A 111372-nucleotide genomic window follows, 5' to 3' on the forward strand; every position below is an offset into this window, starting at 1 on the left:
GCGCCACCCGCCCGCGCGAGCCCGCTCCAGGGCAGGAGGCGCTGTGGAAGGACGTGCCCACTCAGCCCACGCGCCCGGGTGAAGTGGACGACGACAACGCCTGGGTGATGGACGGCGTCGCCGGTCACGCGGGCCTCTTCGGCACCGCCGTGGACGTGGCCCGCTTCGGCCAGGCCGTGCTGGACGGCTGCGCGGGCGGGGCCGTCATCGCGCCGGGGCCGCTGTGGCACCGCGCGCTGGCCACGGACCCGAAGGTGGAGGCCAGCACCCGCTCCATGGGCTTCGACTCGCCCTCCGAGGGCGTGTCCAGCGCCGGGCACTACATTGGCGACACCCCGCCGGGCGCGGTGGGACACCTGGGCTTCACCGGCACCAGCCTCTGGGTGGACCTGCGCCGCTCGCTGGTGGTGGCGCTGGTGACGAACCGCGTGGCCAACGGCCGCCAGGAAACGCGCATCCGGGATTTCCGACCGCTCTTCCATGACTTCGTCGTGGAGGCGCTCGAGCTCACTGAAACGAAGCAGGGACACCATGGCTGACGACAACGGAAACGTCCTCGACACCCTCGAACCCGGCAGCGTGCGCCGCATCCACCTGGTGGGCGTGGCGGGCACGGGCATGGGCTCCTTCGCCGGCATGCTCAAGGCCGCCGGCTACGACGTCACCGGCAGCGACGAGAATGTCTACCCGCCCATGAGCGACATGCTCCGGACGTGGGGCATCCCCGCTGCCACGCCGTATCGTCCGGAGAACCTGGACGCGGCGAAGCCGGACCTCGTCATCATCGGCAATGTCATCCGCCGCGTGAATCCCGAGGCCACCGCCGTGCGCGAGCGCGGCCTCAAGCAGATGAGCTTCCCCGCCGCGCTGGGCTCGCTCTTCCTGGACCGCTCGCACTCCGTCGTCGTGGCCGGCACGCACGGGAAGACGACCACGTCCTCGCTGATGGCCCACGTGCTGGTGGCGGCGGGCAAGGACCCGTCCTTCCTCGTGGGCGGCGTCACGCAGAACTACGCGGGCAACTACCGCGTGGGGAAGGGGCCGCACTTCGTCGTGGAGGGCGACGAGTACGACACCGCGTACTGGGACAAGGGCTCCAAGTTCCTCCACTACCGGCCACGCACCGCCATCCTCACCAGCGTGGAGTTCGACCACGCGGACATCTTCCGCGACCTGCCGCACTACGAGGCGACCTTCGAGAAGTTCGTCCGCCTCATCCCCCAGGACGGACAGCTCATCGTCTGCGCCGCCTACCCCAACGCGGTGAAGCTGGCGCGCGAGGGTTGCCCGGGGCGCGTGGTGACGTACGTGGCGCAGGAGGGCGCGGACGCGGACTACACGCCTCGCAACCTGTCCTTCGGCCCGGACGGCGCCCGCTTCGACGTGGTGGCGCGCGGCGAGGTGCAGGGCACGGTGCAGCTCCCCATGGGCGGCGCGCACAACGTGGAGAACGCGCTGGCCGTCATCGCCGCGGCGCAGGGCCTGGGGCTCACCTTCGACGAAATCGCGCAGGGGCTGGCCACCTTCAGCGGCGTGAAGCGCCGGCAGGAGCTTCGCGGCGAGCCAGACGGCGTCATGGTGATTGACGACTTCGCGCACCACCCGACGGCGGTGCGGGAGACCATCGCCGCCATTCACCACCGCTACCCGGAGCGGCGGCTGTGGGCGATTTTCGAGCCGCGCTCCAACACCAGCCGCCGCAACATCCACCAGGAGGACTACGCCCACGCCTTCACCGGCGCGGCCCGCGCCAGCCTCAAGGTGCCCGAGCGCCACGACAAGGTGCCCGTGGGCGAGGAACTGGACGTGCGCAAGCTCGTCACCGACCTCCAGGCCCAGGGCATCCCCGCCGAGGGCGCCACGGACGTGCAGGCCCTGGTGGACCTGGCCGCCCGCGAGGCCCGTCCCGGCGACGTGCTGCTGGTGATGAGCAACGGGGCCTTTGGTGGTTTCATCGACAAGGTGCTCGCGGCCCTTTCGGCCCGGGCGCAGAAGGGAGCCTGACATGCCGCGCCTGCCATTCGCCGTCGTCGTTGGGGCGCTCGCGCTGTCCGGCTGTGCGAGCGCTCCCGCCCTTCCGCCTCTGGGGCCTGAGGGGCAGGGGGCTTCGCAGCGCAGCGGGCTCAAGGGCTCGCAGCCGCTGGACTTCCAGGTGAAGCGCTATCCCGGCGGCGAGCCGTATGACCTCGCCTCGGACCGGGGCAGCGTGGTGGTGCTCGACGTGTGGGCCACCTGGTGCGAGCCCTGCAAGGACGCGCTCCCCTACTACCAGGACCTCGCGAACGAGTACGCGGCCCAGGGCCTGAAGGTGTACGCGCTCAACATCGACGAGGACCCGCGCGCCATCCCCACCTTCCTGGCGGAGACGAAGGTGACGCTGCCCGTCCTCCTGGACCAGAACGCCCAGGTGGCCGAGCGCACCCTCAAGGTGCGGGGCATGCCCACCACGTATTTCATCGACCGCAAGGGCATGGTGCGCCACGTCCATGAAGGCTTCGCCGAGGAGTTCCTCGCGAAGTACCAGACGGAGCTCGAGGCGCTGCTCGCCGAGCCCACCCCGTAGAGGAGAGCGTCATGTCCCAGGACTCGCCCGACAGCCTGCGCCGCACCGCCGAGGAGGGGGCCCGGCTCGCTGGCCGCATCCTCGCGGACCGCTTCCTGGGCGAGCGCACCATCGAGTTCAAGGGTGGCATCGACCTGGTGACGGACGCGGACAAGGCCTCCGAGGAAGCGCTGCTCGCCTTCATCCGCGAGCGCCACCCCGACCACGCCATCCTCGCGGAGGAGAGCGGCGCCACGCAGGGCACCGACAGCCTGCGCTGGCTGGTGGACCCGCTGGACGGCACCACCAACTACTCGCACCGCGTGCCGCACTTCTGCGTCAGCGTGGCGGTGGAGGGCCCCGGTGGCGTGCTGGCTGGCGTCGTCTATGACCCGATGCTGGACGAGCTGTTCTCCGCCGCGCGCGGGCAGGGCGCCACCCTCAATGGCCGTCCGCTGCGCGCCAGCACCGTGACCTCGTTGGACCGGGCGCTGCTCTGCACGGGCTTCCCCTACGACGTGCGCGAGCGCCCAGAGGGGCCGGTGGGCCTCTTCACCCGCCTCATCCTCCACGCGCAGGGCATGCGCCGCACGGGCAGCGCCGCCATGGACCTGGCCTACGTGGCCGCGGGCCGCTTCGACGGCTTCTTCGAGTTCGGCTTGAAGCCGTGGGACATCGCCGCGGGCTCGCTGCTGGTGGAGGAGGCGGGCGGCGTCATCCGCCACATCTCCGGTGAGCCCTTCGACGTGCTGCGCGGCGACGTGCTTGCCTCCGCGCCCGCGCTGGCCCCGGCGCTGCTGTTCGAGGCGAAGCGCTTCATGGACGGCTTGCGTGAACAGCCTCCGCGTGGCTGAGGCTCAGGCGAAGGCTAGAAGAAGCTCTCCGGCACGAAGACGATGTCGCCGGGCTGGAGCATGAAGTTCTTCTCCCGCCCCACGCCGATGTCCTCCACGGGCACGCGAATCTTGCGCTCCTGCCCGTCCACCACGCGCGTCACCAGCGTGTTGTTCTTCGCCGCCAGCTTGGTGAAGCCGCCGGCCAGCGTAATCGCCTGGACGATGGACATCTCGTTGTCCACGGGGAAGGTGCCCGGCTTCTGCACCTCACCGAAGACGAACACCTTCTGTGAGTTGTACTCGCGGATGAGCACCGATACCTGAGGGCGGCGCACGTAGCGCGCCAGGCAGTCCCGCAGCTGGTCCGCCGCCGAGCTGGGCGTCGTCCCCGACAGCGGCACCTTGCCGCACAGCGGGTAGTCGATGGTGCCCTCGCTGGACAGGCGCCAGGTGCCGGAGTGCTCGGGCTCCTGGAAGACGCGCACCTCCACGACGTCTCCGGGCCCCAGCTTGCCGCCACTGGAGCGCGCGGCCTCGGCCTCCGCGGCGGGCGTGGGAGCGGGCGGCGGCGGGCGCTGCGACGTGCCGAAGCAGGCGGGCAGCGTCATCAGGGACAGCGCGGTGAGGGCGGCGCGGAAGCTGTTCATCTCCAGGAGGGACAGACGCTCACTCAGTACGTCACGGAGAGGCGGGCGTACCCCTCGTGCCGCGAGTAGTTGAGGCCGCCGCCATCCACCGAGGAGGAGCGGCGACCCAGCATGTAGCCTGCAGCGCCCGTCAGCCACGGGTAGAACTGGTACTCCGGGCCGATATTCACGCCGACGACGGTGTCCTTCCGGCCGCCGTCGAAGCGCAGGAAGTCCACGGCGAGCCCGCCGGACACCGTCAGCTTGCCGCCGAAGAGGGCGCGCACCTCGCCGTAGCCCCGGTTGTCCGTGAAGAAGCCGTAGGCGGCCACGGGCTCCAGGGTGCGCAGGTAGCCCGCCTTGAAGCTCAGGGTGGGGCTGTAGAGGTAGGTGCCCTCCAACTGCCCCAGGAAGGTGCCGCCGCCGGTGCTGCCGAGGTTCTGGCCCCAGCCCGCCTTGGCCGTGACGGCCACCTTGGGGGACACGAGGCCCGCCACGCCGCCCATGGCGCGCAGCAGCGTGGCGTCCGGCGTGCTGTCGTTGAAGTAGCTGCGCACGTCCAGGCTGGTGTCCAGCACCACCGCCGTCTTCGGCAGGAAGCGCCAGCGGCCTTCCGCGCCCACGCGCAGGTTGCCGTAGTCGAAGCGCTCCACGGCGGCCGGGTCGCACACGCTTTCGGTGCAGCCGACGGGGCTCACCGAGCTCAGCGGCTGGAAGAACTCCACCGCGTAGGCCACGCTGGGCGTCAGCTCCAGCGCGCCGCCGCCGGGGCGCCACGGGGTCTTCACGCGCGCTTCATTGAAGAGGCTGAGCACGCCCACGCCCACGGCCGCGGTGCGCGTGCGGTCCGAGCGCGCGAACTGGTTCGACACCTCCAGCGTCAGCGGGGCGTCCGGGTTGAAGCGCGCGTTGAGGTCCGCCGCGCCCTCCATGCGCGAGGCCGCGCTGGAGTTCTTCGTCATCAGGCCCGTGTACATCACGTAGTCCAGGTTGGCGCCCAGGTTGAACGCCATCGTGGACGACGGAATCTCCAGCCGGAAGCCGGGGCGGAAGCGCAGCGCTACGTCGCCCGACAGGTTGCCCGATACCGGGTCGCTGGTGGGCTCCGCGTTGGAGGTGGGCGAGAAGTAGCCCACGCCGCTGTCCAGCCGCGTCTCCAGGTCGAAGTAGGGGTGCAGCCGCCCGGAACCCACCTTGAAGCCGTTTCCCCCGGTGGGAGGCGCCGCGATGCCCTGGGCGGAGGCCGTGCCGCCCAGCGCGAGCAGCGCCAGTGCACCCAGTCCTCCCCAGAATGTCGCGGGCTGCTTCATGGCTGAGAAGGGCTTCCCAGGTGTGAGGCGCATTTCCTCCCACCTTTCGTGCTTGCGGCCGACGGCGTCATAACATGCGAGTCAGGCCGGACCGAAGGTTTGTTGGCGGGGTTACCGGACGGGGCTGGCGGGAGGTGGGCGCACCAGGACGATGTCGGGTGTGGGGGGACGGCTGGGGTCTCCTCCGGGGAGATTGTTGGGCTCCTCCACTTCCACGAAGAGATTTTCATCGGTGCGGAAGGCGAGCTGGCCGATGCACTCCTCGGCCTCCGAGCGGAGCTGTCCCACCTTCTGCCGGGCGATCATCACCTTGGTGAACTCGTGCTCGCTGGACGAGGACTCCTGGCGGGACACCGCCTCCTGGAGGGACACGTCCGCCTGCTCGGAGATGCGCAGCAGGCCCTTGATTTGAGTGAGCTTCTCGTTGGCGCAGTTGAGCTTCACCACGTCCTTGGTCCGCCGGGCCTCCTCCACCTTCCCCAACACCGAGCGCAGCACCTCGCGCATGCCGCTCAGGGCCTGCGTGCTGCGCACCAGCTTCGCCGAGTCCGGCACGTCGCTGGCCTTCTCCAGCGCCGCGGTGGCGGCGGGAGGGGCTGGCGGCGCGGCGGGGGACGGGCTTTGTGCCGTCGCCATGCCGGCGGCCAGGACGGCAAGCATTCCGACGTTGCGCATGCGGCTCACGATGCCGCAGAGCGTAGAGGCAGGGGTGGGGGGTGTCAAACCAACACGAGGGCGATGAAAGTGGTCAGGACTGACTAGTCAGTCCTTCGTTGCGAGACGAACATTGGCCTCGCGCAAACGGGCAGACAGGCTCCTGGCGATATTCACCACGATGAAGGTGAACCCATCTCCATGGGTCCTCCGGAACTCGCGCAGGTCCTGCGCGCTGAGCTGAAGCAGGTCCACGTCCGTCTTCGCGCACACGGTGGCGGAGCGGAAGTCCTTGTCGATGAGGCCCATCTCCCCGAAGAACTCGGGAGGGGACAGCACCGCCAGTGGATGCAAGCCCCCCTGGGGCTGACGGCGCGAGACTTCCACCTGCCCGCGGACGACGACGAAGAGGCTGTCGCCCAAATCCCCTTCTTCGAAGATGACGTCCCCGGCCGCGAAGTGCCGCGCCCGCGCCAGCTCGGCGAGATGGCCGAGCTCCGCGGAGGAGAGCATCTCGAAGAGCGGCGATGCGGCGATGACGGACAGCTTCTCCATGGTCCCCCCGGGGCCCGGGCTGGGTGCTCCCGGCCGGGAGCCTAGCCCGCCGGCGCGAAGACGAAGGGGTAGGAAACGGCTGTCTCGTCGTCGGGTTTGAAGGGGAACACCCAGCTGCGGATGGTGGTGCGGATGCAGCTGCCCACCGCCTCGCTGCCCAGGGTGTTCTCCTCGATTTCGATGTCCCCGGCGCGGCCGGACGTCTTGATGGTGAAGCGCACCACCACCTTACCCTTGAGGTTGGGGTTCCGCTTGAGCTCCTTCTCGTAGCAGCTCTGGATGGCGGCCTTGCGCGCGCGCACGTAGCGGGCCAGCGCGTCGCGGTCCACGTCGGCGCTTTCGATTTCGGGCGTGGCGTCCTGCACGCGGCCCTTCACCACCGTCTCCTTCTTGTCGCCCAGGTCCACCTTGCCGCCGCCCTGGGTGCCAATGGCGCCGATGTCCGTCACCGTGCCCGTGCCGCCGCCGCGAGGACCGCCGGTGGCGCCCACGGAGGCCTCACGGGCCACACCCACGCCGCCCGCGCCCGCCAGGGCCTCGGCGATGTCACCGCCGCCGCTGGCGCCGCCGAGCACGTCCGCGAAGGCACCCTGGCCACCGCCGCTATTGGAGCCCAGAATCTTCAGCAGGCCCTTGCCGGAGACCTTCTTCACCACCTCCGCGCGGCGCTGCTGGGCGGCGTCACCCGAGGGCTTGTTCTCCGCGGGCGTGTCCTCCTTGGGCGCGGCATCGGGCTTGTCGCTCTTGGGCGCTTCGGTGGCACCCGTGTCCGCCGGCTTGGGGGCCTCCACCGGGCGCTGGGGGATGATGGCGCGCACGAAGCGGTCATCCAGTTCGTCCAGCTCCAGCTCGGCCACCTGCGGCGTCTCCGAGGTGATGATGAGGGCGGCGCCGGAGAAGTGGACCAGGAGCGAGGCGGCGAGGATGCCGAAGAAGACGCGGTCCATCGTCTTCCACCGGCTGACCATGACGTCCGTGGGCAGCACCGGCTTCGCCTCGTCGGGCGGCGGCGTGACGAATTGGAAGAAGAGGGTGGCGTCACCCAGCTCCACCTTGCCGCGAGCGCTCTCCGGCAGGGGCAGGACGTGCAGGTCGCCGCGGCGGGTGGCCAGGCCCTGCGCGCGCAGGGATTCGAAGTCCACGTCGGACGAGCCCAGGTTGACGCGGCCCTTCATGTCCGGCGCGATGACGAGCAGGAACTGCTGGTTCGTGTTCTCCAGCAGGGCGAAGCGGGCGGGCCGGCCCTCGGTGGCGGGCAGGACGATGGTGTTCTTCGCGTCGTGGCCGATGGTGACCGCTTCGCGGCGGACGTGGTGCTCTTCGACGATGCGGCCGTTCTGGATGACGCCGACGCGGAGCAGCTTGTTCTGCGAGGTGGCGGCCATGGGACTAGAAGGGTTCCTGTTCCACGCTCTTCTCGACCTTGGGCACGAAGCTCTCGGTGCGGCTGAGGTCGTCGAAGCTCAGGTTGGAGCGCTGGAGGATGTACATGGCCTGGGGCTTCTGGATGCGTCCTTCGACGGTGATGGCTTCCAGGCGGATGACTTTGCGCGGGGCCTTCTTCGGCGACGCGGCGCCGCTGCTGGACGAGGAGGCCTGACTGGCGTCCTGGGCCAGTACGGGCGCGGCGGCGAGCATCACGATGAGGGCGAGGGCGGAGCGCATGGCGGATTTACTGGGAGTCGGTGGTGAGTCTACCCGAGCCGGTGGGCACCGGGGCAGCGGACGCGCCGTCCGGTGACGGTGCCGGGCTGCTTGGGGCGGAGGTGGTGGAAGGTGAGGCGCCAGGCGCCGCGACGCGCGTGCCCGGCTCGGGGTTGGACACCGAGGGGGCGGGCGGTGTTCCCTCGGGGGGGCTGGCCTCGGCGGCTTTCTGTGCCTCGGCGGCCTTTCGGAACTGGTCCTTCTGTTCGCGCTCCAGGCGCCGCTCCTCGCGGTCGATGAGCTTGCGCGCGTCCTTCACGTACTGGGGGATGCGGTCGTCGCGTCCGCCGCGCGCCTGATAGTTGTCGAAGTGGGTGAGGGCCGTCTTGTAGCGCTTCAGCGGCTCCATCCCCGGCGGCTCCACGTCGAGGTAGAGGATGGCCAGGTTGAAGTACGCGTCCGCGGCGCGCGGCATCAGCATCAGCACCTGCTCGTACTCGGCGCGGGCCCGCGCGAAGTTCCCCTGACCCCGGTGGGCGTTGCCCAGGTTGAGGCGGGCCGACGCGAAGTCCGGCGCGGCGCGCACCGCGGCCTCCAGTTCGGTGACGGCGGCCTCGTAGTCCTGGGCCTCGTTGAGCATGGCGCCGAAGTTGTTGCGCGCCTCGGCGAAGTCTGGCCGCAGCTGCGCGGCCGTCTTGAAGGACTCCAGGGCCTGGGGACGCGAGTCGAGCGCCAGGTACACCAGCCCCAGCGCGTTGTGCGTGGCCGCGTCCTTCGGGTCGATGGCGCGGGCGTTCTCCAGCACCATGCGCGCCAGCTCGTGCTTGCCCTCGCGGTAGTAGACCTGCGCCAGCACCTGCATGGCGCGCACGTGCCGCTCGTCGCCCTTCAGCGCCTGCTTGGCCTCGGCCGAGGCGGCGGCGTGGTTCTTCGCCTGGAGCAGGGTGATGGCCAGCGCCGTGCGCAGCGCGACCGAGTCCGGCTGGGAGGACAGCCGCTCACGCAGCTCGGCCTCCAGCTTCGCCGTGCGGCCGGTGCGGCCATACAGGCGCGCCAGGCAGTCCCACGCGGACTGCTGCTCGGGGGCCACGTCCAGCGCCTTGCGGTAGGAGCGCTCCGCGTCCGCGGTCTTCCCCATCCGCTCCTGGACGATGCCCAGGTTCGTCCACGCGTAGTCCAGCTTCGGGTCCAGCTCGACCAGGGTGCGCAGCGCCGCTTCGGCCGCGGTCAGCTCGCCCCGGCGCGCAATCTCCACGGCCTCGACGAAGTCGCGCTCGGGGCCGCGCGGCGCTTCCGGACGGGAGGGGGGCGGGGACGGCGCCTCCGTGGTGGCGCCGGCGTCCGGCGGTGGCGCGGCGGTGGTGCCCGCGTCCTCGGCGGCGGAGGTCTCCTCGGGCGTTGGCCGGGGTGTGGTGGCGCACGCGGACAGCCAGAGGCTGGAGGCCAGCACCACGGAGGTCAGCGCGCGGGCGCATGAGAGACGCGGGCCAGGACTCACTTGGTTCCCTCTCCGGACAGGCGCGGGCCCTCTTGCGGCGTCGAGCGCACGGGGCCGCTGATGCTGCCCACCAGCCCATCCGGGTAGGTGGCGTCCGCGGCGAGCGCTTGCTTGGGCTCCTTGAGCACCGGGTATTCCTTGGGCCGGAAGCGGTTCAGGGACTCCAGCGTGCGGCGCGTCCACTCGTTGGTGAGGCGGTTCTTCCGTGCCTCGGCCAGCGTGGCGGCGTAGCTCTCCACGGCGGCCTCTTCCAGCGCGGTGGTCTGCTGGACCAGCGCGTCCTGGTAGACGACCACCGCCTCCTCGCCCATCCGCTTCACCTCCGCCGGGACGGGCGTCTCGATGATGGTGTTGGCGAAGCGCTCCAGGGCGTAGCCCCGGCGGTAGAGCGCGGCCAGCGTCCACTCCAGCTGCTTGTACGGGTAGACGCGCGCGTACGCGGTGTTGACGGACTTCACGCCGTTGCGCTTGGCCGTGAAGCTGCGCTCCAGCGCCTTGCCTTTGCCGCCAATCTTCAGCTTGTCGAACTTCTGGAACTCCAGCTCGGCCAGCTGGAAGCGGCTGTAGGCGGCGGCATCCGCGGCCAGCGGGTGCGTGTCCGGCTGGAGCTTGCGCCGGTCGAACTCCGCCGCGGACCGCGCCCAGGCGTTCTGGGCTTCGCGCGTGCTGCCCAGCTTCTGGTGGGCGTCTCCCATGCGCCGGTGCGCGTCCACCACCAGCTCCACCTGTCCGGACTGCGAGGCGAACTTGCGCACGAACTCCTGCAGCGCGCGGACCTCGCCACGGGGGTTGCCCTGCTTCTCGTAGATGATGGCGGCGCGGTACTGGTTCTTGGGCGCGTCCTCCGCCTTGGGGAACAGGTCCGCGTAGCGCATGAAGGCGGCGGCGGCCTCCGGGTAGCGCTGCTGGCCCTCCAGCAGGCGCGCGGCGTTGAACAGCGCCGCCTCCCGGTCCTTCGACTCCGGGTAGTCCTTCACCAGCTTCTGGTAGCTGACGACGGCCTTGTCGAAGTCGTAGGAGTTCTCCGCGTTCACCGCCACTCGGAACAGCGCCCCGCCGGCCAGCGGGGACGACGGGTATTCGCGGTAGATGCGCTCGTACAGCTTCAGGGCGGAGTCGAAGCGGCGCGTGTTCTCATGCGCCACCGCGGCGTTGTTGAGGGCCTTGTCCGCGAACTCGTGGCGGGGCGACTCGTCCACCAGCTCGATGTACTTCGCCGCGGCCTCTTCGTACTTCGACTCGGCCATGAGCTGGTCGGCGAGCTTGAAGCGGCCGGCGAGCTTGAACTTCACCAGTTGCTTGTGCAGGTCGCTGGACGGGTCGATGACCTTGTCGTTGCTGGCCAGCCGCGCGCTGACGGACTCCACGCTCCGCCAGTCCTCGTCGATGAGGAAGGTCTCGATGGTGAGGTTGGTGGCGTAGCGGGCCACCTCGTGGCTCGGGTACGCCTGGATGAGGGCCTCGAAGCGGCGGCGCGCCTCGGGGAAGTCGTCGTGCGCGTAGTACAGCTCCGCGGCCTGGTAGGCGATGCCGGGCGCCTTCTCTCCAGCGGGCAGCAGGGCGACGTAGGCGTCCGCGGCGGCCACCAGCTTCTGCTCGGTGGGCGCGAAGGGGCGGGGCTTCACGGCCTGGCCCGGGGGACGCTCCGTCGAGCGCAGCGCCTTGGCCTCCGGCACCGTGCCCGCCTGGATGTCCAGCGTGAGCTGCTTCTGCCACGCGAGCACCGCGTTGAGGGCCGCGTCCGGGCGGTGCTTGTTGGCCGCGTCCGTGTCGCGCACCTCTTCGTAGGCGCGCGCGGCGGCGGCGAACTGGAAGGCGTTGTAGAGGCACTCCGCGTAATAGAACCGCATGTCGCCCGCGCTCTTCGTCCGCGGGAAGCGCTCCAGGTACGTGCCATACGCGCGGGCGGCGATGTCGAAGGCGCTCCGGGCTTGCTCGAACTTGCCCTCCTGTTTGAAGACCAGGGCTTGCTGATGGTGGTAGGTGGCGCTGCCGTACAGGCTGCGCTCGGCCAGCGCGTTGGCGCGGGCGATGGCCGCCGTGTCGCCCTTGTTCTTCTCGTACCAGGCGCCGCCGGGCTGGTAGAGGTTGGCCAGGGCCTCGGACTCTGCGAAGGACAGGCCCAGCATGCGGTCCCGCTCGTAGGCCTGGACGATGCGCTGCTGCACCAGGGGCGCGTCCGGCGCGTCCGGCGCCTTCTGCAGCACCCGGCGATAGGCCTCGATGGCCGGCGCGTGCTTCGTCTGGTCGAAGTAGACGTTGCCCAGCCGCTGGTACACCTCGGCCTCGTAGGGGCGCGGACCACGCTCGGCGAAGAGCGCATCCGCCCGGGCGATGCCACCCCAGGTGTCGTCCGCCAGGGAGATGGCCACGTACTGGAGGGCTTCCTCGCGCAGGTCGCCGCCGGCCGTCGCGTCGCCCTTCGCCACGCGCTGGGCTTCGTAGAATTCCACCAGCGTCAGGAAGGACGTCACCGCTGGCTCGAAGCGGTCCAGGCGGTAGTACGTCCAACCGAGCTTGTAGAGCGCCTTGTCGTAGAGCGGGTGCGAGGCGTCGCGCGTGGCGGCCTCGTAGGCCTGCGCGGCCTTGGGCAGGGCCTGCGGGTCCTCGTAGTTGTCGAACCAGTACTCGCCGATGCGCACCCAGGACTCGGTGGCGAAGCGGCTCTGCGGGTAGCGCGCGAGGAGTTGCTGGTACGCGTGGAGGCTGTCGTCGTACTGGTCCTGCTTCTCCAGGCAGTAGGCCAGCAGGTACCAGGCGCCGTCGTTGAGGCGGTAGTCCGGGAAGGTGGCCAGCAGCTTGCGGTAGAGCGCGATGGAGGGCGCGTAGTCCACGCGCGGCTCGGTGGGGAACTCCGCGTCCGGGTTCTTGTCGTGCGCCTCCAGCCGCTCCGCGTAGTCCTTCATCGCCAGCAGGTGGTCGTCCGACGAGCGCTCGTAATACAGCTCCGCCAGGCGGAACATCACGTCCGGCGTGAAGCGCGGCTCGGTGGGGTAGCGGCGCAGGAACTCCTCGAACCGGGCAATGGCGTCCAGCCGCTCGCGGCGCTCCTGGGCCTCCAGGTCCTTGATGCGCTGCTCGTAGGAGGCCGCCAGCGCGCCACGCTTCTGCTCGTAGCGCTGCTCCACCAGCTCCTGCACCTCGCGGTGGAACTCGCGCGCCTCGGACTCGTAGAGCTCCAGCGCGCTGCTCACCTCCTGGAACAGCGCCTCCTGTTCGGGCGTGCGTCCCATGCCCTGGAGGTAGGGGGGCGCGGGCGCGGCGGGGGCCTCCGCGGCGGACGCGGGGCCACCCAGGGCGAGCAGCGCGGCGAGGAGACGGGAGCGCATCACTCCTTCACCTCGGACAGGACGTCCTGGAACTCGGCGTCCAGCTCGCGCAGCGCCTCGTCCTTCTGCGTGGAGAGCGTCTGGATGGCCGTCGTCTTGTCCTGCTTCTCGTTGAAGGCCACGTCCACCACGCCCACGTCCGCCTTGAGCACCAGGTCGTAGAACTGCTGCCGCACGCGGCGGATGCTGTCGTAGGCGATGCGGCCCACCAACTGCCTGGCGTCACCGGAGACGGTGGCGACTTCGGCCTCGTAGCGCTCCAGAAGCTGTTGCTCGGCCACGACCTTCTCGCGGATGACGCGGCCCCGGCGCTCCAGCCGCTCGCGCACCACGTTCCGGGCCGTCGTCACGCGTTCGCGCAGGCCGTCCAGCCGGCCGCGCACGCCCTGGGTGCGCCGCAGCGTGGCCAGGACCTCCGCGTCCGCCCGGGGCTCCGCCTCGCGCAGGATGGCGTGCTCGCGCCGCAGGGAATCGGCATAGGCGGTGCGGATGGCGCGCTCGCCGGCCAGGGTGGTGTCCACGGCGTTGCGCTCGTCCGCCAGCCGCGCGCGCGTGGCGGTCAGCTCCGCCTTGAGGTCCTTCAGCGTCTGGACCTCGGCCTGCAACTGCACCAGGAACTCGCGCTCCTCGTCCGAGGGCGTCTGCCGGTATGGCCGCGAGTCCTCCACCCACTTGCGTATCGAGGCGGCGATGGCGTTGAGGGACTGAAGCTCGAAGTCGAGCCGGTGGGCCTCGCGGTCCAGCGCGTCCACGCGCCGCTGCATGCGCTCGCGGCGGTCCTCCAGCGTCTTCAATGAGGTGGGCAGCGCGGAGAAGCGGCGCTCCAGGGCTGCACGCGCGTGCTGGGCCTCCGTCAGCCGCGCCAGCTCGGCGGGCGTGAGCACGGCCTGCATCGCGAGCGTCTCCACCCGCACCAGCTCCGCCTCCGCTTGGGTGAGGGCGGTGTCGACCGCGTCCGCGCGCGTGTTGGCTTCCTGCAGCTCCGGGAAGGTCTCCAGACCGCGCGTGTCCAGGGCGTGGAGGATGCGCTGGGCAATGTCCGCGGCCTCGCTCTGGCCCCGGCGACCGCTGTCGATGTCCTCCACCGTCCGCACCGCGTCCGCCACCTCACGCTGCGTGGTGGCGTACTTCAGCACCAGATGCGGCAGCACCGTGCGCATGTCCAGCGGGCCGTCCGCGCGCACCAGCAGCCGGTCGAAGTACGCCACCGGGTCGCTGTGCGAGCTCAGCAGCGCGTCCACCTGCTCCCTGGGGGGCCGGAAGGTGTCGATGACCTGGGTATAGGTGTCGGTCGCCTCGTCGTACCGGCGCAGCTTCTGGAGCAGGTTGCCCTGGAGGATGCGGCCTTCGGCGGCGAGCTGCGAGTCGGGCGCCACCAGCAGGAGGATGTCGATGGCGTTCTTCGCCTGCTGGTAGTGGCCCCGGCGCACGTGGACCCAGGCGGATTCGTAGAGGGAGTCGGGGAAGGACTCGCTGTCACGCGGCACCTGGCCGTAGCGGTCCAGCGCGTCGTCGAAGCGGCCCGTCTCGTACAGCAGCCGCCCCAATGACATCAGCGCCAGCTCGCGCACGCGGCGGGCCTCCTCCTCCGGCGTGGGCGCGGAGCGGCGAGGACCCGTCCTGCCCGGAGCGGCCTGTGCCGCCTGGGCGGAGGGCGGGGTGGCCAGCTGCTGGAAGCGGGTGATGGCCGCGGGCAGGTCACCTTCCTGCACGGACAACACGCCCAGGTGGTAGGCGGCCTGGAGCCGGAAGGCGCCGTTGGGCGCCTGCGCCAGTGGCGTGAAGGCGGCGCGGGCCTGGGCGATGCGGTCCGCCGGAGACAGGTCCGTGCGCCGGAACAGCCACTTCGCGTGGACGTAGGCAATCTCCGGGGACAGCTGCCCACCGGACAGCGCGCGGGCCTGCGCCACGTAGGCCTCGACACCCTCGAAATAATTGAGGCGGCCGGCCACCGTCAGGTAGCGCGACAGGGCCTCGCGGTAGTGCCCGGAAGTCGGGGGCAGGGCCAGCAGCTCGCGCAGGTACAGGCGCGCGCCAATGTCGTTGCGCTGCTCCAGGAGCGAGTCCGCCAGGTAGAACAGCGCGTCCGGATAGCGCGGATGCGGGCGGAAGCGCGGGTCGCTCACCAGGTCATAGAAGAGGACCGACGCCGCCGGCCAGTCGCCCAGCAGGTAGTGGATTTCGCCGTCGGAGAAGCGGCGCGCGAGGGCGTCGTCGTCACTGGGCTCGGCGCGCTGGGTGAACTGCGTCTCCACGAAGTGGAGGCTCTCCTCGACGCCGAGCAGTCCAGTCTCCACCGCGTCGAGCCGCGGCGACAGGTCGCGCGCGGTCGGCGGGGGCGCGGGTGCCTGCGTGGGCTCGGCGGAGCGGACGGCCGCCGGCCCCAGCAGGACCGCCGCGAGAGCGAGGGCGCGGAGTGAGGCGTTCACCGTCTGGCCCTCTACTGCCCGGGAGTGGAACGGGTGACGGGCGGCGGCGCGGCGGGCGCGGCCTTGCGGCCGGACTCACGCGCGACGGAGACGTCGTAGCGCACCGCGGGCCGGTCCTTCAGGTCCGTGGTGATGCCACCCTGCTCGTAGCCCACCACGTGCACGGTGGACGTCTTCCCCGGCTCCGCGTTGAAGGTGTAGCTGGACTGCACCTTGAACTTGTAGCCCTCCAGGTAGCTGAACACGCCGTAGCCATTGCCCCGGTACACGAGGCGCACGGCGAGCTGGTGCTGCCCGGGGACGATGCGGCCGTTGAAGACCTCGAAGAGCTCGCGCTTGCCCAGGTCCGTGTGGCCCTCTTCATCCACCTGCGTGTAGACGGGCGCGCCGTCGAGCGCGTACGCCACCGACTCCAGCTCGAAGGAGCCGCCCATCTCGTTCTTGTGGATGATGACGGCGCGAGCGCCCGTGGAGACATCACCGCCCAGCACCGTCTCCTGCAACAGCAGCAGGCGCGCCTTGGAGCGGTAGATCTTCTCCTTCAGGTCGACGACGTTCTCCTCCAGCGTCTTCACGCGGGTGTCGAACGCCTCGTCCGCGGTCGCCGCGGCCTGTGTGGAAGGAGGAGCGGAGGCAGCGGGCTCCTGCGCGAGCGCCGGCCCACAGAGGGCGGCGCTCAGCAGGGCGAGGAGCGGGAAGGTGGCGGCGACACGCACGGTACGACCTCAGTGGGCAGACGGTCCGACCTGACGGCAAGGGAAGACATAGCACCCTTGCCTGTAGGACGTCTTGCCACGCCGTGGGCGGGGACCGCGGTCGCCCGCCTGGGCGCTTGCTTCAACCACCCTTCTTGAGCTCGGTGAGGACGAGCTTGGCCACGGCCTTGAGCGTGTCGAAGACGCCCACGCCCGTAGGAGCCACGGCCTGGTACTCCGGGATGTTGCGAGGGTTGAGCGCCTTGCGCATCTCCTCCACCGTCACCGCGTTGGGCAGGTCGCGCTTGTTGTACTGGATGACGTACGGAATCTTGTTCAGGTCGTAGCCCTGCTCCGCAAGGTTGATGCGGAGGTTCTCGAGCGACTCCATGTTCGCTTCCATACGTTCGATCTGGCTGTCTGCCACGAACACGACACCGTCCACGCCCTTGAGGATGAGCTTGCGGCTGGCGTCGTAGAAGACCTGACCGGGCACCGTGTACAGGTGGAAGCGCGTCTTGAAGCCGCGAATCTCACCGAGCGACAGCGGCAGGAAGTCGAAGAAGAGCGTGCGGTCCGTCTCCGTGGAGAGGGAGATGAGCTTGCCCTTCGTCTCCGCGGCGGTCTTGTTGTAGATGTACTGAAGGTTGGTCGTCTTCCCGCAGAGCCCGGGCCCGTAATAGACAATCTTGCAGTTGATTTCGCGGGATGAGTAGTTGATGAAGGACATGGCTTCCCGGGTTACTCGCTGAAGAGGTTGTCGATATCGTCGTCGGAGATCTCGGCGAAGGGCGACCCAGCTCCAGGACTGTCAGTCTTCTTCACCAGGCTCTCGAAGATCTTCGTGAGCTCGTCGCTGGCCTTCTTGATGCGAAGGCGGACGAGGCCGAGGCTGGTGCGGTTGTCAAAGATGACGACCAGCACGACCCGGCTGCCGACGATGGTCATGTACAGCGAGTCCTTGGCCCCCTCGTGGAACTGGTTGGGGAACTCGTTCTCCCCAATCAGCTTGGCCAGGCCACCCATCGCGGCCACGTTACCGGCCGTCAGCGAGGCCAGTGACGTGGTGTCGATGTTCTGCGTCTGACCCGCGGAGGAGATGAGCTGCCCGTTCTTGTCGACGAGGAAGACCACCTTCGCGTTCGCGTCCTTGGTAAGCCGGTCGCAAACGGCGTTGATCTTGGTGAACTCCTCTTCGTACATCACCAGTTGCGTGCCCATGGGCGTATGCGCTCCTCAGCGTTCGCTCGTCCCGCTCATGGCGACGCTCCGATGTTTCTAGAGTGAATCCACGAGGTTAGACGAGGCGCTACCGACCGTCAGGATGCTTAGCAAAGCGTATCCACTCCAGCAAGAAGCCTTCCGCTTCCTGGAGGAGGTTCCGTGCCCGTTCCCATGCCCTCCGGACGCACTGTGGGGTGGAGGCCACGGATCCGCACTCTGAGCGCGTGGGGCCTGAATGAGCCCGTCCCACGGGGTTGGGGGCCTTCCCGGCTTTCTCTATACTCCGCTGCGTTTTGCCGCCCCCGCTTCTCCCGCGTTGCTTCGTGGCGCGCCTGGCGCTGGTGCTCCTCGTCCTGCTTGCCACGTCCCCCGCCCACGCGGAGGAAGTGGCCGAGCACGCCTCGTCGCGCCTTCGCTATGGGCTGTCCCTCCGTGACGGCCGTCAGGCGGATGTAGGGCCCGGGCTCACCTATGAGGGCTTCACGCCGAACGACGTAGCGGCCGTGGGCACTGCGTGGCTGGGCACGTCCTGGTTGGGCGCGTGGGCCGGGTTGCAGCGGGAGGCCTTCGATTTGCGGGAGGGCGCGCTGCGGATCACCGGTGGCAGCCTGTGGCGAGCCTCGGTGGGCCCCCGGGCGCGCGCCTTCCTGGGCCCGGTGCGCGCGGAGCTGGGCGCGGGCTATGGCTTCTCGCAGCTTCCCCACTTCAGTGACTCGGCCGAGCCCGTGTTCCTCAAGGGCGTGCGGCATGCGGCGGTGGTGGGCGGCCTGGTGCGCTTTCCGCTGATGCTGGGGCTGCAGTTGGAGGCGCGCGGTGAGCTGCCCGTCTCTCTGTCGGTGCGCGACGCCACGGGCGCCCGGGCGGAGGCGAAGGGGTTCTCCGCCGGTGGTGCGCTGCTGGTGCCGCTGCGGCGAGCGGAGCGCTGGACGGGCACGCTGGTGCTGGACTTCGAGCACGTGCAGGACACGGTGACGCTGGAGGATGGGACGCAGTCCCGGCAGCGGCTGCGGCGGATGGGCGCGGCGCTGGAGCTGGCGTGGCATGGCGGTGTCCAGACGACGCGGCAGGTGCCCATGCCGGTGGTGGTGCCCGGGAGCGTGCGGTTTCACGTGCTCGACGCACGGACAGGCGCGCCGCTGCCCGGAGCGCGGGTCATGGTGGAGGGCGAGGCGCACGTGGCGGACGCGCAGGGCCTCGTCGAAGTGGCGTCCCTGTCGCCCGGGCCGGTGTCCGCGCAGGTGACGGCGGAGGGATACGCGTCCGCGGAGGCGACGGCCACGGTGGAGGAGGGCACGCGCGCGGAGCTGGAGGTCCGAGCCGCGCCACTGCCGCCACCGACGGGCGCGCTGCGGGTGACGGTGGTGGATGCGCGGACGGGCGCGCCGCTGCCGGACATTCGCGTGTCGGTGGGCACGGCCCAGGGGCGCACGGACCTGACAGGGCAGGTGGTGGTGAGGGACCTGGCTCCGGGGCCCGTGGCTGTCGCGGTGGCGTCTTCCGGCTTCCGGTCCGCGGATGAAGCCGCGGTGGTCATCGCCGGGCAGGAGTCCACGCTGTCGGTGCCACTGGCGCCGGAGAAGAAGGGGACGCGGGCCACGCTGGTGGGACAGGTCCGCAACGCGCGAGGGGGCAAGCCCTTGGCGGCGACCCTCCTCATCACGAAGGCCCGGGTGCGCGCGCGCACGGATGCGAAGGGGGCTTTCAATGTCCAGGTGCGGGGTGGCACCTACCGCATCACCATCTCCGCGCGAGGGCATCTGTCCCAGACGAAGGTCATCACCCTGCGCGAGGGGGAGCGGACCATCCTCAATGTCGACCTCTTCCCGAGGGGGAAACGGTGAGTGCCCCGTGTCGTTGGTTCCTGGTCCTGCTGCTCCTCGTCGCGGGGTGTGATGATGACGCCGTGGCGCCGCCTCCCGGGCCCTCGGCGGTGGTCGACGCGGGCGCTGGCGAAGTGCTGGGCCGCCTGGAGGGCTTGAGCGGCGATGTGCGCCTGGAGCGAGGCGGCAAGCGGGCGCCCGCCGAAGAGGGTCCCTTGTACGGGGGCGACGCGGTGGAGACGGCCGTGGGTGGCGCGGCCACGGTGCGTTTCCCGGATGGCCGTTCCGTGGAGGTGGGGCCGGACGCGCGCTTCGCGCTGGGCTCGGACTCGGGAGGCATCGTGCTTCAAGTGGAGCGGGGCATCCTGTTGTCGCGCGTGCCCGCTGGTGCGACGCGCATGGGCCCAGGCTCGAAGGTGGCGCTGACCATCCGCACGCCCTTCGGCCTCACGCGCGTGGGGGCGGATGAACCCAGCGAGGTGCGCGTGCAGGTGGCCGAGGACGCGGGCCGCGTCGAGGTGCGGCTGGGCGCCATCGAGTTCGTGGGCCGCGATGGCAAGACGCTGCGCGCGTCCGAAGGCGACGCGGTGGAGGCGACGTCCGGCCGGACGGAGCTGGTGGCTCGCGGGGGGCGTGTCCTGGAGCTGGCGCCGATTCCGGTGACGGTACGGCTGGCGTCGGGGCGCGCGGAGGTGCGGGCCAAGGGGGCGTCGGACTGGCGTCCGGTGGCGAAGCAGGGCGAGGTGCTATCGCCGGGAGGCAGCGTACGCACCCGGCGCGGGGGCTCCGCGGTGCTGGCGCTGGAGGGCTCGGCCACGGTGGCGTCACTGGGCTCGGACGCGGAGCTGGTGCTGACATCCGCGGAGCAGGGCGGCGCCACGGACGAGGCGCGCTTCGACTTGTTGCGGGGCTGGCTGAACCTGCAGCTCGCGCGAGGGCGTACCAGCCGGCTGGTGCTGCCGGGGCTACAGGTGGAGGGCGGCGGTGAAGCGCGGCTGGCGGTGCGCCGCACGGCCGCGGGCTATCTGGTGGATGCGCTCACCGGACAGGTGACGCTGGTTCGCGGAGCCGCCCGGCAGGCGCTGCGCGCGGGTGAGCGCGCCACGGTGGAGGCGTCCTCCGCGCAGGCGCCACGCGTCGAGCCGCTCGCGCCCGCGCCGCTGGCCCTGGGCGTCGTCGACGGCGCGGAGGTGTTCCATCCAGGGCTGCATGAGGTGGCCATCACCTGGGAAGGGGAGGGCGAGGCCACGGTGGAGGTCGCGGAGGACGCGGCCTTCACGCGGCCGGTGCTGTCAGGCACGGTGTACCGCCCCTTCATCAACGTGCCCGCGCCGGTGCGCGGCATGCTCCACTGGCGGGTGCGCCGCAAGGATGGGACGCAGGTGTCGGGAAGCGCGTCGTTCGCGCCGGAGCGCGCGGTGCGCTCGCTGGCGCGGGTGCGCAACGTGGTGCCCGAGGGGCCGGAGAAGACGACCATCTTCTACCAGGACAAGCCCCCGGCGGTGACCTTCACCTACGCCTCGGAGACCTCCGCGGCGCGCTACCGTGTGGCGGTGTACCGCGCGGGGGCATTGGATACGCCGGTGGCTGAACGCACCGTGACGGAGGCTCGCGCCGCGCTGGACGCCGGTGCGCTGAGCGAGGGCAACTACCTCTGGTCCGTCACGCCGCTTTCCGCCACGGGTGCACAGCTCAAGGGGGGACGGATGAACAAGCTGGAACTGGTCTACGACAACTCGGTGCCGGTCCTCATGGTGTCCACACCGCGCAACGGGCAGGCCGCGGGCGCGAAGGTGCGCGCGGCCGGTGTCGCACCTGTGGACGCCCGCCTGTCCATCAATGGACGCCCGGTGGCGCTGGATGGCAAACACCGGTTCAACACCTGGGTGGAGCCGGTGGGCTCGCCGCCCGTATTGGTGTTTAAGATGACGCGTCCTGGTGCCCCGGCGGTCCATACGGTGCGCACTCTGAAACAGCGAGGGCCGTGAGGATGTCCCCCCCCCAGACGACCCTGCCTGTGACGGAAGCGGGCCTCGTGCCCCTGCTCCAGCCTTATGGCCCGTACGTGCTCGTGCGAAAGCTGGCCGAAGGCGGCATGGCGGAAATCTTCCTCGCCAAGCTGCTGGGCGCGGACGGCTTCGAGCGCAACGTCGTCATCAAGCGGATGCTGCCGCACCTGACGAACAACCCTGACTTCGTGGAGATGTTCCGGGACGAGGCGCGGCTGGCGGCGAAGCTGGCCCATCCGAACATCGTGCAGATTCAGGAGCTGGGCTTCGCGGAGGGCTGTTACTACATCTGCATGGAGTACCTCGCGGGCGAGGACTTCTCCACAACGCTGCGGCTGGCCGGACGCAAGCGCCACTACGTGCCGCTCCCCGTCGTGCTCCGTGTCCTCATCGACGCGGCGCGCGGGCTGCACTTCGCGCACGAGTTCACCAACGAGGCCGGGCAGCCGCTGAACGTCGTCCACCGCGACATCTCGCCGTCGAACCTGTACCTGACGTATCAGGGGCAGGTGAAGGTGCTGGACTTCGGCATCGCCAAGGCCGAGTCGCGGCTCGTCAACACGCGCACAGGCGTGGTGAAGGGCAAGTACATGTACATGGCGCCGGAGCAGGCGCGCGGCAAGGAGGTGGACCGCCGCGCGGACATCTTCGCGCTGGGCGTGAGCCTGTATGAGGCGCTCACCCATGTGCGGCCCTTCTCCCGGGAGAACGACCTGGCGGTGCTCAACGCGCTGCTGCAGGGCGAGCTCAAGCCGCCGCGCGAGCTGCGGCCGGACTTGCCCGAGGAACTGGAGGCCATCCTCCTGAAGGCCATGGCCTTCAAGCCGGAGGACCGCTACCCCACCGCGGAGGCGTTCGCGGACGCGCTGGAGACGTTCCTCTCGGCGCATCTCAGCGGCTCCGGCGCGATGCCGCTCGGGGCCTTCTTGAAGGGGCACTTTGGTGAGGAGCGCTTCACCGAGCGCTCACGCATTCCCACGCTGGCCACGCTCACCGCGACGTACGGAGGCGGCGCGGTGGGGGCGCAAGGGCAGGCACCGGGTGCGGAGGCACACGGGACGAACCTGTATGGCGTGCTGGCTCGGGAGGGGGATGCCACGTCCGCCCAGCGCCCCGGCATGTCCATGCGGCCCTCCTCGCCAGGCGTGCCTGCCCACGGCGCGGCGTCGCGTGGGCCGACGTCGACGGAGCCCGCCACCACGGCCGGAGGCCGACGCTGGCGTACGCTGGCGGTGGGATTGGCGGGTGGCCTGATGCTGGCGGCGGCGGGCATCGTTGGATATCGGCAGTGGATGACGACGCCCGCTTCGGTGTCGCTGGTGCCGGCCACGGCGCCCGTCGTGGAGGCCGTGGCACCGGAGGCGGCTGCCGCTCAGGCCGGCGCGCCGATGGAGGCCGTGGCACCCGTGGGTGCCGCCGCTGAGGCCGGTTCTCTGACGGACGCCGTGGCCAATGGGGCGGGTGGTGACGTGGCCGCGACGGATTCGGCGCCGCCACCCGTGGATGCCGCTGGCGCGACGGAGACGGACGAAGCCGAGCCGGAGGCGGATGAAGAAGGGGCGGACGCGGCGCCTGTGCGGTCGAAGAAGGCCCCGTCGCAGAAGCGGGTGACGCTGGGCATCGACGACGTGCAGCGTGTCGTCTCGCGTGGACGGGCGCGCATCACCACATGCTTCGAGCGCTACAAGGCGGACCTGCCTTCGAGCCAGGGCGAGGTGCAGGTGCAGCTCACCATCGTCTCGTCGGGCAAGGTGCGGGCGGGGACGCGGGGACCGCTGGCTTCGTCGGGCGTGGGCCGCTGCCTGGAGGCCCAGGCGGAGCGGCTTCGCTTCCCGCCTCACCGGGACCAGGAGGTCACGGTGGTGATGCCTTTCTCGTGGCGGGTGACGCAGTAGCGGCGCGAGGAGTCTCGCGCCGCCACCGTGAGTGGCCTAGAGGTCGCGGCGGGCGGAGAGTGCCTTGGCGAGCGTGGCCTGGTCGGCGAACTCCAGGTCGCCGCCCATGGGCAAGCCCTGGGCGATGCGGGTGACACGCAGGCCCATGGGCTTGAGCAGGCGGGTCAGGTAGAGCGCGGTGGCTTCGCCCTCGACGTCCGGGTTGGTGGCGAGGATGAGTTCCTCCACCCGGCTGTCGTTGAGGCGCTCCAGCAGCTCGCGGATGCGGAGCTGGTCGGGGCCCACACCCTCCAGGGGAGACAGCACGCCGTGCAGGACGTGGTAGCGGCCCTTGAACTCACGGGTGCGCTCCAGCGCCATCAGGTCTGCGAACGTCTCCACGACGCACAGCACACGCTCGTCGCGCCGAGCGTCCCGGCAGAAGTTGCAGGTCTCCGCGTCGGTGAGTGAGAAGCAGCGCACGCACAGGTGCACCTTCTCCTTCACCTCGCGAATGGCCTGCGACAGCTCCGCGGCATACTCACCCGGCGCCCGCAGGATGTGGAACGCGAGGCGCTGCGCGGTCTTCTCGCCGATGCCCGGCAGCTTCGCGAGCTGGGCGACGAGTCGATTCAGCGGATCGGGGGTCATCCGGTATCAGGTAATGCCGGGGATCTTGACGCCGCCGGAGATTTTCGCGAGCTCGCGCTGCATGTGCTGACGGCTGCTCGCCAGGGCGGCGTTCACCGCGGCGGTGATGAGGTCCTCGAGCATCGACGTGTCGTTGGGGTCGATGGCTTCCTTGTCGATCTTGATGCTGCGGATCTCCTGGATGCCGTTGGCGACGACGGTGACCCGGCCGTCACCGGCCTTGGCCTCCACGCTCTCTTCCGCCAGCTGCTGCTTCCGCTCTTCAATCTTCTCCGTCAGCTTGTTCGCCTGCCGGATGAAGTAGTTCAGGTCGACGCCAGGCATATGCTTCCTCGGTGCTCATGGGAGCGGGCGCCACGGACATGGCCCCGCCCCGGCGTGGAATGGGGCGCCACCCTACCGTTGCGCGAGGCGGTTGTCAGGCGCTGTCGTCGGAGGTGTCGTCCGCTGGCACGGCCCCGGGGCGCTCGGGCTCGTAGACCTGGATGTGTTCGATTTCGCCTCCCAGGAACTTGAGCACCGCCCGGACGGCGGGGTGGCTGCGGACCTTGCTGTCCGTGTTCTTCTCGTGGGCGGCGCGCGTCTGTGCGTCCTGGTCGGCCAGACTGGGGCCCAGCCGGGGGTCGTCCGGAGACGCATCCTGGATGGTGAGCTTCACCTGGCGGCCGAAGTGCTCGGCCAGGGCCTTGTCCACGGCGGCCTTGCCCGCGGTGGAGTTGACGGCCATGCGGTGGAAGCCGGCCACGGGCAGGAAGCCGAGGACGATTTCGCCGTTCTTCATGGACATCAAGCGCCCATTGGAGAGCGCCGCGCCCTGCCGGGGATGGGAGGCCTTCACCGTCTCCACGGCGGCCCGCCAACGCTCGATGAGGGGCAGGTTGGGGTTGTCCCGGGAGCGGGTGACAGGGGCCGACGGGGGCGGCTCTGGCTCGGGCTCGGGCTCGTGGTGGATGACGGGCTCGGGCGCCGGCGGGGGAGGCGGCGGCGCGGCGGCGACTTCGGGGAGGCACTCGCCGGAGGCACAGCCTTCGGGGGAGTTCTCTTCAGGGTAGTAGCGCGCGTCCTCTTCCTCCGCGTAGGGCGGAGGTTCCGGCGGCGCGATGGGCTCGGGCCGGCGGATGTTGGTGACGCGGACCGTTGGCGCGGGCTCGGTGGTGCGCGACAGCGGCGTGGCGCCCGCGGGAGGCACGGAGGGCGGGGGCGTAGGGGCCGTGGGCGCCTGGGCCGAGCCACCGTTGCGGAGGAATGAGAGCGGGCGCGCGGCGGAAGGTGACAGTCCCTCCATCACCGGGCCGGAGGGGACCATCTGCGTGGCCTGGTAGCCCTGAGGGGACGGGGTGGCGCCGCCGCCGTTGCTGAGGAACGACAGGGGGCGGCTCGCTGCCGGTGACAGGCCGTCCATGTGGGGCCCGGGCGGCGGCGGTTCGGCCGGACGCATGGCGCCAGGAGGCGCAAGACGAGGCGGCTCGTCCTGGCGCACGGCCGCCATCGGCGCTGGCGGCTCGCTGGCGCGCACGGGCGCCTGCGCCACGGGCGCACCCCTCGCTTCCCACGGACGTGGGGCGGGGGCAGCCGCCTGCATCACGGAAGCGTCGTGTCGTGTCTCAGGCGCGAAAGTTCGTGGGACTGGAGCGACCTCCCGGCGCTCCAGCGTTCGACTTCGCGGAACCTTCACCCATCCCCGCCGCGAGCTTGTCCACGCGGGCAAGCAGCTCGGGAATCGAACCACCCGGCGACAACTGGATGGCCTTGAGCAGCGCCATCTCCAGGGCCAGCCGAGGCTGGGCCGCACGCGACACGTCCCAGATGCAGCCGTGCACCACGTCGAACAAGCGCGTGAGCTGCGCGGCCTCCGCGTCCTGCGCCAGCGCCATCAGCGCCTTCTGCTCGGACTCGGCCAGCTCGTCGGGCGCCTTGCCCAGCGTCTTGGTGACGAAGAGATGCCGCAGCTGGAAGGCCAGCTCCTCGGCCAGGCGCTTCAAGTCCAGGCCGCGGTTGAAGACTTCCTCCACACGCTCCAGCACCCGCTTCGCGTCCTTGTGGACGAGCGCATCGGCGAAGTCCTGCACCAACGTCCGGTCGATGGCGCCCAGCGCGTCGGCCACTTCCTCGTCGGAGGGGTTGGCGCCGCACGAGGCGAGCACCTGGTCCAGGAGGCTCAGCGCATCGCGCATGCCGCCTTCGGACTGGCGCACGACCAGCGACAGCGAGCGGTCGGAGATGCCAGCGCCCTCCGCCTTGCAGATTTCCTGGAGACGCTGAAGCATCCGCGCCGCCGGAATCCGCCGGAAGTTGTGGCGCTGGCACCGCGACAGGATGGTGTCCGGGAGCTTGTGCGCCTCGGTGGTCGCGAAGATGAACTTCACGTGCCCGGGCGGCTCCTCCAGCGTCTTGAGCAGCGCGTTGAACGCCGCTCCCGACAGCATGTGGACCTCGTCGATGATGTAGATTTTGTGCCGGTCCCGCTGGGGCAGGTACTTCGCGTTCTCGCGAATCTCGCGGACGTTCTCGACGCCGTTGTTGGAGGCACCGTCGATTTCCGCGACGTCCACGCTGGTGCCGGCGGCAATCTCCGTGCAGGCACGGCACTCGCCACAGGGCTGGGCGGTGGGGCCCTTCTCACAGTTGAGCGCCTTGGCGAGCAGTCGCGCGGCCGTCGTCTTGCCCACGCCACGAGGTCCACAGAACAGGTACGCGTGCGCGACCCGGTCCATCTTGATGGCGTTCGCGACCGTCCGGACGACGTGCTCCTGTCCGGTCATGTCGTCGAACTTCTGTGGGCGCCATTTGCGGGCGAGAACGAGGTAGCTCATGGGGGGCGTCATCTAAACACGGCGGCGTGAATGATCCATGTCGTTGCCCTCCCACGAGGTGGGATTCCACTCCCCGTCGGGCTCGGATCCAGGGCGGGCAGACGAACGCTTCACACCTTGCGTCCGGGAACGCGGGCGGAAAGAGTCGGCCGCGCCCGTGTCCGCCCCCCTCCCTGTCACGCCCGCTGATTCCATCCCGACCCCCGAGCCCACCTCTCTAGCGCCCGGGGCCACGCCCCAAGAGGCGCCGGTCCGGAACTGGATGCGCTGGGTGCTCGGGGCAGTGGCGCTGCTGCCTGGCCTCATCGCGGTGGTGCAGTTGGGCCGCATCCACCCGGATGAGGTGTACCAGTCGCTGGAGCCCGCATGGTGGCGCGTCCACGGCTACGGCGTCCTGGCCTGGGAGTGGCGCGAGGGCCTCCGCAACTGGGCCGTGCCCGGCGTCCTGGCGGGCTTCCTCAAGCTGGCGGACCTGCTGGGCATCACCCACCCGAGGGCCTACCGCGTCGTGGTGGCCATTCCGCAGGTGGCATTGCACGCCTGGAGTCTCTGGGCCGCGTACCGCTTCGCCCAGCGCCGAGCGGGGGCCGCGGGTGGCCTGCTGTCGACGTTGCTCGTGGGGCTCTATGGGCCCCTGCTCGTCTTCGCGGGGCGCACCATGGCCGAGTCGATTTCCGCCTCGCTGCTCATCGTCGCCGTGGAGGCGCTGGACCGGAGAGCGCGGCTCGCAAGGGCAGGGCTCGTGGGCGGCATGGCCCTGGGGCTGGCGGTGGTGGCCCGTTACCCGTCGGCCGTCTTCGTCCTGGCGGCGTTGGTGTGGCTGGCGGCGGCGAGGCGGTGGCGACTGCTCGCCTTCACGTGCGCTGGAGGATTGGGCGTGGCGGTGGCGCTCGGCGCGCTGGACTGGGCGACGTGGGGCTCGCCGTTCCACTCCTTCTTCGCCTATGCGCGCTTCAACGTCTTTTCGGGCAAGGCCGCGGCTCAGTTCGGAGCCGACGCACCCAGCTTCTACGTGAAGCCGCTGCTCACCGCCGTGCCGCTCTGGGCCTGGGCCGCCGTGCCCGTGGGAATCGCCGCGCTTCGCCAGCACCGCGCCCTGTCCCTGCCGCTGTGGTGCGCCGCCGTGTACACCGGCGTGCTCCTGGCCACCGCGCACAAGGAGGAGCGCTTCCTCTATCCCGGCCTGGTGCTGGGCGTGCTGGCCGCGGCGCCACCCATAGCGGCGGGCCTCGTCCAGCTTGCTCGGCCAACGGGGCGGTGGGGCCTGGCCGGACTCGCGCTGGTCGCAAGCATGAGCGCGGCCGTCTTCTTTCCACCCGGGGACCTGCGGGCAGACCAGCTCCGCGCGATTGTCGCCGCCACCCGGGGCAATGCGCGGGGGCTGCTCATCGTCAATGAGGGACTGTGGGGCTCGGGCGGCTACTTCTACCTGGGGAAGCGGATTCCCTGGCTCACCTGTGACTGGCCCCACGACGGCGCGTTCCAACGTGCGCTGCGGGACAGGACGTTCAACCGCGCCGTCACCTTCGAGGACCGCGCGCTCGCCGAGCTCCAGGCCGGCGGCTTCCAAATCGTCCGGAAGGTGGGCCGCGAGACGATTCTCTCCCGCGAGTAGAGGAGGGGAGCGGCCAGCCCGCAAAGGCGAAGAGCCGGTGCCCTTGACAGGACACCGGCTCTTCAAAAGGACGGCCGGGACACACGCGGAAGTACGCTACCGTTGCTTCCTTCCGGACCTGGCGGGGTTCACGCCCCCACGTTGTCCCGACCATAAAGAATGTAACCACGTACTGCAGAAACAACAACGGAGAGGGTGGGATTCGAACCCACGATACCCTTTCAGATATACACGCGTTCCAGGCGTGCGCCTTCAACCGCTCGGCCACCTCTCCAAAAATCTGGAGCGGAGAGCGTAGGATTCGAACCTACGATACCGTTGCCGGTATGCCTGATTTCGAGTCAGGTGCCTTCGACCACTCGGCCAGCTCTCCAGTATTCAATTGTCACGTTTCTTCGCACGCAAGCGCCCGAAAAACGTCTTCAAAAGCAGGCGGCTCTCGTCCGCCAGGATACCACTCGTGACTTGGAGCCGGTGATTGTGTCGAGGCTCTTCGACCAGGTTGTACAGCGAACCCACCGCACCGGCTTTCGGATCGAAGGCACCGAAAACGAGTCGTGTCACGCGAGACTGCACCAGACCTCCGGCGCACATGGCACATGGCTCAAGTGTCACATACAGGGTGACGCCTGAGAGCCGCCAGGCACCGATCTTCCGGGCTGCGGCATCCATTGCCAACATCTCTGCGTGAGCGAGCGGATTGCGGTCCACTTCGCGGCGATTGAATCCAGTGCCAACGACTTCACCGTTGAACACCGCCACCGCACCTACGGGGACCTCTCCGAGCTCCGCTGCTTCCCGCGCGAGCGATAGCGCCTGCTGCATGAAAGCTTCGTCACTCATGGAGAACTGCTCGAAAGAAGTGGCGCTCCCTGGAGGATTCGAACCTCCGGCCTTCGGATTCGTAGTCCGACGCTCTATCCAGCTGAGCTAAGGGAGCATTTCTTCCGGCGCTGCTACAACAACAAGTGGCGGAGAGAGAGGGATTCGAACCCTCGATACCCTTTCGAGTATGCAGGTTTAGCAAACCTGTGCCTTCAGCCTCTCGGCCATCTCTCCAACTCTTCTCTGTCAAAGAGCCAACAAATTCAAGAACAAAAACTCGGAGGCGGTAGGATTCGAACCTACGGAGAGCTTGCACCCTCTGCGGTTTTCAAGACCGCTGCCTTCAACCGCTCGGCCACGCCTCCATACCACCGGGGCCGACTTGGCACCCCCCGGACCGACGTCCGTGGGGCCGCCCTTCTACCTGATTCTTCGCGCGTTGCAAGCCGGATTCAGACTCAAATCGGTTTCAGTTCCTTCAAGCCGCCCATGTACGGCACCAACGCCTCCGGAATGGCCACGCTTCCGTCCTCGCGCTGGTAGTTCTCCAGGATGGCGATGGTCGTCCGGCCTACCGCCAGGCCGCTGCCGTTGAGCGTGTGGGCGAGCTGGGGCTTGTCCCCCCTCTGGGCCCGATAGCGAATCTTCGCCCGGCGGGCCTGGAAGTCGCCGCAGTCAGAGCAGGACGAAATCTCCCGGTAGCTGTTCTGTCCGGGGAGCCAGACCTCGATGTCGTACGTCTTCCGGGCGCTGAAGCCCATGTCTCCGGTGCACAGGAGCATGACGCGGTGGTGGAGGCCCAGGCGGCGGAGGATGTCGCAGGCGTCGTCCGTCATGGTCTCGAGTTCGTCCAGGCTCTTCTCCTGCTGGGCGAACTTCACCAGCTCCACCTTGTGGAACTGGTGCTGACGGATGAGGCCGCGGGTGTCCTTGCCGGCGGCGCCCGCCTCGGCCCGGAAGCTGGGGCTGAAGGCGCAGTAGCGGATGGGCAGGGACTCGCCCTCGAGGATTTCGTCCGCGTGGTAGTTGGTGACGGGCACTTCCGCGGTGGGGATGAGGAAGCGCTCCGGCTCGCCCAGCGTCTTGAAGGCGTCGTCCTCGAACTTGGGGAGCTGACCGGTGCCCATCATCGTCTCGCGCAGCACCAGGTAGGGCGGGAGCAGCTCCGTGTAGCCCTTGCTGGTGTGCACGTCGATCATGAAGGTGACGAGCGCCCGCTCCAGCCGGGCCAGCGCGCCCTTGTAGAAGGTGAAGCGGCTGCCAGACACCTTGGCGGCGCGCTCGAAGTCGAGCATGCCCAGCTTCTCACCCAGCTCGAAGTGCTGCTTGGGGGCGAAGAGCAGGTCTGGCTTCTGCCCCCAGATGCTCACCTGGACGTTGTCCTCGGCGCCGCCGCCCTCGGGGACGGACTCATGGGGCACGTTGGGGATGAGCAGGAGGATGCGGTTGAGCTCCTCCTCCACGTCCTTGAGGCGCGCTTCCTTCTCCTTGATTTCCTGGGAGACGGCGCGGAGGTCACCGCGGAGGGCGTCGAGCGCCTTGGGGTCCTCCTTCGCCTTGCGCTTCATCTCCTCGTTGGCGGCGTTGCGGCGCGCGGCCAGCGACTCCACGGAGACATACAGCTCGCGGCGCTCGGCGAAGAGCCGCTGGAAGGGGCCCAAATCCAGGTTGCCGCCCCGCGTCTTGAGCCGGGCGACCACCGCATCGAAGTTCTGCGCAACGTTCCGGAGGTCCAGCATGGAGCACGCCTTGTAGTCACCCCCGGTGAGGCCAGCAAGGTTCCTCACGTCTGGGGTGCTCAAGGCCGGACGCCGCACCCCCCTCCGCCCTGACTCCGTGGGGGAGGGGATGCGCCGGGCGCGGAGACGTCCGGCGGACGACGACCTCAGTTCTGCAGGTCGTAGATTTCGTCCTCGATGTCCTTCTTGTCGGTCGCGTCCGGCTTGCGGGACAGGTAGTCCTTGAAGGCCTGCACGGCCTCCCGGCGCTTGTTGCGCTCCTTATAGGCGAAGCCCAGGTAGTAGTAGGCCATGGGGTTCTCCGAATCGAGGCTGGTGGCCTTGCGGTACCAGTCGATGGCCTTGGCGTGCTGGGCCTGCTCGGTGAAGGCGCGGGCCACCTTGTAATAGACGTAGGTGAGCTTGGGGTCCGCCTTCAGTGCCGACTGGTACCGCTTGATGGCGTCGTTCCAGCGCGCGGCGGCGAAGTACGCATCACCAATAGAGCCCAGCACCCGCGTGCGGCGGGGGTCGGCCTTGAGGCTGGCCTCGAACGAGGTGATGGCCTCGTCGAACTGGCTGCCCTCCAGCATTGCATGGCCGAGCGCCTCGTGGGCGTCCGCATGGGCGCCATCCAGCTCCACCGTCTTGCGCCACGCGCTCATGGCGTCCGGCAGGTTCTTCGCGTCCCGCAGGATGACGCCGTAGGCATAGTGGTAGTCGGGGCGGTTGGGGGCCCGCTCCACGGCCTTGCGCATGTTGTCCAGCGCCTGGGTGAACTCCAGCCGCTTCGCCTTCACCAGCGCCAGGTAATAGAGCGCCTCGTGGTTGGAGGGCTCGTTGCTCAGCGCGAGGCCCAGGTTGCTCTCCGCGCCCGGCAAATCGCCCCGCTCCAGCAGCACGGCGCCCAGCGTAATCGGGATGGTGGTGGAGCGCGGGTCCTCCGTCTTGGCCCTCTCCAGCTCCGCCACGGCCTCTTCCAACTGCCCCAGGCGCCACAGCACGAGCCCGCGCTGCAGCCGGCCGTCCTTCAGCAGGTGCGGGTCCAGCTCCAGGGCGCGGTTGGCCTCCACCTTCGCCGTCTCCAGGTCGTCCGTCAGCAGGGCGACGCGGGACAGGCCCAGGTGGGCGTCCGCCAGGATGGGGTCGAGCTTCACGGAGCGCTCGAATTCCTGCTGGGCCAGCAGCGTGTTGTTCTCCGCCAGGGCCAGCTCGCCGAGGCCCGCGCGCACGCCCGCGTTCTCCGGTGCCTTCTTCGCAGCCTCCTCGAGCTGAGGCCGCGCCTCCGCGTTGCGGCGCTGGGCCAGGTAGAAGCGGCCCAGGTAGAGGCGGGCCTCCACCAGGTTGTCGTCCGCGGCGATGGCGCGCTTGTAGTGGCCCTCCGCGTCGGAGAGGTTGTCGAGCGCGTCCTCGATGCGTCCGTAGAGGTAGGCGATGCGCGCCTCGTTGGGGAACACGCCGTTGGCCTTCTTCACGGCCTCCAGCGCGTCCTGCATCTTCCCGGTCATCACCAGCGCGGTGATGTGGCCGTCCGCGAACTCCAGGTTGTTGGGCTCCTCGGTCGCCAGCGCCTTGTAGATGGGCAGGGCGCCCTCGAAGTTGCGCTGGACGCGCAGCACCCGCGCCAGCTGCCCCCGGAGGAAGGTGGACTTCGCGTCCATTTCCAGGGCGGCCTTGAGCTCGGCCTCCGCCTCCTTCGGCTGGTGCTTCTGGAACATCGCCACGCCCTTGAGGCCGCGGGCGCGCGCCAGTTCCGCGGGGCCCAGCGCGGACTGGACGTCCTCGGCCAGCGCCCGCTCAACGGCCTCCGTGCCCTTCGCCACGTCCTTGCGGACCAGCAGCTCCACCGCGGCCAGCTCCACCGCGGAGGCCACGTGCTTCGGGTCCGCTTCCAGGGCCGCGGCATAGGCGGCGGCGGCCTCGTCGGCGCGGTCGGCGGCCTGGTGCAGGTTGCCTACGGCGTGGTGGGCCTTGGCGGACTTCGGGTTCTTCGCCAGGACCTTGTTCAGCGTGTCCAGGGCGCGCTTCTCGTCGCGCTTCTGCGAGTAGGCCTCGGCCAGCAGGAAGGCCAGCTCCAGGTCGCCCTGGGTATCCTCGCGGCCGTAGGCGCCGCTCAGGGTGGGGATGACCGAGTCCGCCTGCCGGGAGGTGAGCGCGATCGCCGCGGACGCCTTGATGACGTCCACATCCTTCTCTCCCAGGAACTCGATGTCCTCGAGGTCCTGACGGCAGCGGCTCAGCTCGTTCGGATTGCCCGCGGCGTAGCGGCGCTGGAGGTAGTAGACGGACTGGCACCACAGCGAGCGCACCTCCGGGTACTCCTTCTGCGCGAGCACCTTGGCGCTGAGCTCGCGGGCCTGCTTGTAGCTGGCGAAGGTGTCCGTGAGCAGCGCCTGCTTCGCGTCCGCCACCTGCTTCGCCTCGGCCGAGCCGTCGGAGATGCGGGGGGGGAAGAGGGCGCGGCGGCCGAAGGCGCCGTAGCGCGTGCCGAACTCCGTGCCCGCGCCGATGCCCGCCACCACCACGGCGACGCCCGCGGCAATCATCAGCGGGACGCGCTTCTTCCACTTCTCCGTGTTGCCGCTGCGGTCCACCACGGACACCGCGGCCATGCGGCCTTCATAGAGCTGCTCCAGCCGCTTCATGTTGGCCTGCGGGCTGGCGCCGTCCACGCGGGGCGCGTCGACGACGGCAGCGGCGGGCGCCGCGGTGGGCGTCACCAGCTTGGCGGGGCCTTCCATGAGCCGCTGGATGGCGGCGGCGAAGGTGGGCACCGTGCCGATGGCGGACCAGGTCTCCGAGTCCAGCGACACGTCCTCGTTCCCGAGGAGCTGCCCGTCCTCGAGCATCTTGACGATGACGCCCTCGTCGAACGGGCCGAACACCTTGCCCGAGCGCCGGCGGACGTGGAAACGGCGCACCTTGGCGCCCGCCTGGGCGCCGCCGTCCTTGCCCCCGGCGTCGTCGATGAAGGACAGCATCTCCAGGCCGTCTGCGGGGCCCGCGTTGGGCGGCGGTGGCAGTGGGTCGGAGAGGTCCGCTTCCAGGTCGTCATCCGGCCGGGCGGTGGGGTCGAACTCGAGCGAGTCAGGGATGCCGGGCGAGGAAGGTGCGCCGAAGTCCACATCACCGAAGTCCACGGCGGGGTTGACGGCGACGGCTGGCGCGGGGGCCGGGGGTTCCGAGAAGTCGATGGCGAACGGGTCCGCACCCGGCGCTGGCGCGGAGCCGAAATCGGCGGCGAACGGCTCCGCCGCGGGGGCGGGGGCCGGTGGGGCGCTGAAGTCGACGGCGAACGGGTCCGCACCGGGCGCGGGCGGCTCGTTGAAGTCGAACGACAGGTCCGGTGCGGCGGGGGCCGGCAGGTCCGCGAACTCCAGGGCCTGGGGCGCGGCGGGTGCGGGCAGGTCGGAGAAGTCCGCTCCCGGGGGCGGCAGCGCGAACGGATCGGCGTTCGCGGGGACGGGCAGTTCGGCGAAGTCGAAGGACGGCGCTCCCGCGGCGGGCGGAGGCATCGCGTAGGGCGAGGCCTCGGGCGCGGACGGCATCGCGTACGCGTCCGGCGCGAAGGCGTCCGTCTGGGGCGCCATGTCCGGCGGCGGCAGGGCGAACGGGTCGTCCACCGGGGCGGCCGGCTGCGCGTAGGCATCAGGGGGCGGCAGGGCGAAGGGGTCTTCCTGGGGCGGCTGGGCCTGGGAGGGCTCGCCCATGTCGAAGGCGAACGCGTCCTCGGAGGGCGGAGCCTCGACGGGAACGGGCAGGGCGTCCTCGGCGAAATCGAAGTCCCTGGCGGTGCCCGCGGGCGCATTCACCCCGTAGCCCTGTGCGGTGTCCTCGACGGGGGCTTCGACGGTTTCGAAGTCGAAGTCGCGCGCCGTTCCCGCGGGTTCATTCACGCCGTAGCCCGACGCCGGAGCGGAGGGTGGCTCGCGGTAGGCGTCGCTCGGCAGCGGAATGGAGACGACGCGCGTCACCTCGCGGGTGTCCCGGGCCGGCTCGCCAAAGTCGTCGCCGAACGCGTCCATGCCGGACGGGCCATCTGCCTGCGGCATGGCCGCGGCGGCCTCCGCGGGCGAGCTCATGTCGAAGGCGAAGGCGTCCTCCTCGGGCGCGGCGTCCGGGAGGGGCATGGCGGCCTGGGCGGGCTCGCTCATGTCGAAGCCGAACGGGTCGGCTTCGGGAGTGCTTCCCGGTAGCGGGCCGCTGGCGGCCTGTGCGGGCTCGCCCATATCGAAGGCGAACGGGTCTGATTCCGGGACGCCTCCCGGCAACGGGATGGCGGCGGCCTGTGCGGGCTCGCCCATGTCGAAGGCGAACGGGTCGGCCTCCGGGGCGCCTCCCGGCAAGGGAATGGCGGCGGGCTGAGGCGCGGCCGCGCCGGGCAGGGGAATGGCGGCGGCGTGGGGGGATGCGCTGAACGCCTCGGGGGCGCCCGGCAGCGGAATGGCTCCCGCGGGCGCGGCGCCTGGCAACGGAATGGCGGCGGCGTGGGCCGGCGCGGCGCCTGGCAGCGGGATGGCACCCGTGGACGCGGGAGCGCCGGGGAGCGGAATCGCGGCGGCGTGGGCCGGCGCGGCGCCCGGCAGCGGGATGGCGCCCGTGGACGCGGGAGCGCCGGGGAGCGGAATCGCGGCGGCGTGGGCCGGCGCGGCGCCCGGAAGTGGGATGGTGCCCGTGGACGCGGGGGCGCCGGGGAGCGGAATGGCTGCGGGCTGCGTGGTCGCGGCGCCGGGCAACGGAATGGCAGCGGACGGCGCGGACGCGGCGCCCGGGAGCGGAATGGCGGCGGCTTGCGCGGACGCGGCGCCGGGCAGCGGGATGGCGGCGGCCTGAGTCGCGGCGGACGCGGCACCCGGCAGCGGAATGGCGGGCTCGGCGGGAGCAGGCGCCGCGGGCGCGCTCACTGCATCGAGCTTGATGGGGAAGGTGGTCTGGCACCGGGCGCACTTGAGCTTCGCGCCGCCCGGCGGGATCCGCTTGTCATCGATGTTGTAGTTCGTCTGGCAAGACGGGCAGGAGACTTTCATGGGATTCCGAGCTCGCGAGAGGGGGACCGAGCGCCTTCGCGGTGCGCGCAGGCTACCAGAGGCGTTTCCAGCCCGGAAAGAACGCGCACGAGTAGGTTGAAGCGCACCCTCCCGGGCAAGCGGGCGAGGGCCCCTGCCTTCCACCGGTCAGCACGCCACGTTCGATTCGTCGCTCCCGGAGTGGAAGGTGGTAGACCCGCCCCTCAATGGAACCCATTGTCATCCTGGGCGCGGGCCTCGCGGGCCTCTCCACCGCCCACTTCCTGAACAAGCCCTGGCGCCTCATCGAGAAGTCCGACCGTGTCGGCGGCCTCATCAAGACCGAGGTCATCCAGGGGTGTTATTTTGACCCCACCGGTCACTGGCTCCACCTGCGCGACCCGGAAATCCAGGCCCTGGTGAACACGCTGTGGCTGCCGGAGCAGATGGTCCGCATCCAGCGCAAGGCCGGCATCTTCACGCGCGGGGTGTTCACCCGCTTCCCGTACCAGGTGAACACCCACGGTCTGCCGCCGGAGGTGGTGGCGGAGAACCTCACCGGCTACGTGGAGGCCATCTACGGTGAGAAGGGCCGCGAGCTGCGCGAGCGCGAGCCGCGCAACTTCGAGGAGTTCATCCTCCGCTACATGGGCGAGGGCTTCGCGAAGAACTTCATGGTGCCCTACAACCAGAAGCTGTGGACAGTGCACCCGCGTGAGCTGTCCGCCGCCTGGGTGGGCCGCTTCGTGCCCCGTCCCAACCTCAAGGAAGTGGTGGACGGCGCGCTGGGCGCTGGCAGCGACGCGGTGGGCTACAACGCGTCGTTCCTGTACCCGCGTGAGGGCGGCATCGAGAGCCTCGCCCGCGCCATGCTGAGCCACCTGAAGGGCGGCCAGCTCAGCACCCACACCGAGCCCACCTCCATTGACTGGAAGGCCCGGAAGGTGACGCTGTCCGACGGGAGCGTGCAGCCCTATGCGGGGCTGGTGTCCAGCATCTCCCTGCCCGGGTTGGTGAAGCTGCTCGCCAAGGGCGAGGCCGGCGTGCCCGACACGGTGCAGGACGCGGCGAAGCAGCTGCGCGCCACCACCGTCACCTACGTGGCCGTGGGCGCCAAGGGGGCCAACCGCCAGCCCTGGCATTGGATCTACCTGCCGGAGCCGGAGTTCCACACGTACCGTATCGGCTCGCCCTCCGCGGTGTACGCGCCGCTGGCGCCGCCGGACACGTCCACCTTCTACGTGGAGTACAGCCACCACGGCGAGCTGTCCCTGGCCGCGGCGGAGAAGTACGCGGTGGAGGACCTGGTGCGCTCGCAGATGATTCACGCCGCGGACGACGTGCTCTTCGCCCAGGCGCGCGAGATTCCCCACGCCTACGTGCTCTACGACGACGCCTACGGTCCGGCGAAGTCGGAGATTCTGCGCTTCCTGGAGCATGCCGGAATCCAGATTGCCGGCCGCTATGGGCAGTGGGAGTACTCCTCCATGGAAGACGCCATCCTCGCCGGGCGCGCGTGCGCGAGGATACTCAACGGTTGACATCCCCTGCGCCCACCCGTCGCATTGTGTCGACGGGTGGCTTGGGGCGTGTTAGCCATCTCTGTTCGAGTTCATGGCCCCGCACCTCACCGTCGTCATCCCTGTCTACAACGAGGAGTCCATCATCGCCTCGGCGGCGGAGGAGTTGCGCCAGGGGCTGGACGCGCGCGGGCTCGACTACGAAATCATCTTCGCGGAGAACGGCTCGCGCGACGCCACGCCGGCCATCCTCGAAGGGCTGTGCGCGAACAACCCGCGCCTGCGCTGGTTCCACTCGGAGACGCCCAACTACGGCGTGGCGCTCAAGGCCGGCATCCTCAAGGCCCGGGGCACCTACGTCATCTGTGATGAAATCGACCTGTGCGACCTGACCTTCTACGACGCGGCGCTGCCGCGGCTGGAGCGGGGCGAGGCGGACATGGTGGTGGGCTCCAAGGCGGCCAAGGGCGCCAGTGACCAGCGCCCGCTGATTCGCCGCGCGGCCACGCGGGTGCACAACAAGCTGCTGAAGGTGGCGCTGGGCTTCCAGGGCACGGACACGCACGGCCTGAAGGCGTTCCGCCGCGAGGCGCTGCTGCCCGTCATCCAGAAGTGCGTGGTGGACATGGACGTGTTCGCCAGCGAGTTCGTCATCCGCGCGTGGCGCGAGGGCCTGCGGGTGATGGAGATTCCCATCCAGCTCCACGAGAAGCGCCAGCCCTCCATCCACCTGTTCAAGCGCGTGCCCAACGTGCTCAAGAACGTGGGCAAGCTGTTCTACGTCATCCGCGTCCGCGGGACCTGAGCCGGGGAGGGCGCACCGTGCGGCTGGCGTCCATCTCCGTCGACCTCGACTCGCTGCCCCACTACTGCCGCATCCACGGCCTGCCGGAGTCGTTGCTGGACGCCCGCGCCCGCTCGCTGGTGCACGCGGTGGCGGTGCCTCGCTTCCGGGAGCTGCTGGACGGGCTGGGCATCCCGGGGACCTTCTTCGTCATCGGTGAGGACCTCGAATCCGACCCGGTCGCCGTGGCGGGCATGCGCGCGTCCCACGAGGCGGGCATCGAGGTGGCCAGCCACAGCCACGCCCATGACTACGCGCTGACACGCCGGGGCCCCCAGGCCATCCACGCGGACCTGGCGCGCGCGGACGCCGCCATCCTCGCGGCCACGGGTGTGCGGCCGGAGGGGTTCCGCGCGCCGGGCTACACGCTGAACGCGGACCTGTACGCGGCCACCGCGGCGCTGGGCTACCGGTATGGCTCCTCGGCGTTCCCCGCCGTGCCGTACTACTCCGCGAAGGCGGCGGTGATGGGGGCCCTGTCGGTGCTGGGGCGTCCGTCCCGCTCCGTGCTGGACTCGCCCCGCGTGCTCCTGGCGCCTCGGGTGCCGTACCGGCCCGACCCGGCGCAGCCCTACCGGCGGGGCTCGGGCCCGGTGCTGGAGCTGCCCATGACGGTGACGCCCGCGCTGCGCTTCCCCCTCATCGGCACCTTCGCCACCACGCTGCCCCGCGCGTCCCTGCACGCGCTGTGGCGCACGTGCCGGCGGGACACCTTCTTCAACTTCGAGCTGCACGGCGTGGACGTGCTGGACGCGTCGGACGGGATTCCTCCGGAGCTGGTGCGGCAGCAGCGGGATTTGCGCGTCAGCGCCACCCAGAAGATGGCGCGCCTGCGCGAGGTCTTCGGCTGGCTGAAGTCGGAGCGCGAGGTCCTCACGCTGCGCGACGTCGCCGGGCGGCTGTCGGCCTCGGTGTAAGGCATTCCCACGAGGGCACCTGTCCGCCAGCGTACGTCCCCGCCGTGCCTGGGTGTCCGTGGGGCACGCTTGCTCCGCCAGGGCGAGGGCTTCCGCCGACGGACCCTCCCGGCGGCGGGGCCGGTGGTGTAAAGAGCCCCCCATGCTGGAGAACGTCACCGACCGAGTGAAGAAGGGCCTGCGCGAGTGGACGGACCGGCTGGCCAACACCGAACAGAAGCAGCGGCTCCATGGCCTGTCGCGCCCGGGCAACGAGTACGGGGTGGACCCGTTCGGCTTCGATTTGGACTACAGCCTGTCCGCGGTGGCCCCGCTCCTGTGGCTCTACCGGAACTACTTCCGCGTGGAGACATTTGGCATCGAGCACGTGCCCGCCGGCCGGGTGCTGCTGGTGTCCAACCACTCCGGCCAGCTGCCCATGGACGGCGCCATGATTGGCGTGGCGATGATGCTGGAGGCCAGCCCGCCCCGCGTCATCCGCAGCATGGTGGAGAAGTGGGTGTCGTCGCTCCCGTACGTCTCCACCTTCATGGCCCGCGTGGGGCAGATTGTTGGCACGCCGGAGAACTGCCGGCGGCTGCTGGAGTCGGAGGAGGCCATCCTCGTCTTCCCCGAGGGCACGCGCGGCATCAACAAGCTGTGGCCCCAGCGTTACCAGCTCCAGGAGTTCGGCTTGGGCTTCATGCGCCTGGCGCTGGAGACGAATACGCCCATCGTCCCCGTGGCCGTCATTGGCGCGGAGGAGCAGGCCCCGGCGCTGATGGACCTGAAGCCGGTGGCGAAGCTGTTGGGCTTCCCGTCCTTCCCCATCACCCCCACGGGCCTGCCCATTCCCCTGCCCACGAAGTACCGCATCTACTTCGGGGAGCCGCTGCACTTCTCCGGGCGCCCGGACGACGAGGACAGTGAGCTGGACAAGAAGGTCCGCACCGTGAAGGCGTCCATCCAGTCCATGCTCCACCAGGGCCTCAAGGAGCGTCAGGGCGTGTTCTGGTGAGCGCCCGGCGCGGCGGTGCTAAAGAGGGGAGTTCCATGAAACCGGCCGTCGTCGTCACGGGCATCAGCGGCAACCTCGGCCGCACCCTCGCGAAGCTGCTGCACAAGCACGAGCGCATCATCGGCATCGACCGGCGGCCCTTCGCGGGACGGCCGAAGGACGTCGAGATGTACGAGCTCGACCTCCGCAAGAAGAAGGCGGAGGACGTCTTCCGGAAGAACGAAATCCGCGCCGTCATCCACATGGGCATCATGCATGACCCCCGGATGAGCGAGGAGGAGCACCACTCCTTCAACGTCGTGGGCACCACGCGCCTGTTGGAGTACTGCGCGAAGTACGGTGTGAAGAAGGTCGTCGTCCTGTCCTCGGCCAACGTCTACGGGCCCAGCCCGGACAACTCCAACTTCCTCACGGAAGACGCGCCGCTCATGGCCGCCAGCCGCTTCTCCGGCGTGCGGGACCTCATCGAAGTGGACATGCTGGCGCACAGCTTCTTCTGGAAGCACCCGCACATCGAGACGGTCATCCTCCGGCCCGTCCACATCGTCGGGCCCACCATCAAGAACGCGCCGTCCAACTACCTGCGCATGCGCAGGCCCTGGATGATGGCGGGCTTCGACCCCATGGTGCAGCTCATCCATGTGGAGGACGTCGCGCGCGCCATGGTGGAGGCGCTCCGCCCCGAGCCCAAGGGCGTCTACAACGTCGTGGGCCCCGGCGAGGTGCCCCTCTCCGCGGTGATGCGCGAGCTGGGCAATACCCCCATCCCCGTGCCGCACCCCGTGGCCCGCCCGCTGCTGGGCATGCTCTTCAAGTACCGGCTGGCCAACTTCCCGCCGCCGGAGTTGGACCACATCCAGTTCCTCTGCGCGGTGGACGGCAGCCGCTGGGTGAAGGACGTGGCCTGGAAGCCGCGCCACTCCATGCGCGACACCATCCGCTCCGTCCAGGGCGACTAGCTGCTGGAAAGTCCGAGGCTCCCTGACACTGTTGTCAGGCCCGGCGCGACGTCCGGCCCAGGGGCCCCTGACAGACATGTCAGAGGCCTACCTCGGGGGCAGGGCGGCGTCAGGCGGCCAGTCGGTGCAACCCCTTGAATCTCCAGCCATTCGCCAGCGCCGCGCTCCAGGCGCGGTGCTTGGCACTCCCGTTGCTCTAGTGGCTGCCCGTCACGGCGCGGCGACATGGGCCCGGCAACGGTGTCGCCCCGTCAAACTGTAGGGCACTCCATGGGGGAGTTCCCGACGCCCTCCGTCTCGGCCGGCCCCGGGACGGTGGGCGGTTTCTTGTAGGGCGCTCCATAGGGGAGCTCCCGACGCCCACCGCCTCGGCCGGCCCCGAGACGGTGGGCGGTTTCTTTTCAGGGGGATGGGGGCTGCTCGGGGCTGGTGCTCGGGCTCGGCAGCTCACCCTCGAAGGGGCCGTCGTCCTGGCTCTCCAGGAGCCACGCCCCGTCCCGGAAGACGAACTCCGAGGTGACGACGGCGGTGCGCTCGGAGGCCGAGGGCAGGCGCATCCACTGGATCCGGCTCTGCACCGTGGCCCGGTGCCCGTCGTCGGACAGCTTCACGTCCTCGATTTCGTAGTCGGTGATGGACAGGTCCTTGTCGTCGTTGAGCGCCAGACGCGCCTTCTGGAAGTCCTTGCGCCGCTCGGGGACGAGGATGTGGGAAGCGCTCCGGAAGTCCTTCCACCGGAGGGCCTGGTGGAAGCGCTCCACGGTGGGCTTGAGTGCTTCCAGATTGGATTTCTTGGACGTGGTTGCGCACGCCCCGAGGACGAGCGCGAGGAGCAGGGCAGGCAGGCGATTCACGGTGGGGAGGGTACCACCCGGCAGCAGCGTCGGACGAGGGAGCGGTGGTATGGTCCGGCTCCCCGCCCGAGCACCGGAGTCGCGAGCGCAATGGCCAAGTCGATGGTGGAGCGTTACGAGCAGCTCCTCCGGCAGGACCCCACCTCTTCCGTTTTCGTCGAACTCGCCAAGGCCCTGCTGGAAAAGGGGGACGCCGCGCGTGCCATCGAGGTCTGCGGGCAAGGCATTTCCCACCACCCAGCATCCGTCGTCGGGCGCGTGCTGTGGGGCAAGGCCCTCATCCAGCAGGGCCGGCCCGCGGAGGCGATGGACCAGTTCGAGCAGGCCATCTCCATCGAGAAGGACAACCCCTACGCCTACAACCTGATTGGCGAGGTGCTGCTCCAGCACCGGTTGTACCGGTCCGCGCTTCCCATTCTTCGCAAGGCCCTGGCGCTGCAGCCGAACGATGGCCGCGTGAAGCAGTGGCTGGAGCAGACGGAGCAGGCGTTCGCGGGTGGCCCGGCTCCTGTGTTCGCGAACCTGATGGGGCTGGAGAAGCCCTCGTCGGATGAGGACGCGTCGTCGGAGGAGGCGTCGAAGGACGAGGCTTCGAGCCCCACGGTGGCGCCCATGGCCGCTGCCCGGCTGCGCGCCGCCGCGTTGGGTGACGCGGCGAAGCTGAAGCCCGCGAGCGCCGGTGCGGCGCCGGCGGGAGACGCCCCGGTGGCGGCTCGCGCGGATGTGGCATCCGAAGCCTCCGCGAAGGACGCGGGGCAGGGGCGCACGAACGCGGACGCGGAAGGGAGTGCTCAGGCGGGCTCGGACGTTGGCGCGGCGGAGCAGGGCGGACCGGCCGTCCTTTCAGGTGACGCGGCGCCGCGAGACGGTGCTGACGGGGGGAGTGACGCGAGCGCCTCGCTGGGCCTGTTGAACCGGCCAGTGCCGGTGTCGTCCGTCCTGGGCGCGGAGCTTCCGAGCCTGGACCTGGGGCTGGGGGACGAGGATGCCCCTCCGCGTGGCGCGGCGGATGAGGCGGCTTCCGAGGCCCAAGCGCCCTCGGAGGACTCCGCGAACGAGCAGCGCGCTGACGCCGAGCAGGACTCCGGCGCTGTCGCGGACCCGCCGACGCAGCAGGTATCCATCGCGGAGGAGCCTGCCGCGGCCCCGGAGCCCGAGGCGAGCGGTGACGTGGATGAACCGCAGGCCGGGGCCGCTCCGGCCGAGGACGCCGGGGCCTCTGGCGCGGGTGGTCTCCTGGGTGACCTTCCTCCTCCCGCGCCGGCGGAGCCGAGGCCCGTCGTGGCGAGCACGCCCGCGACGCCGCGAGGCTCCGGGGGCAAGCGCTCCTTGCTGGAGGACATCCCGGACGCGGTGCCTGCCCCCGCGGCCACCGCCGCGAAGGCCACTGCGCGCAAGCCGGACACCGAAGCGCTCACCGCCGAGTACGAGAAGGAGCTGCGGGCGAAGCTGGCGCGTGAGGCGGCGAAGACGTCGTTCATCGCCCGGCATGGCGTGAAGGCCGCTGGGGCCGTGGTCGGCGTGGTGGTGCTGGCCATCGTCGTCTTCAGCTTCATCAACATCCGCGCGCGCCAGGGCGGACAGACGCTGAGCGAGACGCTGGCCCGGGCCGAGGACCTCATCATCCAGGACACCGGGGCCTCGCTGGATGCCGCGCTGGCGCAGCTCGAGAAGGCGCGGGACATGGACGAAAGCAGCAGCAGGGCCTGGGCGCTGACGGCCTGGGCGCACGCGCTGCGCTACGCGGACCATGGGCAGGCTTCCGAGGACCGGCGCCAGGCGCTGGAGGCGCTGGAGCGGCCGGGTGTGAAGGACGCTGCCCCCGCGCAGGTGCTGGTCACCAACGTGCTGGTGGCGGACGAGCGCGGCCGAGCCCTGGCGCGGAGCGCGCTGTTGGGTTCGCAGCAGGACAGCTCGGAGGTCCATGCGCTCGCCGGCAGCCTGTTGCTGGAGGCGAAGGAGGAGAAGCAGGCGCTCGAACGCTTTGACCGCGCGCTTCGTACCTCTGGCGCCAACGTCCGCGCGCTGGTGGCCCTGGGTGATTACTACAAGGCTTCCGAGGACTTTCCGCAGGCCATCGAGATGTACGAGCGCGCGCGCAAGAAATCCCCCGAGCACCCCTCGGCCCGCATCGGCCAGGCGGAGGCTCGGCTCGCGCTGTACCAGGACCTGGAGGCCGCGCTGACGGACGTGGCGCGGCTCGCGGAGGACCCGAAGCTTCCTTCGTCGCTGAAGGCGCGCCAGCAGCTGGTGCACGGCGAGCTGCTGTCCGCCCAGGGCAAGCATGCCGAGGCCCGCGCGCTGCTCTCCAAGGGGACCCAGGGCCCCCTGGCCTTCGAGTTCCAACTCGCGCTCGGCGCCGCCAGTCGTGCGGCCGGGACGCTGGATGCGGCGCAGGCCGCCTACGAGGCCGCGCTCAAGCTTCGGCCCAAGAGCGAAGAGGCCCGCGAGGGGCTGGGCCGCGCGCTGCTGGACCGCGACCGGGAGCGCGAGGTCCTCACCCGTCTGGAGGCCGACGGGGGGCGCAAGGTGGCCCTGGTGCGCGGCGCCGCATATGCGCGCCTGGGAGACTGGAAGAAGGCCCGCGCGGAGCTGGCGCGCACGCGCGTGAATGACCGGTATCCCCCGGAGGCCGTCTCCTGGCTGGCCCTGGCGGATGCCGCCGAGGGCAACGGCGCCCAGGCGCGGGAGCTGCTGGAGAAGGCCCTGCACGCGGCGAAGCGGCCTCGCAACGACATGCGGCTGGCGCTGGGACAGCTCTACTGGCGCGAGCGGGCCTACGACAAGGCGCAGGCCCTGTTCGAGGAGGCCCAGAAGGACCCGCGTGACTACGAGGCCGCGTGCTCGCTGGGGCGGTTGATGTTGTCGCGTGGGCTGCCCGACATGGCCCTCAAGCCGCTGACGCAGGCGGTGGAGCGCAACGGCGCGCATGGCGAGGCCCGGGACGCGCTGGGGCGCACGCTGCTGGCCCTGGGGCGGACGCAGGACGCGCTCAAGCAGTTCGAGGCGTGGCAGCTGGAGAACCCGGGGAGCGCGGCCGCGCACAAGGGCTTCGCGCTGGCGCTGTTCCACGCTGGCCGCCGCAAGGACGCGGAGGGCGCGGTGCAGCGCTCGGTGAAGCTGGCGTCGGATGATGCCGAGGCGCACAAGCTTCGCGCGGCCATCCTCTTCGGCGCGGGAGACGCGCGGGGCGGCTTCTCTGCGCTGGAGCGCGCCAACAAGCTGGACCCGAAGGACGCGGGCACGTTCTGTGAGATTGCCCTCGCCTTCATGCGCCAGGGCAACAGTGGCAACGCGGAGGCGGCCTTCGCCGCGGCCCGACGGGAAGGGCCCGATGCCACCTGCGGCCGGGTGGGAGAGCTGTACGCGCAGTTGCCGGGGGGGGGGCGTGGCGCCGCCCGGACGCTCGAGGACCTGGCGGCCAGGGCGCCGACTGTCTGGGACAAGGCCTTCGCTCGGGCCACCATGGCGCGCGCGCTGCTGGGGGCGGGGGCCGTGAAGGATGCCCGTACCGCGGCGGACGAGGCCGTGCGCCTGGCGCCTTTCGATGGGCGCGCCCAGCTTGCACTGGGAATGGTGGCGCTCAGGCAGAAGCAGGAGGACGTGGCCCGGGCTGCGTTGGAGAAGGCCGTGGAGCTGGAGCCCGCGGACGGCCTGGCGCGCCTGGCGCTCGCGGATGCGTTGGTGCGCGAGCCCGGTGCGCTGCCGCGAGCCGTGGAGTCCTACGAGGCGTTCCTGAAGCTGGCCGGTGGCTCGAATGAGGCCGCGCGGGTGAAGAAGGCCCTGCCCAGCCTGAAGAAGAAGGCGGCGAGGTAGCGTGAGGTATTTCTCCTCCCGGACGGATTCCCCACTGCTGCACATCATGTGGGGCAATGCGTTCCTGCTGTCGCTCATCTACCTGCTGCTGGGGCTCGGGGTGGAGATTGCCCTGCGCTACTTCCCCTCGCGATTCCTCCAGCGGCTGTCGCTGTCGCTGGACTCGCTGCCGGCACGGGCCCTGGAGCTGACGGGGGCCATGGAGCCCTTGCGGGCGGCCTACTTCTCCGGCCGCATCTCCGAGGCGGGCGTGCGCGTCGTGTTCGGCGTCACCACCATGGTCGTGATTTTCCTGCTCGCGATGGTGGTGGGCACGTTGATGGGCGGCGTCCGGACGCTGCTGGCGCGCCGGGCCCTGCGCGAGGGCGGACGCCGGCACCCCTGAGGAGGCCGCGGCTTCAGCTCCGGCGACGAATCGTGGGCTTGCGCGCGCGCACCGCGGCGTCCGGCATGGCCTGGGGCTCGTGGCCCGCGGCGCGCGCCATCAGGCAGATTTCCACCACCTTGGGGCCAAAGCGCTCCCAGCGGCTCTCCCCGGTGCCCTTCACCGCGAGGAACCCCTCCCGGTCCACCGGTAGCGCCGCGGACAGGCCCAGCAGCGTGGCGTCGTTGAAGATGATGAACGGGGCAACGCCCAGGTCCTTCGCCAGCTCCTTGCGCCAGCGCCGCAGCTCCGTGGAGGCCAGCTCGCTGTAGTTCGTCACCACCGGCGCCGCCGCGGAGCCCGGGCCTCGGACGCGCGATGCGGTCGGCCCGTGGGCCAGCAGCGTGGGCATCTTCTCCGGCGTGCATACGTCGCAGTTGCCGCACGACGCGTGGGTGTCGCGTTGGCCGAAGTAGCGGAGGATGGCCGAGCGCCGGCACTTCTTGTCCCGGTCCGTATAGGCGTACTCGGTCATCCGGCGCAGCAGCGCCAGGTTCTGCCGCTCCTGCTCCCGCACGCGGCTCAGGTCGAGCCCCAGCTCGCGGAAGGGCACCCGCTCCAGCGCGCGAATGGAGCGGCCGGCGAAGGGGCGCCGTACCTTGGCCACGTGGGCCTTCTCCAACAGGCCCAGCGCGTGGCGGACCTCGTCCACCGACAGCCCGATGCGGCGCGCGAGGATGGGCAGCTCCGTGGTGACCTGCCGGCCCACGGGGAACGTCTCCAGCAAGGACTTGAGCAGCCGCTGTGCGTCCGGCGAGTGCGGCTGCGCCGAGGCGGCCTTCTCCAGCAGGGTGATGCCGTGCTCGCCCTCGCCTCGGCCACCGCGCTCCACCTTGCCCTCGCGTTCGAGGATGCGCAGCGCCGCGGAGACCTCGAACTCGCTGGCGTTCACCGTGCCCGCGAGCGCGTGCACGCCTCGCTCGAATTCCTCCACCGACTGGAGCACGTTCCACACGTCCCCGAAGATGGCCTCGGCCGGGTGGCTGCTCTGGATGAGCCGCTCCTGGGTGAAGACGTCCGAGTGGTTGAAGAGCAGCACCGCGCGCGCGGCCTGTCCGTCGCGGCCCGCGCGGCCAATCTCCTGGTAGTACGCCTCCACCGCCCGCGGGATGTTGGCGTGGCCCACGAAGCGGATGTCCGGCTTGTCGATGCCCATGCCGAAGGCGTTGGTGGCCACCGCCACCGCTTCCTTCGCGGACATGAAGGTGTCCTGGGCGCGGCGACGGGCGTCATCGTCCATGCCCGCGTGGTACAGCACCGCCTTCACCCCGCGCCCATGCAGTTCGGAGAAGATGCCCTCTGCCGCGCGCCGCGTGGAGCAGTACACGATGCCGCTCCCGCCCGTGGACGCCAGCCGTGCACAGGCCTCGTGCCGGTCCGCGTCGCCGCCCACCTCCTGCTTGCCCAGGAAGAGGTTGGGGCGGTCGAAGCCCATGGCGAATTCCTGCGGGTCCTTCATCAGCAGCACGCGCACGATGTCCGCGCGGACCTCCGGCGTGGCCGTGGCGGTGAGCGCCACCGTGCGCGGCGGACGCAGCCGCTTTCGCACCTGTCCGAGCAGCGCGTAGTCCGGCCTGAAGTCGTGCCCCCACTGGGAGATGCAGTGCGCCTCGTCCACGGCGAGCAGGTCCACGCCCAGCGCGGACACCGTCTCCAGGAAGCTCTGGCTGCGGAAGCGCTCGGGCGCCACGTAGAGCAGCTTGTACTCATGCGCGCGCAGCTTGCGCATCCGCTCCGCGCGCTCCAGGTCGGACAGCGATGAGTTGATGAAGGTCGCCGGAATGCCGCGCGCGGTGAGCTGCTCCACCTGGTCCTTCATCAGGGCAATCAGCGGCGACACCACCAGTGTCAGCCCCGGCAGCAGCGTGGCGGGCAGCTGGTAACACAGGCTCTTGCCCGCGCCGGTGGGCATCACCACCACCGTGTTGCGGCCGCTCAAGACGGACGAGATGACCTGGTCCTGCCCCGGCCGGAACTGGGACAGGCCGAAGTGGCGGACCAGCCCCTGCTGTGCTTCCTCGAGGTAGGGCAGGGCCACCGGCATCGCGCGCATGTTCATCATCCTGGTCCAGCCGTCAACGGAAACGAGGCCGACGCGCGGCCTCCACTCACAGGTCGAGCCCTGGTGGAACCGGAACAGCCAGCCGCGTTCGCATCCGCGCGACGTCCTGCCGCCGCGCCTCCGTTTGCCCTGGCTCCAGCCGGCCATCCACCACGACGTCACCCTCGCGCGCGCCCTTGGGGAGCGACGCGCGCTCCACCGTGCATGCCTGTCCGGTGTCCAGGCGCACCACTTGCGCCCGGACGTCCTCCAGCAGCTCCACCTGCACCGCTCCCCACAGCCCCACCATGCCCACCATCATCCGCCGCCTCCATTCGCGCTCCACGCTCGCCGTTTCTCCCGTGCCTCGTCCGGCATCAGCCCGCGCTCCAGCATCGACACGTAGCCGCCGTCTCCCATCACCACGTGGTCCAGCACCTTGATGTTGAGCAGCTGCGCCCCCGCGACCAGATGACGCGTCAGGCCCAGGTCCTGGACGCTGGGCTCCGGGTCCCCCGAAGGGTGGTTGTGCGCCAGCACGATGGACGTGGCGCGGGACGTGAGCGCCGCGGCGAACACCTCCCGTGGGTCCACCGGGCAGGTGTTCATGGTGCCCTCCGCCACGCGCGCGTCATGCACCAGCACGTTGCGCGCGTTGAAGCACAGGACGTGGAACACCTCGCGCCGCAGCGCCCCCAGCACCGGCGCCAGGTACGCCGCAATCTCCTTCGGCGTGCGCAGCCTGGGCCTGCGCTCCCCGGCACGCTGCGAGCGGCGGCCCAGCTCCAGGGCGGCCAGCGCCTGCGCCGCCCGGACAGGCCCCACGCCGGGCCGCAGACTCAGCGCCAGGGGCTCCTGCTGCACCAGTCCCTTCAGCCCACCGCCCTCCGACAGCAGCGCCCCCGCCACCTCCCACGCTCCAGGCGCGCGAGGCCCGGAGCTCCACACCACGCACAACAGCTCCGGGTCGGTGAGTGCCGCCGCCCCCAACCGGAAGAGGCGCTCCCGCGACTCCTCCGCGCCTCCCACCCCTCGCGCCCTCACCGACCCTTCGCCCGCCCACGCCGCTCCCGCCGCCGCCTGCTCCATCCCGCCGCCCTCCACGGGACGGGGACAAAGCAACCCGTGTGCCTGCTTGTGCTACCTGGGGAGTGGGGTGCGTACCCGTCCCGACACGTGGGAAGGGGCTCGGATGCCGGACGGACATCCCTGCGCCAGCTGGCTTCTCGGGCGCTGAGACGGACCGTCAGAAGCGGGAGAGGGCGAAGAAGCCCTTGATCTTCTCATTCGTCTCGCGGAGCCGTTCGCTCAGCGTGCGGACGAAGGTCCAGAGCAGCACGTACGCCAGGTCCTTGTCGGTGAACATCAGCTGGTCCAACCGGGAGCGCTCGATGACCCAGACGGAGCAGCTCACATGGGCAATGGCGTCCGCCGAGCGCGGCGAATCCTCGATGACCGCCATCTCACCGAAATACTGGCCGGGCTCCAGGATGGCGAGCGCCTCCTCGCCGATGCCGGGCACGGACTTGGAGATGCGGACCTTGCCCTCGGCGATTACGAACATCTCCTGGCCGGTTTCCCCCTCACGAAACAGAAAGGCGCCCGCCGGGTAGGTCCGGGAGTGACCAATCTGGGCGACCTTGGCGAGCTGTCCCTGGGTCAAACCCTCGAACAGCGCAACCTTCTTGAGGACGGCGGCATCCATGAGGCCAGCTTCGTATCACGCGCCCGAGGCGCTCTGGTACCTTGGGGCCATCAACGAGATTTGGGAGGAGTCGTGGTGGAGGAGAAGATCAACAAGGTGACCATCATCGGCTCGGGGCCCGCGGGCTACACCGCGGCCATCTACGCCGCGCGTGCCAACCTGCAGCCGGTGGTGTTCGCCGGGGGCCCCACCCTGGAGCACCCGCAGCGGGTGCCGGGCGGCCAGCTCATGGTGACCACCGACGTGGAGAACTACCCGGGCTTTCCGGAGGCCATCACCGGCCCGGAGCTGATGGAGCGCTTCCAGAAGCAGGCGGAGCGTTTCGGCACCACCATCCACATGGAGAACGTGGTGAAGGTGGACTTCTCCCAGCGCCCCTTCCTCATCCAGGGGGAGAGCGTCAGCTGCCGCTCGGAGACGGTCATCATCTCCACCGGCGCCACCGCCAAGTGGCTGGGCGTCAAGGGCGAGGACACCTACAAGAACCGCGGCGTCTCCGCGTGCGCCACCTGCGACGGTGCCTTCTTCAAGAAGCAGGACGTGCTGGTGGTGGGCGGCGGTGACACGGCGATGGAGGAGGCGACGTACCTGGCGAAAATCGTCAACCACGTCACCCTCATCCACCGCCGCGACACGCTGCGCGCCTCCAAGGTGATGCAGGAGCGCGCCCGCCAGAATCCGAAAATCTCCTTCATGTGGGACTCCGCGGTGGAGGAGGTCCTCGGCGACGCGAAGGGGATGAATGGCGCGGTGGTGCGCAACCTGAAGACGGGTGACAGCCAGCAGGTGAAGGCGACTGGCCTGTTCGTGGCCATTGGCCATACGCCCAACACGGAGCTGTTCCAGGGCGTGCTGGAGACGCACCAGGGCGGCTACCTCAAGACGGTGCCGGGCTCCACGCGCACCAACATCGAGGGCGTGTTCGCCTGCGGCGACGTGCAGGACCACTACTACCGTCAGGCCATCACCGCGGCGGGCACGGGCTGCATGGCCGCCATCGACGCGGAGCGCTGGCTCATCGAGCACGGCGAGTAGTCCGTCGCACCCGCTCATGCGGCTCCGCTGAGCATTCCCAGGCCGGCCCCTTCCCGGGGCCGGCCTTTCCATTCCCGCGAAGGACGCAGCAATCCCCATGAGCTCGAAGCAGAAGACGGTGGCGGTGCACGCCGGGACGCGGCTGGCTGGAAGCAAGGCGGTGCCGGTGTCGCCGCCCATCTACCCGGCGGCGGTGAACTGGTTCGACAGCAGCGATGACCTGGACAGCGCCCTGGACGGGAAGGACTACGCCTACGCCCGCATCAGCGCGCCCAACACGACGTTGCTGGAGGAGGCGGTGGCCGCGCTGGAAGGCGCCGAGGACTGCGTGGCCTACGCCAGCGGCATGGCCGCGCTGCGCTCCGCCTTTGAGGCCCAGGGCTTCCGGGCCGGTGACACGCTGGTGATGCCGGCGGATGGCTACGGCGTCACGCGCGCGCTGTACAAGAGCCTGTGCGCCACGCTGGGCGTGGAGCTGCACGCGTTCCTGATGACGGACCCCGAGGTGCCCGAGCGCATCCGAGCGCTGAGGCCGCGCATGGTGCTGGCGGAGAGCATCTCCAACCCGCTGCTGCGCGTGCCCGACCTGCGCGTGCTGGCGCGGGCCTGCCAGGACGTGGGCGCGACGTTCGTGGTGGATGGCACCTTCCCGTCGCCCGTGGGGCAGCGCGCGTTGGCGCTGGGCGCGGACTACGCGGTGCAGTCCACCAGCAAGTGGCTCAACGGGCACAGCGACGCGCTGGGCGGCACGGTGAGCGCCTCACGTGAGCGGATGGCGCCACTGCGCGCCGCGCGGGTGCTGGCGGGTGACGTGCTGGGGCCCTTCGAGGCGTGGCTCACCCTGCGCGGCCTGCGCACGCTACCGGTGCGCATGAAGGCGCATGTCGAGCACGCGGCGCACGTGGCGCAGCGCCTCGCGGAGTCGCCCCTGTTGGAGCGGGTCATCTACCCGGGGCTGACTTCGCACCCGGACCACGCCACCGCGCAGGCGCTGCTACTGGGCGGCGGCCCCATGGTGGCCTTTGAAATCAAGGGCGCGGGGCGGCCGGAGAGCATGCGCTTCCTGGAGGCGCTGAAGGTGGGGCGGCCCGGTCCTTCGCTGGGGGATGTGTGCACGCTGGTGATGCACGCGGCCAGCGCCAGCGCGCGCCGGCTCACACCGGAGGAGCGGGAGGCCGCGGGCATCCGGGAGAATCTCATCCGCGTCTCCGTGGGGTTGGAGGACCCGGACGACATCGTGGAGGACCTGCTCGCCGCGGTGGCCCAGGGGGTGCGCCGATGAAGATGGTGGACGTGGGGGAGAAGCCGAAGACGGGCCGCGTGGCCGTGGCCACCGCGCTGCTGCGGATGTTGCCCGACACGCGCGAGCGCATCCTGGCGGGGAAGGTGGAGAAGGGGGACGTGCTGGCCGCGGCGAGGCTCGCCGGCATCATGGCCGCCAAGCGCACGCCGGACTTCGTTCCGCTCTGTCACCCCATCGCGCTCTCGGGCGTGGAGGTGACGCTGGCGCCGGAGGACGCGGGGCTTCGGGTCCGCGTGCAGGTGAAGACGGTGGACCGCACCGGCGTGGAGATGGAGGCCCTCACCGCGGCCTGCGCGGCGGCGCTGACCGTCTATGACATGTGCAAGAGCGTGGACCGCGGCATGGTGCTGGACGCGGTGCAGTTGGAGCACAAGTCGGGCGGGCGCTCCGGCACGTGGCAGCGGGAGGAGGCCACGCCGGCCGAGGCGGCTGCGCCGCGACGCCGGACGCGCGCGAAGAAGGCCCGCTGACGGGAGGCCTCCCCCGAAGCCGAGGCGCTCGTGCATTGGCGGACACAGGCGGGCTCGAGCCCCGCCTTCTGTCCGCCTCCACACGCCGCGAATGTGACGCCGTCCACGCCCAGGGCACGCTCGTCCCCGAGGGGGCTCCCGGTGCGTGGGGAAGGTCCCCACGTTGCGCTTCAGTCCATGCGGGCGCGAAGGACGTGCGCCGGTTCGAGAGGTGACGGGTGTTCGACCTGAGGGGCGTTCTGACGCTGCTGACGGCCCTGGGGGCCGCGGGCTGCGGTGCGCTCACGGAAGAGGGCGACGCGGCCGAGGTGGCGCAGCCCGTGGCAGACCGGGCCGCCTGCGACGCACAGGCGGCCCAGCGCCGCTACGTGTCCGAGGACAGGAAGGAGTGCCAGGTCATCTTCTTCGTCTGTGCCCGGGGCGAGTCGCCCTTCTTCGACGCCTGCGGCTGCGGCTGCTCGCGTCCCTGAGGCACCGGCCTACTTCGACTCGCTGAGCAGGCGCTCCTGGAAGAAGGCCGCCACCACCAGCGAGTGGGAGATGTGTCCTTCCAGGATGAGGCGCGGCAGGTCGGCGCGCGGGTGCAGCTCCACGGCGATGTCCTCGCCCGCGTCCTGCCGCCCCTCGTGCCGCTTCACGCAGTCGAGCGCGAGGAAGTTGAAGCACACGTTGCCCTGGAACGCGGGGTTGGGGTGCACCTGGCCCACCGGCACCAGGCGGCCCGGCACGTAGCCTGTCTCCTCCTCCAGCTCGCGCGCCGCGGCCCGCTCCGGCGCTTCGCCCGGCTCCACGATTCCACCGGGGAGCTCCAGTGTGGATGCCTCGACGCCGAAGCGGAACTGCCGCACCAGCACGAGCTGCGCGTCCGGCGTCACCGCGATGACGTTCACCCAGTCCGCGCAGTCGACCCGCACGCGCGGGTGTTCGTGGCCCGTGCGCGGGTCCGCCCACCAGTCCTCGCGCACCCGGGCGACGCTGAAGTCATGCTCCAGCCCTCGCCGCAGCCGGCGCCAGGGCTTCACCTCTCGAGCCACGTGAAAGTCCCTCCCGTCAGTTGAGCAGCGCGGCGCGCTCCCGAAGCTCGCGGGCCGTCATCTCCAGCCGGTCGCGGTCGGGGGCATCGGGCGAAAGCTCCAGGCAGCGCTCCACGTCCTTCAGCGCCGCGCGGTATGCCCCCAGGTTGCTGAGCAGCGCGGCACGGGTGCGCAGCTCGCCCGGGTGGTCCGGCGCCAGGAGCAGCAGCAGGTCCACCACCGCCAGCCCGCGCTCACAGTCCTCTCTGCCCAGGTACACGCGCCGCAGGTTGGACAGCATCCGGTACGTAATGAGCTCCACCGGCGCGGGCGCCAGCATGTTGCGGTCGAACTTGAGCTGCGGCGCCACGCGCTTGAGCAGCTCCTCGCAGCCGTGCTCGGTGAGGATGTCCCCTTGATGGAACGGGTCCATGACCAGCTTGTGGTCTCCCGCGTCGTGGGCCACCAGGAAGTGGCCGGGGAAGGGGACGCCGTACAGGGAGATGCCCGCGCGACGCGCCACCTCCAGGTAGACGACGGACAACGTAATCGGCAGCCCCAGCTTCCGCTCCAGCACCTGGTCCAGGAAGCTGTTCTCCGGGGAGTGGTAGTCGTCCTCGTTGCCGCGGAAGCCCTCGATGTCCGCCAGCACGTGGCGCAAGGCGCGCAGCGGCGCCAGGACCTCGCCCTTCTCGCTCAGCCGCTCCGCCTCCACCTGCACCCGGCACGCGAGCACGTCCAGCATGTGCAGGCACCCCGGGGCGTCCAGCAGGGGCTTGTCCAGCGTGGCGATGGCCAGCGCCGCCAGGTCCAGCCGCGGGGGCTCCGCGGCCAGGGCCGACACCAGACGCTCCCGCGCCAACGGTGGGCTGAATCCAGAGGGAATGCTCACGGCGAGAACCAGTAACCCACGAGGGCCCGGACGGCAAAGGCAGGCGGCCGAGCGTCAGAATGCTGGAGGTTCAAGCGGCAGCCGTCCCTTGATTTCCGCCCGCAGGGCAATCTGGGCCGCAATCAGCCCGGACAGGATTCCATCCTCGAACTCAAATGTAGGATGTTCCTTGAGCTCCGGGAAGTCGTGGGAATTGCGCACCTCCTCCGGGGAGATGTTGGGCACGGCTTCGCGGGCCAGGCGCAGCACCTTGGCCTGCTGCTGGGAAATCATCTTCTCGAAGAGCTGGGTGGACAGCTGCAGCATCTCTTCGGCCATCTGCTCCGTCATCGTGTGTCTACTCCTGGGCGATGTCCCACTTGGCACGGCGGTAGCTGTAACGGAAAGCGGTGGCGTCCGCCTCCCTGGCGTTGCCTTCCGCCTCCCGGCCATCCAGGAAGGCCACGAAGTCCAGCTGCCGGTCCTCGCGCCCGTATTCCGCGTCGAAGAGGCGGACCAGCTCGTTGGCGGGCAGGGTGCGGCGGCCGGCCACGCTGACCAGGGGGATGCGCAGGCCCGTCATGTCGCCCGCGGGAGCGTAGGACTTCCACACCAGCTCCGTGCACACGAGCGTCTGGTCGGAGAAGAAGTCGAAGTCGAAGTCATACGGGCGGCCATGGAAGGTGAAGGCGCGCACGATGGCGCGGGCCTTCTCCAGGCGGGACAGGCGCGGGCGCATGACGCCCAGGTAGTCCACGCGCAGGCCGTGCTCCAGGCCGGTGAAGGACACGCCTTCGCTGATGGATTCGATGATGCGCAGGGGGTCGCCGTGCGCGTCGTTGCCGGTGTATTCGGCCCACTTGGCGGGGAAGGCGCGCGCCAGGTGCTGGGTGAGTGAGGCCGGTGCGCCGGGGAGGGTGGCCACCCAGGCCTTCACGTCCGCGTCCTCGTCGAAGTACGCGCCGAGCTGGGCGGGCGTGCCGATGAAGAGCTCCGCGTGTGGCCAGAATCCCGGCAGGCCGATGTTGGAGAGGTACCAGTTCTGCCGGGCCACCACGATGTCGCCGGGCTCCATCTTCTCCAGCAGGGACAGGGCCTGCTCGCGGGAGATGAGCGGCTGGCCCACGCGCCGCACGCGGGTGTCGCCCATCCATTCGGCCACCGCGCGCTGCACGGGGAAGAAGGCGCGCTGCGCGGTGTCCGCCGTCAGGTCCGCCGTGGCCTTGGCGAAGAGCGTGGCGCCGCGCCGGGTGAGCAGTCCCTTCGCCACCTTGCTGTTGTGCTTCATCTCCTGCAGCAGCCAGGGCACGCGCGGGGCGTCCAGCGCGCCGGCCTTCACCAGCAGCGGGCGGAGCTGTTCCTTGTATCCATCCCCCGTGAGCAGCTGGGTGCTGGTGGAGACGTGGATGGCCTTGTCCTTGAACCGGGCGAAGGCGCGCGCGGGCAGGCCGTACTCGGGCGCGGGCTCGTCCAGCAGCACCTCGAGCTGCTTCTTGCCCAGGGTGAGCTCCGCGTAGGTGAGGCCGTGGGCCAGCGCCGTGGTGAGCGCGCCGTGGGTGAGGAGGAAGCCCCAGGCGTGCTTCTTCGGATGCGCGTGGGCGGGCACCTTCACGAAGTCCCAGTAGCGCTGGCGGATGACCTCCACGGACACGAAGTAGTCGAAGAAGGCCGCCCAGGTGCTGAGCAGCAACTGCTTCTGGTCCGGCGTGTACGGCACGCTCTGCTTCTGCAGGTACACGGCGCGCGACTGCTTCACGGCCTCCTGCAGCCCACGCAGGCCCCGGACGTGGCGCTCCAACAGCGCGAGGTCCGTCTGTGCCTGGGCGACGAAGGCCGCTTCGTCCAGGGCGAAGACGTCATGGATGGGCGGCGGGGCGGCGGCGGGCGTACTGGCGAGCGTGAGCCAGGCAAGCAGCAGGGGCGCGGCGGACATGGGGTGTGGGACTCCTGCGAGGAAGGCGTCGCGGGACGACACCTTAGCCGGGAAGGGGCCAGGGCGGCTGTCCCCCTGCCTGGACAGGGGCTGGGACGGGGGCGCCCCGGGTGGTCCCGCGCCCCGGCCATCCCCACGTTGTCATTGCACACGAACGCACCGGTGCCGGGGCCAGCGCGCCCCGGCAGAAAGGCAGACAGACGATGGCTTATGGACTCGCGGAGGATCCAGCGCTCTCCATCACCCCGCACCTCGACGCGGTGGAGTACCCCGTCGAACGGGAGCAACTGGCGGCGGCTGCCGCTGACGCAGGCGCCCCCCCCGACGTCATCAACCTCTTCAAGTGCCTGCCGCGCCGCGAGTACGCCACCCGCGAGGCCGTGCAGCGGGACCTCTCCGAGGCGTCCCGTCGCTCCGCCCTGGGGGGCTCGAGGGACGACGATGACGGGGTGAACCGGGACCGCCGCAACATCGGGCGGGACGCGGTGGAGGATGCACCGGACGGCCAGACGCGTCATCCGTGAACCGGTGGGCGTTGGGAAGGGGATGCCTGGTGGAAGCGCTCGCGGGCGCGGGCGCTTTCTGCCAGCGTGCGACCGCGCATGCGTCCCGGCCCCTTGACGTCCAGTCTCCTCCTGTCACTGACCGCCATTGCCTGCAGCCACAAGGCGCCGCTCTCCGTGTCGCCTTCGGAGCCGCGGCCGGCGTCGGTGCGACTGGACTTCCAGCCCCCCGTGGACCGCGTGCTCACGGAGACGCAGCGCAGCGTGCGCTCGGTGGAGCGGCAGGGTGACACCCTTCGCGAGGAAGCGGAGCTGACCACGCAGACGCGCTTCACGCCCTCCGAAGGGGGCTGGCTGCTGGCGCAGGCGGTGCCGCGCTCGCGCCTGACGCGCAACGGTCAGGAGGTACCCACCGGCGTGGCGGACGTGCTGGCGCGCTTCACGCTGCAGGCGTGGCTGGCGGCGGATGGCACCTTCGTGAAGCTGGTGGCCCCCGAAGCCGCGCAGGAGGCGCTCCGCCAGGTGGCGCCCGCGGGCACGGAGGCGGGCGTGTTGGCGCGCTTCTTCGAACCCGAGGCCCTGGAGACGCGGGCGCGGCGCGAGTGGGAGGTGAAGTTCGCCGGCCTCTTCCAGCGCAACCTCGTGGAGGGCCAGCAGAGCTGGGTGGTGGACCTGGTGCCCGTGGGGGACAGCCAGGTGGCCTACGTGCTGGAGCGCACGGTTCAAGGCACGCGGGACACGCCGCTGGGAGACGCGGTGGTGCTGGGCCTGCGCTGCCTGGACGCGGTGCCGGAGGATGCGCCGGACGCGCTGTGGGAGGCGTGGGTGATGGCGGGCCGGCCGGAGCTGACGCCGGGCGTGTCTTGCGAGGGAGAGCAGCTGGTGGGCCGGGGGCGCTTCATGCCCGTGCGCCGCCAGCTCACGGTGAGGGCGACGGTGGCGGGCGAGGCGTGGACTGTCACGACGGAGACCCGGGCAGAGGGGCTCCAGGAGGAGGCGCGATGAGCTGGGAGCAGAACCTCATCGAGGACGAAGCGGGTGTGGAGCGCGTGGTGAAGAGCGCCCGGCGGGTGGCGGTGCTGGGCATCAAGACGGAGCAGCAGTCAGGGCAGCCGGCCTACTACGTGCCGGACTACCTGGCGCGCTCGGGCGTGGAGGTGGTGCCCGTGCCCGTCTACTACCCGGACGTGACACACATCCTGGGCAAGCCGGTGTTCCGGCGGCTGACGGATGTGCCCGGCGACCTGGACCTGGTGGACGTGTTCCGCCGGCCGCAGGACATCGACGGGCACGTGGACGAGCTCATCGCCAAGAAGCCGAAGGCGGTGTGGTTCCAGTCCGGCATCCGCAACGACGCCGCGGCGGAGAAGCTGGCGAAGGCGGGCATCCAGGTGGTGCAGGACCGCTGCCTGATGGTGGACCACCGCCGCTACGGCGGGCGGTAGTCACTTCGCCGCCAGGAGACGCACCCCCACCCGTCCTGAGGCGGAAGGTGGGGGCGTGCCGGGAATCCGGCTCAGTAGTCGCCCGCGATGACCTTGGGCAGGGCCCGGCGCAGGTCCGGCAGCGGGCCAATCTGGCGCGTGTTCGCGGGTTGCGGCGTGCCGTTGGCGCGCAGCAGCGAGCGCATCTGCGTGCTGGTCAGACGTCGCCCGTTGGCCAGGGCCACGCCCTGCGCGCTGGCGGCGGCGCCCACCACGATGGGGGACGCGCTGGAGGTGCCGCTGAAGCTGGACGTGTAGAACTGGTCCTCGCCATGGCTGGCGCCGAACACGTTGCCGTAGCCCATGGTGTAGACGCGCTCACCCCAGCCATGCACGTCCACGCGGCTGCCGAAGTTCGTCCAGCACATGGGCAGGCGCGTGGTGGCCGTGCTGCCACCCACGATGATGGCCCCCGAGTCCCGGGTGTTGCGGTTGAACACGCTCCCGTACGCGGGCGCATCCAGGTCGGCGCTGCCGTTGCCCGCCGCTTCCACGACGATGACGCCGTTGGCGGTGGCCGTTTTGATGGCGTCGTAGTTGGCCTGCCAGTACTCCATCGCGATGTAGTCGCACTGGGAGGTGTTGCACGAGCACGCCGTGCCGTCCGAGGGGCCGCGGGCGTGCAGCTCGATGAGGACGATGCCACCCAGACCCGCGGCCGTGGCCGCCCTGGTGATGGCGCTCGCCGTGCTCTGGGCACCGATGGCCTCGTAGCCCGCCTTGGCCTGGTGCGCGATGCCCGACACGCCATAGGCGTTGCGCGCGCCCACGATTTCACCCAGCACCGCCGTGCCGTGGTCGCGCCAGCTCCGGTCGGTGTACTGGGTGCCGCCCATGTGGAAGAGGTCGGGCATGTCCTCGTGCGTGGTGCGCCACCCGCCCTCGATGTCCACCACCTTCACGTTCTGCCCCTGGCCGTTGCGGACCGTCCACGCGTACTTCGCGTCGATGCCCTCAGGCGCGGCGTTGAGGTAGCCCTGGTTGTTCTCGTAGAGCGGCGTGACGGGGGGGAGGTCCGCCGCGGCCAGCAGGCTGCGCACTGCCGCGTCCATGCCGAAGTCCACCATGGCCGGCTCGGGGGGCGGCTCGGCGTAGGCCACCTCGACACCGTCCAGGCTGTTGAGCGCGGCGACCAGGTCGGCCACGCGCTCGGACGTGGTGCCCGGCATCAGGGGGACTTCGAAGTACAGGTTCAGGTCCGCCAGTTGCTCACCGCTCTGCCGCTCCCCGGAGGCCTTGCGCGCCTCCAGCGTGGACTCGGCTTCGTCGAACAGGCGGGCCATGGCGCCAATACGGGGCGCGCGCTCCAGCAGTGACGTCACATGGCCCAGGTCCGCCTCCAGGCGCGCATCACCCAGCCCACGTCCAGCCAGCAGCGAGCGCTCCGCGGCGTCCCGGTCCGACGACAGGGCCACCAACCGCTGGTCGCGCAGGCGCACCCGGCTGCCTTCGTGGAACTTCACCACGATGCGCTCCACGTAGGTGTCCCCGGCCAGCTCGCGGCCGGTGGGCTTGGTGACGGGCGCGCGCGGCTTCAAGGACTTCGCGGGAGGCGCCGCCACCGCCGAGGGAGCGAAGGCGAGCACGGACAGGGACAGCATCGCGTACCGCAGGGGGCGCATCGACAGGAGCGACGACATCGGCATGGACAGCCTCCACATCGGAAGAGGGGACGGCCGTGGCCCGGGTCCACTTGCACAGTGGACGGGTTCACACGGGTATCTTGCATTTCGGGTCTGTCGCGAAATGAGGAGCCCGCCTCCGTGTCCGTCCGGAAGCCGACATCGGCGTGCCCTGGTGGAGGAGACGCGCGCCCGTGTCGACGGCGTGCGTCACTGGCGAGGGAGCGTCTCTCATGGAATTGTGGCTCCGCCCTGGAACCGGCTCTTCGCCGCGGCGGGGGACAAGGGCGGTCTTCCGTCCTGGGAGCATCGGTCGATGAGGGTCGCAGGCGTGTTGGGGCAGGGGCTGCTGGTGGCCTTCCGGTGGATGGGCGTGGGGCTTTGGGGCGCGCTGAAAGGCGGAGCGCTCTTCGGTCTGGTGGGGTTGGCGGTGGGCGCGGCCACCTACGCGTTGCCCCGGTGGCTGGGCGTCCCGCCCGCGCCCACGTGGCTCGTCATTCTGAGCGCGGTGGTGCCGCCGCTGGCCTTGTCGGTGGCGGGTGGCTACGCGTTCATGCTGCTGGCGGTGTCGGGGCGGCTGGCCGATGAAGCCCGCGAGCGCGGCGTGGTGGCCCGCGTCTATGCCGTGCTCAAGCCCGTCACGGTGCAGGTGGCGCGGCGGCTCCAGGGCTCGGGCTCACTCTCGCGCGAGGAGTTGTCGCGCGTCGTGAACGAGTCGATGAGCGAGCATCTGCGGCAGGCCGAGCAGGCCCGGGGTGAAGCGCCGTCCTCGCGCATGGCGGAGGTGGAGCGCTTCCTCATGGAGCAGTCCCGCCGCGTCCTGGGCGTGCTGGCGCTGCGCGCCGTCGTCTCCGCGCCGGACACCGCCACCGCGGTGCGGAACCTGGAGACGCTGGGCATCGAGCGCGTGGAGATGACGCTGGTGGAGACGCTGGAGGACCTCTTCTTCCTCCAGGTGTTGCTGGCCTTCGGGGCGGGCGTGCTCGTGGCGGCCACGCCCGCGCTGCTCATGGTGTGGCTGCGCTGAGGCTCACCACTCCGCCTGCGCGAAGGGGACCGGAGGCCGTGCCAGGGCGCGCTCCGCGGCCAGCTTCGCCTGGTCCAGCGCGTCGAAGCCGCGCTCCATGGTGGTGGGAGACACGGGCGGCAGGTTGGAGACGACGACGTAGACGGGCACCTGCTTCTGCTCCAGCACGGTGAGCTGGAGGCGGAAGTGGTCCTGGCGCAGCGCCGCCGAGCCCGCGGCCAGCCCCTGCGCGTAGGCCATGGGGCCGCCCACCACCTTGCGCGTCTTGCTGGGCAGGTAGTGCACGAGGATGGCGTCCAGCTCCTTGCCCACGGCGCTCTCGTGCAGCGACAGCGCGGGCGCCTTGTCCACCAGGCCACCGTCCCAGTACAGGCTGCCCTCCAGGGGCACCGCGCGGAACAGGCCGGGGTAGGCACACGTCGCGTGGACGCGCGGGGCCAGCTCGCCCGAGGTGAACACATCGTGGCTGCCCAGCGTGAGGTTGGCGCCCACCAGCAGCAGCGGGTGTGGCAGCTCCTCGAAGGTGCGCACCGGCAGCGTGGCATCCAGCAGCTTGCGGAAGCGCTCACCCTTGAGCAGGCCCGTCAGGCCGTGTCCCGCCGCGTCCGCGTTGAGCACCGCGCCAATGGGGTCCGGGTCCCAGAAGTTGGCGCGCGTCTGGCGCAGCACCAGCTCCTCCACGTCACGCACCGGCGTGCCCGCGGCGGCATAGGCCGCCACCATTCCGCCCGCGGATGTACCCGCGTAGGCATGAGGACTGAGGCCCGCGGCGGCCAGGCCCTTGAGGAAGCCCGCGTGACCGTAGAAGCCGAAATATCCAGCGGAGAGGACGAGTCCGAAGCGCTTGCCGGCGAGCAGCTCGTGGAGGGTCGGGGTGTGGGTGGGAGTCGCCATGCTTCGCCCTGTACGCGACTGTCGGGGCACAGGCAACGCGTCGCGTCTAGAGAGTGCTGGCCTTGTGCCCGGCATCGACATATGTTGATGCGGCGATATGGAAGAGCTGTCCCAGTCATTCCGGGTGCTCGGAGACCCGACCCGGCTGCGCATCCTCCGGTTGGTGGCCGAGGCCCCGTTGAACGTGACGGAGCTGGTGTCCCTGGTGGGCGTGGCGCAGTCCTCCGTGTCCCATCACCTGGGCAAGCTGAAGGGCCTGGGCCTGCTGCGCGAGGAGCGCCACGCGGGCTACAGCTACTACTCGCTGGCCCTGGAGCAGGCGGACGGCCGCTGGCCGCTCATCCAGATGGCGCGGCAGGCGGAGGACGCGGCGGGGGACTCGGCGCGGCTGAAGGATTTGCTGCGGGCGCGCGAGGACCGGCAGGCGCTCAACGAGCGGCTGCTGGAGCCGGGGCAGTCGTGGTTCCTGTGGGCAGGCGCGCTGGCGTCGCTGCTGCCGCCGCTGGAGGTGGCCGACTTCGGGTGCGGCACCGGCGTGCTGAGCGTGGCCATCGCTCGCTGGGCGCGGCGCGTGTGGGCCATTGACCAGAACGCGGACGCGCTGGACCAGGCGCGGGAGCGGGCGGGCCGTGAGGGCCTGGAGAACATCCGCTTCCTCCGCGAGGACCTGCACCGGCTGTCGCTCGCGTCCGGCAGCCTGGACCTGGTGGTGATTTCGCAGAGCCTCCACCACGTGGAGGAGCCGCAGGCGGTGCTGGCCGAGTCCGCCCGCCTGCTCAAGCCGGGCGGCCGGCTGGTGCTGTTGGAGTTGATGCCGCACGACGAGCGCTGGGTGCTGGAACGGCTGGGCCACCGGCACCTGGGCTTCGCGCCTGAATCCCTCGAAGCCGCGCTGCGCGAGGCCGGCTTCACGTCCCTGACCCGGGAGACGCACGCCCGGGACGGGGCCAGCCCCTTTCGTGTCTTCCTGCTGACTGGAGTCAAACCGTCATGACGAGCCCTGTCCCCGCTGCCCTCCCGCTGCCTCCTGGTGAGAATGGCCGTCGCGTGGAGGCCCTGCGCGCCGCGATGCGTGAGCGCGTGCTGGTGCTGGATGGCGCCATGGGCACGCTGCTCCAGAACGAGGACCTCAAGGCGGCGGACTTCGGTGGCCCGGAGTACGAGGGGTGCAACGAGCACCTCGTCCTCACGCGCCCCGAGCTGGTGGAGCGCATCCATGCGCGCTACTTCGAGGCCGGCGCGGACGTGACGGAGACGGACAGCTTCGGCGGCACGCCGCTGGTGCTGGCGGAGTTCGGCCTGGGTCACAAGGCGCTCGAAATCAACGAGGCCTCCGCCCGGCTGGCGCGCAACGCCGCCGCCGCCGCCGAGGCGAAGGACGGCCGCATGCGCTGGGTGGCGGGCTCCATGGGCCCCACGACCAAGGCCATCAGCGTCACCGGCGGCGTCACCTTCGAGGAACTGGTGGACAACTTCGCGGTGCAGGCCGAAGGGCTCGCGCTGGGGGGCTCGGACTACCTGCTGATTGAGACGGCGCAGGACACCCGCAACGTGAAGGCGGCGCTGCTGGGCGCCGAGCGCGCGTTCCAGAAGCTGGGCTACGCGCTGCCGGTGGCGGTGTCCGGCACGATTGAGCCCATGGGCACCATGCTGGCCGGGCAGAGCGTGGAGAGCCTGGCCGCGTCGCTGGAGCACACGGACCTGCTGTACCTGGGCCTCAACTGCGCCACGGGCCCGGACTTCATGACGGACCACCTGCGCTCGCTGGCGTCGATGAGCGCGTTCCCCGTGTCATGTGTGCCCAACGCGGGCCTGCCGGACGAGAACGGCAACTACCTGGAGACGCCGGAGATGCTGGCGCGCTCCGTGCGGCGTTTCTGTGAGCAGGGCTGGCTCAACGTGGTGGGAGGGTGCTGTGGCACGCACGCGGGGCACATCGAGACGATGGCCAAGGCGGTGCAGGGGCTGAAGCCGCGCGCGGGCTCGCCGCGTCCCCGGGCCTCGCTGTCTGGCGTGGACTACCTGGAGGTGACGGACGAGCAGCGCCCCCTCATCGTGGGCGAGCGCACGAACGTCATCGGCAGCAAGAAGTTCAAGGAGCTCATCGTCGCCGGCCAGTTCGACGACGCGTCGGAGATTGCGCGCGCGCAGGTGAAGCGGGGCGCGCAGGTCATCGACATCTGCCTGGCCAACCCGGACCGCGACGAACTCGAGGACATGCGCAACTTCCTGGAGGCGGTCATCAAGAAGGTGCGCGTGCCCTTGATGATTGACTCCACCGACGAGCGCGTCATCGAGATGGCGCTCACCTACAGCCAGGGCAAGGCCATCATCAATTCGGTCAACCTGGAGGACGGCGAGGAGCGCTTCGAGAAGGTGGTGCCGCTGGCGCGCCGCTTCGGTGCGGCCCTGGTGGTGGGCTGCATCGACGAGGTGGGCATGGCCGTCACGCGCCAGCGCAAGCTGGAGGTGGCGGAGCGCTCGTACGAGCTGCTGACGAAGAAGTACGGCATGAAGCCGGAGGACCTGTACTTCGACCCGCTCGTGTTCCCCTGTGCCACGGGTGACGCGCAGTACATCGGCAGCGGCGTGGAGACGATTGAAGGCGTGCGCCTCATCAAGCAGCGCTTCCCGCGCTGCAAGACGGTGTTGGGCATCTCCAACGTGTCCTTCGGTTTGCCCGCCGCGGGGCGCGAGGTGCTCAACTCCGTCTTCCTGTACCACAACGTCCAGGCGGGCCTGGACATGGCGCTGGTCAACTCGGAGAAGCTGGAGCGCTACCCGTCGCTCCCCGAGGAAGAGCGCAAGCTGTCCGAGGACCTGCTCTACAACCGCGGCGCGGACCCGGTGACGCCCTTCGCCGCGGCCTTCCGTGAGCGCAAGGCCGCGCGGGCCCAGGTGAGCACGCTGCCGCTGGAGGAGCGGCTCCAGCGCTACATCATCGAAGGCACGCGTGACGGCCTCACCGCGGACCTGGAAGCGGCCATGCAGAAGTACTCGCCGCTGGAAATCATCAACGGCCCGCTGATGAAGGGCATGGACGAGGTGGGCCGCCTCTTCGGCGCCAACGAGCTGATTGTCGCGGAGGTGCTCCAGAGCGCCGAGTCCATGAAGGCGGCGGTGAGCTTCCTGGAGCCGCACATGAGCAAGGCCCAGGCGGCCATGCGCGGCAAGGTGGTGCTCGCCACGGTGAAGGGTGACGTGCACGACATCGGGAAGAACCTGGTGGAAATCATCCTGGCCAACAACGGCTTCCACATCGTGAATCTGGGCATCAAGGTGCCCCCCGAGCAGCTGGTGCAGGCCGTGCGCGAGCACCAGCCGGACATCCTGGGGCTGTCGGGCCTGCTGGTGAAGAGCGCGCACCAGATGGTGGCCACCGCGGAGGACCTGAAGCGGGCGGGCGTGGACGTGCCGATCCTGGTGGGCGGCGCCGCGCTCAGCCGCAACTTCGTGGACCGCAACATCGCCCCGGCCTACGGCGCCGGCACGGTGGCCTACGCGCAGGACGCGATGAACGGGCTCGAGCTGGCCAAGCAGATTGTCGACCCGTCCTCGCACGAGAAGCTGCGCGGCGAGCTGGCCGTCCGCCGGGAGAAGCTGGCGCGCGAGGTGAAGGAGCGGCCGGCTCCGGCGGCGGTCGTGACGCGCGGGCGCAGCGCGGAGGTGAAGGTGTTGGACGCCGTGCCGTCCGCGCCGGACTGGGAGCGGCACGTGCTGTCGAACACGCCGCTGGACCACATCTGGAAGTTCATCAACCCGGTGATGCTGTACGGGCGGCACCTGGGCCTGCGCTCTTCAGCGCGTGTGCTGGGCACGCCGGCCGAGGCGGAGCTGGCGAAGACGGAGGAGGGGCGCAAGGCGCTGGCCCTCAAGGAGGCCGTGGAGGAGCTGAAGGGCTTCCTGCGCGGCGGCCTCATGCAGGCGCGCGCCGTGTTCCAGTTCTACAAGGCGGGCAGTGACGGCAACCGGGTGGTGCTCTTCGACGGCGCGTCCGGCAAGGAGGCCGCGTCCTTCGACTTCCCGCGCCAGGACCGCGAAGGCGGCCTGTGCCTGGCGGATTACCTGCGCCCGCTGGAGGGCGGCGCGCCGACGGACAACGTGGCCATGTTCGTCGTCACCGCGGGCTCCGGCATCCGCGAGCTGTCCGAGGAGCTGAAGGCGAAGGGCGAGTTCCTGAAGATGCACGCGGTGCAGGCGCTGGCGCTGGAGACGGCGGAGGGCTACGCGGAGCTGCTGCACACGCAGCTGCGCAGCATGTGGGGCACGCCGGACCGGCAGGACATGACGATGCTGGAGCGCTTCCGCGCGGAGTACGTGGGCAAGCGCTACTCCTTCGGCTACCCGGCCTGTCCCCGGCTGGAGGACCAGTCGAAGCTGTTCGCGGCGCTGCGGCCGGAGGACATCGGCGTGCAGCTCACGGACGGCTCCATGATGGAGCCGGAGGCCTCGGTGTCCGCCATCGTCTTCCACCATCCGCAGGCGTCGTACTTCTCCGTGACGTGACGGCTCGGAAGTGAATGCTGGCAGTTCGTCCCGCCGCGCAGGCAACGCTCGCCCGCGGCGGGACTCCGCCATGCGGAGCGGTGTAAGGGGTTGCACTGATGCCGCTGCTTGGATGGCAGGCAAATACACTCAGGATTGGCGTAAGGGCTTTCATCTAGCGCCTCTGAGGCGGGGTGTATGTTTTCAGGGCGCCTGGAAGCCATGAATCCATATCATCTCAATCTGGCAGAAAAAGAGTTGAAGGCATTGATTGCGGGTTCACTATCGGTATGATGCCGACCGTTCCTGCAGTCCAGTTGAATGGGGGCGCCTCGAGCGCCCTTGAGGGGGGAGACACCGCCGTGAGACTCCAGGCGAATCGCTGTCATTTCCGTCGCACCGTCAGGAGCGCATCCGCTCCTGGCCGGGCCGCGAGGTCGTGGACCGCCCAACGGCCTGGTGCCGCCTAGCACGTCCGCTTCTTCCAGCGGAACCCACGCAATCACACGCAAAGTTCAAGGCATTGCCCGCTGGCGGTTCGCGAGGAGCCTGTTCTTCGCCCTCGTTCGCGGGATTGCCAGCGCAGAAAACCGCTCCCGGAGCAGGGCCGTGTGCCCACGGCACGGGTGCGGGCGACAGTCCCTGTCGTCATCACGTTCTCGGCGACAGGGGACGTGAGTCTTTCCAATCAGGAGGATGCATGAAGAAGACATTTCTGCCGACGCTCGCAGTTGCCTTCGGAATTGCCACACAGGCCACGGCGGCGTGGGTGCCCAGTCACTATCGTTGCGCGTTCGACCAGCTCACCTCGGACCAGGCGCGCGGCCGCCAGTCCTGGGCGAAGCGGTGGGCAGACGCGGACCCGTACAACATCTCGACCGGGAAGGATCAGCGCTTCTGGGCCACCGTCTACGACCAGGACGCGCAGGACGCCCTCAACCTGTTCAACACCCACGTGTATCCGGTGTATGTGGACCCGAACGCGGGCTATGAGCCCTGGCGCGGCCCCGGCGCGCTCGGCACTGACACCGCGGCCCTCACCGGCAACCAGATTGACGCGCTGAACCACCTCGCGAAGCCCGTGCATGTCGTCATGGACGGCGTCTGCGAGCCGGGCTGCTACACCCCGGACCAGAAGGTGCTCTTCCAGGATGGCTACGTTCCCATCCAGAAGGCGCAGGAGGCTGGCACCGCCGAGCTCGTCACGCTCTCCCCGGATGCCTCGTTCGGCAACCTGCGCACGATGCCGAACACGGTGGAGCGCTACACCCTGGACCGTGACCCCGCCCAGCAGGACATCCTTGTCTTCCGCACGCGGTCGGGGGGCAGCCTGTCCGTGACGCTCGAGCACCCGCTCGTCACCGCCGAGGGCTCGATGAAGAAGGCCAAGGACTTCGTCGCCGGAGAGCACCTGGTCCGGCAGGACGGCACGACGGACGAAATCACCGGCATCCAGCAACAGGCCTGGTTCGGCAAGGTCTACAACCTGCGCCCCGTCACCCACGACCTGACCTCGAACATCCTCGTGGCCGAGGGCTACCTCAACGGCTCCGGGCGATTCCAGAGCGAGTACGTGGAGGAGCTCAACCGCCTCATCCTCCGCGTCAACGTCCCGGATGAGCTCATCCCGTAAGGGGTGACTCCTCCCCTGAATCCCAGGCAGCCCCGGACCGGGCCCCCGGCAGACACGGGGGCTCCGTCCTCCCTGATTCACAGACGCGAGGTCCACCGAAGATGGCCCGTTTCCCTCTCATGCCCAGAACAGTCCTACCCCTCATCGGCGCCCTGGCGCTGGCGGCGGCGTTTGTCTTCTGGCTGCTGCTCCCGGAGCCGTCTTCCGTGCCGTCATCCGCCCCGCTCGTCGCGGCGGTGCCCGAACCTCGTCACGTCCCGGCGCCCGCCACCGTGCCCACGCCGCGCCCGGGGCTGGCTCAGGGGGCCACCCTCCTGGTCAACACGCCGCTCGCGCCGGCCTCGGGCCCGGTGCCAGCCGCGCTCGCGCGGCCTGGGTCCCCGCTGGATGCGGTTCGCCAGCGCGTCATGGCCGCGAACCCGGACCTGGCGCAGTTCCGTCATCTGCAACGCAAGGTGTTGCGCAAGGGTGACGAGCAGGCGTCGCTCCAATCCCTCTTCAAGGACCGCGAAGTCATTGATGCCGCGAAGGCGGACCTGCTGGCCACCGGGGAGCGGACCTTCTCCGCGGATGCGCAGTTCCGGCGGCTCTACCAGGTGGAGTTCCTGGGCTCCGCGCTCGAGTGGAAGGACAACCCGGAGCGCCCCGCGCTGCTCAACGACCTCGAGGAGTTGCTGCGCGCCGACAACCTGAACCCTGACATGGAGCTCGAGCTGCGCCGCTCCCTGTCGGGCGACAAGGTCGAGCTGTTCATGATTCTCCTGCACAACGACCGGGCGCGCGCCGAGTCCATGCTGCAGGACCTGCACGGCTCCCGCCTGGGCGCGCTGCTCGAGCACGCCCGGACCCGTTACGACGCGCTCTGGGCGCTCGCCGCGAAACAGCCATGACGCCCGGCGCCCCCACCATCGGTCCCCGCATGTCCCGCCGCTCCTTCCCCCTCTGGCTGCTGCCAGCGCTCGCGGCGTGCCAGCCCCCCGCGCCCTTCGAGGGGCCCCTCACGCCCTCCGAAAATCCCGTCCTCGTCGGCGGGGGATGTCTGTCCCCCTCCTGGAGAACCATCCAGTTCGGCAGCCCTGGTGATGACGTGGCGGTGGACGTCGGGCTCGACGCCGACTGCCACATCTTCGTGGCGGGCACCACTGGGGGTGTGCTGGAGGAGGAGAGCCTCACGCGAGGCCAGTTCCAGGACGCCTTCGTGGCCAGCCTGGACGTCACCGCCCAGCCTCGGTGGCTGCGTCAGTACGGCTCGGAGTGGGACGACACCGTGAAGGGCCTCGCCGTCTCTCCCCAGGGCGAAACCTATGTGGTGGGCAGCACGCCCTCGGCGATGCCGGGCGCCTTCAACCTCGGTCAGGGGGATGCCTTCGCCATCAAGCACGAGGCTGGAGGCGCGCTGGAGTGGCTCGTCCAACGCGGCTCCGCCCAGGAAGACACCGGGCTCGGCGTCGCCCTTTCGCGGGACGGCCGCCACGTCTTTCTCGCGGGCGGGTCGATGGAGAAGCCCGACGTGAGCTTCGACATGCGCGTCGAGGTGCTGGACGCGCGGGAGGGGACGGGGCTCGAGACGCGGCGCCATGGGACGGACGGGCATGACCGGGCGGAGGCTGTCGCCGTCAGCGCGGATGGCTCCGTCGTGCTGGTGGGCGCCACGCTGGGTGGATTCGCCTCGCCGAACGCGGGCTCGTTCGACACCGTCCTCGCCCACCTCGACCCCACGCTGGGATTGACGTGGGCGCGGCAGCCGGCCACCCCCGACATCGACGCGGGGCTGAAGGTCGTCATCGCGCCGGACGGCTCCATCCTCATGCTGGCGCTCTCCTTCAGCGACCTGGTTACGGGCCGCGCGGAGAACGACGGCATCTCCTCCGCCTTCCTCCTCAAGTACGACCCGCTGGGGCGCCTGCACTGGGTCCAGCGCATCGGCTCCCCTCGTGAGCTCCACCGTGCGACTGGGCTCGCGGTGGACGGACACGGCGCCATCTACGTCGCCGGAGGGACCCACGGCGCCATGGACGGTCCCAACCAGGGAGGCCGGGACGCCTTCGTCGTGAAGTACGACGCCCACGGCACGCGCCTGTGGGCGCGACAGCTGGGCACCCCGGGCATGGACGAGGCCCATGCCGTCGCGCTCACCCGCGCGGGGGATGTCGTCATCGCTGGCTACACCACGGGCCGTCTCGGCGGAGCCCATGCCGGAGGCCAGGACGTCTTCGTCGCCCGCTTCAACAGCCGCGGGCAGCAGTAATCAACCAAGGAGCCGTTTCATGCACGGAAGAACTGGAAGGCGGAAGAGCTCGGTTTCGCAGCTGTTCGTCGCAGTGCTCGCCCTGACAATGGCGCTCCCCGCGAGCGCGGCGGATGGACTCGAGCTCAAGCCACGGCCACTGGCACGCAAGGGCGTGGTGGAGCTGCGGCGCAACGTGGAGATTCCGCGCGTCGTCGTGAAGTTCCACGAAGGCACCCGCGTTCGCCTGCGCGGAGAGCAGCTCGTCGCGTTGTCCGAGACGCGTGGCGCGCGCGAGCTGGGGCAGTTGAGCCAGCGGGGGCTGACGGGCTCGTCCGTGGCGGCGGACATGGCCACCGTGGCCTCGCTCGTCGCCGCCGACCCGCATGCACGCGGGCTGGGCCGGATGTTCACCGCCGACGAGAAGCTGCTCGACACGCGCAAGTTCGCGACGGAGACCCTCAGCGGTCAGGAGGTCGCCGACCTGAACCTCTACTTCGAGGTTCCCATCCGCCCCGGCACCACCTTCCAGCAGGTCAGGGACCTGGTGGAGAAACTCGACGCGCTGCCGAGCGTGGAGACCGCCTACGCGGAGCCCGCAGCGGAGCCCGCAGCGGTCAACTGGCCCAACTTCCTCACGCCGATGCTGCTGAAGGCCGGACCGAATCTCCAGGGTGAGCAGGGCTACCTGGGCGCCGCGCCCACCGGCATCGACGCGCACTACGCGTGGACGGTGGCGGGTGGCAGCGGGGCGAACGTCAAGGTCGTGGACGTGGAGGGCGGCTGGCGGACCACCCACGAGGACATGCCTGGCCTCTTCCACCAGGGGGGCACCCAGTTCAACGACCTGAGCTGGCGCAACCATGGCACCGCCGTGCTGGGTGAAATCGTGGGCGTGGCCAATGGCTTCGGCGTGACGGGTATCGCCCACGCCGCCCGGGCGGGCTACGAGGCCATCGGCGCCCAGAGCGCGGCCAGCGCCATCGCCAATGCCGCCGTCGCCGCGGGCGCTGGTGGCGTCGTCCTCATCGAGCTGCACCGCCTGGGGCCGCCCAACAGCACGCCCTGCACCTGCAACTTCGGTCAGTGCGACTACATCGCCATGGAGTACTGGCAGGCGGAGTTCGACGCCATCGTCCAGGCCACCTTGAATGGCGTCGTGGTCGTCGAGGCCGCGGGCAATGGCAGCTCCAACCTGGATGACGCCGCCTACAACAACGCCTTCAACCGCGACGTGCGCGACTCGGGCGCCATTGTCGTCGCGGCCGGCTCCTCGCAGGGCCGCGCGCCGATGTGCTGGACGAACTACGGAAGCCGCCCCGACGTCCACGGATGGGGCGAGAACGTCGTCACCCTGGGCTACGGCGATCGCTTCAATGGCGGCTCGGAGAACACCTATTACACCGCCACCTTCAGCGGGACCTCCAGCGCCTCGCCCATCATCACCGGCGCCGCCGCTTCCCTCCAGGGCGCGCTCCAGGCCCGCGGCCGGTTCCCGCTGAGCCCGCTGGCCTTGCGTGATGTGCTCTCCAGCACCGGCAGCGCCCAGGCCCCGGATGCCCGCCGCATCGGCCCCCGTCCCAACCTGCGCGCCGCGCTCAACCGCCTGGGCATCTTCTAGGCCCCGGCGCTCGTGAACCCCGCCCTGGGGTGAAGCACCGCTCCAGGGCACCGGCCCCTTGCCGAAGGGGCCGGGCCCCGGGCTGTTCCCTCTTCTTGGGCGTAGACCTCTTCAAGGACCTCAGATGCCACGTTCTCCAAGAAGCACGGCAGGGATTGGCGTGGGCGTCGCCTGTGTTGCCGCCGCGCTGCTCTTCGCGCTCTGGAACGGCGCGGGTCGGGCGCCAGCCCCGCCGCCAGAGGCACCACCTCCGGCCCCCTCCGTCACGGCGTCCGTTCCCCCCGCGCCACCCGCCGCGCAGCCCCTGGTGGAGCCGCCCGCGGAGGACGCCACGCCGGTGGTCATCTCCGAGCCGGCCGCGCCGGGCGAGGCCGTGGGGCAGCGCCGCCCGCGCTTCCGGGTGGACGACTTGAGGGATGAGATGATGGCCAGCAACCCCGACCTGGCCCAGTTCCGGACGCTGCAGCGCAAGGTGCTTCTCAAGCCAGAGGAGCGGGAGCAACTGCGCGGCATCTACAAGGACCGCGCACGGATTGAAGTGGCGCGGCGGGACCTGTTGGCTGAAAGCGAACAGACCTACAGCGACGACAATCAATTCCGCCGGATGTACCGGGTCGAGTATCTGGGGATGGCGCTCGAATGGAAGGACAATCCCGAGCGAGCGCATCTGCTCGATACCGTCGAATCGCTCGTGATGGCACGCAACATCCGCTCCACCCAGGACCTGGACGTGCGGCGCTCGCTGTCGGGAGACAAGGTGGAGATGATGATGATTCTCCTCCACAACGACCGGGCCCGAGCGGAGCAGTTGCTGGCGCAGTCCCGAGGCACCCCATACGAACCCCTGCTCGAGTACGCCCGCGTCAGGTTTGACGCGCTCTGGGCGCTCGCGCGTCAACAGCAGACATCGAATCCCTGAGGTCGCTCCACCATGTCCAGCATCCCGCGTTGCTCCATCCTCGTAGGTCTCCTATCGCTCGGTTGTGGCTGTCACGCGTCGTCCTCCGAACCGGGCGCGGTCGAGCCCATCCTCAACCAACTCCAGACGGACGGTTGCGGGAACCCTCTCACGGGGGAGGTGCTCGTTCAGTTCGGGTCGGAAGCGGACGACCAGGCGGTGGCGCTCGGGCGTGACGCCGAAGGCAACGTCTACCTCGCGGGCAACACGGGCGGTGCCTTCGGAGAGCCGGGAGAGCAGGGGGGCGGGCAGGATGTCTTCCTGGCGAAGCTCTCCTCGCTCCTGCAGTTCAACTGGGTTCACCAGTTCGGCTCGCCGGGCGAGGACTCCGCTCGGGACCTGGTCGTCACGAGCGAGGGACAGGCGCACGTCGTCGGCATCACGCAAGACTCGCTCCCGGGGCAGTTCTCCGCGGGTGGCGCGGACGTCTTCGTGGCCCGGTATGACAGCCAGGGGCATCGCTCCTGGCTCGTCCAGCACGGCACACGGGAGGAGGACTACGGCCTCTCCGCGGCGCTCCGGCCGAACGGACGGATTGGCATCGCGGGGGCCACGCTGGAGGCGCCGGCCAATGGCTTCGACGTCACGCTGCTCCAGATTGACGACCAGGGCCAGCAGGCCCAAAGGGATGTCTTCGGCTCCATGAACCAGGCCCATGACCGCGGCGAGGGAATCGCCGTGTCACCGAACGGGAGGACCTGGGTCGTCGGCTCGACCCAGGGCCGCCTGGCCGCTCAACCCAAGGGCTCCACGGACCTCTTCATCCGCCAGTTCGACGGTGCTCAGAACCTGGAGTGGACCGTCCAGGTGGGAACGCCAGACATCGACGCGGCCATCGCGGTCGCCCAGGACGGGAACGATCGCATCTACGTGCTCGCGATCTCCTACAGTGACCTGACCCAGCCCAACGCCTTCGAGAACGACGGCATCCCCAACGCCTTCCTGATGCGCTACTCGACGTCGGGAGAGCACAAGTGGACGCGCCGCATCGGGCCGGCAAGCCACCTGAGCCTGGCCACCGGGCTCACCGTCGACAGCGCGGGCCACGCCTATGTCGCGGGCTGGACGGCCGGTGCGATGACGGACACGCCCAACCAGGGCGGGCTCGATGCGTTCGTCGCCCGGTTCGACAGGTCGGGCACCCAGGACCGCGCCTGGCAGTGGGGGACGGACGCGGACGACCAGTTGCGCGATGTGGTGATGACCAGCTCAGGAATGGCTCTGGGGTGGGGAACGACCCGAGGAAACCTGGGGGCACCCAACCAGGGCGGACAGGACGTGTTCGTCGTCCAGTTCGCGACGAGCCCGTAGCAGGCCGTTCTTCAACCAACCATCAGGGGGTAAGACATGAAGAAGACCATCTTCGCGGTCATCAGTTCGCTGACGATGTCGTCGTCAGCCTTCGCTGCGTGGGCGCCCAACGAATATCGATGCACGTTCGACCAGCTCACCGCGGATCAGGCCGAGGGCCGCCAGCGCTGGGCGAAGCGCTGGCAGCAGCAGAACCCCTACAACATCACGACGTGGGGAGGCCTGGACCATAACTACTGGCACTCGAGCTACACGCTGGAGGCCAACCAGGCCGTGGCCCTGGGCTATTGGCTGTACCCCGTCTACGTGGACCCAGACAACATGTACACGCCCTGGAAGGGACCGGGCGCGTATGGGACCGCGACGGCGTCGTACACGGGCTCGCAAATCCAGACTTCCGTTCCCTATACCTTCAAGCCCGCGAACATCCAGATGGATGGCGTGTGCGAGCCGGGTTGCTACACGCCGGACCAGAAAATCCTCCTGTCCGACGGCGCCATGGGCATCCGCGAGGCCCTGGAGTCCGGGCGGACGGACCTGGTGACGCTCTCGCCCGAGGCGTCGTTCTCCGCTGTCGAACTCCTGGACAACAAGGTCGAGCACTACACGCTGGACCGTGACGCCACGAAGCAGGAAATCCTCACCTTCCGCACCCGCTCCGGCGGAGCGCTGCGTGTCACCACCGAGCACCCCCTCGTCACGCCGGATGGCACGCTCAAGCGCGCCCGTGAACTCGGGGTGGGTGACAGCCTCGTGGACCGCCATGGCCAGGCGGACGAAATCGTCTCCCTGGACACGAAGTGGGAGTACACCCGCGCCTACAACGTGCGGCCGGTGACGACGGACCTCACGTCCAACATCATCATCGCCCAGGGCTACCTCAATGGCTCGCAGCGCTTCCAGAGCGAGTACGTCGACGAGATGAACCGGATGATTCTGCGCAGCAACGTGCCGGAAGTCCTCGTCCCCGCGGGCGAGTAGCCGCGGCCCGGTCGCCGGAGCGTTGGTCCTGTCGCTCCGGTGGCCCTCTGTTCACAAACCCTGTCCCCAGCCATCCGGTCCCGCCTGCTTCTGGCGGGCACCGGATTTTGTCGTGTCCACAGCAGGAGTTCAACGAGAGCAAATCATGACAATGTCATCATTGATGAAAGACAGACGCACCCTGGGACTGGCCGTCCTCACCGCCTTCTGCGGCTCGCTCGGAGCCGCGAGCGCGGCTCCAGCCGGCGGGCCTGGGGGGAGGGAGGAGGAACTCGTCATGGTCGAGGAGTTCCCCGATGACGGCGGTGGCGGTGGTGGTGGTGGCGGCGGTGGCTGGTTCCCCGTGAACTACCGGTGCTCGAATGACCTGGTCAACGCGGACCAGGCGGAGGGGCGCCAGAAGTGGGCGAAGCGCTATCAGCAACAAAACCCCTATGGCGCCACGGCATGGGGCGGGCTGGACATGCGCTTCTGGAATTCTTCCTACTCCATGGAGGCGTTCAACGCGGCGGCGGCGGGTTACTGGCTGTACCCCGTCTACGTGGACCCCAACAACATGTACGCGCCTTGGAAGGGACCGGGTGCGTCTGGGACGCCGACGGCGTCGTACACGGGCGCGCAAATCCAGAACAACGTCCCCTATACCTTCAAACCCGCGCACATCCAGATGGATGGTCTGTGCGAGCCCGGCTGCTACACGCCGGACCAGAAAATCCTCCTGTCCGATGGTGCCATGGGCATCCGCGAGGCCCTGGAGTCCGGGCGGACGGACCTGGTGACGCTCTCGCCGGGGGCCTCGTTTGGCGCGCTCTCCTTCATGAAGAACCGGGTCGAGCACTACACGCTGGACCGTGACGCCACGAAGCAGGAAATCCTCACCTTCCGCACCCGCTCCGGCGGAGCGCTGCGTGTCACCACCGAGCACCCGCTCGTCACGCCAGACGGCACGCTCAAGCGCGCCCGCGAGCTCGGGGTGGGTGACAGCCTCGTGGACCGCCATGGCCAGGCGGATGAAATCGTCTCTCTGGACACGAAGTGGGAGTACACCCGCGCCTACAACGTGCGGCCGGCGACGACGGACTTCACGTCCAACATCATCATCGCCCAGGGCTACCTCAATGGCTCGCAGCGCTTCCAGAGCGAGTACGTCGCCGAGATGAACCGGATGATTCTGCGCGGCAACGTGCCGGAAGTCCTCGTCCCCGCGGGCGAATAGCGGCGGATGCCATGCCGGGCCCGGAGCACCTCGCAGGCGGCTCCGGGCCCGGATCGTCAACGACGCCTCACATGCCCATGGGCTCCATGCCCAGGATGAGAGAGCCATTCTGGGTGAAGAGGGGCCAGTTCTGGGTGGTGCCGGACCAGCTGGCAATCGTCACGCGCCACGTCTTCTTGAGGAACCAGAAGCCGACCCGGACCCAGAGCTTGATGTTGCCGGAGAGCGCGGTCAGGTTCAGGTTGGACCGGAGCGTGTAGTCGAGCGAGTAGAACGGCCAGAACAGCTCGGCGAAGGCTGGCAGGCTGACATTGACGAGGACCAGGTTGCCCTCAACGCCAACCCCCGCGACGATGATATCGACCCCCGCGGACGCGGTGGCGTTGGCCCAGCCTCCCGCGGCGGTGGTCAGCCTGGCGATGGTCGGGCCGACCTGCCCGGAGACGGTCAGCTTCACGCCGCCACCCACGGACGCCGCCACGGAGACTGGAACCGGTCCCACCATGAACCGCTTGGAGACAGAGAAGAACGTGCGGCTCCAGTTGATGGGCGTGATTTCAAAGCTGGTGTACAGGTTGCCGGACCAGATTTGCTGGCCCATGGCGTAGAGCCGAGCGGTGCCGCTGTTGTTTCCGCCCTGCTGGCCGGTGAGCTCCGCGCGGCCCCGGACAATCTCCCGCTCCGCGCCAAACGCCACGGCGAAGACCTTGCCGTCGGCATAGGCCTCGACCTTCTTCTCCGCGACGCCCGTCGACGGAGACGCCGTCATCGCCGCATCGATGATGTAGCCCGCACCGAAGAGGCTGTTGCCGAAGTCATTCTTCCGGTAGTAGCTGCGGCTGAAGGGGGTGGTGCCGTTGGATGGAGGCGTGACTTCCGTCGCCACCACGACCGCGGGCTGCACATTCTCGATGTGGGCCTCGGGAATGATGCCCTGGTCGATGGTGATGTTCGGGCTGCCGTCGACCGGGTCTGTCCCCAGTTCGCCGCCCGTCCGCGCGAGCTCGTCATTGATGATGATTTGCTGCTCGGTCGCCGAATACGAAGGTGAGAACGGGTACGTCGACTCCCAGGGATAGTTGTTGTTGAGCTGATAGCCCGGTGGGTAGGTCGTGGCGGGAAAACTCGTCGGGTTGACCGTGTAGATGACTGGGTCGACATACGCAGGCACCTGTGCCTGTGCGGCCTGCGAAGCCACCACTGCGAACAACAGCGCTGCGAAACCCAAAGTCGCTTTCGGCTTTTGCATGTGCGGTGTCCTTTCATGGGCAGTCAAACAGAGCCCGAAGTCAAGGAGGCTCAGTACAGGCATGTCACTGTGAGTGTCAATCGTGCCATACTCATAGAGGATAGTTTTTGGACGGTCGCGGAGCGCTGGGGATATGGCTGTTGTATGCCTTGATGCGGCCAGCCCCTAGGCGAAACCCCCTGATGCATGCTAGCGATTGGCGCCATGCGCCCCGTACCGAAGCGTCATCAAGCCTTGTCGCTGGCAGCCCTTCTTGTCTTGGGACTTTCCGCTGCATGGTGGTGGAGCCGGACGGAGGCGGCCACCCCCAATCCGGCTTCGGAAGCCTCGCGCGCGACTGCGACGCTTCCGTCGCCCCTGTCTCAGACCGAGCCTGAGCCCGCGCGCGCCAGCGTGGATGGAAAGCGGGCCTGGGTGCCGGGCTCGGAGTACCGGTATTCGTTGGATGTGATGCAGCAGGTGGCGTTCAAACAGACACAGCCGCAAGGCGACGCGCCGCCGTCCATGCGCTTTCACCTCAAGGGTGAGTGGCGAGTGGGCATCGTCAGCGCGAACGACACGCGCGTCGATGCGCGGGTGAGCCTGCTGCCAGAGAATGTCTCCGTCGACGTGGAGGGGCATGACGCGCTGTCGCCGGACCAGCGGCAGTTGCTGATGGGGAGCCTCTCCCTTCCCTTTTTCGTGACGCTGGAGCGCACGGGGGCCGCGCGGCTCGTCCACATGGAGACCGGCACGGACGTGCTGGCCCAGGGCCTGCTCCGCTCGGTGGTGGCGGCGACGCAGTTCGTGGTGCAGGGCGCGCCCGGAGCGGGCTGGCAGAGCGAGGAGCACGACGCCACGGGCCAGTACAACGCCGCGTATCGGCGCGCCGAGGCGCCGCTGCATTTCTCCAAGTCGAAGCTGGCCTATACCCATGTGGCGACGGCGCAGGGCCTGCAACCGCTGGCGAAGGACAAGCTTCGCATCGAGGTGCGCACCGATTCCCAATTCCAACTGGGCGCGGACCTGTGGACGGAGGCGCTGGTGGCCAGCGAGCAGTTGGAGGTGGACGCGGGAGATGGCATGCCCCGGGCGAGTCACGACCTGCGGCTGCGCTTGCGGCTGCTGGGGCGGAGCCGGGACACCTCGTTGCCAGGTGCGCTGACCGCGCTGCGAGACCGGCTGACCACCGTCCCATTGGCCAGCATCCAGGGCCAGGCGCAGGACCCGCAGGCTCACCACCGGCAGATTCTGGGCGGGCGCCGCTTCGAGGACATGCTCGAGGACCTGCGCGCGCTGCCCAAGGACGAGCAGGCGCGGGACGACGCGAGGACCCTGGCGATGGAGCGCCTGCGCGCGCTGTTCGTGCTGGAGCCCGCGGAGGCCCTGAAGGTGCCAGGGGTGCTGCACGAGGGGTTGGAGCCGCTCGCCGCCAGCCCGATGTTGGGCGCGCTGTCAGCGGCCAGCACGACGGAGTCGATTCAGGCCCTCTCCCGCATCCTCGAGGATGGCGACGTGTCCGTACCGGTCCGTACGGACGCGGTCGCGGCCCTGGGCATGGCGGAGGCGCCCACTCCGGAGGGGGTGGAGGCGCTCCGGGCGCGCGCCCGTGACACGCAGGCGGAGCTGAGGGACACCGCGACCCTGGCGCTGGGCAACGCGGCCATGCGGATGGGGGCCCAGGACGCACGGGGCTCGGAGACGCTCGTCCAGGAGCTGGGCGCGCGTTTTCGTTCGTCGAACTCGGTGGAGGAGAAGGCCCTGTTGATGCGGGCGCTGGGGAACACACGGGACGCCCGTGCGCTCGGCTACATCGAAGAGGGGTTGCGCGAAGCAGCCCCCCAGGTGCGGCAGGCCGCGGTGGAGGCGCTCCGGTTGCTGGTCGACCCGGCGGTGGACTCGCTCCTCGCGCAGCGGCTGCTCGGGGACCCTTCGCCGGAGGTCCGGAAGGCCGTCGTCTTCGCCGCCAGCTTCCGTCCGCTGGGCCCGCTCCTGCCTGCGCTCGAACAGGCGCTCCGGGGGGACCCATCGGACGGGCTGCGGGCGGAGCTCGTCCAGTTCCTGGGCTCCCGGGTCACCACCACGCTCGAAGTCCGCCCGCTGCTGGCCTGGGCCAGTCAGAACGACTCCAACGCCAGCATCCGGCAGGCGGCCCTGGGGTTCCTCGAGGCGGTGTCCGCCAATACCGGCCCCTGAGGCCCTCCGCCTTCTTCCGGCCGCGAGTCGTGTCGGAAACCGGTGAAGGGCGGCTCAGAAGCGCGCGCCCAGGCTGAGGTCGGCGCTGAAGAGGTTTCCGACGTCCGCGCTGCTGGGGGCGAAGTCCCGCGCCACGAGCACGCGGTAGGTGGCGCGCAGGCCGGCGGTGACGCCGCTGTACCGGTACTCGAGCCCGGCGGCGAGTGGCACCTCCGCGCCCCAGCCCTTCTCGAAGGCGGTGCCCACGTCCATGGGCGTGGGGTGGAAGTAGCTGACGCCCGCGCCCGCGCCGATGAAGGGCTTCCACTGCGAGAAGAGCGTGGGGCCCACCTTGGCCAGCAGGCCGCCGTTGTGCCGCCACAGCGTGCCGCGCCGGGGCTCCGCGTAGCCGTTGGCGGAGCCCTCGTAGCCCAGCTCCAGGCCCACGCCGGAGACAATGGGGACTTCCCCCAGCAGGGCCAGGAACGCGCCCACGCCTGTCTCCCTGCCCACGTTGCCCGACCAGGTCGTCACGCCGCTGCGCACCGTCAGGCCGGAGGCTCCGAAGCCCGGGGCGGGCTGCGCCTTGACGGCGCGGGGCGTCTCCGCGACGGCGGGACTGGCGAGCAATGCCGCCGCCAGGGTGCCCGTCCCCCATCCACAGCGCCTGTTCATGAATGCCCCCTCCCTTGTCCGCCGGGGTGCTTCCCGGTTCTTGGGTGGAACGTTGTTGCCGGACGGGAAGGTCGGGAACCCGGCGCATCGGGGATGGGCAGCCACACCGGAAGGCCGGGGAGGGGATAGAGTCCGCGCCATGAGCGCGCCGAACATCCGCCGAGCCGTCCAGTTGCTGCCTGCCTGCGCCACCACCGGAATCGGGAGCTTGCCGCACACGCAAGTGGAGCTGGGGCTCCAGGCCGCGCTGGCCCTGGACATTCCGTTCCTGCCGCAGTTGCCAGTGGGCAAGCCCTCGGAGTTGATGATTCCCGCGGCCCTGGAGGGGCTGCCGGGTCTGGCCTTCGATGAGGAAGGCCTGTGTACGGTGGACCTCGCGGCCTGGCACGCGGGGCGCGCTGCCTTCGAGGCGCGGCTGGAGGCGGCGTTCCAGTCCGGCCAGTTCGAGGCCTTCGAGCCCTCACCCGAGGCGTGCCGGGCGTGGCGGCCCTTCCTGTGGGAAGTGGAGGCGCGGAAGCTGGCCTTCGCGAAGGCGCAGCTCGCGGGGCCCTTCACGGTGCGCTCGGTGGCGCGCACCACCGACGGACAGCCCGCGTTGGATGTGCCGGGCCTGGATGAAGCGATGTATCGGCTGTCCCTGGCGCGCTCACTGGCCATGGTGAAGGCGCTGCGCCGCGCGGGCACCACGCCGCTGTTCTATCTGGATGAGCCTGGGCTCTACGCGCTCCAGCGCACGAATCCCCGGCACCTGATTGCCATGCAGGAGCTGAAGCTGCTGGTGGTGGCCTTGCAGCGCGAAGGCGCGCTGGTGGGGCTGCACTGCTGCGGCAACACGGACTGGGCCGCGCTGCTGGATGTCCAGCCGGACCTGCTCTCCCTGGACGTGCGGCTGTCGCTGGACGCGATGGTGGAGGCGGGGGCCGCGCTGGCGCGTTTCCTCGCCGCGGGCGCGACGCTGAGCCTGGGCATCATCCCCACGGACCTGGCGTCCACCTATGAGGTGGGAGAGCTGGTGGACTCGGTGGAGGCCACGCTGAAGGCGGCGCTGCCCGCCGGCTTCACCTTCGCGCAGGTGGTGTCCACGGTGGTGCTGACGCCCGCCTGCGGGCTGGCGATGCGCTCGGTCATCGACGCGGAGCGCATCCTGGAGGAGCTCAAGGTGGCGCAGCGGCGGCTCCGGAGCGCGCTCTCCGCCGAGCGTCCCTCCGTTGACACCGTGAATCCCCACTGAGCGGCCCCGGTCCCGGGCGGGCCCGTCCCGCCGCGATGCTTATTGTGTCGCGGGGGTTCTGGGCCATGTTGGAACAGCGAATCGGGACATGGTTGGAGCTGCAGGACGCGCTCTTCGCCGGGTCGTGGAGCGAGGTGTTGGGGCGTCACCGGTCCACCTTTGTCTTCCGTGGCATGCCTCAGGTGACCAACGACCTGTCCACGGCGCTCAATCGCAAGGGGCTGTTCGTGCGCAAGGAGAAGGACCTGCTGAGGGCCTTCCGGAAGTACGCGCGGAGCTACAGCCCGCAGCCCGTGGAGTCAGTCTGGGACTGGCTCGCCCTGGCCCAGCATCATGGGCTGCCCGCGCGGATGCTGGATTGGACCTTCAGCCCCTATGTGGCGCTCCACTTCCTCACCGAGAACCCGGAGTGGTACGGAGAGGACGGCGTGGTGTGGTGTGTGGACTACCGCCAGACGAATCGTCACCTTCCCAGGCGGTTGAAGACGCTGCTCCAGCGAGAAGGCGCGGATGTCTTCACGGGGGAGATGCTGGCCACGACGGCGTCGGACCTTTCGACCTTCGACCAGCTCGCGAAGCACCCGTTCGTGCTCTTCCTGGAGCCACCGTCGCTGGACGCCCGCATCGTGAATCAGTTCGCGCTCTTCTCCGTGATGAACGGGCCCGAGCTTCGCCTGGACACCTTCCTCGAAGCCCAGGCGGCTGGCGTGCGCAAGCTCATCATCCCCGCCGCGCTCAAGTGGGAGGTGCGCGACAAGCTGGACCAGAGCAACATCACCGAGCGCGTGCTCTTTCCTGGCTTCGACGGGCTCAGCCGCTGGCTGCGGCGTTACTACGGCCCACGCGCCTCCGCGCACGCCCCGGACGCGCCCCCGGTGCGCAAGCGGCGGCGCGTGACGAGGTGAGTGGGGCTGGCGGCCCTCCGCTGTGCCCGGCCTGCGCTCAGCGACGGCGCGCCCGTGTGTCAGCGGACTGTCACTGACGGCCGAGTCGAAGCTCGCGCTCGGCCTGGAACCAGTCCTGCTCGGGGTTGCCGTGCGTGCCGCCCCGGGCCAGGAAGACTTCGTAGGCCCGGCGGGCAATCTGCTCGTTGGTGGGGCCGGGGCGCGACTCCGGAGCCTGCGGCCTGGTTTGGGCCGAGGGGGCAGGCGGCTTGCTGGAAGACGGCCCCGTCTGCTTGTTGGCGGTGTGGCGTGCCATGCTCGGATTCCTCCGGTGGAAAGAGTCCGCGGAGATTGTGGCGCGTCGATGCTGAAAGGAACCGGCATGCGGGGGCCGGGGTTGTCAGTGCGACAGGAGGACTGCCTCTGTGTCGAGCGACGGACAGGCGGCATGTGCGGGGCGGCGTGGAGACTTTCAGCCGCCTGGCAGCACGCCCGCTCCCAGCGCGATGTCGAGCGCTCGCTGCATCGCGGTGCTCATGCCGAGCTTCCCCGCGTCATCAGGGGAGCACCAGCGAAGCTCCTGGAAGGCGGGCGTGCTCGCGGGTCGGCGAGGGCCGGAGACGCGCAGCAGCCGAAGCGAGAGGTCTCGGTGGGTGAGCTGCCGCTTCACGGTGCCCAGCGCGCCTTCCAGGCTCACGTCGACACCCAGCGCGGCGGAGAGCCGGGCACGGGCTTCGCTGTCCGGTGCGTCGTCGGCGATTTCGGCGGCCGGCAGCTCCCACAGGCCTCCGAAGAGCCCGGCGTCCGCGCGGCGGGCGAAGAGGAGGGTGCCGGCATGGGGCCACACGGCGACGGCCAGCGTCAGCTTCTTGGGCGTGGCGCGCACCTTGGCGGGGGGCAGCTCGTCCACGCGGCCCTTGCGGAAGGCGACACAGGCTCCGCGCACGGGGCACAGCAGGCAAAGCGGGTTCTCTGGCCGGCACGTGGTTGCGCCGTGCTCCATGAGGGCCTGGTTGAAGTCACCGGGCCGCTCGCCCTTCACCAGCGCGGCGGCGAGCGCCCACAGGGTGGCCTCTCGCTGGCGGTCTCCTGGAAGGCCTTCGACCTCGAAGATGCGAGAGAAGACGCGCGCGACGTTGCCGTCCACCAGCGGCGCTTCTTCGCCAAAGGCGATGGAGGCGACCGCGCCCGCGGTGTATCGGCCGAAGCCGGGCAGTTCGAGCAGCTCCGCGGCGGTGGACGGCAGGGTGCCGCCGAAGCGCGCGACGACTTCCTGTGCGGCGCGGTGCAGGTTGCGGGCACGGCTGTAGTAGCCCAGGCCCTTCCAGCCCGCGAGCACGTCATCCAGCGGCGCCGAGGTCAACGCGCGCGCCGTGGGGAATCGCGCGAGGAACCGCTCCCAGTAGGGAATCACCGTCGACACCTGGGTCTGCTGGAGCATGACTTCGCTCAGCCAGATGGCATACGGGTCCCGGGTGCGGCGCCAGGGCAGGTCGCGCTTGTTCCGGTCGTACCAGTCCAGCAGCGGCCCACGCACGCTGGCCAGGTGCGCCCGCGCGGGTGTGACAGTGGCCGCGAGCGGCGCGGAAGGGGGGCGCCCGGCGCGGGGCTTCCGTGCGGGGGCTTCATGGGACGATGCCGCGGCCGTGGCGGCAGCTCGCGTCTTCGTGACGATGCCTTCGCGCGGCACCTGCGCGTCTTCTGGAGCGGGCTTCGCGCGGGGGGCACGGGGACTGCGGGAGGTCATGCGTCCTTCTTCTTCGAAGCAGCCGCCATGCGGCGGGCGACACGGTCGAACAGGGAAGGCACCCATCGGTTGGCCACCACCATCACCCGGCCGGGCAGCGTGAGCACGGTGTCGCGCCGCCCACTCCGGCTCGCACGAACCATTGCGTCGGCGACTTCTTCCGCGGACATGGCCTTCAGTGGAATGGCGTCCTGTCGCCAGCCCTCCGCATGAAGGCGGTTCTCCCGGAAGTCGCTTTCGGTGAAGCCGGGCGACACGAGCAGCACCCGGATGCCCTCGGCGGCCAGCTCCGCGCGCAGCGACTCCGTCATCGCATTCACCGCGGCCTTGGACGCGCAGTAACCGCCCAGCAGCGGCAGCCCCCGGTGGCCCAGCACGGAGCTGACGTTGACCACCTGGGCGCCACGCCGCTTGCGCAACAGCGGCAGGGCCTCGCGTGTCATCCGCCACAGCCCGAAGACGTTCAGCTCGAAGACCTGCCGGAGTTGCTCCTCCCCAACGCCCTCCAGCGGTCCGTAGAGACCTTGGCCCGCGTTGTTGACGAGCACATCCAGCCCACCGAAGGCGGCGTCCGTCTCGCGCACCAGCCGCGTCACGTCGTCGCCCACCGTGACGTCGCACCGCACCGGCAGTGCCCTCACGCCCAGTGACGCCACTTCACGGGCCGCGTCCTCGAGCTCGGGAAGCCGGCGTGCGGCCAGGACGACATCCGCGCCCGCGGCGGCGTAGGCCCTCGCCGCCGCCCTGCCAATGCCTCCGGAAGCCCCCGTGATGAGGACCACCCGGCCCTTGAAGGGTTGGGTCTTCATGCCAGCGCGCACCATACCTTCCCGGTTGCCTGGGGGGACTGTCTTTCAGCGACCAGCGGGGGCCTGTTTCCTCGCCTGTTCCCCTTCTGGTGGAGCGGGCGAACGCCTAGGATGCGCGCCTTCATGCGGCGCCCCCCTCTCAGCAACGACTTCTCCTGGTCCAAGAGCCGCCACGAGAAGTTCTCCGAGTGCCTTCGCGCGTACTACCTCTACTACTACCGCTCCTGGGGCGGCTGGGAGGCGAGCGCGCCCAAGGACGTACGCGAGCTCTACGTGCTGAAGAAGCTGGGCAACCGCTACACGTGGGCCGGCAGCGTGGTGCACGAGAGCATCAAGGACGTGCTGTTGGACTGGCGCGCGGGCCGCGAGGTGGACCCGGCGGCGGTGGAGGCGCGCACGCGCAAGCTGATGCAGGACGACTTCCGGCACTCGCGCTCGAAGAACTACTGGTCGCAGAAGTACCGCAAGCAGTTCACCGGCCTGGTGGAGCACGAGTACGCCGAAGCGGTGCCGGACGAGGCGTGGAAGCAGAACTGGGAGACGGTGCGCTCCGCGCTGTCGTGGTTCTTCTCCTCGCGCTGGAAGGACCTGGCGCACAGCCTCAAGCCCGAGCAGTGGCTGGAGGTGGACGCGGGCTTCGACTTCGCCCACTTCACGCTGGACGGCCTCAAGGTCTTCGCGATTCCCGACTTCGCCTTCGTGGACGCGGACGGCACGCCGGTGGTGGTGGACTGGAAGACGGGCAAGTCGCGCGACGGGTACGACGAGCAGGTGCTCGGTTACGCGCTCTACGTGGCCCAGCGCTACGGCTTCCCGGTGGAGAAGGTGCGCGCCTCGCTCGTGTACCTCAATGAGGGCAAGGAGCAGGACGTCGCGGTGGACCCGGAGGCCATGGCCTCCTTCCGCCGGCACTTCGAGCAGAGCGTGGCGAAGATGCGCTCGCTGCTGAAGGACCCAGCCACCAACACGCCGCTGGACGCGTCCGCGTTTCCGCCCACGGAGTCGCTGATGTCCTGCGCGCGGTGTGTCTTCCGCCGTCCCTGCGGACGCGAGGGCGCCGCGCCCGAAGCGCCCCAGCCGCAGCAGGTGGCCTGAGCGCCTAGCGCGCCGACGCGAGCCGACGCACCACCACGCCCGCCGCGTTCATCCCGAAGCAGGACGTGACGAAGGCCACGCTGCCGTCAATCTGCGTGCGGTGGTCGCAGGTGTGGAACTCGTTGTCCTGCGGGCACACGCACAGGAATCCGTCGGTGGCGTCGTCGTACTGGAGCGTCACCGGCAGCCGCCGCGCTTCGATGGAGTACACGGCCGTGATGCCCGTGTGCTTGTCCGTCTCCACCGCGTACTTGCGCTTGAGCAGCTTGCGGATGTCCTTGGCGAAGGGGTCCATGTGCGTCTCGGACAGGTCCTCCACGCGGATGGCGGTGGGGTCCAACCGGCCCGCGGCGCCCATGGAGCTGACCACCGGCACGCCCAGCGTCACGCAGCGGTGCAGCAGGTGCAGCTTCGCCTTCACGTTGTCGATGGCGTCCACGACGAAGTCGTACTGGCCCGGCTGGAGCATCTGCTCGGCCACGTCCGCGCGGTAGAACTCGCGCACCGCCTCCACCTTCGCCGCCGGGTTGATTTCCTGGCAGCGCTGCGCCATCAGCTCCGCCTTGGGCTTGCCCACGGCCTTCACCGTCGCGTGGAGCTGGCGGTTGGTGTTGGTGACGCACACGTCGTCATGGTCCACCAGCGTCAGGTGGCCAATGCCGCTGCGCACCAGGCCCTCCGCCGCGAAGCTGCCCACGCCGCCCAGGCCGAACACCACCACGCGCGCGTTGGCCAGCCGCTCCATCGCGGAGTCGCCCAGCAGGCGGCCGGTCCGGTCGAAGCGCCGGGAGAGCTTGAAGGGACGGGCGAGCGAGTCCGGGGCGGTGGGCGGAGTCTCAGGGGCAGGGGCGGGGAGCGGCTGCGGGTTCATGGCGGTCCTCTATAACGCGACCGCTCGCCTACCGCGAAGGTGCAGGGAAAGCTTCCCGGAAGAAGCGGCGGGCATTCTCGGTCGTCTGCCGGGCGACCTCCTCGACGGGCTCCCCCCGGACGCGGGCCATGCCCTCCAGGATGTGGGGAAGGTAGCCCGGCTCGGAGCGCGTCCCCCGGTGGGGCGTGGGGGCCTGGTCGGGGGCGTCCGTCTCCGCCATCAGCCGGTCCAGGGGGATGGCCCGGAGCGCATCCAGGGGCTTGCGGGCCTCCGCCCAGGTGACGGGGCCCGCGAAGGAGAAGTGGCAGCCCTTCTGGAGATAGAAGCGCGCCAGCTCCACGCCGCCGCTGTAGCTGTGCATGAGCAGGCCGGCCTCGGGGAGGGGCTCCTCCTTCAGCAGCTCGATGAGGGCTGGGTGCAGCCGGTGACAGTGCATCAGCACGGGCAGGCCGTGCTTGCGCGCCAGCGCGAGGTGCCGCTTCAGCACCGTCACCTGCCGTTCCAGCGGCGCGCCCGGGAGGCAGGGGCCGTCCAATCCGCACTCGCCCACAGCCGCCGCGCCGCCCTTCGCGAGCAACGCGTCCAGGTGCTCGAGCACGGCGTCGTCCTCTTCCGGGGGCAGGTCGGGGAGGAGCTGCGGGTGGATGCCCAGGCCCACCTGAAGGCGGGCATCCTGGCGGGACATCTCCAGCAAGGGCTCCCAGTCATGCGGACCCACGCCAGGGATGACGATGCCGTGGAGGCCCGCGGCCCAGGCGCGTGACAGGACTTCCGTCCTGTCGGCATCGAAGCGGGAGGCGTCCAGGTGGCAGTGGGTGTCTATCATTGAGCAGGCAGCTCCCTTGGGCCGTTCATTCAGGAACACGCTGCGTGCTCCTGCGCATCCGGGTCAGCGCGCCCGGAAAGGCTGACGGTATACGCGCCCTCTATTCTCCGGAGGGTTTCCATGACCAAGCGTGTCGTTATCAGCGCGCTGTGTGGCGTGCTGCTGGTGCTGTCGACGGGGTGCGGTGACGAATGTGTCGATGCATTCGACTGTCGCAGCGACAAGGGGCCGCCCCCGGCGGGGAAGGATTGGACGTGCCGCTCGGGCGACTGTGAGCTGCGCGATGTCCAGCGGCCGCCCGAGGAGGACGCTGGGACGGAAGAGGACGCCGGCACCGAGGGCGACGCGGGCACCGAACAGGACGCGGGCACTGAAGAGGATGCCGGCACGGACGCGGGCACGGCCGACGGGGGTGGCGTGGTCGTCATCGGCACGGGGGCCAAGGGCGATGCTTGCACCTCGTCCGCCGACTGTGCCGCGGGCCTGCGCTGTGAGGGCACGGCCGAGGCCATGACGTGTCAGGCGCTGCACGTGGCCTTCACGGCCATGGACGACACCGACGAAATGGCCGCGGTGGTGACGCGGTTCGATGAGCCGGAGCCCACGCGGCTGTCGGACGCCGCGGTGAACAGCCTCTACCCGCGCTGGAACCCGGCCGGCAACCGGATTGCCTTCGTCCAGGGTGCCACCGAGACGGGCACCTCGACGGGGAACCTGGCCGGTGAGCTGGTGGCGCGCGACGTGCCGCTGGTGGCGGGCACGCCCACGATGCTCGCCAACGGCACCACGGGCAGCACCGAGGGCTTCCTCTACCTGGAGTGGGAGCCCGGGGATTCTCTCCTGTACGTGCGCCGCGCGGGCGACAGCATCTCCGGCATCTCCCGCGTTCCGGCCGAGGGCGGCACGGTGGAGCAGGCCACCGCGACCGGCTCCTCCCCGGCCTGGCGCAACGGCAACACGTTCGCGTTCAGCACGGCCACCGTCGGCATCTCCACGGCCACCGTCGGCGGCACGCCCACGCCGCTGGCCATCGCGGGCGCCACGGCGGAGCAGCCGCACTACAACCGCGTCAATGACCAGCTCCTGTTCCTCCGTCCGGATGACACGCGGCCGGTGGGGCTGAACGCCGCGCTCTACATCGTCCCCGTGGGCGGCGCCGCGGTGCAGACGATTGCCGAGTTCAGCACGGCGGCCGTCGAGGGTGGCTCGGTGGATTCCTACATCGCCAACCCCACCTGGGCGCCGGATGGCAGCTGGGTGGCGTATGTGCGCGCCTACTTCTTCAACCCCACCACGGGGGAGCCGGTGCTCTGCGGCGCCGGTACCTCGCCCTGCGCCGGCGACCCGGGCAACATCGTCTTCCTGCGCCGCATCAACCCGGCGGACGGCGCCCCGGTGGGGGATGAGGTCAGCTTCGCCGAGGGCGCCACGCTCCCATCGTTCTCTCCGGATGGCCACTACGTGGCCTACATCCAGGCGGGGCAGCTCTACGTCCAGCAGATTGATCCGGCGGCGGGCGCGAAGGTGGGTGACCCCATCGTCCACCCGCTGGGGGACTACACCCTCCAGACGTCGCGCGGCGATGACCACCGCCCGCGCTGGCAGCCCCGGTAGCCCCAGGCTGTTGACGGCGTGAAGTCCCAGGCCCGCGTCTCCCCAGGGAGGCGCGGGCCTTCGTCGTTTCCGGGATGGCGCGCGGCACCTTGTCTCCACGCGAGATGCGGCATAGGGAGGGGCGCGCGGGCCCACCCCTGGGCCCGTCCACCGGAGGACCCGCATGAGGCGCTTTCTTGTTCCTGGCTTCCTGCTCTTCACCGCCTGCGCCACCGCGCCGGCTCACAGGCTGGTCGAGGGCAGTGGTGGCACCGTGGCCGAGGAGCCACAGTCGCTGGCCGCGCCTGTGCGCCTGGAGACACGCTCCGGCAGCTTCCTGGTGCACCCGAACAACGCCGAAGACTTCGAGAAGCTGCTCGCGGGAGAGCCCACGCGGCAGCGCTACACCGCCGGCATCCTGATGGCGGGAGACTGACGTCCACGCCGGCAGGGACAGGGGCGGAGGGCTCAGCCCTCCACGACGATGCGGCGCCCCAGCGCCCGGGTCATCTGCGGCGAGGTGAGCTGGGCCAGCACCTCCACCAGCTCACCGCCGGAGGTCTCGAAGGCCGCCGCGATGACCTCGCCCACCGTCAGGTGGACCTTGCCCGCGGCCGCCCGGGCCCGCTGGGCCGTTCGCCGGAGCGCGGGCATCACCCGCCGGCCCTGCCTGGGAACCGCGCCACTTCTACGAGTCGTCCGCTTGCCCATGGGTTCCTCCCACCGCACCGTGCTACGCGGGTGAGTACACCGTGGGTCTGACACATGCAGTTGAGGTGCCAGCCGCCTGACTACCTGTCCGGTGGGACAATGCCCCTCATTTCCCAGGCAGAAAGCGGGGTTAAGCAGACAATCGGCTCGCTGGATTCACAGTGCTGCCCGGGTATGAATCGTTTCATCGAGCGTTTTCGTTCACTCCGAGCGCAATCTCGACGTTTCGTTCAACGGCCCCGTTTCGTCACGTGGCTTACAATTCTTGGCACCCAGGTCCAATCTGACCTCGATGTCAGAGTCAAGCCTTCCCGCAGAAGTCCGCCTTTCCGGGTGGAAAGCCAGAACATCCTGACGCAAATGTCGCGGCCTCGTGGGCGGCGCGGGCAGTGCGGTATACGCCGGGGGCATGCCCCAGACTCTCTGTCCGAACTGCGGCCACAGCCCCATTCCGCGCGGTGCCAGTGCGTGCCCCGCGTGCGGGGAGCCGTTCGACCATCTCCAGTCCCACAAGAAGGTCGGCCGAATGCGGTTGGACCGGCCCATGGTGGAGGCGGACGACGACGCTACGGTGTTCGGCGGGGACCTCGTCACCAGCGCGGTGTCCGCCCATCCGGGCCCTGCGGCGGGGGTATTGCTGGCGAGCGCCGCGGCCTGGTTCGTCCGCGCCGCGGGCCTGTTGGGCTCGCTGGAGGACCCCACGTGGACGTACGGCCTGGTGTGTCTGGGCGCGGTGCTCGCGCTGGTGCTGGTGCTCAACCGCGGCCCCGCGAAGGGGCTGGCGCAGGTGGGCGTGGTGGTGCAACTGCTGGCCACGGGATGGCTGGCGCGTGAGGCTCCGCTGGCCCCCGTCCACGTGGCCTACTTCATCCTCGGGGTGCTCGCGTTGGTCATGGTGGTGGGCGAGCCGGGGCCCATGCGGCGCTACCTGGGGCTGGGTTTGGGCCTGGGCGCGGCGGTCGCTTCGGCGGGGTTGCTGGCGCTTCCCATCGCGGGGACGTCGGGCGCGGGTGTGCGTCAGTCCCTGGTGGGCAGCGAGCTGGGATATCGGCTGGAGCTGCCCCCGGGGTGGGGACAGCTGACGCGCGAGCAGCTCGCACCGCACCTGGTGCTGCCCGCGTCCACCCTGCAGGGCGGCGGCGTGGGCTTCGGCGACACGGCGCAGGGCCGTTATGGCCTGCTCTGGGTGGAGCGCGGTGCGGGCAAGGCGGCGGCCGTGGGGTGCAAGGGGTTGTTCCAGGCGCTGGGCGGTGCGCTGGGGGAGGCGCTGTCACTTCCCGCGCCTCCGGCGTTGGGGCGCAAGGCCACCGTGCATCCGCTGCGCACGCCGGGGGGCGCGGAGGGCACGCTGGCGTGCGGGGTGCTGGCGGACGGGCGGCTCGTGGGGCTGGCGGTGGTGGCCGCCCAGGCGAGTGGCGGCGCGGACGAGGTGGCCTTCACGACGGTGGGCGCGGGACTCGCGTTGCAGTAAGGGGCTCATCGCCATGAACGTTCAGGTCCTCTTTCACGACAGCTGCTTCGACGGCGCCGCGAGCGCGGCCGTGTTCTCCCGCTTCTACCGGGAGCGCATCCGTCCGGACGCGGCCTTCCGGTACCTCGGTCTGAACCACAAGCCGGGCGCCGAGGGCATCGACCCGGCCGTGTTCTCCGGCGAGGAGAATGTCATCGTCGACTTCCGCTACAGCCAGGACGCGCGGCTGACGTGGTGGTTTGACCACCACGCCTCCGCCTTCCAGCAGCCGGGGGACGAGGCGCACTTCCGCGCGGACACCAGCGGGCGCAAATTCCACGACGCGCACCGCAAGAGTTGCACGAAGTACCTGGCGGACGTGGCCCGGGAGCGCTTCGGCTGGGATGCGTCGCCCATGGCGGAGCTCATCCACTGGGCGGAAATCATCGACGGGGCCCAGTTCCCCTCGCCGCAGATGGCGGTGGCGCTGGAGGAGCCCGCGCTGCGCATCATGACGGTGCTGGAGGCCAACAAGGACCCCAGCCTCATCCCGGAAGTCATCCGCCGCATGCAGTCCGAGTCGCTGGCGGACATCGCCGCCTCGCCGCTCATCGCCACGCCCCTGGCGCCGCTGCTGGCGCGCCACCAGTCGAACATCGAGCTGGTGCGTGCCCGGGCGCGCTATGAGCGCGGCGTCGTCTTCTTCGACCTGGTGGACGAGGGCGTGGACAGCCTCAACAAGTTCATCGCCTACGCGCTCTACCCGGACGCGCGCTACACGCTGTGGGTGGGGAAGGGCGCCTCGCGGGCCAAGGTGTCCATCGGCTCCAACCCCTGGAAGCCGGAGCTGCGGCGGCACGACCTGTCCGCCATCGCCGGGCGCTACGGCGGCGGCGGGCACCCGGTGGTGGCCGCGGTGAGCTTCAAGGCGGACCAGTCCGACAAGGCGCGCGCCGCCTACGCGGAGATTCTGGCGGAGCTGTCCTCCGACGCGTGACGGCGCGGGCGTCAGCGGCGCTCAGAAGAACCGGAAGCCCGCCTCCCGCAGCAGTCGCACCACCGTCACCATGGGCAGGCCCTGAACGTTGGAGCGGTCGCCGTCGAGCCGCTCCAACAGGGCCTGTCCGGCGTCCTCCACGCGATAGCTGCCGCAGCAGCCCTCCCATTCGTTCAGGTCGAGGTAGCGCTCCAGCTCCTCCTCCTTCACCGGGTAGAAGGTCAGCCGGGTCGTCTCCACTGCATCGAGCACCTTGCCTCCGGGGCCCACCAGGCACACCCCGGTGTGGATGGCGTGGGTGTGGCCCACCAGCTTGCGCAGTTGCTCGCGCGCCGCGTTCCGGTCGACGGGCTTGGAGAGGACTTCGCCCGCCACCTCGACGAGCTGGTCCGCGCCCAGCACCCAGGCCTCCGGGTGCCGCTGATGCACCGCGCGGGCCTTGCGTGACGCGAGCTCCCGCACGGCCTCCGTCACGGACAGGTGTGGGGCGACGACCTCGTCCACACCGGGGGCCTCGGCGCGGTAGGGGAGCCTCAGTCCGTCCATCAGGGCCCGCCGGGCGCTCGACGTGGAGGCCAGAATCAATTCGCTCATGGGACGGGCAACCTAGTGCAGGGCGGGGCGGGTGGGGGGCCGGTCGCATCAGCAAGCGAGCGTGCACGTCTCGGCTTCCCGGCCACGGGGTGATGCCGTACCCTGGCGGCCCATGTCGCGGCGCGGCCTGCTCGCCTTCTGTCTCCTCTTCGCTGCCTGCAAGCGCGGCCCCCTGGCCTCTGAAGCGCCGGACGCGTCCTGTCCGGCCGTGCCCGCCTTCAGCGCGCCTGGCGCCGGGGCGCCCACCGCCAGCGTGCGTCCCGCACCGCCCCCGGAGGACGCCACGCACCGGATGCAGCCGCTGGCCGTGTGCCGCTCGGACGGCGCGGCCCCGTTGGATGCGTCGCGTCGCTACTTCGAGGAAGGCCGCTTCGAGGAAGCACTGTCCTGCGCCGCCCAGGCCGCCGCGCTGGAGCCGGACCTGGCCGCCGCCCACGCGGAACGCGGCGTGGCGCTGGCCGCCCTGGGCCGCGAGCCAGAGGCGCAGCTCGCCTATGCGCGGGCGCTCGCCATCGACCCGGGGGACCCGTCCGCGCTTCTGGGCTCGGCGCACCTGTACGCCGTGCAGCTGTCCTCCACCCGGGAGCGGGACGAACTGGGCGCCCTCTACGCCGAGCGCGGCCTGTCCCAGCCCAACACGCCCCCGGAGCTGATTCCGCACCTCGCGCTGGTGGCCGCCATGGCCTTCAATGATTTGGGACAGGCGGAGTCCTCGCTGGCGCACTCGGCCATCGTCCTCGCGCGCAACCCCGGCAGCCGCGAGGCCCTCTACGAGCGTGCCCTGGCCCTCTTCGAGCTGTGCCGCTTCCGCGAGGCCCGCACCGCCTTCACCAGCCTCGTGGACGACCCGGAGCGGGCCGCGCACGCCCATCACCACCTGGGGCTCCTGTTGGAGCGCGAGGGCAAGTGGAAGCAGGCGCAGAGCCACTTCGACAAGGCGCGCACGCTGGCGCCGGACGACTTCCCCGAGCCGCCGCTGCCCGCGGAGGAGGACTTCCGCGCCGAGGTGGTGAAGGCCGTCGCCGAGCTGCCCAAGGACATGCGCGGGGACTTGGACGGCGTGCCCGTCACGGCGGAGGAGCTGCCCGCGGACGCGGACCTGCTGGCCAACCAGCCGCCGCTGTCGCCCACGATTCTGGGGCTCTTCCGGGGCCCGCCGCTGGCCGAGCCCTGTGACGGCTCTGAGGTGCCGTGCCGCTCCGTGGTGCTCTACCGCCGCAACCTGGCGCGCGCCGCCCGGACGCCCGAGGAGCTTCGCGAGCAGATCCGCGTGACGTTGCTGCACGAAATCGGGCACCTTCGCGGCGAGGACGACGAAGAACTGGCCGCTCGCGGCCTGGAGTGAGCCTGATGCCCCCCCATGCAGCCCTGCCCGTCGCGCGCGTCACCCCCAAGGGGGCGCGCTCGCTGCGGCACTTCAATCCCTGGGTGTACCGCACCGAAATCGCCGCTCCGCCCGACGTGAAGGGCGCCGGCGCCGTGGTGCTGGTGGTGGACTCCCAGGGCAATCCCATTGGCCAGGCGCTCTACGCTCGCCGCTCGCCCCTGGCGCTGCGCCTGCTGACGCGCAAGGGGCCCGCCGAGGAGCCGGTGGACGACGCCTTCTTCCGCCGCCGCCTGGAGGCCGCCCTGGCGCGCCGGGCGTACCTGTCCGGCCGTGACGGGCTGCGGCTGGTGCACGGCGAGGCGGACCAGCTCCCGGGCCTCTTCGTGGACCGCTACGGAAACGGCCTCACGCTCCAGACGCTCTCCGAGGGCATGGACGCGCGCAAGGAGACGCTGGCGAAGATGCTGGTGGAGCTCACCGGCGCCACCCACGTCATGTGCCGGGACGACGCCTCCGGCCGTGACTTCGAGGGCCTGCCCCGCGAGGCGCGCCTGCTGCACGGTGAGGGCGCCGCGCGCTTCACCTACCACGAGGGGGAGAACCGCTTCGAGGTCGACCTCCAGGGCGACATGAAGACGGGCGCCTTCCTGGACCAGGTGGACAACCACCTGCGGGCCGGGGAGCTGGCGCGTGGCGACGCGCTGGACCTCTTCAGCTACCACGGCGGCTTCGCGCTCTCGCTGTCACGCACCTGCACGTCCGTGCTGGCGGTGGAGCAGGACGAGAAGGCCGCCGCGCGCGCCAAGGCCAACGCCGAGGCCAACGGCCGCGCCAACGTCACTGTGGAGAACGCCAACGCCTTCGACGTGCTGCGCCGCTTCGACACCAGCGGGCGCCGCTTCGACACCGTGGTGTTGGACCCGCCCGGACTGGCCAAGCGCCGCGAGGGCCTGGCCACCGCGCTGCGCGCCTACCACGAGCTGAACCTGCGCGCCTTCCGCTGCCTCAAGCCGGACGGGTTGCTCGTCACCTGCTCCTGCTCCGGCAAGCTGGACCGCGCCGCCTTCGAGGAGATGGTGCTGGCGGCCGCCGCGGATGCGAAGCGGCCGGTGCAGATTCTGGAACGGCGGGGCGCGGGGCTGGACCACCCGGTGCTGGCCGGGCTGCCGGAGACGGAGTACCTGAAGGCCCTCTACGTGCGCGCCCTCTAGCGGGGAAGGGGCAGGGGCTGGGGCCTATGGAATCCCCAGCTCCTTGCGCAGCCGGCCCACGATTTTGAAGTACTCCGTCCGTGGGAAGGGGACGTTGAGGATGTGGAAGTCCTTCTTCGCCAGGCCCACGCAGCCGAAGCAGTAGTTGCAGTCCTGCAGGTTGCGGCACAGCACCAGGTACGCGCTGGTGGAGCAGTTCTCACTCTGGACGCAGTACGCGCAGGCGTTGCAGCTCTTGCAGTCCACGCAGTGCGAGCAGTTGTTGCACAGCTCGCACCGGGTGCAGTGCGTGCACGAGAAGCAGCTGTCGCAGTCCTTGCAGAACATGCAGTTGGCGCAGCGCTGACAGCCCTCGCACGCGTAGGAGCCGGGGTTGCCCGGGTCGGACGCGAAGCTCTTGGCCAGCTTCTGGAACTGCTCCAGGAACTCCCGCTTGCCCAGGGTGGACACCAGCTCCCGCGCCGCCTTCTCCTGCGCGACCTGGTCCGCCTTATCGGGCCGCGTTCCTTTGTCCTTCACCACCTGGGACACTCCTTCATCAGTTCGGACCGGGCCTCAGGCGAGCCAGTCCCGCAAGGTCGATGCCGCGCGCCACCCGGCGCACCTCCACCGTACCCGGAAATCCCCGGCTGGTGACGGCAACCACGTAGCGCCCCCCCACAAGGAGGTTCGCTTCGGCCACGGACTCCTCCGCGTCGTACCGCACGAAGCCCACGGCGTCGTCCAGGTGGATGGGGGCGGACGGGTCACTGGCCACCTTGCCCCGGGAGCGGTCGGCGGCCTCCTGGATGGCCTTGCCAATGCGCTCGCCCATGGTGGTGTCCACGATGCGCACCTTCACCTCGCGTCCCTCACCCCGGGTGTAGAGCCGCTCGGCCTCGGAGACGGACACCTCGCCGTACTTCCCGGTGGAGCCCTGGGTGTGTGCCACGGTGAAGCCGTCCAGCCGTTCTGGAAGGAAGGGCGCCAGTTGCTTGAAGTACACGCAGGGCGCGCTCGCCGCCGACACCACGGGTTCCACCTCCGGGGACGCGCCGGACTCGCCGAGGCAGCCGGTGGTGCCCAGGACGAATGCGAGAAGAGCGCCAGAGCGCCTGGGGAAAAAAGAGTCGCGCACGAACGAATCAAAGGGTATCCCCGCCCCGCGCGCAATGGACCTCTCGAAGCTCAATCCTCCGCAGCGCGAGGCCGTGGTGACCCTGGAGGGACCGCTCCTCGTGCTGGCAGGCGCAGGCAGCGGCAAGACTCGCGTCATCACCCACCGCATCGTCCACCTGCTCAACGAGCGGCCGGGCCTCATCATGGCCCGCAACATCCTGGCGGTGACCTTCACCAACAAGGCCGCCACGGAGATGAAGGAGCGCCTGGTCCACATGGCGGGACCTCGGGCGCAGGGCGTGCTGGTGTGCACCTTCCACGCCTTTGGCGCGGAGATGCTCCGCGAGGACATCCACCGGCTGGGGTGGCCCAAGAAGTTCGCCATCGCCGACATGGGCGACCAGCTGGCCAACATCCGGCGCGCCATGCGCGAGCACAAAATCGACGACCGCTCGTTCGACGCGCGCAAGGTGCTCAACCTCATCTCCAAGGCGAAGAACTCCGGCAAGGCGCCGGAGCCCAAGCCGGAGGGGATTGGGGATGATTACGACCTCATCACCCACATGGTGTACCCGGACTATCAGCTGTCGCTGAAGGCGCAGGGGTCGGTGGACTTCGACGACCTGCTGCTGCTGCCCGCGCGCCTCCTGCGCGAGCACCCGGACCTCTACGAGAAGTACACCAAGCGCTTCCGCTACCTGCTGGTGGACGAGTTCCAGGACACCAACACCGCGCAGTTGGAGCTGCTGAAGCTGCTGGCGGGCCGCTCCCGCAACGTGTGCGCGGTGGGTGACGACGACCAGTGCATCTATTCGTGGCGGGGCGCGGAGGTGCGCAACATCCTCGACTTCGACCGCCTCTTCCCGGGAGGGAAGGAGGTCCGGCTGGAGCAGAACTACCGCTCCGTCCAGACGGTCCTGGACGCGGCCAACGCCGTCATCGCCAGGAACCCCGAGCGCAAGGCCAAGCAGATGTGGACCGACCGCAAGGGGGGCACGAAGGTGAAGGTGGTGACGTGTCCCAACGACGAAGAGGAGGCCCGCTTCGTCGCGCACGAAATCCAGAAGCACATGGCCCTGGGCATCTCCGCGGACGACATCGCCGTGCTCTACCGGACCAACGGCCAGTCCCGCCCCATCGAGGAGATGCTGCGGGAGAAGAACATCGGCTACGAGGTGGTGGGCGGCAGCGAGTTCTTCGACCGGCGCGAGGTGAAGGACGTCATCGCGTACTTCAAGGTCATCGTGAACAAGCTGGACGAAATCTCGCTCCTGCGCATCGTCAACGTGCCCTCGCGCGGCATTGGCGACGTGACGATGGAGCGCCTCAACGTCCACGCGCGGGGCGAGGGCGTCACGCTGTGGACCGTGATGAAGAAGGCCACCGACTACGAGGACCTGCCGCCCGGGGCCGGGGCCCGGGTGATGGAGTTCGTGGACCTGGTGGAGCGCTACCGCGCCGCGTACGAGCACGGCCAGCTGGCCAACGTGACGCGCAAGCTGCTGGAGGAGATTGGCTTTCGCGAGGCCACCCGCGCCCACGCCACCAGCGCCACCGCCGCGGACAAGAAGCTCAAGGGCGTGGACGGCGTGCTCAACTCGCTGGAGAACTTCGAGAAGCGCGAGGGCCCCAAGGCCAGCCTGCCCACGTACCTCAACCGCCTGAGCCTGGACACCCGGCAGGAGGAAGAGGAGGTGCCGGGCGCCAACCGCCGCGTCACCCTGATGACGGTGCACGCCTCCAAGGGCCTGGAGTACCGGCTCGTCTTCTTCATCGGCATGGAGGAGGACCTGATGCCCCACGGAGGCATGCAGGGCGAGGCGCAGAACCTCGAGGAGGAGCGGCGCCTCTGCTACGTGGGCATCACCCGCGCCAAGGAGGTCCTCTACCTCACCCGCGCGGCCACCCGCGTGAAGCGCGGCAAGGAGGTGCCCCGCACGCCCTCGCGCTTCCTGGAGGACCTGCCGCCGGAGGTGATTGAGGTCGTGGAGCTGGACGCGCCGCGTCAGGGGCCTCCCACCACGGAGGAGAAGAACTTCTTCGCCAACTTGAAGGAGCGCTTCAAGAAACCCGCGATTCCGGGAGCGCCTCCGGGTGGCACCGGGCCGTCTGGGGGAGCAGCCAGGTAGGTGCCCGCCTCCTGAAGGGGGCGTCCTGGCGGGGGTGATCGGGGAATCCGGACGTCTGGTGCGGTGTGACCTTGACTTGATCCGCCACACCCACTAGGACGGTCGGCCTTTCCGGGCCTCCGTGAAGTTTCACGGTCGACCCGCGGTTGATTAAGCACGAGCAGCGGTCCCTGGAATGCACACGGCGGCCGCGAGAAGTCTGGAGTGCACGAAATGTCGCAGAAGACCTACAGCGCGAAGGCTGGGGACATCAAGCGCCAGTGGCACGTCGTTGACGTGTCCGACAAGGTGCTGGGCCGCGCGGCGAGCCAGATTGCCACCCTGCTGAAGGGCAAGCACAAGGCCATCTACACGCCGTCCATTGACACGGGCGACCACGTGGTCGTCATCAACGCCGAAAAGGTGAAGGTGACGGGTACGAAGGAGCAGGACAAGATGTACTACCGGCACCCGAACGCGGGTTTCCCGGGCGCCCTGAAGATCACCAACCTGGAGAAGCTCCGCCAGCGTCACCCTGAGGACATCATCATCAACGCCGTGCGGCGCATGCTTCCGCGCAACGCGCTCGGCCGCCAGATGATGACGAAGCTGAAGGTCTACGCAGGTGACACGCACCCGCACGCGGCCCAGAAGCCTGCCGCGTTCGAGGTCGAGGCGTAAGGGAGATAACGTCCATGCCCATCAACCAAGAGCTCGGTTTCTACGCCACCGGCCGCCGCAAGGAGGCCACCGCCCGCGTCTGGATTCGTCCTGGCACTGGCCTCGTCACCATCAACGGCCGCGAGCTGAACGAGTACTTCGGCCGTGAGACGTCCAAGATGGTCCTCAACCAGCCCCTCGAGATCCTCGAGCAGAAGGGCAAGGTTGACGTGACGGTCAACGTCAAGGGTGGCGGTCTCTCCGGCCAGGCCGGCGCCATCCGTCACGGCATTGCCCGTGCGCTGTGCTCCTTCAACCCGGAGTTCCGTCCGGCGCTGAAGAAGGCCGGCTTCCTCACCCGCGATGCTCGCGCGGTCGAGCGCAAGAAGTACGGCCAGCCGGGCGCGCGTCGCCGGTTCCAGTTCTCCAAGCGCTAAGCCACTCGCTCAGCAGCTGGGTTGTTCCCACACGGCGGGGGTCCTCATCCGAGGGCCTCCGCCGATGTGTTTTCGGGGTCCATCACGCCCCATCGCATGCGTGCGCGAGCGTCTGGTAGGATTTGCGCCGCTCATGGAACTCAACGAGATCCTCCAGATCGCCCTGCGCGGCGGTGCCTCCGACATTCATCTCAAGGCAGGCCTGCCGCCCATGTTCCGCGTGGACGGCTCGCTGGTTCCGCTGAAGGACGGCCGCCGCCTCCCTCCCGAGGAGGTGGCGCGCATGGCCTTCGGCATCATGAACGAGTTCCAGAAGGAGAAGTTCAAGGGGAGCAACGAGGTGGACCTGGCCTACGGCGTGCCGGGGCTCGGGCGCTTCCGCGTGAACGTCTTCCAGCAGCGTGGCACCGTGGGCGCCGTGCTGCGTGTCATCCCCTTCAAGGTGATGACCATCCAGGACCTGTTGCTGCCCCAGATTCTCGCCAAGATTTGCGGTGAGGAGCGCGGCCTGGTGCTGGTGACGGGCACCACGGGCTCCGGCAAGTCCACCACGCTGGCGGCGATGATCGACTACATCAACGCCAACGAGACCAGCCACATCATGACGATTGAGGACCCCATCGAGTTCCTCATTCGCGACAAGCGCTCCATCGTGAACCAGCGCGAGGTGGGCGTGGACACGATGACCTTCGCGCAGGCGCTCAAGAGCGCGCTGCGGCAGGACCCGGACGTCATCCTCGTGGGCGAAATGCGTGACCACGAAACCATCGAAACGGCGCTTCACGCCGCGGAGACGGGCCACCTGGTGATGTCCACGCTGCACACGCTGGACGCGACGGAGACCATCAACCGCATCGTCTCCGCCTTCCCGCCGCACCAGCAGAAGCAGGTGCGCCTCCAGCTGGCCAGCGTGCTCAAGGGCGTGGTGTCCCAGCGTCTGGTGCCGCGCGCGGACGGCAAGGGCCGCGTGGCCGCCGTGGAGGTGCTGCGCGTCACGGCCCGCGTCCGCGAGATGATTGAAGACAAGGACCGCACGAAGGAGATCCACGACGCCATCGCCCAGGGCACGGACACGTACGGGATGCAGACCTTCGACCAGTCGCTGATGAGCCTGGTGCGGCAGGGGCTCGTCACCTACGAGGAGGCCCATCGGCAGGCCACCAACCCGGACGACTTCGCGCTGCGCTTCTCCGGCATCAGCGGCACGTCCGACTCCAAGTGGGACAACTTCGATTCGAAGCCCGGGGAGTCGCGGCCCATTCCTGGCTCGTCCGCCTTCGCGCAGAAGGGGGCGCCCACGGCTGTCGCGGCGCCGCAGGCCGCGCCTGCTCCGGCGCCCATGGCGCAGCCCATGCGTCCGGCGGCTCCTGCAGCCCAGCAGATGCGCCCGGGAGTGCCGCCGCCGCAGGCCATGCGTCCGGGGGCTCCGGCCGGCGCGCCGGTGGGGCGTCCCATGGCGTCACCCGCCGCGCGCCCGCCAGCGCCCGCCCCGGCACCCGCCGCGGCAGGTGGGGACGACGACTTCCAGATCGAGCGCTTCTAGCGGCTCGCGGCGCCCACCCGGAAAGGGCAGGGCGCCCGTGCCGCGGCTGCTACGCGTCGTCCTCACCCAGCAGGGCCCGCAGGCGGGACAAGCGGATGGGGCCGATGAGGCCCTCCTTGGACAGCGCCTGGAGCAGCTGCGCGGTCGCCTGCACCTTGGCCTCCTGCTCCTCCTCGGGCCGGTCCACCACCTCCGCGTCGAGCACGGCCTCCATGTGCTCGGGGTTGATGGGCGCGGGCCCTTCCGACCACGCGATGTCGAAGAGGGCGCGGGCCATGCCCTCACGCACCTTCCGCTCCGCGTCGTTGGCGGCGGCCTTCACGAACGTGAGGAAGAGCGCGTCCACCGCCTCCTTGGTGAGCGCGGCCAGCGCGGGCACTTCACCCAGCGCCTCCTTCACGTATTCGCTGTCGAACGCGTCCACGTCCTGCTCGTAGCCGAAGGCCTCCTCCAGGAGGATGGAGGCCAGGAACGCGTCCGTCTCCTCCGGACTGGCGCCTTCCTCGGCCAGGGCCTCGCGGGCCTTCTTCGTGGGCTCCGCCAGGGCGGCGTCCTGGTCCAGCGCGCGGACCGCGGCGTGGGCCGCCAGCAGCACCAGCGAAGCCTGGGCATCGGTGGACAGGGTGCGGCCGCCCACGCCCAGCAGCACGGACTTGTGCTTCGGGTTCGCGGAGGCTGCGTCGGTGAAGGCCTGCTCTTCCACAGAGAGGTCTCCGCCCGACTGCTGCTTGAGGAGCGTCTCCCGAGCGGCATCGGCGGCGAGGAAGCGGGCGAGTACGGGGTGCATGGCCGGGCCTGTTACCACATGCTAGGTATCCCGCCATGCATCCGGAGGACGAAGGGCCCGACGCTGTTCGCCGTGCCACGGACGCGTGCCTGAAGCTCCTGTCCATGCGCGGGCGCAGCCGCCGCGAACTGGAGCAGGCCCTGGCCCGGAAGGGCTTCACCGAAGCGGTGTGCGAGGCCGCGCTCGCCCGCGTGAAGGCCTGGGGCTACCTGGACGACGAACGCTTCGCGCGTGAGCGGGCCACCCTGCTCCTGGGCCGAGGCCGGCTGGGGCCGGAGGCGGTGGCCCACCGGCTGCGGGCGCACGGGCTGGAGGAGGGGACGGCCCGGCAGGCCATCTCCGAGGCCCGCGACGCGGTGTCCTTCGACGCGCTGGCCACGGCGCGGGCAGTGCTGGAGAAGCGGGGGCTGCTCGGCCGCCCGCTGGGGGCCAGGGAGCGGGCCCGCGCAGGCCGGCTCCTGGACAGCCGGGGCTTCTCGGAGGACGTCATCTACCGGCTGCTCGGAGAAGCTTCACTGGACCCCTCGGGGCCGGAGGAATAGCGTGGTGGAGATGCGTTCCGCCGTCGCCTTTCTGTCCGCCTTCCTGCTGTTCGGTACCGGGTGTGCGTCCCTCACGCAGGGCCAGGCCGGTGAGCCTGACTATGCCGCCGTCGCCGATGAAAACCTGCGGCTCGGCTCCGAGGCCCTGGAGAACAAGGACTTCTTCCGCGCCCAGAAGTACTTCGAGTACGTCCGGACGAAGTTCCCGTACCAGGAGGCCGCCCGCGAGGCCGAGCTGAAGCTGGCCGACGTGGACTTCGAGCGCGAAGCCTTCCCCGAGGCCAAGGAGCAGTACCAGGCCTTCATCAAGCTCTACCCCACGCACGCCAAGGTGGACTACGCCGCCTTCCGCTCCGCGATGACCCACGTGCGGGCCTACCCCTCCGAGTTCTTCGCCCTGCCGCCGTCCCGCGAGAAGGACCAGGGCGAAATCCGCTCCGCGCTGGTGGCCATGGAGGAGTTCCTGCGCCAGTACCCCCAGTCTCAGTACGTGGCGGAGGCGAAGACGCAGCGGGAGGACGCTCGGCGCCGGCTCGCCTCGCACGAACTGTACGCGGCCCAGTTCTATCAGAAGCGTGAGCGCTGGAAGGCCGTGGCCCAGCGCCTGGAAGGGCTGCTGCGCCGCTACCCGGGCACGGAGTACGAGGAGGAGGCCCTCTTCGACCTGCACGAGGCGTACGTGAAGCTGAATGACACGCAGAAGGCGCAGGACACGCTGCGCCAGGTGCTGCGTCGGCTGCCGGGCACGCCCGCCGCGGAGCGCGCCCAGCGTATGCTGGGCTCGTGAGAACGACCCAGGACTGGAGCCGCTTCGGTGGCGGCATCATCGTCATCCTGGCGCTGGGCGCCACCCTGGCCCTGTTCGTTCCACGCTTCCTGGGCGCCGCGGCCGGCCCCGAGCTGGAAATCATCACCGCGCTCAAGGCGACGGAGTCCAGCGGCCTGTCGCTGCCCGTCCCCGGCGCGCCGGGGCCCCTGACGTCCCGGCAGCACCGCTTCGCCCGCATCACCGTCAACGTGGCGCCCGGAGGTCGGCGGGCGGAGGCGCAGGCCACGCTCGACTTCGAGGGCGCCCTGGGCGACACCCGGGTGGGCACGGCGGGCGTGGAGCGGGTACCCTTCGTGGTGCGAAACGGGTCCTGGGTGCCGGAGACGACGGCGGCGCCCCGGCTCCAGGCGGTGGTGACGGCCCTGGAGTTCCGCCGCAGGGCGCTGCAGGCGGCGGACGCGGAGTCCCTGGGGCGGCTGGCGGGCCCGGGCACGCCCGGAGTGGGCGGGCCGGAGTGGGAGCAATTGCGCCAGGTTCGGGCGCGGGGTTACCAGGCGGAAGCGTGGTACGTCCGGCTGGAGCGGGACGATGCGGTGGTGACGGAGCATTGGCGCCTTCAGGGGGCGCTGCCGGCGCGGCCGGTGGATACCCGGGGCCAGCGGCAACTCTCGTTGTCGCTCAGCGGTGATGAATTCTTGTTTTCTCCCAGCCTCATGTAGGCTGGTCGCCTCGGAGGCAGGGCCCTGGCGGGCCGATTCATGGACGAGCCCCTCAAGCAGCTACTGACCCTCGGGCGCGGCTACTTCGAGAAGAAGCAGTACGCGCAGGCCGAGCAATACCTCGCGAAGATCGTCGAGCAGAATCCGACGTTCGCGGACGTATTCAACATGCTCGGCATCATCTACCACGACCAGGGGCAGTTCGCCCGGGCGCAGCGCGCGTTCGAATCCGCGCTGAAGCTCAACCCCGCCTATACCGAGGCGGCGCTCAACCTGGCCGTCATCTACAACGACATGGGGAAGTACGCCGAGGCGAAGGAGGTCTACCAGGCCGCCCTCTCCCAGCAGAAATCCGGCCCGGACGAGCTGGACCCCTACGTGGAGAAGAAGATCGCCAACATGTACGGCGAGATTGGCGACGTCTTCGCCTCCAGCGGCGTGTGGGCCAAGGCCATCGAGGAGTACCGGCGCGCGCTCGCGCTGTGTCCTCAGTTCGTGGACATCCGCCTCAAGCTGGGCAATGCCCTGCGCGACGCGGGGGACAACGCGGCGGCCCTCATCGAATACGAGCAGGTCATCGCCCAGAACCCGGCGTTCATCCCGGGACACATCCAGTATGGAGTCGCGCTGTACTCGGCCGGGCGGCGGGCGGAGGCGGTGCGGGTCTGGGAGGACGTGCTGGTGCGCAGCCCCGGTAACAAGAGCGCGCAGATGTACCTCAACCTGGTGAAGGACCCCGGCAAGGCGGAGCAGGCTGGCTGACGACCATGGACACCCAAAAGACCTACGCCCTCAAGTTCATCTCAGGGAAGTACCAGGGCGGCGAATTCCCGCTGAAGGCGGACAAGCAGATCGTCATCGGCCGCTCCAGTGAGCTGGACATGGTGCTCGTGGAGGACATGGTCTCCCGCAAGCACGCGCGCATCAGCTTCTCCGATGGGAGCATCACCATCGAGGACCTGGGCTCCACCAACGGCACCTTCGTCAACGGTGAGAAGGTGAAGCAGTCCCGCCTGAAGGAAGGGGACCGCATCCTCATTGGCACGTCCATCCTCAAGCTGGTGCACCAGGGCGCCGAAGGCGCCAGTGTGGATGAGGGCACCGCCCGCCTGAAGCTGGAGGAGGCCGCCGCGGCCCAGGCCGCGCGGACCACCAACAAGGCCAGCTCCATGACGGGGAAGATTGAAGAGATTCCCCTCCCGGACCTGCTCCAGCTGTTCCACACGTCCAAGAAGAACGGCGTGCTGGTGGTGCAGCGCAGCGACCAGGAAGGGCGCATCTACCTGCGCCAGGGCCGCGTGTACTACGCCGTCATCGGCGAGAACCACAACCTGGGGCCGCAGAAGAGCTTCAACCGCATCATCACCTGGGAAGAGGGCGACTTCGAGCTGCGCCCGGCGGAGAACCAGGAGTTCATGGTGGAGCTGGACTCGTCCACCGAGGCGCTCCTCATGGACGCGCTCCGCCAGTTGGATGAAATCAAGCGCCTGCAGCCGAGCCTCCCGACGGCGGATGCCGCGCTGGCGCTGTCCTCGCCGCTGACGCCGCCGCTCAAGGAGCTGGCGCCGGAGCTGCTGGACGTGCTGCAGCTGGTGCACAACTACGGCACCCTGAACGCGGTGATGGACCACGCGGACGCGGACGACGTCGTCACCGCCGAGGCCGTGGTGCAACTGCTCAAGCGGGACTACATCCGAGCGGCCTGAGCGGTGAACGGGCGGGGCCCTTTCCGGGGCCCGCGCCGGGACGGCGAGGCGTGGGGAGCGGGTATGGCGGAGAAGAAGACGGACAAGGTGAAGCGCCTCACCGAGATGAGCCACTGCGCGGGCTGCGCGGCGAAGCTGCGGGCCTCGGACCTGGCGCAGGTGCTGGGAGGGCTGAAGTCCACGAAGGGCCCCCAGGCGCTGGTGGGGTTCTCCACGAATGACGACGCGGCCGTGTACCGGCTGGCGCCCGGCATGGCGGTGGTGGAGACGGTGGACTTCTTCCCACCGGTGGTGGACGACCCGTTCCAGTTCGGCGCCATCGCCGCGGCGAACGCGCTGTCGGACATCTACGCCATGGGCGCGCGGCCCCTCTTCGCGCTCAACCTGGTGTGCTTCCCGGATGAGCTCCCGCTGAAGGTGCTGTCGAAAATCCTGGCGGGCGGCCAGTCCAAGGCGGACGAGGCCGGCATCCCCATCCTGGGCGGCCACAGCATCCGGGACGCCGAGCCGAAGTTCGGCATGGCCGTCACCGGCGTGGTGCACCCGAAGAAGGTGCTCACCAACGCGGGCGCGAAGCCGGGGGACGTGCTGTTCCTCACCAAGCCCCTGGGCTCGGGCATCGCCACCACCGCCATCAAGCGGGGCGTGGCGTCCAAGCAACTGGCGAAGCGGGCGCTGGGGGTGATGACGACGCTCAACCGGGCCGCCGGCGAGGTGTTCGCCTCCGGGAAGTTCAAGGTGAACGCCCTCACGGACGTGACGGGCTACGGCCTGTTGGGGCACCTGCTGGAGATGATGACCGCGGCGAAGGCGCGCGCCACGCTGGACCTGGAGCGCATCCCGCTCATCGCCGAGGTCCCCGCGCTGGCGGAGGACGGCGTGGTGCCCGGTGGTACGAAGTCGAACCTCGCGCACGTCCACAAGAAGGTCCGTTTCCCAGAGGGACTGCCCGAGTGCATCCAGTGGGTGCTAGCGGACGCGCAGACCAACGGCGGCCTGCTGGCCAGCGTCCCCGCACGTCAGGCGCTCAAGGCGCTCAAGGCGCTGGAGGCGGCCGGCGTGGACGCGGCGCTGATTGGTGAAGTCCAGGCGGGGAAGCCGGGCATCGACGTGGTGGGCTGAGGCCCGGATTTCGCTCTGGCGGCCGGGCTCCGCTAGCATGCGGCCCCAGCATGCCGTCGCCGCGCCGCCCCCTCCTCGGCCTCCTGTCGTTGCTCTGGCTGGTCCCCGTCATCGCCGGGGCGGCGGAGCGTCCCGCGCGCATCATCATCGACCCGGGACACGGTGGCGCGAAGGAGGGCGCCAGGGGCCCCGGCAAGCTGCGGGAGAAGGACGTCGCGCTCCAGATTTCGCTCCGCCTTCGGGACAAGCTCGAGGCCGCGGGGGGCGACGTGTTCCTGACGCGCGAGCACGACACGCTGGTGTCGCTGACGGAGCGCGTGGCGTGGACCAATGACCACGCGCCCGACCTCTTCATCTCCATCCACGCCAACTCCATGCCCACGAAGCGGATGCGCGCGCGCACCGAGGGCGTGGAGACGTACTTTCTGTCCGCCAGCGCCTCCGGTGACGCCGCGCTCGCCGTGGCGGACCGGGAGAACGCGGAGGCACCCATGTCGCGCGCCGCGCGGACGGACTCCACGCTGGCCTTCATCCTCCAGGACCTGGCGCGCACGGAGGCGCACGCGGATTCCTCGCGCCTGGCCTACGCCATCCACCCGCGCCTCGTGCGCGGCACCCGCGCGGTGAACCGGGGCGTGCAGCAGGCGCCCTTCTTCGTCCTCTCCGGCGTGGAGTGCCCGGCCGTCCTCGTGGAGGTGGGCTACATCTCCCATCCCGTGGAGGGACCTCGGCTGGCCCGGCCGGAGTACCAGGAGAAGCTGGCCGAGGCGATTACCGAGGGCGTGCTGGCCTTCCTCAAGGAGACGCGCCGCCGGGACGCCGCCCGGGGGACCGAGGTGGCGGGCCCCGTGTCGCCCTGAGTGCAACGGCGCCAAGGCAATCGACACCCGCGCGGCGTGGCTCTGGTAGAGAAGAGGACGCTCGTCCTCATTTCCCAGGAGCCTGCTGTGCGTTCCTTTCAACGTGGTGCGCTGGACCTTCGCCCCGTCGTCCTCACCCCCGGTGTCTCCCGCTACGCGGAGGGCTCGGTGCAGGTGGAGTTCGGCCACACCAAGGTGCTCGTCACCTGCTCCACGGAGGAGCGCGTTCCGCCGCACCTGATGGGCAAGGGCTCCGGCTGGGTGACGGCGGAGTACGGCATGTTGCCGCGCGCCACGCACTCGCGGAACCAGCGTGAGTCCGCCAAGGGCAAGCAGACGGGCCGCACCATGGAAATCCAGCGGCTCATCGGCCGCTCCCTGCGCGCCGCGGTGGACCTGTCCACCCTGGGGCCTCGCACCCTGACGCTGGACTGTGACGTGCTCCAGGCGGACGGCGGCACCCGCACCGCTTCCATCACCGGGGCCTACGTGGCGCTGGTGCTGGCGCTGCGCTCGCTGCAGAAGGCCGGAACCCTCTCCAAGCTGCCCAAGCTGACGCCGCTAGCGGCCGTGTCCGTGGGCATCGTCAAGGGCGAGGTCCGGGTGGACCTGGACTACGACGAGGACTCCACCGCGGATGTGGACCTGAACCTGGTGGCCACCGCGGACGGCCGCATGGTGGAGCTGCAGGGGACGGCGGAGCACCAGCTCTTCGACCGCAAGGCCCTGGACGCCATGGTGGACGGCGGGCTGGCCGCCATCCAGAAGCTGACCGCCGCGCAGGCGCAGGTGCTGGGATGACGGTGAAGCCCCGGCTGCTCTTCGCCACGTCCAACCAGGGCAAGCTGCGCGAGCTGCGCGGCCTCGTCGGAGACTCGGTGGAGGTGGTGTCCCTGGCGGACCTGCCTCCCGTGCCCGAGCCCGTGGAGGACGGCGCCACGTTCGAGGAGAACGCGGTGAAGAAGGCCCGCGCCTATGCGGACGCCACGGGGATGCTCACCCTGGCGGATGACTCCGGCCTGTGCGTGGACGCGCTGGGCGGCAGGCCCGGTGTGCAGTCCGCGCGCTATGCCCCGGGGGATGACCGGGCCCGTTACGAGAAGCTGCTGACCGAGCTGGCCGGCGTGCCCGACGCGCAGCGCACCGCGTCCTTCCGCTGCGCGCTGGCGCTGGTGGGGCCCGGAGGAGGGGAGGCGAAGGTGGAGGTGGGGCAGTGCCAGGGCCGTATCGGCCACGCCCCGAAGGGAAGCCATGGTTTCGGCTATGACCCCGTCTTCATCCTTCCGGGCGGCGACCGTGCCCTGGCGGAGCTGACGCCGGAGGAGAAGTCGGCCATTTCCCACCGGGGGAAGGCCTTCCAGAAGATGAAGCCCCACCTGCTGGGCTTGTAGCCGTCCGGAATGCGAGGCCGTCAGTCACGTCGGCCTTGCGCGTCCGTTCGGGATGGTTCAACAATGCCGGACTTCTCGGGGCGTAGCGCAGCCTGGTAGCGCACCTGCCTTGGGCGCAGGGGGTCGGAGGTTCGAATCCTCTCGCCCCGACTTGAAGTGCAGCATCGGAAGCAGGCGGCCCGGCCAGCTCCAGTAGCTCAGCTGGATAGAGCACCGGCCTTCTAAGCCGGGGGTCGCAGGTTCGAGCCCTGCCTGGGGCGCTAACCTGGCCGTAAGTCGTATTTGGGCCTTGTCAGGGTCCTGGTTTCCAAGGTAGGGAAGCCGCCGCTTCAAACGCCGTTCGCGGTAAAGCTGTAACGGCGGCCATAGCTCAACTGGTTAGAGCGCCGGACTGTGACTCCGGAGGTTGCCGGTTCGATCCCGGTTGGCCGCCCTTCTTTACCCGCCCTCGAAATTGCGTTCGTAGCTCAACTGGATAGAGCACCGGGCTTCGAACCCGGGGGTTGGGGGTTCAAGTCCCTCCGAGCGCGCACCTTCCAGCAGGTTGAAGCAGGAACGCCCCCGCCACTTTCGTAGCGGGGGCGCCCCCTCACAGCCTGACGGTTTCCTGCCCAGCGTCACGCATCATGGGCCGCGCCGTTGCCGCCGCCCTTCGACGCCGGCACCCGGCAGCGCAGCTCCGTCTCCGCCTCCAACGCCAGCAGGTTCTCCCGCATGGCCTTGGCCCAGCGCGCCCGGGGCTGCTCCATCAGCTTCTCGTTGGCCAGGTCGATGGACTCGCTCAGCTCGTCGTCGGAAAGCTCGGAGGCCGTCTTCCCCTTGTGGGGGCCGAACGCCACCACCACGGCGCTTGGCTTGGGGCGGGGCGCCGCGGGCTCCGGACTGGCGGCGGGCACCGCCTCCAGGGGGGACTCGCGCGGCTGCTTGGGCTGGAGCGGCACGTCGATGTTCAACTGCGCCGCGGCGGCCTGGGACGCGCGCGGCTCCTGGGGCGCCAGCGGCGGGAAGGACGCCTTGAGGGGACCGGGCTTGGAGCCCAGCACCTCGTAGGGGCTGCTGCCGTGCTCGTCCGAGTGTGACTCGTAGTCCTCGGCGGGCATCTCCTCCCGCACATAGAGTCCGCCGAAGGCCTCCGGGTACGCCTTGCGCAGGGCCGCCACGCGGGCGCACTTCTCAATCATGGTGGTGGGAATCTTGGACCACAGCGGCGTCTGCTGGACGTAGCCGCTGAAGTCCAACCACACCACCACCGGCAGCTTGTCCTCGCGCACCACCCGCGACCAGGCGCCCACCAGCGCGCCCTTTCGCTTGGCGGGGTTGAAGCGGTGCACCACCTCGCCTCGGCCCTGGTCCACGACGATGTCGTCCTCGGCGAACACCGCGCTCGCCTGGATGCCCTTGAAGTCCGGGAAGCGCTCGGCGCGCGCGAGCATTCCGGCCTCGGAGGGTTGGAACTCGTACTTCGTCACCCAGTTGGGCCGCTCGCGGTTGCCGGCGTTCTGCCGGCGCGCCACGCAGAAGGCCTCCTTGAGGAGCGGGTCCAGGCCACTGCGCTTGCACTGCTCGATGAAGAGGGCGAACTCGTCCTCGCTGATGCCGCGAGGGCAGATGGTCCGCTTCACGAGCTCCACGCGCTCCCGTGTCCACCCGGCGTGCTGGCCACCCTGGCCGGCCGCCGTTCCTTCCGCCTTCTGTTGGGGGTTGGCTTCCATCTCTGTCTTCTCCTGCTACGACCTGCGCGAAAAGGGCGGACGACCTCCGTCCGCCCGCATGGTTGCCGCGGGGTGCTCGGTGCTCTCGAGGTGACTGACCGCGAGCCATCACACGCTCGCCGTCCCGCCAGGCTGGGACGAACAGCGTGCTACGGCC

At 69.9% G+C, this 111372-nt stretch carries 99 protein-coding genes, 9 tRNA genes and 1 other RNA gene (1 of these 109 only partly in view); 60 read left to right on the top strand and 49 right to left on the bottom strand.

Annotation, left to right across the window (positions count from 1 at the left end; all coding sequences use genetic code 11):
* The 4 genes in view from BLU09_RS24310 to BLU09_RS24325 are tightly spaced (at most 11 nt apart) and all read left to right on the top strand, a layout consistent with a single transcriptional unit that may run on beyond the window.
* Positions 1-539, top strand: the end of a protein-coding gene (locus tag BLU09_RS24310; RefSeq protein WP_090491892.1) for a serine hydrolase domain-containing protein. It extends 643 nt beyond the left edge of the window; 539 of the gene's 1182 nt are visible here — the last part of the coding sequence; its start codon lies off the left edge, out of view; the stop codon is at positions 537-539.
* On the top strand, positions 532-2004 hold the full coding sequence (mpl, locus tag BLU09_RS24315; RefSeq protein ID WP_090491893.1) for a UDP-N-acetylmuramate:L-alanyl-gamma-D-glutamyl-meso-diaminopimelate ligase: 1473 nt from the start codon (positions 532-534) through the stop codon (positions 2002-2004). The genes BLU09_RS24310 and mpl overlap by 8 nt, the downstream gene beginning before the upstream one ends.
* 1 nt (position 2005) lies before the next feature.
* Positions 2006-2563, top strand: a complete 558-nt coding sequence (locus BLU09_RS24320; protein WP_090491894.1) for a TlpA family protein disulfide reductase — start codon at positions 2006-2008, stop codon at positions 2561-2563.
* 11 nt (positions 2564-2574) lie between these two features.
* Positions 2575-3396, top strand: a complete 822-nt coding sequence (locus BLU09_RS24325; RefSeq protein ID WP_090491895.1) for an inositol monophosphatase family protein — start codon at positions 2575-2577, stop codon at positions 3394-3396.
* A gap of 14 nt (positions 3397-3410) precedes the next feature.
* Here BLU09_RS24325 and BLU09_RS24330 read toward each other — a convergent pair whose 3' ends face one another.
* From BLU09_RS24330 to mglB, 12 genes are all read right to left on the bottom strand, one after another.
* Positions 3411-4025 (bottom strand): polysaccharide biosynthesis/export family protein, encoded by a 615-nt coding sequence (locus tag BLU09_RS24330; RefSeq protein WP_090491896.1) that lies wholly within the window; start codon positions 4023-4025, stop codon positions 3411-3413.
* Between the two features lie 23 nt (positions 4026-4048).
* A complete protein-coding gene (locus BLU09_RS24335) occupies positions 4049-5314 on the bottom strand; it encodes a hypothetical protein (RefSeq protein WP_090491897.1) in 1266 nt (421 codons plus the stop codon).
* 111 nt (positions 5315-5425) lie between these two features.
* Entirely contained in the window at positions 5426-5989 is a 564-nt protein-coding gene (locus BLU09_RS24340) for a hypothetical protein (protein WP_186818005.1), read from the bottom strand.
* A gap of 87 nt (positions 5990-6076) precedes the next feature.
* The gene (locus BLU09_RS24345; RefSeq protein WP_090491899.1) at positions 6077-6523 is read right to left on the bottom strand and encodes a cyclic nucleotide-binding domain-containing protein; all 447 of its coding nucleotides are present in this window, start codon (positions 6521-6523) and stop codon (positions 6077-6079) included.
* A gap of 41 nt (positions 6524-6564) precedes the next feature.
* Positions 6565-7908 (bottom strand): AgmX/PglI C-terminal domain-containing protein, encoded by a 1344-nt coding sequence (locus tag BLU09_RS24350; protein ID WP_090491900.1) that lies wholly within the window; start codon positions 7906-7908, stop codon positions 6565-6567.
* A 4-nt stretch (positions 7909-7912) separates the two neighbouring features.
* Positions 7913-8188 (bottom strand): hypothetical protein, encoded by a 276-nt coding sequence (locus BLU09_RS24355; RefSeq protein WP_090491901.1) that lies wholly within the window; start codon positions 8186-8188, stop codon positions 7913-7915.
* Between the two features lie 7 nt (positions 8189-8195).
* A complete protein-coding gene (locus tag BLU09_RS24360) occupies positions 8196-9665 on the bottom strand; it encodes a tetratricopeptide repeat protein (RefSeq protein WP_090491902.1) in 1470 nt (489 codons plus the stop codon).
* Positions 9662-12994: a tetratricopeptide repeat protein gene (locus tag BLU09_RS24365; RefSeq protein ID WP_186818006.1), complete on the bottom strand. Its 3333-nt coding sequence runs from the start codon at positions 12992-12994 to the stop codon at positions 9662-9664. The genes BLU09_RS24360 and BLU09_RS24365 overlap by 4 nt, the downstream gene beginning before the upstream one ends.
* Positions 12994-15423 carry a tetratricopeptide repeat protein gene (locus BLU09_RS24370; RefSeq protein WP_090491904.1) on the bottom strand — a complete coding sequence of 810 codons (2430 nt, stop codon included), beginning with the start codon at positions 15421-15423 and terminating at the stop codon, positions 12994-12996. Before BLU09_RS24370 ends, BLU09_RS24365 begins: the two co-directional genes overlap by 1 nt.
* 11 nt (positions 15424-15434) lie before the next feature.
* Positions 15435-16139, bottom strand: coding sequence for a dihydrolipoamide acetyltransferase (locus BLU09_RS24375; RefSeq protein WP_090491905.1), 705 nt, complete (start codon positions 16137-16139; stop codon positions 15435-15437).
* Between the two features lie 121 nt (positions 16140-16260).
* Complete coding sequence (gene mglA / locus BLU09_RS24380) at positions 16261-16848, bottom strand: gliding-motility regulator Ras-like GTPase MglA (RefSeq protein WP_002637269.1); 588 nt, start codon at positions 16846-16848, stop codon at positions 16261-16263.
* 11 nt (positions 16849-16859) lie between these two features.
* Entirely contained in the window at positions 16860-17339 is a 480-nt protein-coding gene (gene mglB / locus BLU09_RS24385) for a gliding-motility regulator GTPase-activating protein MglB (protein ID WP_002637270.1), read from the bottom strand.
* Positions 17340-17665: 326 nt separating this feature from the next.
* On the opposite strand from mglB, the gene BLU09_RS24390 reads away from it, so the two are divergent.
* From BLU09_RS24390 to BLU09_RS24400, 3 genes are read left to right on the top strand one after another with little or no spacing between them, the layout of a single operon-like run.
* A complete protein-coding gene (locus BLU09_RS24390) occupies positions 17666-19183 on the top strand; it encodes an MSCRAMM family protein (protein WP_244171997.1) in 1518 nt (505 codons plus the stop codon).
* Positions 19180-21150 carry a FecR family protein gene (locus tag BLU09_RS24395; protein ID WP_090491907.1) on the top strand — a complete coding sequence of 657 codons (1971 nt, stop codon included), beginning with the start codon at positions 19180-19182 and terminating at the stop codon, positions 21148-21150. Before BLU09_RS24390 ends, BLU09_RS24395 begins: the two co-directional genes overlap by 4 nt.
* Positions 21151-21152: 2 nt before the next feature.
* A complete protein-coding gene (locus BLU09_RS24400) occupies positions 21153-23066 on the top strand; it encodes a protein kinase domain-containing protein (protein ID WP_090491908.1) in 1914 nt (637 codons plus the stop codon).
* 36 nt (positions 23067-23102) lie between these two features.
* Here BLU09_RS24400 and recR read toward each other — a convergent pair whose 3' ends face one another.
* The 4 genes from recR to dnaX form a co-directional block, all read right to left on the bottom strand.
* The gene (gene recR, locus BLU09_RS24405) at positions 23103-23696 is read right to left on the bottom strand and encodes a recombination mediator RecR (RefSeq protein WP_011552029.1); all 594 of its coding nucleotides are present in this window, start codon (positions 23694-23696) and stop codon (positions 23103-23105) included.
* Positions 23697-23702: 6 nt separating this feature from the next.
* The gene (locus tag BLU09_RS24410; protein WP_011552030.1) at positions 23703-24020 is read right to left on the bottom strand and encodes a YbaB/EbfC family nucleoid-associated protein; all 318 of its coding nucleotides are present in this window, start codon (positions 24018-24020) and stop codon (positions 23703-23705) included.
* Between the two features lie 94 nt (positions 24021-24114).
* Entirely contained in the window at positions 24115-25227 is a 1113-nt protein-coding gene (locus BLU09_RS24415; RefSeq protein WP_244171998.1) for a DNA polymerase III subunit gamma/tau, read from the bottom strand.
* Positions 25228-25300: 73 nt separating this feature from the next.
* Positions 25301-26509 (bottom strand): DNA polymerase III subunit gamma/tau, encoded by a 1209-nt coding sequence (gene dnaX, locus BLU09_RS24420; RefSeq protein WP_090491909.1) that lies wholly within the window; start codon positions 26507-26509, stop codon positions 25301-25303.
* Between the two features lie 37 nt (positions 26510-26546).
* Here dnaX and BLU09_RS24425 point away from each other — a divergent pair, with 37 nt between their 5' ends.
* On the top strand, positions 26547-28124 hold the full coding sequence (locus BLU09_RS24425; protein WP_090491910.1) for a glycosyltransferase family protein: 1578 nt from the start codon (positions 26547-26549) through the stop codon (positions 28122-28124).
* Positions 28125-28188: 64 nt separating this feature from the next.
* On the opposite strand, the gene ffs is transcribed toward BLU09_RS24425, so the two are convergent.
* The 9 genes from ffs to BLU09_RS24470 all read right to left on the bottom strand — a co-directional run bounded on the left by ffs (position 28189) and on the right by BLU09_RS24470 (position 35694).
* An RNA gene (gene ffs / locus BLU09_RS24430) (signal recognition particle sRNA small type) lies at positions 28189-28281 on the bottom strand.
* Between the two features lie 30 nt (positions 28282-28311).
* Positions 28312-28398, bottom strand: a tRNA-Ser gene (locus BLU09_RS24435).
* A 12-nt stretch (positions 28399-28410) separates the two neighbouring features.
* Positions 28411-28497: transfer RNA gene (locus tag BLU09_RS24440), tRNA-Ser, on the bottom strand.
* Between the two features lie 5 nt (positions 28498-28502).
* Positions 28503-28967 carry a tRNA adenosine(34) deaminase TadA gene (gene tadA, locus BLU09_RS24445; RefSeq protein ID WP_090491911.1) on the bottom strand — a complete coding sequence of 155 codons (465 nt, stop codon included), beginning with the start codon at positions 28965-28967 and terminating at the stop codon, positions 28503-28505.
* Positions 28968-28987: 20 nt separating this feature from the next.
* A tRNA-Arg gene (locus tag BLU09_RS24450) sits at positions 28988-29064 on the bottom strand.
* A gap of 29 nt (positions 29065-29093) precedes the next feature.
* Positions 29094-29183 (bottom strand) — tRNA-Ser (locus tag BLU09_RS24455).
* 44 nt (positions 29184-29227) lie between these two features.
* Positions 29228-29314 (bottom strand) — tRNA-Ser (locus BLU09_RS24460).
* A gap of 93 nt (positions 29315-29407) precedes the next feature.
* Positions 29408-30688 carry a serine--tRNA ligase gene (gene serS, locus BLU09_RS24465; protein WP_090491912.1) on the bottom strand — a complete coding sequence of 427 codons (1281 nt, stop codon included), beginning with the start codon at positions 30686-30688 and terminating at the stop codon, positions 29408-29410.
* 146 nt (positions 30689-30834) lie between these two features.
* Positions 30835-35694, bottom strand: coding sequence for a tetratricopeptide repeat protein (locus tag BLU09_RS24470; protein ID WP_090491913.1), 4860 nt, complete (start codon positions 35692-35694; stop codon positions 30835-30837).
* Between the two features lie 206 nt (positions 35695-35900).
* Between BLU09_RS24470 and BLU09_RS24475 the strand changes: the two genes are divergently transcribed.
* The 5 genes from BLU09_RS24475 (at position 35901) to BLU09_RS24495 (ending at position 40910) form a co-directional block, all read left to right on the top strand.
* Entirely contained in the window at positions 35901-37214 is a 1314-nt protein-coding gene (locus tag BLU09_RS24475) for a protoporphyrinogen/coproporphyrinogen oxidase (protein WP_090491914.1), read from the top strand.
* A 73-nt stretch (positions 37215-37287) separates the two neighbouring features.
* Positions 37288-37998 carry a glycosyltransferase family 2 protein gene (locus BLU09_RS24480; RefSeq protein ID WP_090491915.1) on the top strand — a complete coding sequence of 237 codons (711 nt, stop codon included), beginning with the start codon at positions 37288-37290 and terminating at the stop codon, positions 37996-37998.
* A 17-nt stretch (positions 37999-38015) separates the two neighbouring features.
* Positions 38016-38954, top strand: coding sequence for a polysaccharide deacetylase family protein (locus BLU09_RS24485; RefSeq protein ID WP_090491916.1), 939 nt, complete (start codon positions 38016-38018; stop codon positions 38952-38954).
* Positions 38955-39096: 142 nt separating this feature from the next.
* Entirely contained in the window at positions 39097-39951 is an 855-nt protein-coding gene (locus tag BLU09_RS24490; protein ID WP_090491917.1) for a lysophospholipid acyltransferase family protein, read from the top strand.
* A gap of 35 nt (positions 39952-39986) precedes the next feature.
* On the top strand, positions 39987-40910 hold the full coding sequence (locus BLU09_RS24495; protein WP_011552040.1) for an SDR family oxidoreductase: 924 nt from the start codon (positions 39987-39989) through the stop codon (positions 40908-40910).
* Positions 40911-41311: 401 nt separating this feature from the next.
* On the opposite strand, the gene BLU09_RS39500 is transcribed toward BLU09_RS24495, so the two are convergent.
* On the bottom strand, positions 41312-41764 hold the full coding sequence (locus BLU09_RS39500) for a hypothetical protein (protein WP_225888685.1): 453 nt from the start codon (positions 41762-41764) through the stop codon (positions 41312-41314).
* 90 nt (positions 41765-41854) lie between these two features.
* Here BLU09_RS39500 and BLU09_RS24500 point away from each other — a divergent pair, with 90 nt between their 5' ends.
* Entirely contained in the window at positions 41855-45580 is a 3726-nt protein-coding gene (locus BLU09_RS24500; protein WP_244171999.1) for a tetratricopeptide repeat protein, read from the top strand.
* Between the two features lies 1 nt (position 45581).
* Complete coding sequence (locus BLU09_RS24505; protein ID WP_090491919.1) at positions 45582-45965, top strand: hypothetical protein; 384 nt, start codon at positions 45582-45584, stop codon at positions 45963-45965.
* A 13-nt stretch (positions 45966-45978) separates the two neighbouring features.
* On the opposite strand, the gene BLU09_RS24510 is transcribed toward BLU09_RS24505, so the two are convergent.
* From BLU09_RS24510 to BLU09_RS24525, 4 genes are all read right to left on the bottom strand, one after another.
* Positions 45979-48066: a RecQ family ATP-dependent DNA helicase gene (locus BLU09_RS24510; RefSeq protein ID WP_090491920.1), complete on the bottom strand. Its 2088-nt coding sequence runs from the start codon at positions 48064-48066 to the stop codon at positions 45979-45981.
* Between the two features lie 46 nt (positions 48067-48112).
* On the bottom strand, positions 48113-48364 hold the full coding sequence (locus tag BLU09_RS24515; RefSeq protein ID WP_090492085.1) for a DUF3006 domain-containing protein: 252 nt from the start codon (positions 48362-48364) through the stop codon (positions 48113-48115).
* On the bottom strand, positions 48364-49134 hold the full coding sequence (radC, locus tag BLU09_RS24520) for a RadC family protein (protein WP_090491921.1): 771 nt from the start codon (positions 49132-49134) through the stop codon (positions 48364-48366). Before radC ends, BLU09_RS24515 begins: the two co-directional genes overlap by 1 nt.
* Positions 49135-49291: 157 nt before the next feature.
* The gene (locus BLU09_RS24525; protein ID WP_011552046.1) at positions 49292-49750 is read right to left on the bottom strand and encodes a Crp/Fnr family transcriptional regulator; all 459 of its coding nucleotides are present in this window, start codon (positions 49748-49750) and stop codon (positions 49292-49294) included.
* 72 nt (positions 49751-49822) lie between these two features.
* Between BLU09_RS24525 and trxB the strand changes: the two genes are divergently transcribed.
* The 4 genes from trxB (at position 49823) to BLU09_RS24545 (ending at position 53028) form a co-directional block, all read left to right on the top strand.
* Positions 49823-50785, top strand: coding sequence for a thioredoxin-disulfide reductase (gene trxB / locus BLU09_RS24530; protein WP_090491922.1), 963 nt, complete (start codon positions 49823-49825; stop codon positions 50783-50785).
* A gap of 97 nt (positions 50786-50882) precedes the next feature.
* Complete coding sequence (locus BLU09_RS24535) at positions 50883-52067, top strand: trans-sulfuration enzyme family protein (protein WP_090491923.1); 1185 nt, start codon at positions 50883-50885, stop codon at positions 52065-52067.
* On the top strand, positions 52064-52558 hold the full coding sequence (gene moaC, locus BLU09_RS24540; protein ID WP_090491924.1) for a cyclic pyranopterin monophosphate synthase MoaC: 495 nt from the start codon (positions 52064-52066) through the stop codon (positions 52556-52558). The genes BLU09_RS24535 and moaC overlap by 4 nt, the downstream gene beginning before the upstream one ends.
* A 218-nt stretch (positions 52559-52776) precedes the next feature.
* Complete coding sequence (locus BLU09_RS24545; protein WP_090491925.1) at positions 52777-53028, top strand: hypothetical protein; 252 nt, start codon at positions 52777-52779, stop codon at positions 53026-53028.
* Positions 53029-53037: 9 nt separating this feature from the next.
* Here the strand turns inward: BLU09_RS24545 and BLU09_RS24550 are convergent, their stop codons facing one another.
* The 4 genes from BLU09_RS24550 to BLU09_RS24565 all read right to left on the bottom strand — a co-directional run bounded on the left by BLU09_RS24550 (position 53038) and on the right by BLU09_RS24565 (position 56375).
* Positions 53038-53592, bottom strand: a complete 555-nt coding sequence (locus BLU09_RS24550) for an NUDIX hydrolase (RefSeq protein WP_090491926.1) — start codon at positions 53590-53592, stop codon at positions 53038-53040.
* 16 nt (positions 53593-53608) lie between these two features.
* Entirely contained in the window at positions 53609-54433 is an 825-nt protein-coding gene (locus BLU09_RS24555; protein ID WP_011552051.1) for a SirB1 family protein, read from the bottom strand.
* 84 nt (positions 54434-54517) lie between these two features.
* The gene (locus BLU09_RS24560; RefSeq protein WP_090491927.1) at positions 54518-54793 is read right to left on the bottom strand and encodes a hypothetical protein; all 276 of its coding nucleotides are present in this window, start codon (positions 54791-54793) and stop codon (positions 54518-54520) included.
* 7 nt (positions 54794-54800) lie between these two features.
* Positions 54801-56375, bottom strand: coding sequence for a YiiX/YebB-like N1pC/P60 family cysteine hydrolase (locus BLU09_RS24565; protein WP_186818021.1), 1575 nt, complete (start codon positions 56373-56375; stop codon positions 54801-54803).
* Between the two features lie 203 nt (positions 56376-56578).
* On the opposite strand from BLU09_RS24565, the gene BLU09_RS24570 reads away from it, so the two are divergent.
* From BLU09_RS24570 to BLU09_RS24580, 3 genes are all read left to right on the top strand, one after another.
* Complete coding sequence (locus tag BLU09_RS24570) at positions 56579-56899, top strand: DUF2795 domain-containing protein (protein WP_026114192.1); 321 nt, start codon at positions 56579-56581, stop codon at positions 56897-56899.
* 78 nt (positions 56900-56977) lie between these two features.
* Positions 56978-57883: a hypothetical protein gene (locus BLU09_RS24575; protein ID WP_090492086.1), complete on the top strand. Its 906-nt coding sequence runs from the start codon at positions 56978-56980 to the stop codon at positions 57881-57883.
* Complete coding sequence (locus tag BLU09_RS24580; protein ID WP_090491930.1) at positions 57880-58323, top strand: CoA-binding protein; 444 nt, start codon at positions 57880-57882, stop codon at positions 58321-58323. Before BLU09_RS24575 ends, BLU09_RS24580 begins: the two co-directional genes overlap by 4 nt.
* Before the next feature lie 71 nt (positions 58324-58394).
* Here the strand turns inward: BLU09_RS24580 and BLU09_RS24585 are convergent, their stop codons facing one another.
* Positions 58395-60008 carry a S8 family peptidase gene (locus BLU09_RS24585; RefSeq protein ID WP_244172001.1) on the bottom strand — a complete coding sequence of 538 codons (1614 nt, stop codon included), beginning with the start codon at positions 60006-60008 and terminating at the stop codon, positions 58395-58397.
* Between the two features lie 292 nt (positions 60009-60300).
* On the opposite strand from BLU09_RS24585, the gene BLU09_RS24590 reads away from it, so the two are divergent.
* The gene (locus tag BLU09_RS24590; RefSeq protein WP_244172002.1) at positions 60301-61011 is read left to right on the top strand and encodes a hypothetical protein; all 711 of its coding nucleotides are present in this window, start codon (positions 60301-60303) and stop codon (positions 61009-61011) included.
* Between the two features lie 3 nt (positions 61012-61014).
* Here the strand turns inward: BLU09_RS24590 and BLU09_RS24595 are convergent, their stop codons facing one another.
* Positions 61015-61905, bottom strand: coding sequence for a patatin-like phospholipase family protein (locus BLU09_RS24595; protein WP_186818022.1), 891 nt, complete (start codon positions 61903-61905; stop codon positions 61015-61017).
* Between the two features lie 97 nt (positions 61906-62002).
* Between BLU09_RS24595 and BLU09_RS24600 the strand changes: the two genes are divergently transcribed.
* The 10 genes from BLU09_RS24600 to BLU09_RS24645 all read left to right on the top strand — a co-directional run bounded on the left by BLU09_RS24600 (position 62003) and on the right by BLU09_RS24645 (position 76337).
* The gene (locus BLU09_RS24600; RefSeq protein WP_090491933.1) at positions 62003-62899 is read left to right on the top strand and encodes an ArsR/SmtB family transcription factor; all 897 of its coding nucleotides are present in this window, start codon (positions 62003-62005) and stop codon (positions 62897-62899) included.
* Positions 62896-66411, top strand: coding sequence for a methionine synthase (metH, locus tag BLU09_RS24605; RefSeq protein WP_090491934.1), 3516 nt, complete (start codon positions 62896-62898; stop codon positions 66409-66411). Before BLU09_RS24600 ends, metH begins: the two co-directional genes overlap by 4 nt.
* Positions 66412-67090: 679 nt before the next feature.
* Entirely contained in the window at positions 67091-68023 is a 933-nt protein-coding gene (locus tag BLU09_RS24610; RefSeq protein WP_090491935.1) for a Hint domain-containing protein, read from the top strand.
* Positions 68024-68142: 119 nt separating this feature from the next.
* On the top strand, positions 68143-68913 hold the full coding sequence (locus tag BLU09_RS24615; protein WP_090491936.1) for a hypothetical protein: 771 nt from the start codon (positions 68143-68145) through the stop codon (positions 68911-68913).
* Complete coding sequence (locus BLU09_RS24620) at positions 68910-70271, top strand: hypothetical protein (RefSeq protein ID WP_090491937.1); 1362 nt, start codon at positions 68910-68912, stop codon at positions 70269-70271. The genes BLU09_RS24615 and BLU09_RS24620 overlap by 4 nt, the downstream gene beginning before the upstream one ends.
* A 73-nt stretch (positions 70272-70344) precedes the next feature.
* Complete coding sequence (locus BLU09_RS24625; RefSeq protein WP_244172003.1) at positions 70345-71871, top strand: S8 family peptidase; 1527 nt, start codon at positions 70345-70347, stop codon at positions 71869-71871.
* Between the two features lie 160 nt (positions 71872-72031).
* Positions 72032-72790, top strand: coding sequence for a hypothetical protein (locus BLU09_RS24630; protein WP_090491939.1), 759 nt, complete (start codon positions 72032-72034; stop codon positions 72788-72790).
* 12 nt (positions 72791-72802) lie between these two features.
* Positions 72803-74140 carry a hypothetical protein gene (locus tag BLU09_RS24635; RefSeq protein ID WP_143043193.1) on the top strand — a complete coding sequence of 446 codons (1338 nt, stop codon included), beginning with the start codon at positions 72803-72805 and terminating at the stop codon, positions 74138-74140.
* Between the two features lie 36 nt (positions 74141-74176).
* Complete coding sequence (locus BLU09_RS24640; RefSeq protein WP_090491941.1) at positions 74177-75121, top strand: Hint domain-containing protein; 945 nt, start codon at positions 74177-74179, stop codon at positions 75119-75121.
* 277 nt (positions 75122-75398) lie between these two features.
* Positions 75399-76337, top strand: a complete 939-nt coding sequence (locus BLU09_RS24645) for a Hint domain-containing protein (protein WP_090491942.1) — start codon at positions 75399-75401, stop codon at positions 76335-76337.
* A 67-nt stretch (positions 76338-76404) separates the two neighbouring features.
* On the opposite strand, the gene BLU09_RS24650 is transcribed toward BLU09_RS24645, so the two are convergent.
* Entirely contained in the window at positions 76405-77586 is a 1182-nt protein-coding gene (locus tag BLU09_RS24650; RefSeq protein WP_090491943.1) for a hypothetical protein, read from the bottom strand.
* Positions 77587-77979: 393 nt separating this feature from the next.
* Between BLU09_RS24650 and BLU09_RS24655 the strand changes: the two genes are divergently transcribed.
* On the top strand, positions 77980-79761 hold the full coding sequence (locus BLU09_RS24655) for a HEAT repeat domain-containing protein (protein ID WP_244172004.1): 1782 nt from the start codon (positions 77980-77982) through the stop codon (positions 79759-79761).
* Positions 79762-79815: 54 nt separating this feature from the next.
* On the opposite strand, the gene BLU09_RS24660 is transcribed toward BLU09_RS24655, so the two are convergent.
* Positions 79816-80415 (bottom strand): hypothetical protein, encoded by a 600-nt coding sequence (locus BLU09_RS24660; protein ID WP_228558419.1) that lies wholly within the window; start codon positions 80413-80415, stop codon positions 79816-79818.
* 139 nt (positions 80416-80554) lie between these two features.
* Between BLU09_RS24660 and BLU09_RS24665 the strand changes: the two genes are divergently transcribed.
* Positions 80555-81646 carry a uroporphyrinogen decarboxylase/cobalamine-independent methonine synthase family protein gene (locus BLU09_RS24665; protein WP_090491946.1) on the top strand — a complete coding sequence of 364 codons (1092 nt, stop codon included), beginning with the start codon at positions 80555-80557 and terminating at the stop codon, positions 81644-81646.
* Positions 81647-81711: 65 nt separating this feature from the next.
* Entirely contained in the window at positions 81712-82551 is an 840-nt protein-coding gene (locus tag BLU09_RS24670; protein WP_186817983.1) for an FRG domain-containing protein, read from the top strand.
* Positions 82552-82621: 70 nt separating this feature from the next.
* Here BLU09_RS24670 and BLU09_RS24675 read toward each other — a convergent pair whose 3' ends face one another.
* The 3 genes from BLU09_RS24675 to BLU09_RS24685 all read right to left on the bottom strand — a co-directional run bounded on the left by BLU09_RS24675 (position 82622) and on the right by BLU09_RS24685 (position 85101).
* Positions 82622-82846, bottom strand: coding sequence for a DUF2934 domain-containing protein (locus BLU09_RS24675; protein ID WP_090491948.1), 225 nt, complete (start codon positions 82844-82846; stop codon positions 82622-82624).
* A 156-nt stretch (positions 82847-83002) separates the two neighbouring features.
* A complete protein-coding gene (gene mutY, locus BLU09_RS24680; RefSeq protein ID WP_244172005.1) occupies positions 83003-84277 on the bottom strand; it encodes an A/G-specific adenine glycosylase in 1275 nt (424 codons plus the stop codon).
* Complete coding sequence (locus BLU09_RS24685; protein WP_090491949.1) at positions 84274-85101, bottom strand: SDR family oxidoreductase; 828 nt, start codon at positions 85099-85101, stop codon at positions 84274-84276. The genes mutY and BLU09_RS24685 overlap by 4 nt, the downstream gene beginning before the upstream one ends.
* Positions 85102-85197: 96 nt before the next feature.
* On the opposite strand from BLU09_RS24685, the gene BLU09_RS24690 reads away from it, so the two are divergent.
* A complete protein-coding gene (locus tag BLU09_RS24690; RefSeq protein WP_090491950.1) occupies positions 85198-86181 on the top strand; it encodes a RecB family exonuclease in 984 nt (327 codons plus the stop codon).
* Between the two features lie 4 nt (positions 86182-86185).
* On the opposite strand, the gene BLU09_RS24695 is transcribed toward BLU09_RS24690, so the two are convergent.
* Positions 86186-87052, bottom strand: coding sequence for a tRNA threonylcarbamoyladenosine dehydratase (locus tag BLU09_RS24695; RefSeq protein ID WP_011552069.1), 867 nt, complete (start codon positions 87050-87052; stop codon positions 86186-86188).
* A gap of 28 nt (positions 87053-87080) precedes the next feature.
* Complete coding sequence (locus BLU09_RS24700) at positions 87081-87878, bottom strand: TatD family hydrolase (protein ID WP_090491951.1); 798 nt, start codon at positions 87876-87878, stop codon at positions 87081-87083.
* Between the two features lie 120 nt (positions 87879-87998).
* Here BLU09_RS24700 and BLU09_RS24705 point away from each other — a divergent pair, with 120 nt between their 5' ends.
* Positions 87999-89492, top strand: coding sequence for a TolB family protein (locus tag BLU09_RS24705; RefSeq protein ID WP_090491952.1), 1494 nt, complete (start codon positions 87999-88001; stop codon positions 89490-89492).
* A gap of 163 nt (positions 89493-89655) precedes the next feature.
* Positions 89656-89907, top strand: coding sequence for a hypothetical protein (locus tag BLU09_RS24710; RefSeq protein WP_090491953.1), 252 nt, complete (start codon positions 89656-89658; stop codon positions 89905-89907).
* 32 nt (positions 89908-89939) lie between these two features.
* Here BLU09_RS24710 and BLU09_RS24715 read toward each other — a convergent pair whose 3' ends face one another.
* Positions 89940-90182: a hypothetical protein gene (locus BLU09_RS24715; RefSeq protein ID WP_167371149.1), complete on the bottom strand. Its 243-nt coding sequence runs from the start codon at positions 90180-90182 to the stop codon at positions 89940-89942.
* Positions 90183-90708: 526 nt separating this feature from the next.
* Here BLU09_RS24715 and BLU09_RS24720 point away from each other — a divergent pair.
* Both BLU09_RS24720 and BLU09_RS24725 read left to right on the top strand, forming a co-directional pair.
* Positions 90709-91653: a zinc ribbon domain-containing protein gene (locus BLU09_RS24720; protein ID WP_244172007.1), complete on the top strand. Its 945-nt coding sequence runs from the start codon at positions 90709-90711 to the stop codon at positions 91651-91653.
* Between the two features lie 13 nt (positions 91654-91666).
* Complete coding sequence (locus tag BLU09_RS24725; protein WP_090491955.1) at positions 91667-92629, top strand: hypothetical protein; 963 nt, start codon at positions 91667-91669, stop codon at positions 92627-92629.
* A 21-nt stretch (positions 92630-92650) separates the two neighbouring features.
* Here the strand turns inward: BLU09_RS24725 and BLU09_RS24730 are convergent, their stop codons facing one another.
* Positions 92651-93223 carry a Maf family protein gene (locus BLU09_RS24730; RefSeq protein ID WP_090491956.1) on the bottom strand — a complete coding sequence of 191 codons (573 nt, stop codon included), beginning with the start codon at positions 93221-93223 and terminating at the stop codon, positions 92651-92653.
* Between the two features lie 112 nt (positions 93224-93335).
* On the opposite strand from BLU09_RS24730, the gene BLU09_RS24735 reads away from it, so the two are divergent.
* Entirely contained in the window at positions 93336-94568 is a 1233-nt protein-coding gene (locus BLU09_RS24735; RefSeq protein ID WP_186817982.1) for a metallopeptidase family protein, read from the top strand.
* A gap of 5 nt (positions 94569-94573) precedes the next feature.
* Entirely contained in the window at positions 94574-95761 is a 1188-nt protein-coding gene (locus BLU09_RS24740; RefSeq protein WP_090491958.1) for a class I SAM-dependent rRNA methyltransferase, read from the top strand.
* 24 nt (positions 95762-95785) lie between these two features.
* Here the strand turns inward: BLU09_RS24740 and BLU09_RS24745 are convergent, their stop codons facing one another.
* Positions 95786-96283 carry a caib/baif family protein gene (locus tag BLU09_RS24745; protein WP_186817981.1) on the bottom strand — a complete coding sequence of 166 codons (498 nt, stop codon included), beginning with the start codon at positions 96281-96283 and terminating at the stop codon, positions 95786-95788.
* 16 nt (positions 96284-96299) lie between these two features.
* Positions 96300-96782 (bottom strand): hypothetical protein, encoded by a 483-nt coding sequence (locus BLU09_RS24750; RefSeq protein WP_090492091.1) that lies wholly within the window; start codon positions 96780-96782, stop codon positions 96300-96302.
* Between the two features lie 130 nt (positions 96783-96912).
* Between BLU09_RS24750 and BLU09_RS24755 the strand changes: the two genes are divergently transcribed.
* From BLU09_RS24755 to BLU09_RS24770, 4 genes are all read left to right on the top strand, one after another.
* Positions 96913-98988: an ATP-dependent helicase gene (locus BLU09_RS24755; RefSeq protein WP_090491959.1), complete on the top strand. Its 2076-nt coding sequence runs from the start codon at positions 96913-96915 to the stop codon at positions 98986-98988.
* A 213-nt stretch (positions 98989-99201) separates the two neighbouring features.
* Positions 99202-99648: a 50S ribosomal protein L13 gene (gene rplM, locus BLU09_RS24760; protein WP_026114188.1), complete on the top strand. Its 447-nt coding sequence runs from the start codon at positions 99202-99204 to the stop codon at positions 99646-99648.
* 14 nt (positions 99649-99662) lie between these two features.
* Positions 99663-100064, top strand: coding sequence for a 30S ribosomal protein S9 (rpsI, locus tag BLU09_RS24765; RefSeq protein ID WP_090491960.1), 402 nt, complete (start codon positions 99663-99665; stop codon positions 100062-100064).
* 133 nt (positions 100065-100197) lie between these two features.
* Positions 100198-101607, top strand: coding sequence for a type IV pilus twitching motility protein PilT (locus BLU09_RS24770; RefSeq protein WP_090491961.1), 1410 nt, complete (start codon positions 100198-100200; stop codon positions 101605-101607).
* A gap of 49 nt (positions 101608-101656) precedes the next feature.
* On the opposite strand, the gene BLU09_RS24775 is transcribed toward BLU09_RS24770, so the two are convergent.
* The gene (locus BLU09_RS24775; protein ID WP_186817980.1) at positions 101657-102394 is read right to left on the bottom strand and encodes a hypothetical protein; all 738 of its coding nucleotides are present in this window, start codon (positions 102392-102394) and stop codon (positions 101657-101659) included.
* 35 nt (positions 102395-102429) lie between these two features.
* Here BLU09_RS24775 and BLU09_RS24780 point away from each other — a divergent pair, with 35 nt between their 5' ends.
* The 13 genes from BLU09_RS24780 to BLU09_RS24840 all read left to right on the top strand — a co-directional run bounded on the left by BLU09_RS24780 (position 102430) and on the right by BLU09_RS24840 (position 110033).
* A complete protein-coding gene (locus BLU09_RS24780) occupies positions 102430-102936 on the top strand; it encodes a regulatory protein RecX (protein ID WP_090491963.1) in 507 nt (168 codons plus the stop codon).
* A 10-nt stretch (positions 102937-102946) separates the two neighbouring features.
* The gene (locus tag BLU09_RS24785; RefSeq protein WP_171441317.1) at positions 102947-103723 is read left to right on the top strand and encodes an outer membrane protein assembly factor BamD; all 777 of its coding nucleotides are present in this window, start codon (positions 102947-102949) and stop codon (positions 103721-103723) included.
* Complete coding sequence (locus tag BLU09_RS24790) at positions 103720-104424, top strand: hypothetical protein (protein ID WP_090491965.1); 705 nt, start codon at positions 103720-103722, stop codon at positions 104422-104424. The genes BLU09_RS24785 and BLU09_RS24790 overlap by 4 nt, the downstream gene beginning before the upstream one ends.
* 39 nt (positions 104425-104463) lie before the next feature.
* Complete coding sequence (locus BLU09_RS24795; RefSeq protein ID WP_090491966.1) at positions 104464-105186, top strand: tetratricopeptide repeat protein; 723 nt, start codon at positions 104464-104466, stop codon at positions 105184-105186.
* Between the two features lie 5 nt (positions 105187-105191).
* A complete protein-coding gene (locus BLU09_RS24800) occupies positions 105192-106130 on the top strand; it encodes a DUF4388 domain-containing protein (protein ID WP_090491967.1) in 939 nt (312 codons plus the stop codon).
* Positions 106131-106193: 63 nt separating this feature from the next.
* Positions 106194-107252 (top strand): selenide, water dikinase SelD, encoded by a 1059-nt coding sequence (selD, locus tag BLU09_RS24805; RefSeq protein WP_090491968.1) that lies wholly within the window; start codon positions 106194-106196, stop codon positions 107250-107252.
* Between the two features lie 50 nt (positions 107253-107302).
* A complete protein-coding gene (locus BLU09_RS24810) occupies positions 107303-108112 on the top strand; it encodes an N-acetylmuramoyl-L-alanine amidase family protein (protein WP_090491969.1) in 810 nt (269 codons plus the stop codon).
* Positions 108113-108199: 87 nt separating this feature from the next.
* A complete protein-coding gene (gene rph / locus BLU09_RS24815) occupies positions 108200-108913 on the top strand; it encodes a ribonuclease PH (protein WP_090491970.1) in 714 nt (237 codons plus the stop codon).
* Positions 108910-109503, top strand: a complete 594-nt coding sequence (gene rdgB / locus BLU09_RS24820) for an RdgB/HAM1 family non-canonical purine NTP pyrophosphatase (protein ID WP_090491971.1) — start codon at positions 108910-108912, stop codon at positions 109501-109503. Before rph ends, rdgB begins: the two co-directional genes overlap by 4 nt.
* 76 nt (positions 109504-109579) lie before the next feature.
* A tRNA-Pro gene (locus BLU09_RS24825) sits at positions 109580-109653 on the top strand.
* 36 nt (positions 109654-109689) lie between these two features.
* Positions 109690-109763, top strand: a tRNA-Arg gene (locus tag BLU09_RS24830).
* Positions 109764-109862: 99 nt separating this feature from the next.
* Positions 109863-109936: transfer RNA gene (locus tag BLU09_RS24835), tRNA-His, on the top strand.
* A 23-nt stretch (positions 109937-109959) separates the two neighbouring features.
* Positions 109960-110033: transfer RNA gene (locus BLU09_RS24840), tRNA-Arg, on the top strand.
* An 87-nt stretch (positions 110034-110120) separates the two neighbouring features.
* Here the strand turns inward: BLU09_RS24840 and bet are convergent.
* Positions 110121-111215: a phage recombination protein Bet gene (gene bet, locus BLU09_RS24845; RefSeq protein ID WP_090491972.1), complete on the bottom strand. Its 1095-nt coding sequence runs from the start codon at positions 111213-111215 to the stop codon at positions 110121-110123.
* Between the last annotated feature and the right edge of the window lie 157 nt (positions 111216-111372).

This window comes from Myxococcus virescens, assembly GCF_900101905.1.
Lineage (GTDB): Bacteria > Myxococcota > Myxococcia > Myxococcales > Myxococcaceae > Myxococcus > Myxococcus virescens.

Excerpts from the sequence above, each read along its gene's own strand:
- mpl (WP_090491893.1), top strand. The coding sequence starts at position 532 with ATGGCTGACGACAACGGAAACGTCCTCGACACCCTCGAACCCGGCAGC.
- BLU09_RS24320 (WP_090491894.1), top strand. The coding sequence starts at position 2,006 with ATGCCGCGCCTGCCATTCGCCGTCGTCGTTGGGGCGCTCGCGCTGTCC.
- BLU09_RS24325 (WP_090491895.1), top strand. The coding sequence starts at position 2,575 with ATGTCCCAGGACTCGCCCGACAGCCTGCGCCGCACCGCCGAGGAGGGG.
- BLU09_RS24330 (WP_090491896.1), bottom strand. The coding sequence starts at position 4,025 with ATGAACAGCTTCCGCGCCGCCCTCACCGCGCTGTCCCTGATGACGCTG.
- BLU09_RS24335 (WP_090491897.1), bottom strand. The coding sequence starts at position 5,314 with ATGAAGCAGCCCGCGACATTCTGGGGAGGACTGGGTGCACTGGCGCTG.
- BLU09_RS24340 (WP_186818005.1), bottom strand. The coding sequence starts at position 5,989 with ATGCGCAACGTCGGAATGCTTGCCGTCCTGGCCGCCGGCATGGCGACG.
- BLU09_RS24345 (WP_090491899.1), bottom strand. The coding sequence starts at position 6,523 with ATGGAGAAGCTGTCCGTCATCGCCGCATCGCCGCTCTTCGAGATGCTC.
- BLU09_RS24350 (WP_090491900.1), bottom strand. The coding sequence starts at position 7,908 with ATGGCCGCCACCTCGCAGAACAAGCTGCTCCGCGTCGGCGTCATCCAG.
- BLU09_RS24355 (WP_090491901.1), bottom strand. The coding sequence starts at position 8,188 with ATGCGCTCCGCCCTCGCCCTCATCGTGATGCTCGCCGCCGCGCCCGTA.
- BLU09_RS24365 (WP_186818006.1), bottom strand. The coding sequence starts at position 12,994 with ATGCGCTCCCGTCTCCTCGCCGCGCTGCTCGCCCTGGGTGGCCCCGCG.
- mglA (WP_002637269.1), bottom strand. The coding sequence starts at position 16,848 with ATGTCCTTCATCAACTACTCATCCCGCGAAATCAACTGCAAGATTGTC.
- mglB (WP_002637270.1), bottom strand. The coding sequence starts at position 17,339 with ATGGGCACGCAACTGGTGATGTACGAAGAGGAGTTCACCAAGATCAAC.
- BLU09_RS24400 (WP_090491908.1), top strand. The coding sequence starts at position 21,153 with ATGTCCCCCCCCCAGACGACCCTGCCTGTGACGGAAGCGGGCCTCGTG.
- recR (WP_011552029.1), bottom strand. The coding sequence starts at position 23,696 with ATGACCCCCGATCCGCTGAATCGACTCGTCGCCCAGCTCGCGAAGCTG.
- BLU09_RS24410 (WP_011552030.1), bottom strand. The coding sequence starts at position 24,020 with ATGCCTGGCGTCGACCTGAACTACTTCATCCGGCAGGCGAACAAGCTG.
- dnaX (WP_090491909.1), bottom strand. The coding sequence starts at position 26,509 with ATGAGCTACCTCGTTCTCGCCCGCAAATGGCGCCCACAGAAGTTCGAC.
- BLU09_RS24425 (WP_090491910.1), top strand. The coding sequence starts at position 26,547 with ATGTCGTTGCCCTCCCACGAGGTGGGATTCCACTCCCCGTCGGGCTCG.
- tadA (WP_090491911.1), bottom strand. The coding sequence starts at position 28,967 with ATGAGTGACGAAGCTTTCATGCAGCAGGCGCTATCGCTCGCGCGGGAA.
- serS (WP_090491912.1), bottom strand. The coding sequence starts at position 30,688 with ATGCTGGACCTCCGGAACGTTGCGCAGAACTTCGATGCGGTGGTCGCC.
- BLU09_RS24470 (WP_090491913.1), bottom strand. The coding sequence starts at position 35,694 with ATGAAAGTCTCCTGCCCGTCTTGCCAGACGAACTACAACATCGATGAC.
- BLU09_RS24475 (WP_090491914.1), top strand. The coding sequence starts at position 35,901 with ATGGAACCCATTGTCATCCTGGGCGCGGGCCTCGCGGGCCTCTCCACC.
- BLU09_RS24480 (WP_090491915.1), top strand. The coding sequence starts at position 37,288 with ATGGCCCCGCACCTCACCGTCGTCATCCCTGTCTACAACGAGGAGTCC.
- BLU09_RS24490 (WP_090491917.1), top strand. The coding sequence starts at position 39,097 with ATGCTGGAGAACGTCACCGACCGAGTGAAGAAGGGCCTGCGCGAGTGG.
- BLU09_RS24495 (WP_011552040.1), top strand. The coding sequence starts at position 39,987 with ATGAAACCGGCCGTCGTCGTCACGGGCATCAGCGGCAACCTCGGCCGC.
- BLU09_RS24500 (WP_244171999.1), top strand. The coding sequence starts at position 41,855 with ATGGCCAAGTCGATGGTGGAGCGTTACGAGCAGCTCCTCCGGCAGGAC.
- BLU09_RS24510 (WP_090491920.1), bottom strand. The coding sequence starts at position 48,066 with ATGATGAACATGCGCGCGATGCCGGTGGCCCTGCCCTACCTCGAGGAA.
- BLU09_RS24515 (WP_090492085.1), bottom strand. The coding sequence starts at position 48,364 with ATGGTGGGCATGGTGGGGCTGTGGGGAGCGGTGCAGGTGGAGCTGCTG.
- radC (WP_090491921.1), bottom strand. The coding sequence starts at position 49,134 with ATGGAGCAGGCGGCGGCGGGAGCGGCGTGGGCGGGCGAAGGGTCGGTG.
- BLU09_RS24525 (WP_011552046.1), bottom strand. The coding sequence starts at position 49,750 with ATGGATGCCGCCGTCCTCAAGAAGGTTGCGCTGTTCGAGGGTTTGACC.
- BLU09_RS24535 (WP_090491923.1), top strand. The coding sequence starts at position 50,883 with ATGAGCTCGAAGCAGAAGACGGTGGCGGTGCACGCCGGGACGCGGCTG.
- moaC (WP_090491924.1), top strand. The coding sequence starts at position 52,064 with ATGAAGATGGTGGACGTGGGGGAGAAGCCGAAGACGGGCCGCGTGGCC.
- BLU09_RS24560 (WP_090491927.1), bottom strand. The coding sequence starts at position 54,793 with ATGACGGAGCAGATGGCCGAAGAGATGCTGCAGCTGTCCACCCAGCTC.
- BLU09_RS24565 (WP_186818021.1), bottom strand. The coding sequence starts at position 56,375 with ATGTCCGCCGCGCCCCTGCTGCTTGCCTGGCTCACGCTCGCCAGTACG.
- BLU09_RS24570 (WP_026114192.1), top strand. The coding sequence starts at position 56,579 with ATGGCTTATGGACTCGCGGAGGATCCAGCGCTCTCCATCACCCCGCAC.
- BLU09_RS24575 (WP_090492086.1), top strand. The coding sequence starts at position 56,978 with ATGCGTCCCGGCCCCTTGACGTCCAGTCTCCTCCTGTCACTGACCGCC.
- BLU09_RS24580 (WP_090491930.1), top strand. The coding sequence starts at position 57,880 with ATGAGCTGGGAGCAGAACCTCATCGAGGACGAAGCGGGTGTGGAGCGC.
- BLU09_RS24585 (WP_244172001.1), bottom strand. The coding sequence starts at position 60,008 with ATGCCGATGTCGTCGCTCCTGTCGATGCGCCCCCTGCGGTACGCGATG.
- BLU09_RS24590 (WP_244172002.1), top strand. The coding sequence starts at position 60,301 with ATGAGGGTCGCAGGCGTGTTGGGGCAGGGGCTGCTGGTGGCCTTCCGG.
- BLU09_RS24595 (WP_186818022.1), bottom strand. The coding sequence starts at position 61,905 with ATGGCGACTCCCACCCACACCCCGACCCTCCACGAGCTGCTCGCCGGC.
- BLU09_RS24600 (WP_090491933.1), top strand. The coding sequence starts at position 62,003 with ATGGAAGAGCTGTCCCAGTCATTCCGGGTGCTCGGAGACCCGACCCGG.
- metH (WP_090491934.1), top strand. The coding sequence starts at position 62,896 with ATGACGAGCCCTGTCCCCGCTGCCCTCCCGCTGCCTCCTGGTGAGAAT.
- BLU09_RS24610 (WP_090491935.1), top strand. The coding sequence starts at position 67,091 with ATGAAGAAGACATTTCTGCCGACGCTCGCAGTTGCCTTCGGAATTGCC.
- BLU09_RS24615 (WP_090491936.1), top strand. The coding sequence starts at position 68,143 with ATGCCCAGAACAGTCCTACCCCTCATCGGCGCCCTGGCGCTGGCGGCG.
- BLU09_RS24620 (WP_090491937.1), top strand. The coding sequence starts at position 68,910 with ATGACGCCCGGCGCCCCCACCATCGGTCCCCGCATGTCCCGCCGCTCC.
- BLU09_RS24635 (WP_143043193.1), top strand. The coding sequence starts at position 72,803 with ATGTCCAGCATCCCGCGTTGCTCCATCCTCGTAGGTCTCCTATCGCTC.
- BLU09_RS24640 (WP_090491941.1), top strand. The coding sequence starts at position 74,177 with ATGAAGAAGACCATCTTCGCGGTCATCAGTTCGCTGACGATGTCGTCG.
- BLU09_RS24645 (WP_090491942.1), top strand. The coding sequence starts at position 75,399 with ATGGTCGAGGAGTTCCCCGATGACGGCGGTGGCGGTGGTGGTGGTGGC.
- BLU09_RS24650 (WP_090491943.1), bottom strand. The coding sequence starts at position 77,586 with ATGCAAAAGCCGAAAGCGACTTTGGGTTTCGCAGCGCTGTTGTTCGCA.
- BLU09_RS24660 (WP_228558419.1), bottom strand. The coding sequence starts at position 80,415 with ATGAACAGGCGCTGTGGATGGGGGACGGGCACCCTGGCGGCGGCATTG.
- BLU09_RS24665 (WP_090491946.1), top strand. The coding sequence starts at position 80,555 with ATGAGCGCGCCGAACATCCGCCGAGCCGTCCAGTTGCTGCCTGCCTGC.
- BLU09_RS24670 (WP_186817983.1), top strand. The coding sequence starts at position 81,712 with ATGTTGGAACAGCGAATCGGGACATGGTTGGAGCTGCAGGACGCGCTC.
- BLU09_RS24675 (WP_090491948.1), bottom strand. The coding sequence starts at position 82,846 with ATGGCACGCCACACCGCCAACAAGCAGACGGGGCCGTCTTCCAGCAAG.
- mutY (WP_244172005.1), bottom strand. The coding sequence starts at position 84,277 with ATGACCTCCCGCAGTCCCCGTGCCCCCCGCGCGAAGCCCGCTCCAGAA.
- BLU09_RS24685 (WP_090491949.1), bottom strand. The coding sequence starts at position 85,101 with ATGGTGCGCGCTGGCATGAAGACCCAACCCTTCAAGGGCCGGGTGGTC.
- BLU09_RS24690 (WP_090491950.1), top strand. The coding sequence starts at position 85,198 with ATGCGCGCCTTCATGCGGCGCCCCCCTCTCAGCAACGACTTCTCCTGG.
- BLU09_RS24695 (WP_011552069.1), bottom strand. The coding sequence starts at position 87,052 with ATGAACCCGCAGCCGCTCCCCGCCCCTGCCCCTGAGACTCCGCCCACC.
- BLU09_RS24700 (WP_090491951.1), bottom strand. The coding sequence starts at position 87,878 with ATGATAGACACCCACTGCCACCTGGACGCCTCCCGCTTCGATGCCGAC.
- BLU09_RS24705 (WP_090491952.1), top strand. The coding sequence starts at position 87,999 with ATGACCAAGCGTGTCGTTATCAGCGCGCTGTGTGGCGTGCTGCTGGTG.
- BLU09_RS24710 (WP_090491953.1), top strand. The coding sequence starts at position 89,656 with ATGAGGCGCTTTCTTGTTCCTGGCTTCCTGCTCTTCACCGCCTGCGCC.
- BLU09_RS24715 (WP_167371149.1), bottom strand. The coding sequence starts at position 90,182 with ATGGGCAAGCGGACGACTCGTAGAAGTGGCGCGGTTCCCAGGCAGGGC.
- BLU09_RS24720 (WP_244172007.1), top strand. The coding sequence starts at position 90,709 with ATGCGGTTGGACCGGCCCATGGTGGAGGCGGACGACGACGCTACGGTG.
- BLU09_RS24725 (WP_090491955.1), top strand. The coding sequence starts at position 91,667 with ATGAACGTTCAGGTCCTCTTTCACGACAGCTGCTTCGACGGCGCCGCG.
- BLU09_RS24730 (WP_090491956.1), bottom strand. The coding sequence starts at position 93,223 with ATGAGCGAATTGATTCTGGCCTCCACGTCGAGCGCCCGGCGGGCCCTG.
- BLU09_RS24735 (WP_186817982.1), top strand. The coding sequence starts at position 93,336 with ATGTCGCGGCGCGGCCTGCTCGCCTTCTGTCTCCTCTTCGCTGCCTGC.
- BLU09_RS24740 (WP_090491958.1), top strand. The coding sequence starts at position 94,574 with ATGCCCCCCCATGCAGCCCTGCCCGTCGCGCGCGTCACCCCCAAGGGG.
- BLU09_RS24755 (WP_090491959.1), top strand. The coding sequence starts at position 96,913 with ATGGACCTCTCGAAGCTCAATCCTCCGCAGCGCGAGGCCGTGGTGACC.
- rplM (WP_026114188.1), top strand. The coding sequence starts at position 99,202 with ATGTCGCAGAAGACCTACAGCGCGAAGGCTGGGGACATCAAGCGCCAG.
- rpsI (WP_090491960.1), top strand. The coding sequence starts at position 99,663 with ATGCCCATCAACCAAGAGCTCGGTTTCTACGCCACCGGCCGCCGCAAG.
- BLU09_RS24770 (WP_090491961.1), top strand. The coding sequence starts at position 100,198 with ATGGAACTCAACGAGATCCTCCAGATCGCCCTGCGCGGCGGTGCCTCC.
- BLU09_RS24775 (WP_186817980.1), bottom strand. The coding sequence starts at position 102,394 with ATGCACCCCGTACTCGCCCGCTTCCTCGCCGCCGATGCCGCTCGGGAG.
- BLU09_RS24780 (WP_090491963.1), top strand. The coding sequence starts at position 102,430 with ATGCATCCGGAGGACGAAGGGCCCGACGCTGTTCGCCGTGCCACGGAC.
- BLU09_RS24785 (WP_171441317.1), top strand. The coding sequence starts at position 102,947 with ATGCGTTCCGCCGTCGCCTTTCTGTCCGCCTTCCTGCTGTTCGGTACC.
- BLU09_RS24795 (WP_090491966.1), top strand. The coding sequence starts at position 104,464 with ATGGACGAGCCCCTCAAGCAGCTACTGACCCTCGGGCGCGGCTACTTC.
- BLU09_RS24800 (WP_090491967.1), top strand. The coding sequence starts at position 105,192 with ATGGACACCCAAAAGACCTACGCCCTCAAGTTCATCTCAGGGAAGTAC.
- selD (WP_090491968.1), top strand. The coding sequence starts at position 106,194 with ATGGCGGAGAAGAAGACGGACAAGGTGAAGCGCCTCACCGAGATGAGC.
- BLU09_RS24810 (WP_090491969.1), top strand. The coding sequence starts at position 107,303 with ATGCCGTCGCCGCGCCGCCCCCTCCTCGGCCTCCTGTCGTTGCTCTGG.
- rdgB (WP_090491971.1), top strand. The coding sequence starts at position 108,910 with ATGACGGTGAAGCCCCGGCTGCTCTTCGCCACGTCCAACCAGGGCAAG.
- bet (WP_090491972.1), bottom strand. The coding sequence starts at position 111,215 with ATGGAAGCCAACCCCCAACAGAAGGCGGAAGGAACGGCGGCCGGCCAG.